The organism is Hamadaea flava (assembly GCF_024172085.1).
Classification (GTDB): Bacteria; Actinomycetota; Actinomycetes; order Mycobacteriales; family Micromonosporaceae; genus Hamadaea; species Hamadaea flava.
On sequence record NZ_JAMZDZ010000001.1, the window covers coordinates 7,653,310 to 7,768,652 of the forward strand.

Below are 115,343 nucleotides of genomic sequence, written 5' to 3' on the forward strand. Positions count from 1 at the left end.
GCGCGACGCCGACCGGGTCGACGGCGTACGCGTTCTCGGCGGGCGGGCCGGTCGTCTGGCCCGAGGTCGAAGCCCTGCTGCTGGTGCCGATCAGCGCGCACGCGCTGTTCAGCCGCCCGTTGGTGACCGCACCCACGTCCACGTTCGTGATCACGGTGGAGCCGTACACGACCGGCGCGCTGCTGTGCTGCGACGGCCGCCGGACGGTCGACCTGCCGCCGGGCGCCCGGGTCACCGTCCGTCGAGGAGAGCTGCCCGTACGCGTGGTCCGGCTGCGGCCGCGCCCGTTCACCGACCGGCTCGTGGCCAAGTTCGAGCTGCCCGTCGTCGGTTGGCGCGGTCAGGCTTGAACTCGTTCACCTGCTGTTATCACTGCGCGCGACGCCCGGCGGGTGACACCGTCGTACGCCTGAACTAATCTCTGTGTCGTGCTGGAGGAGTTGCGCATCACCGGCCTCGGGGTCATCGAGGACACGACTCTGCCACTGACCCGTGGCATGAACGTGATCACCGGTGAGACCGGTGCCGGCAAGACTATGGTCGTGACCGGCCTGGGGCTGCTCTTCGGCGGCCGAGCCGATGCCGGGCGGGTGCGAGCCGAGCCGGGCCGGGCCATCGTGGAAGGCCGGCTGCGGCTGCCCACGCAGACCGCCGCCGCGGTCGCCGCCCGGGTCGCCGACGCGGGCGCGGAGATGGACGACGACGGCAGCTGGCTGCTCAACCGCACCGTCACCGTCGAAGGCCGCTCGCGGGCGCACGTCGGCGGGCGTTCGGTGCCGGTGAGCCTGCTCGGCGAAATCGGCGAGCAGGTGCTGGCCGTACACGGCCAGTCCGACCAGTTGCGCCTGCTGCGCCCGGCCGAGCAACGGGCGTCGCTCGACCGGTTCGCCGGTCCCGAGCACGAGAAGCTGCTCACCGAGTTCCGCGAGCTGCACACCGCGTGGCGCCGGGCCGAGGACGACCTGGCCGACCGCCGCCGCAACGCCCGCGAACGCAGCCAGGAGGCCGATCTGCTGCGGCTCGGGCTGGACGAGATCACCCGAGTCGACCCGCAGGCCGGCGAGGACGACGAGCTGCGCATCGAGGCCCAGCGGCTGGAGCACTCCGAGGGGCTGCGTACGGCGGCCAGCACGGCGCATCACGCGATTTCCACCGAGGACGAGGCGGAGGACGCCAACAGCCTGCTCAACGCCGCCCGGCGCAGCCTGGAGGCGCAGTCCACGGTCGACCCGGTGCTCGGCGAGCTGGCCGCCCGGCTGGAGGAGGCCGCGACGTTGCTGGCCGACGTCTCGGTCGAGCTGTCCACCTACCTCGCCAGCCTCGACGCCGACCCGGACCGGCTGCAGGCGATCTACGAGCGCCGGGCCGCATTGCGCGCGCTGACCCGCAAGTACGCCGACGACGTGGACGGGGTCATCGCCTGGGCCGACCGGGCCCGGACGCGCCTGGCCGACCTCGACGTCTCCGACGAGGCGCTCGAGGAGCTGGACCGGGAGCGGCTGCGGCTGGCCGGTGAGGTGGCCGTCGCCGCCGCGAAGGTGCGCGCCGCCCGGATCGCCGCCGCCGGCACCTTCGCCGAGCAGGTCACCGTGGAACTCGCCGGGCTCGCCATGCCGCACGCCCGGGTCGAGTTCGTCGTCTCGGCGCGTACGCCGGGGCGGGGTGAGCCGGCGCTGGTCGTCGACGGCGAGGAGGCCGGAGTCACCGCGGACGGGGCTGATGAGGTCGAGCTGCGCCTGATCGCGCACCCGGGCGCGCCCGCGTTGCCGTTGCAGCGGGGCGCCTCCGGCGGTGAGCTGTCCCGGGTGATGCTGGCCATCGAAGTGGTCTTCGCCGGGGTCGGCGGCCCGCCGACGCTGGTCTTCGACGAGGTCGACTCGGGTGTCGGCGGCACCGCCGCGGTCGAGATCGGCAAGCGCCTGGCCCGCCTCGCGCGCAGCCACCAGGTGTTGGTCGTCACGCACCTGCCCCAAGTCGCCGCGTTCGCCGATCGGCATCTGGTGGTGGCCAAGGACACTGGTGGGGCGATCACCACGAGCGGCGTACGCGTCGTGGAGGAGACCGAGCGGGCGCGGGAGCTGGCCCGGATGCTGGCCGGTCTGCCGGACAGCGACCTCGGCATCGCCCACGCCGAGGAGCTGCTCGCCGTGGCGGCTCGCGAACGCGGGTAATCGCCCACCGGTAACTGCGGCTTCGGTGCGCTCGCGGCTTCGTAAGAGCGCACCGAAGAGGCGAGGCTCGCGGCGTGCATTCGTGCGCTGCCCGGTGCGGCCCCGCCCGGCTCCTACGCGGATTCGCGGCTTACGAGACGATGTGCCCGATATGGCGCATCGGCCATGGCCGCTTTGTCATGATCATGGGAAGTTTTGAGATGCAATAGCAGCGCGGAATTGACCCTGATCGTGAAAACCGCGTCCGGAGAGCGTGCAAATGCAATATTGCGCGCAGAGTGCCGAGCATGGGGACCAAGCCCGACCGTGCGAAGTGGGCCGGTCCACCTCCGGGGGAGAGACCCAGGCCAGTACCGTGATCAGCATGTCGAGTAGGCGATCACGGAGCTGGCATGCCAGGATGGCCCCGATGCGTCTACCCACCTTGCGCCGGACCCGGGGCGCCGAACCGGGCACGATCATCGGCACCGCACGGCTCGACCGACGGACCAAACGGCTCGTCGGCCGGCTACGCGCGGGCGATCTAGCGGTCATCGACCACGTCGACATCGACCGCGTCGCGGCCGATGCTCTGGTCGCGGTGGGCGTCGGCGCGGTGCTGAACGCCAAGCCGTCGATCTCCGGCCGCTATCCGAACCTCGGCCCGCAGGTGCTGATCGAGGCGGGCGTACTGCTTCTCGACGATCTGGGCGAGGGCGTCTTCCAGAATGTCCGCGAGGGCGACGAACTTCGCATCGAGGGCAACACTGTCTTCCTCGGTGACGAGCCGGTCGCGCACGGCATCCGGCAGGACGCCGAATCGGTGGCCAAGTCCATGGTGGACGCCCGGGAGGGCCTGTCCGTGCAGTTGGAGGCGTTCGCCGCCAACACCATGGAGTATCTGAAGCAGGAGCGGGATCTGCTCCTGGACGGCGTCGGCGTGCCGGAGGTCGCGACGCAGGTCGCCGGCCGGCACTGCCTGATCGTGGTCCGCGGCTACGACTACAAGGCCGACCTCGACGTGCTGCGGCCCTATATCCGTGAGTTCAAGCCGGTGCTGATCGGGGTGGACGGCGGGGCGGACGCGCTGGTCGAGGCGGGGTACACACCCGACATGATCATCGGCGACATGGACTCGGTCTCCGACGACGTACTGCGCTGCGGCGCCGAGGTGATCGTGCACGCGTACCCGGACGGGCGGGCGCCGGGCCTGGCCCGGATGCACCAGCTCGGTGTGCCGGCGATCACCTTCCCGGCCGCGGCGACCAGCGAGGACATCGCGATGCTGCTGGCCGATGAGAAGGGCGCTTCGCTGATCGTGGCGGTCGGCACCCACGCGACGCTCGTCGAGTTCCTCGACAAGGGCCGGGGCGGCATGGCGTCGACGTTCCTGACGCGGCTGCGCATCGGCGGCAAGCTCGTCGACGCCAAGGGGGTCAGCCGGCTCTACCGGCAGAGCATCTCCGGTTCGTCTCTGCTCCTTCTGGTGCTGTCGGCGATCGCCGCGATGGCGGCGGCAGTGGCGGTCTCCACCGTAGGTAAGGCTTATCTCGCTGTGGTCGCGGAGTGGTGGGACAATCTCATGTTCCAAGTGCAGCGGCTGTTCTAGGGATACGGATCGTGATCAACTTCAGGTACCACGTCGTGTCGCTCACGGCGGTCTTTCTCGCGCTGGCCATCGGCCTGGTCGTCGGGACGGCGGCGCTCAACGGGCCGGCGGCCGACGCCCTGAACGAGACGGTGAACTCGCTGCGCAAGTCCAACAGCCAGCTCCGGGATCAGCTGGACGGGCTGGCGGTGGAGCAGAACCGCAAGGACGACTACGTCGCCGAGTCCGCTCCGTATCTGCTGACCGGCAAGCTGACCTCGCGCCGGATCCTCATCGTCGTGATGCCGTCCGGGCGGGAGTTCGTCGACGGCGTCACCAAGCAGCTGGGTGTCGCGGGCGCGAAGGTCACCGGCACGGTGGCGCTGAACGACAAGTTCACCGACCCGTCGAACGACAGCGAGCTGATGGAGCTGGCGGAGAACGCGTTGCCGCCGAGCGTCCCGGCCACGGCGCTGCCGTCCAGCAGCGACGCGCAGGAGCTGGCGAGCACACTGCTCTCGGCGGTGCTGATGGACCGCACGCCCGCCGTCGCGACGGCCGACATGAACTCGGTGCTGACCGCGTTCAACAAGGCCGGTTATCTCAGTGTGGACGGCAAGGTCAGCGGGCCCGCCGAGGCGGCGGTGATCATCTCGGGCATGCCGTACACCGACACCTCGGCGTCGGACAAGAACAGCAACGTGCAGACCACCGTGGTGCAGTTCGACAAGGCCGGTCCGGTGGTGGTGGCCGGGGTCCTCGGCGGCGATGGCAACGTCATCTCGGCTGTGCGCGCGGATCCGGCGTTGGTGAAGTCTGTGTCGACTGTGGATGACGTCAACACCGCGCAGGGTCAGGTGGTGTCCGCGCTGGCGACCTGGGAGCAACTGGTGGTCGGCAAGACGGGGCAGTACGGCGTCGGGTCCGGCGCGACCACGCTCATGCCGAAGATGCCTGCCTGACATGGGAGTCGGGCGGATGCTGGGCCGGCTGGCGCTGGCCGGTGCGGGTGCGGTGGCGGCGCAGGGCATTCAGCGCGCGCTGCGGGCTTCGAGCCTGTCGAAGGATCTCGAGCGGAAGAACTTCCGGGGGAGCACGGTCAACCTCGCCGGCGGCCCCGCGCTGGCGGTCAGCGCCGCCGTGACGAGTGCGGCGGGCGCACCGACCGGGCGGGCCGCGACCGCGGCGCTGGTCGCCGGGCTCGGGTCGGGCGCGGTCGGCTTCTACGACGACGTCGTCGGCGTACGCCCGGAGCACAAGGCCAAGGGTTTCCGCGGTCATCTAGGCGCCCTGAAGCAGGGCCGGGTCACCAGCGGCCTGGTCAAGATCGCCGGGGTGGGCGCGGCCGGGCTGGCCGCTTCGGCGCTGCTGACGCGGTCGCGCGGCCGGGGCGCGGTGACCACCGTGATCGACACCGCCCTGGGGGCGGGAGTGATCGCGGGTGCCGCCAACCTGTTCAATTTGCTCGACCTTCGTCCCGGGCGGGCGCTCAAGGCCGGCGTGATCGTCGGTACGCCGCTGGCCTCCGGCAAGGCCGGGACCATGGTCGCCGGGCCGCTCGGGGCGGTGACGGGCAGCCTGCAGCCGGATCTGGCCGAGGAGACGATGCTCGGCGACTGTGGTGCCAACGCCCTCGGAGCGCTGCTCGGGACGGCGTACGCCGCGCGTACCGGGCCGGTGGGGCGGTTCGCCGCGCTGGCGGTGCTGGCCGGGCTGACCGCCGCGAGCGAGAAGGTCAGCTTCACCAAGGTCATCGAGGGCACGCCGGGTCTGCGAGAGCTGGACGCGTTCGGCCGGATGAAAGCCGATGATCCTGATAAAGCGGATGCACCTGATAAAGCCGACGCCTAGCGGACACGAGTAGCAGCCACGACCACATGAGCCGAATAGCCCGCGCCGCCACCCTCATCGCGGTGCTCACCGTCGTCAGCCGCGTCGTCGGGTTCGCCCGGACCTGGGTGCTGACCCTCTCGGTGGGCCAGACCGACCTCGGCAGCGTGTACGCCAGCGCCAACGCCATCCCCAACATCATCTTCGAGATCGTCGCCGGCGGTGCGATGGCGGCACTGGTCGTGCCGCTGCTGGCCGGCGCGGTCGCCAACGGCGACGTGCGGGCGGTGTCGCGTACGGCGTCGGCGCTGCTCACATGGGTGCTGGCCGGCCTCGTCCCGCTGGCCGTGGTGGTGGCCGTCGGCGCGGACTGGGTCATCCGGCTCGTCGCCGGGCGCGACTGGACGCCAGAGCAGTACGAAACCGGCGCGCTCATGCTGCGGATCTTCGCGATCCAGATCCCGCTCTACGGGGTCGGGGTGGTGCTCATCGGCGTACTGCAGGCGCACCGGAAGTTCGCCTGGCCGGTGATCGCCCCGCTGCTGTCGAGCCTGGTGGTCATCACGGCGTACGCCCTGTTCGCGGCGCATGACGGCGCGCGGGCGGATCTGGCGCAGGCGTCCCGGACCGGGGTGCTGATCCTGGCGATCGGCACGACGCTGGGCGTGGTGGTGCTCAGCGGCTGCCTGCTCATCCCGCTTCGATCACTGCGGCTGACGTTGCGCGCCTCCTGGCAGATCGACCACCCCGACGTGAAGGGGCTGGCCGCCAGCGGCCTGCTCACCGTGGCGTTCCAGCAGCTGGCCCTGATCGTGGCCCTGCGGCTGGCCAACAGCACGGAGGCGGACGGCACCGCGCTCGTGTTCACCGTCGCGCAGACCGTGTTCCTGCTGCCCTGGGCGGTGCTCGCCGTCCCGGCGGCCACCGCGGCGTACCCGGCGCTGGCGGAATCGGCGGCGACCGGCCGGCTCTCGGCGTACAACCAGACCTTGGCGAACACCGCGCGGGCCGTGACCTTGCTGAGCTGCCTGGGTGTCGCGTTGCTGGCGGGGGTGGCCGGACCGGCGGCCGCGTTCCTGTCGGCGGGCGCCGATCCGACCGCGCTGGCCTGGGGCATCGCCGCGTTCGCGCCGGGACTGCTGGGCTACGGCCTGGCGGCGTTGCTCAGCCGCGCGCTGTACGCCCGCAGCGGCCAGCGAGCCGCCGCGATCGCCTTCGGCCTGGGCTGGGGCAGCGCCGCCGTCGCCATGCCGATCCTGGCCGCGGTCCTGCCCGAGTCCGCCCGGGTCGCCGCGCTGGGGCTGGGCACCTCGGTGGGGCTGACCGTGCTGGGCCTGGTCCTGGTGATCGTGCTGCGGCGCACCGGTGCGACAATGCCCAGGTTGACCCGGGCCGCCGCCGCCGGACTTCTCGCAGCGGCAGTGGGCGCGGCGGCGGGCAACGGCGTGTGTCGGCTCGCCGGCGGACTTCCGTCGGGGGTGGGTGCGATCATCGGCCTCGGAGTGGCGGCCGGGGCGGTCGTGGTGGTGGTCTTCGTGGCCGTGCTGCTGCCGTTGGCCGGCGGTGACGTGCGGGCGCTGGCCCGCCGGTTCGCCCGGCGCTGATCGCACGGGCGACGACGGGGCACAGGGGAAGGGTGGACGGTGGCACAGCAGCACTTCCACGGCGCGGTCGCGCTGGTGCTGGCGACCAGCACCGGCGGCATCGGGCAGCACGTCGCGGCGCTGGCCGGCGGGCTGGCTCAGGCCGGCTGTGCGGTGACCGTGATCGGACCGGCCATGACCGAGGCGCGGTTCGGCTTCACCGAGCGCGGCGCGCAGTTCATCCCGGTGGAGATCCCCGCCAACCCGACCCCCGGCGACCTGCGGGCGGTGCGCTCGCTGCGCCGCGTCCTGGCCGCCGTGCGCCCGGCGGTCGTGCACGCCCACGGGCTGCGCGCGGGCTTCGCGGTGGCGCTCGCCCGGCCGCCCCAGCCCACCGTCGTGACCTGGCACAACGCCCCGCTGCGCGGCGGGGTCCGCGGTGGCGTGCACGCCATGCTCGAACGCATCGTCGCCCGCGCGGCGACGGTCAACCTCGGCGCCTCCACCGACCTGGTCGACCGGGCCAAGGCCGCGGGCGCGGCCGACGCGCGCCTCTGGGAGGTCGCCGCACCGGTGCGGGCCGCGGCTCATCGCTCCCGGGCGGGGGTACGCGCGGAGCTGGGTGTGGCCGCCGACGCGCCGGTGATTCTCTCGGTCGGCCGCCTGCATCCGCAGAAACGCTATGACCTGCTCGTGAAGGCGGCCGCTCAGCTGCGGACGGAGGTGCCGGGCGCGACCGTGGTGATCGCCGGGACCGGGCCGTCCTATCTAGATCTTGCTGCGCAGATCTCGGCCGAGCACGCCCCGGTACGCCTGCTCGGCCACCGCGACGACGTCCCCGAGCTGATCGCGGCGTCCGACGTCGCCGTGGTCAGCAGCGACTGGGAAGCCCGGCAGCTGTTCGCCCAGGAGGCGCTCGCGGGCGGGCTGCCGCTGATCACGACCGGCGTCGGGGGATTGCCGGAGCTGGTCGGCGACGCCGCCGTGCTGATCGAGCCCGGCAGCGCCGAGGCGATCCGGGCCGCCATCGTCGATCTCCTCGGGGATCCCGACCGGCGGGCGCAGCTCACCGAGCTGGGCCGGGAACGCGCCGCGACCTGGCCCGACGCTGTGGACATGCTGCGCCGCCTGCTCGACCTGTACGCCGACCTCGCCGACCGGACACCGGTAGCCGAGGAGCTGGACTGATGCGGACGGCCCGGACGAGGAGCGTGCTGGTGGCGCTCCTCGCGCTGATCGCCGCCCTATTCGCCCCGATAAGCCCGGCCCAGTCGGCCGCGGTCGCATCGGCGGCCGGACCGCTCGCCGCCGCCGACGGCGACGCCGATCCCGACACCCGGGCGGACTACGTCATCGTGGCGGGCGTACCCGGGTTGCGCTGGGAAGATCTGGACGCCACGAGCACGCCGACGCTGTGGAAGCTGGCCGAGCACGGCTCGATCGGCTCGATGTCGGTCCGCTCGGCGGTCACCCCGACCTGCCCGGCCGACGGCTGGACCACGTTGAGCGCCGGGAACTACGCGTACCGGAGTCTGGCCGCCAACCCGCCCAAGGTGTCCGGCGAGTGCCCGCAGCTGGAGCAGGAGGTCATCCGGGGGCGCGACAAACAGAGCGCGTCGCTGCCGCCGGACGAGCAACGGCTGGTGATCTTCAACAACGGCAAGAACCCGTGGGGCGCGGTGCCGAGCGCCCTGCCGAACTCCGTGCGCTGCACGGTGGCGGTCGGCGTCGGCGGCGCGATCGCCGCAGTACGCCCCTACGACCGGGTGGACCGCTACGAACCCGGGCTGCCCGACGATCCGGCGAAGCTGACCGACCTGCTGGCCTCGTGCGTATTGACCGTCGCCGACCTGGGCACGGTCGACGCGAAGGAGACGGCCGACCGCAAGACCCAGGCCGCCGCCGCCGACGCGCAGCTGGCGAAACTGCTGGCCGCCCGGCCCGCCCGCAGCACGGTCATGGTCGCCGGGATCTCCGACACCAGCACCGACCAGCGCCTGCACGTCGCCGTCTTCGACGGCCCCGGCTGGGACTCCGGGTGGCTCACCTCGGCCGGCACCGGGCGCAACGGCTACATCCAGCTCATCGACCTGGCCCCGACGATCCTGCACGTGCTCGGGCGGCCGGCGCCGGCGAAGCTGTTCCGGGGCTCGGTCGCCGTCCCGGCGGACGGCCGCCCGGCCGATCTGGCCAGCGCGATCGGCGTACCGGCGCAGGCGGACGCGCAGGCCAAGGCGCAACGGGGCATCACGGGCTGGTTCTTCGGCCTGCTCGCCGTCGTCCAACTCGCCCTGTACACGATGCTGGCCTGGGCGATGCGCCGGTCCTACACCCGGGCCGGGCGGGCGCAGAAGGCGTTGCCGCTGCCGGAATGGATGCGCCGCAAGGCGCCCAGCCGACCCGAGCCGTTCTGGACGAAGTGGGCCGAGATCGCCCTCATCGCCTCGGCCTCGGCCATCCCGGCCGCCTTCGCCGCCGGCATGGCGCCCTGGTGGCGCTCCTCGCACGCCGGGCTGGTCTTCTGGGCCCTGACGGTCGCCGGGATGGTCGTCGTCAGCCTCGTCGCGGTGCTGCTGCCCGCGTACCGGCGCACGCTCGGCCCGGTCGGCGTCGTCGCCGGTCTCGCCGCCGCCGTCGTCGCGCTCGACCTGGCCACCGGCGCACGGCTCCAGCTCAACGGGGTCGCGGGTTACTCGGCCCTGGAAGGCGGCCGGTACGCCGGGCTCGGGGTCGTGGGGCTGGGCGTGTTCATCTCCGGCGTCCTGCTCGCCACCGGCTGCCTGGCCCAGATCTCGCCCCGGCACCGCCGGCCCTGGCTCATCGCCATCGTGGGCGGGGTGGCGGTCGTGGTCGTCGGCGACCCGTTCCTCGGCGCGGACGCGGGCGGGGCGCTCGCGCTGACCGCCGGGGTCTGCCTCGCCGTCGCCGTGTGCACCGGCGGCTGGCTGACGCTGAACCGGGTCGTCTGGGCGACCGCCGCCGGACTCGCCGTGACGGTGGTGTTCGCGTTGATCGACCTGCGCCGCCCGGTCGCCGACCGGGGCAGCCTCGGCCGGATGCTCAGCCAGATCGCCGACGGCACCGGCGGGCCCACCCTCCATCGGCTCAGCGAGTCCAACATCACCGCGTTCGCCAACACGCCGCTCACCCTGCTCGCCCTGGGCTCGGCGGGCTTCGTCTGGTTCGCGCTGCTCCAGCCCTGGGGCGGGCTCAAACGGCTGTTCGGCGTCTATCCGGCCGTCCGGGCAGCCTTGACCGGGGTCGCCCTCGCCACGGTGCTGGCGGGCCTGTTCGGCGGGGCGGCGCTCAACGTCGCGGGCGCGGCCGCGGCCACTGTCGTGCCGCTGGTGGCCCTGGGCGCCCTGCGCGTACGCGAACACGCCGACGATCGGACGATCGCCCAGGAGCAAGAGGCCTTCTCCGGGGTCGTACCGTGACACGGATGCGACACCCCAGGGTGTGATCTGCGTCCTCCTAAGCGGTGAGCGGGCTCCGAGGTGTTAGGGTGAAATCCCGTGGATCATGCGGTCTTTTCATGCTGCGTTCATCTCCAGCAGTGATCACCAACCGCACGTTCGGACTTAACTTCAACACCGACCACGGGAGCGGGTAGTGAGCCCTTCTGCACGGACGAACCTGTCGACAAACCAGCCGACGCGGCACATCTTCGTCACCGGGGGTGTCGCCTCCTCCCTGGGCAAGGGCCTCACCGCCTCCAGCCTCGGCAATCTGCTGACCGCACGTGGCCTGCACGTGGTCATGCAGAAGCTGGACCCCTACCTCAACGTGGACCCGGGCACGATGAACCCGTTCCAGCACGGTGAGGTCTTCGTGACCGACGACGGCGCGGAGACCGACCTCGACGTCGGCCATTACGAGCGCTTCCTGGACCGGAGCCTGTCCGGCAAGGCCAACGTCACGACGGGCCAGATCTACTCGGCGGTCATCGCCAAGGAGCGCCGCGGCGAGTACCTCGGCGACACCGTCCAGGTCATCCCGCACATCACGAACGAGATCAAGTCCCGCATCCGGGCGATGGCCGACCCCGACGAGGACGGGCGTACGCCGGACGTCGTGATCACCGAGGTCGGCGGCACCGTCGGAGACATCGAGAGCCTGCCGTTCCTGGAGGCCATCCGGCAGATCCGGCACGACGTCGGCCGGGAGAACGTGTTCTACCTGCACGTCTCGCTGGTGCCGTACCTCGCGCCGTCGGGCGAGCTGAAGACCAAGCCGACCCAGCACTCGGTCGCCGCCCTGCGCAACATCGGCATCCAGCCCGACGCGCTGGTCTGCCGGTCCGACCGGGAGATCCCCGACGGCATGAAGCGCAAGCTCGCCCTGTACTGCGACGTCGACGCCGAGGCGGTCATCTCGGCGGCCGACGCGCCCAGCATCTACGACATCCCGAAGGTGCTGCACCGCGAAGGTCTGGACGTCTACGTCGTGCGCCGGCTCGGCCTGCCGTTCCGCGACGTCGACTGGACCCGCTGGGACGACCTGCTGGACCGGGTGCACAACCCCGAGGCGGAGCTGACCATCGCGCTGGTCGGCAAGTACATCGACCTGCCCGACGCGTACCTGTCGGTGTCGGAGGCGATCCGGGCGGGCGGGTTCGCCCACCGGGCCAAGGTCAAACTGCGCTGGGTCACCAGCGACGAGTGCGAGACGTTCGAAGGCGCGGCCAAGGCGCTGTCGGGCGTGGACGGCGTCGTCATCCCCGGCGGCTTCGGCGTACGCGGCATCGAAGGCAAGATCGGCGCGATCCGGCACGCCCGGGAGAACCGGATCCCGACCCTGGGGCTGTGCCTCGGCCTGCAGTGCATGACCATCGAGGTCGCCCGGAACCTGGCCGGACTGGCCCACGCCAACTCGCTGGAGTTCGACGAGACCGCCCCTGAGCCGATCATCTCCACGATGGCCGACCAGGAGGACATCGTCGCCGGCCTCGGGGACATGGGCGGCACGATGCGGCTGGGTGCGTACCCGGCCGAGCTGCGGCCCGGCTCGATCGTCGCCGAGGTCTACGGCGGCACCGCGGTCTCCGAGCGCCACCGGCACCGCTACGAGGTGAACAACGCGTACCGGGGCAAGCTGGAGGAGTCCGGGCTGCGGATCAGCGGCACCTCCCCCGACGGCAAGCTCGTCGAGTTCGTCGAGCTGGACCGCGAGATCCACCCGTACTTCGTGGCCACCCAGGCGCACCCGGAGCTGAAGAGCCGCCCGACCCGGCCGCACCCGCTGTTCGCCGGATTCGTCCGGGCGGCCATGGCGTACGCCGACGCCGACCGGCTGCCGGTGGGCGTACCGGCGAAGGCGAGGACGTCGGACGGCACGGAGCTGGACGCGGACGCGTAGCCTGACTTCGTGACGCATGAATACCGGGTCGTCGAGACGACCGAGCGCTTTCACGGCAAGATCTTCGACGTCGTGACCGACCTGGTGGAGATGCCCGGCGGCGGAGTCGCCCCGCGCGACTACCTCAAGCACGTCGGTGCGGTCGGCGTCGTGGCCCTCGACGACGAGCTGCGCGTCGTGCTGGTCCGGCAGTACCGGCACCCGGTCCGGCGGTTCCTCTGGGAGCTGCCGGCCGGGCTGGTCGACGTGGCGGGGGAGGAGGCGGCGGCGACCGCCCAGCGCGAGCTGGCCGAGGAGGCCGACCTGACCGCCGGGCGGATCGAGCACCTCGTCGACCTGCACACCACGCCGGGCGCGTCGTCGGAGCTGATCCGGCTGTTCCTCGCGACCGAGCTGCGCGAGGTCGCCGAGCTGCACCAGCGTGCCGACGAGGAAGCCGAGATCGAGGTACGCCGCGTCGCGCTGGCCGACGCACTGAAGATGATCTTCGAGGGGGAGATCACGAACGGGCCGGCCGTCGCCGGTCTGCTCGCCGCGGACGCCGTCCTGCGCTCCCGCGCCTAACCCCCGCGCTTGGTTCCCTGCAGATCACGGTTACGCATGCCTCCGAAGCGTCGGGAGGCATGCGTAACCGTGATCTGCACCCGCCGAGGAACCGGTCACACAGAGTGAGATTGGCGAGCGCGATTCACGGGTACGTGTGAACCGTGAAGCTACAGCCTGTAAGCCCGGCCGCTGTGAGCATTACAGCGCGTCGGGTCTCTGTGCAGGTGAGCGGCCATACACTGACGGCGAGAGCTGCTGCCAGCCAGTGTTGCGCACAGTGTCGTGCGCCCCGCAGAGAGGTATCACGGTGAAGGTCGGAATCCCCCGCGAAGTCAAGAACCACGAGTACCGGGTGGCGATCACCCCGGCCGGCGTCGTCGAGTTCGTCCGCAACGGCCACGAGGTCGTCGTCGAGACGCAGGCGGGCGTCGGTTCGTCGATCACCGACGAGGAGTACCGCGCGGCCGGAGCGCAGATCCTGGCCACCGCCGACGAGGTGTGGGCCGCCGCGGACATGATCCTCAAGGTCAAGGAGCCGATCGAGCCGGAGTACCACCGCATGCGGGCGGGCCAGGTGCTCTTCACCTACTTGCACCTGGCGGCGTCGAAGGAGTGCACCGACGCGCTCGTCACGCAGAAGGTCACCGGGATCGCGTACGAGACGGTCGAGCTGCCCGGCGGACAGCTGCCGCTGCTCGCGCCCATGAGCGAGGTCGCCGGCCGGCTGGCCCCGCAGGTCGGCTCGCACTACCTGCTGCGGGCGCAGGGCGGGCGCGGTGTGCTGCCCGGCGGCGTCCCCGGCGTACGCCCCGCGAAGGCGGTCGTCATCGGCGCCGGAGTGTCCGGCATGAACGCCGCCACCATCGCCGACGGGCTCGGCTTCGAGGTGACCCTGCTCGACAAGAACATCAACCGGCTGCGTACGGCCGATCAGCAGTTCCACGGCCGGGTGCGGACGGTCATGTCCAACGCGTACGAGCTGGAGCTGGCCGTGCTCGCCGCCGACCTGGTCGTCGGCGCGGTGCTGGTGCCCGGCGCGAAGGCCCCGACGCTGGTCTCCAACGAGCTGGTCAGCCGGATGAAGCCGGGCAGCGTGCTCGTCGACATCTCGATCGACCAGGGCGGCTGCTTCGAGGACTCGCACGCGACCACGCACGCCGACCCGGTGTACCGGGTGCACGACTCGATTTTCTACTGTGTCGCGAACATGCCGGGCGCGGTGCCCCACACCAGCACCCACGCGCTGACCAACGTGACCCTCCCGTACGCCATCGAGCTGGCCAACCACGGCTGGCAGGAGGCGCTGCGCCGGGACAAGGCGCTGGCCCTGGGCCTGAACACCTACGACGGCCAGGTCGTCTACGGCCCCGTCGCCGAGGCGCACGGGCTGACCGTGCTGCCGCTCGAGGACGTTCTGAAGTAGGCGCCACCCGCCTGGAGGCCGCACGGTCCGCATCGTTCGTTCGGTTCGGGTGGCCTCCACTTGCGTGTCGTTTCAACACGCCGTGGATGTGACCCGCTGCGGCGGGCCGCGGTGGCGTACAGTCAAGCGACGGCGCGTGACTTCTGACGGCGGCAGGCGTCGTAAGGGGAAGGGCGGGATATGGCTGGCGGCGAGCGTTCGGAGGCTTGGTCCTCGACGTTGCAGAGCAAGCAGTCCGCTTTGGACCTCAGCGCGGATCTGGGTCCAGCGGACCCTTCGGCATACACGGCTCGTAAGGACATCCCTGAGCCGATGCCGACGGACAAGCACGGCCCGGCGCGCATCATCTCGATGGCGAACCAGAAGGGCGGCGTCGGCAAGACGACGACGACCATCAACCTGGGCGCGGCGCTGGCCGAATACGGGCGCAAGGTGCTGCTGGTCGACTTCGACCCGCAGGGCGCGCTGTCGGTCGGCCTCGGGGTCAATCCGCACAACCTCGATCTGTCCATCTACAACCTGCTCATGCAGGACGATGTGGCGACCGAGGACGTGCTCATCAAGACCGACGTGGCCAACCTGCACCTGCTCCCGGCCAACATCGACCTGTCGGCGGCGGAGATCCAGCTCGTCAGCGAGGTCGCGCGGGAGATGGCGCTGGCCCGGGTGCTGCGCAACGTCCGCAAGGAATACGACTTCATCCTGATCGACTGCCAGCCGTCGCTCGGTCTGCTCGCGATCAACGCGCTGACCGTCAGCCATGGCGTCCTGGTGCCGCTGGAGTGCGAGTTCTTCAGCCTGCGGGGCGTGGCGTTGCTGCTGGACACCATCGACAAGGTCCGCGAGCGGCTGAACTTCGACCTCGAACTCGAAGGCATCCTCGCCACCATGTACGACTCCCGGACGACCCACTGCCGCCAGGTGCTCCAGCGGGTGGTCGAGGCGTTCGGCGACAAGGTGTACCAGACGGTGATCACGAAGACGGTGAAGTTCCCCGAGTCGACCGTGGCCGGGGCGCCGATCACCACGCTCGACCCGGCTTCGTCCGGGGCGCGCAACTACCGGCAGCTCGCCCGCGAAGTGATCGCGGCACAGGCCGCGCGCTGACCTGACTGCCCGCTGCTATTTTTCCGGTATGAACGCGCCCGAGTCTGCCACCGATGCCGCCCTGTCCGCGGCCGAGGGCGCCATGCCGGCGGACGAGGGTGCTGTCGCGTCGGTGGTCGAGGACGCTGCCGGGCCGACGGCCGGAGGCGCGGTCGAGGATGCGCCACTCGCCGAGGCCGGTGCATCGCCGCTCGAGGTCGACACTCCGGTCGTGGACAGCAACAGCGGCCGGTTCAGCGTCAAGCTCGTCAACTTCGAAGGCCCGTTCGACCTGCTGCTCCAGCTGATCGGCAAGCACAAGCTGGACGTCACCGAGGTGGCGCTGCACCAGGTCACCGACGACTTCATCGCGCACATCCGGGCGGCCGGCGACGACTGGGACCTCGACGAGGCCAGCGAGTTCCTCGTCATCGCGGCAACACTGCTCGACCTCAAGGCGGCCCGGCTGCTGCCGGCGGCGGCGGTCGAGGACGAGGAAGACCTCGCCCTGCTGGAAGCGCGGGACCTGCTGTTCGCGCGGCTGTTGCAGTACCGGGCGTTCAAGCAGGCCGCGGCCCACCTCTCCGAGCTGGCCGAACTGGGCCAGCGCCGGTGGCCCCGCGCGGTCGCGCTGGAGGAGCGCTACGCCGAGGCGCTGCCCGATCTCGTGCTCGGCGTCGGCCTCGACCGCTTCGCCAAGCTCGCGGCCAAGGCGTTCAGCCCCAAACCCGCGCCGCCCACGGTCTCCATCGCCCACATCCACGACGTCAAGGTCAGCGTGCGCGAGCACGCCGAGACGCTCCGGGATCGGCTCGAGGCCCTGGGCATCGCCACGTTCCGCGTACTGGTCAGCGATTGCCAGAGCACACTAGAGGTCGTCGCGCGGTTCCTCGCGCTCCTCGAGCTGTACCGCGAGAACCTGGTCGGCTTTGAACAGATCCAACCGCTCGGGGAACTCACGGTCCGCTGGATCGCCGCCGACGGCGCGCGGGTTGAGCTTGACTTCGACGAGTACGCCGGAAGCCCTGCCCCGCCCGAGTCAGCGGCGGACGCCCCTTCCGGCGACTCCGGCGAGCCCGGAGACTCGGCCGAGACAGCCGCCGCGGATGTGGCCGAGGACGTAGACGCGTCTGCGGACGCTTCTGATGGCGCGGATACTGCTGACGCCGCCGACGCCGAAGACGGCCAGCCCAGCGCTTGAGCGATCAAGCGCTCGAAGAGCCCACGATAACGACTGATAGGCTACAAAAGTGACACAAGATGGTTCTTTTTCCCGGGATTCGCTCGCCGATCAGGCCGCGAGCTGGGTGCCGCCGTGGCAGCGGCCGGGTGACCGTCTTGACGCGCCCGAAGACGCTCCAGCGGACTCGGCCGACCGCGCCGACCCGGCTGATGCCGCCGTGGCCGATGCCGCCGTGGCCGATGCCGACGTGGCCGATGCCGACTTGGCCGATGCCGACGTGGCCGATGCCGACCCGGCTGACGCCGACGTGGCCGATGCCGACGTGGCCCGGGCCGTCGTGCCCGTCGCCGACGTAGGTGACGCTGATGTGGCCGACGGCGACGTGGCTGACCTCGCCGAGGTGCCTGGCGACGACACGACTGACCTCGCCGACGTGCCCGAGGCCGTCGCGCTGGAGGAAGCCGTCGCGCCCGTCGCCGACCAGGCCGAGGAACCCGCCGAGGCCGACGAGGACGCCGACACCGGCACTGAGTCCGACGAAGACGCCGACACCGACGAGGACGCCGGGGGCGACGACGCGGCTGGGGCCGACATCGAGGCGCCGATCGAGCACACCAAACCGGTCGAGCTGCCGGACATCGCAGTCGAGCCCGAGGCTCCGGACGAGGAGCCCGGCGACTACACCGAACCGGCTGCCCAGTTGGCCGAGCCGACGGACGCGCCGGCCGAGCCCGCAGCCGATCTGACGGACGCGCTTGAGGATGCGGCCGCGGAGGATGCGGCGGACGCGTTCGCTGCTGCTGCCGGTCGGCTTGCCGCGCTCGTCGAGATGCCGAAGTACGACGCTGAGCCTATCGCCGAACCGCGGCACATCCTGCCGTCGCCGCAGCTCAGCGCGCCCGTGGTGCCCACCCAGCCGAACCGTGCGTACGAGGCGGCGGTCGCCGAGCCAGCGGTGGCCGAGCCGGCGGTGGCGGCGGCTGAGGAAACTCAGCTGGCCGCGTTGGACCCGGGCGAGCTGCGTTCGGCGTTGGAGGCCATTCTGATGGTCGTCGACGAGCCGGTGGGCGAGATCATGCTGGCCCAGGTGCTCGAACAGCCGACCGAGGTGGTCGCCGACGCCCTGCTGACGCTGGCGGCGGCGTACACGGCGGAGAATCGGGGCTTCGAACTGCGGCGCGCTGCCGGGGGCTGGCGTTTCTACACCCGCGACGCGTACGCCTCTTATGTGGAGCGTTTCGTGCTGGACGGGCAGTCGGTGCGGCTGACCCAGGCCGCTCTGGAGACGCTGGCCGTGGTCGCCTACAAGCAGCCCGTGACGCGGTCGCGCATTTCGGCTATCCGGGGTGTCAACTGCGACGGCGTGGTGCGTACGCTCGTCAGCCGGGGACTGATCGAGGAGTGCGGTGCCGAGCCCGACTCGGGCGCGCACCTCTACCGCACCACCTCTTTGTTCCTGGAGAAGCTGGGCCTCGACGGGCTGGACCAGCTGCCTCCGCTCGCCCCTTTCCTGCCCGACAACGTCGAGGAGATCGCCGATGCCGAGCGCTGAGGGACAGGAACGCCTGCAGAAGGTGCTGGCTGCTGCGGGAGTCGGGTCGCGGCGCGCGTCCGAGGTGCTCATCGACCGTGGACGGGTCCTCGTCAACGGGAAGGTGGCCCGGCTGGGGGACAAGGTCGACCCGGCGACCGCCGAGATCTACGTGGACGGCCAGCGGGTCGTCGTCGACAACCGCCTGGTGTACCTGGCGATGAACAAGCCGCGCGGGGTCGTCTCGACGATGTCGGACGAGGAGGGCCGGGAGGCCATCGCGGACTACATCGGCGACCTGGGCGTACGTGTCTATCACGTCGGGCGGCTGGACCAGGAGTCCGAGGGTCTGCTGCTGCTGACCAACGACGGGGCGCTCGCGCACAAGCTGATGCACCCGTCGTACGAGGTTCCGAAGACGTATCTGGCCGAGGTCGCCGGGCCGCTTCCGCGCAGTGTGGGCCGGTCGTTGCGGGCCGGTGTCGAGCTGGAGGACGGTCTGGCTCGGGTCGACTCGTTCCGCCTGGTCGACGCGATCGGCAACACGGCGCTCTGTGAGATCGTCCTGCACGAAGGACGCAACCGGATCGTGCGGCGGATGTTCGACGCGCTCGGCTTCCCGGTGTCGCGGCTGGTGCGTACGGCGATCGGGCCCATCCGGCTGGGCGATCTGCGGGCGGGGCGGCACCGGCGGCTCAACGCGGCTGAGGTCGCGGCACTGTTCAAGCTGGTCGACGGCAAGTGAGTCTGTATGAGAGCGCGCTGGCGGCGCTCACTGAGATGCAGCCCGCCGACGACGGCCAGGCCGATTGGCGTACCACTCTGGACTTGGTGAAGAGCGGGCCGGAGGCGTTGCGGCGAGAGCGGGACGGCGGGCATGTCACCGCGAGCGCGCTGGTCTACTCGCGCGAGCGAGACGCGTTCCTGCTGAGCCTGCACCGCAAGTTCGGCATCTGGGTGCAGCTCGGCGGGCATGTCGACGCGACGGACGAGACGCTGGCCGCGGCGGCCTTGCGCGAGGCCACCGAGGAGGGCGGCATCGCGGACCTGGTCGTGGACCCGGTGCCGGTCGACGTGGACGTGCACGAGGTGCCGAACTGTGCCGGGCGGCGGCTGCTGCACCACGACGTGATGTTCCTGATGTACGCCCCGGCGGGCGCGGCCGAGCGGATCAGCGACGAGTCATTGGCGCTGGGCTGGTTCTCCGTGGACGACCTGCCGTCGCCGCGGGGCACCGATGTCGACCGCGTCCTCCGGAACGCGCTGGCCCGGATCTCCGCCGGAGATCAGGCCGCGTAGAGCTGCTTGCCGTAGTTCTCCGGCTTGTAGTACTCCTCCAGCTCGGCCAGGGTCTCCTGGGTCGGCTGGACCTCCTTGACCAGGCAGGCGTGTGAGGGCAGCACGTCGGGGTGCCAGGTCTCGGCCTGCCACAGCTGCGAGCGCAGGAACGCCTTCGCGCAGTGGAAGAAGATCGTGTCGATGTCGACCACGACGGCGAGCTGCGGCCGGTGTCCCTTGACGATCATCTCGTCGAAGAAGGGCGCGTCGCGGACGAGCCGCGCGCGGCCGTTGATCCGCAGCGTCTCGGTGCGGCCCGGGATCAGGAAGATCAGCCCGACGTGCGGGTTGGCCAGGATGTTGTGGAAGCCGTCGGCCCGCCGGTTGCCCTTGCGCTCCGGGAGCGCGATCGTGTGGTCGTCGATGACGTACGTGAATCCCGCTGGGTCGCCTTTGGGGGAGACGTCGCAGTTGCCTTCGGCGTCGGAGGTGGCCACCAGGACGAACGGGGAGGCGGCCAGCCAATCCCGGTCACGCGGGTGCAGGGCCGCCCGCTCCTTGGCCACGGCTCGGGGCATCGGCGCCCCGAGCAGATCGCGCAGTTCCTCGGGGGACGTGATCTCGATCAGTTCCGCGCTCTGCGTCATGATCACACCCTACTCCGGGCGGCCTGCCCGAATTCCCCGGCCGATCGGGTCGGACTTTGGTACACAAAGGGGGTGAGTGATCTCCAACCACGCCCGTACGCCGACGACGACCTCCCGGTGTTGCAGGACATCGTCGCGGGCTGGATCGCCTTGGCGGGGCGTTGCGCGTACGACCACGTCGGCGAGCTGCCGCACCGGATCTACGAGAATCTGCGCGGCCGGCGCCCGATCGGCGAACTCGTGCAGGTGTGGGAGGAACGCGGCTCCGTCATGGGCATCACGGTCAACCTGCGGTTCGGCTGCGCCTTCGACGTGTTCACCGCGCCGGCGCTGCGCGGGACGGCGGCCGAGGTGGCGATGCTGCGGCATGCGGCGTACGTGACCGAGCACGCGGCCGCCGACGACGAGGAGTTCGTGCTCACCGACTGCTTCGACTGCGACACCGTGCGGGCCGGGCTGCTGACCGAGCTGGGCTTCGAGCGCTTCCGGACCTGGGACGTCGTCAACGAGCTGGCCCTGCCCTCGCCGCAGGACCTGCCGGAGGTGGGCGAGCCGCTGCTGGCGGAGGTACGGGAGGTCGAGGGGTTCGAGATCCGCCCGGCCGTCTTCGCGGACGCCAAGGCGCTGGCGGAAGCCCACAACGGGGCCTTCGGCGACAGCTGGACCGGCGAGCAGTACCGCGCCGAGGTGATGGTCAAGCCCGGCTACGACCCCACGCGCGAGATCGTGGCGGTCGCCCCGGACGGCCGCATCGCCGCGTTCTGTGTCTACTGGACCGATCCGCTGAACAAGCTCGGCCACTTCGAACCGGTCGGCACGCACCCGGACTTCCAGCGTCAGGGGCTGGGCAAGGCCGTCATGGCGTACGCGCTGCGGGAGATGGCGGCCGACGGGATGACCACGGTGACGGTCAACCACAACGAGGAGAACACGGCGGCTGCCGCGCTCTACGCGTCGCTCGGCTTCACGCCGGCCGGTAAGACCTCCGGCTACCGCCGTCCCCGCGCCGCCGCGGGAGCGAGCGACGTCGTACGGTGACGCGATGGATCTCGCAGACGCCATCGCCCAGGTCGAGGCCGGGGATTGGCTTCCCGCCGACCGCTGGTATCTGACCGCGCCGCAACCCGGCCCCCGCGCGGCGGCGGTCGTCGCCTTCCCCGGCGTGTCGATCATCGCGGCCGACGTGGACTCCGCCTGGGTCGCGGGCGAACTGCCCGAGGAGGACTTGTCCGCGCCGCTCAACCCCCCCTTTCTGCGCGCGCTGGAGGAGAAGCTCACGCGCCGCGTGAACAACATCGACATCGTGATGATGTCCGTGCGCCTGCCTGGCCCGCCGCCACTCACGCTGCGTGAGGTGTCCGACTCCGATCACCCACGCGTACGCCGGGCGCACCGCTACCGTGACGAGGTACGCGTCTGGGAGACGGAGTCCGGGCGGGGTGTCCTGATCGTCGGCCGGGGTCTGGCCGGACGCTGGGAGGTGGCGGTGGAGGTGGATCCGCAGGCCCGCGACCGGGGGCTGGGCCGGACGCTGGCGCTGGCCGCCCGGCACCTGGTACCGGAGGAGCGGCCGGTGTGGGCGCAGATCGCCCCGGGCAACGCCGCCTCGGTGCGGGCGTTCCTGGCCGCGGGGTACGAGCCGGTCGGAGCGGAGGCCCTCCTTGTTTCCTGACGTCACCTTCAGCGCGCTGGTGGAGAACCACTTCGCCTTCATGGGAGCCCAGCGGGGCGACCTGCACCGCAAGGGCGCGGCGATCGAGCTGGTCGGCCGGGCCGACTTCCTGTCCTGGTGGGCGCCCCTGATCGCCGATGTCGAGGTGCCGCCGGAGGCCACCACGGTGCGCCTCTTTCCGTGGAGTGACGAGTCCTGGCCTCCGCGCCTCGCCGACCTCGGCTTCCGCATGTCGAGCGAATTGTCCTACCTGGACTGCCCCGTCCGGCCCGGCACGGCGGCGACGCTGCCCGACGGGGTCACCATCGAGGTCGTCGCCTCCGACGCCGACGTGGACGCGTTCGCGACCGTCCAGACGGCAGGCTTCGCCGAGCCGGCCGACACCGACGAGGACCTCGCCTGGTGGCGGGAGTTCCTCATCGAGGAGGCCCGGCGTAACTCCACCGACCCGGCGCAGACCTTCTACGTCCTGCGGGCCGACGGCGTACCGGCGGCGGTCTCGCTCACCGTCGTGACCGACGGCGTCTGCGGGGTGTACGGGGTCGCCACGTCGCCGGAGTTCCGCCGTCGCGGCTACGCCAACCAGCTGCTCGACCGGATCCGGGTGGACGCGTACGCCCGGGGTGACGAGCGGCTGGCGTTGCAGGTCGAGCCGGATTCGGCCGCCGAACGGATCTACCTCGCCGCCGGGTTCGAACCCCGATTCCGGTCCACGCTGTACTCGCGATGACGCCGCCCGGCGAGGCGGCCGTCGTCGGCGGGGGCATCGGCGGGCTGGCCGCGGCGCTCGCCCTGCATCGTGCGGGCTGGGGCGTACGCGTCTTGGAGCGTGCTCCGCAGATCACCGAGATCGGCGCGGGCCTGTCGCTGTGGCCGAACGCGATCCGCGCGCTTGCCGCCCTCGGCCTCGCCGATCAGGTGCTCGAGCTCGGTGCCGTCGAGGCCCGGGGCGGCATCCGCGATCGTCGGGGACGCTGGCTGTCCCGGTCGTCGGCGGCCGAGATCAGCCGGGCGTACGGGTATCCGATGCTCGTCGTGCATCGGGCGGACCTGGTACGCGTACTGCGCGACGCGCTGCCGGACGGCGTGCTCCAACTGGGGATTGAGGTCCAGGACGTGCCGGCCGCGCCTTTGGTGGTCGCAGCCGACGGAGCCACCAGTACGCTGCGCCGGCGTCTGCTGCCCGGCTACGAGCCCCGGTACGCCGGCTACACCGCCTGGCGGATGATCAACGCGTACGACGCGCCCGCCGACGGCGCGGTCACCTGGGGCCGGGGCGAACGGTTCGGCTTCGCGCCGATGACCGGCGGCCGGTTCTACTGCTTCGCCACGGCCACCGTCCCGGCCGGTGGACGCTCCCCGGACGGCGAGTACGCCGAGCTGCTGCGGCGCTTCGGCGACTGGCCCGAGCCCATTCCGGCGCTGCTGGCGGCGACCGCCCCGGAGGCGGTGCTGCGCCATGACATCACCGACCTGCCGGATTTGCCCAGCTTCGCCGGCGGCCGGGTCGCGTACCTGGGCGACGCCGCGCACGCCATGACGCCCAACCTGGGACAGGGCGCGTGCCAGGCGCTGGAGGACGCGGTCACGCTCGCCCGCTGTGTGACCGCCGCGCCGGACGTGCCTACCGGGCTGGCCCGCTACGACGCGCTGCGGCGACGGCGTACGCAGATGATCGTGCGGCGTTCCCGGCGGCTGGGCCAGGTCGGGCAACTGGCTTCGCCGGTGGGCGTACTGGGCCGGGATCTGGTCGCCCGGCTGGTCCCGCCCGCGCTGACCTTGCGAGGGCTGGCCCCCGTGCTGCGCTGGGATGTGTGACCATCTGGCGCATGCCGGACTGGACCTATCATCCTCTGCGCCCGCTCGCGTCCGCTGTGCTGGGCGTACGCCGATCGCAGCGCGCCGCGTTGCACGGCTTGGCCACGCTCGTCTCGCTGCCGGGCGGGGCCAAGGCCGTCTCGGCGGTCTTCGACCACCCGGCGGTCCCGGCTGACCTGGCCGGCCGGTTCGGGGCCAGCGTGCCGGTGAGCGTGGCCCGCGACGCGATTCGGGCGCTTGCGGTGCAGGGGGCCTCGATGATCGAGATCGGTCCCGTCGAGGCCGCGGATCTTCCAGCCGTACGCGCGGCGCTGGCCGGCCGCCGGTGCCAGGTCATCGGCCGGGCCGCCACGGCAGAGGTGGCCGAGCAGCTCGCGCCGCTGGTCGACCGCGTGATCGTCGGCGACCCGCCCGACCTCGTACGCCTGGCCGAGCCGTCGATCGCCGGGGCGCTGACCGCCCTGGCCGACGAGTCGGCGACCGTGCTGGCGACCCCGGCCGTCCTGGTCGAAGCCGGGCCGGGCTGGTTCCAGCGGGTGATCGAGGCCCGGCAGCCGACCGAACCCGCACCCCGCGTACGCGACGCCGGGCTCGACCCGCGCCGGTGGCACGCCTGGGTGTGGGGGCTGATCGTCGGCCTGGCCATGACCGGTGGCGGCCTCGTCGCGGCGGGAATCACGCTCGGCCCGGTGCTGCTCTGGTACGACCAGGACTTCCTCGGCATGAACCTGTCTGATGTGGACGCTGTGAACGCCCGGCTCGCCCACTTCCTGCAACACGACCGGATCACGATGGCGGGCGGCATGGTGGCGATCGGCATCCTCTACACCGGGCTCGCCTGGGGCGGCATCCGGCGCGGCTGGCCGTGGGCGCGGGCGGCGTACCTGGTCTCCGGGCTCATCGGCTTCCCGACGCTGCTCTACTTCCTCGGCACCGGATTCGTCGAGCCGCTCCACACCGCGCTGGCGATCGTGCTCTTCCCGATGTTCCTGCTCGCCACCTGGCGACGGCCGGCGGTCGCCCGCTGGACGGTCGCGCCGGAGGGCCCGGAACCGGAACGCCGCCGGGCGCTGGTCGGGCAGCTGCTGCTGATCGTCACGGGCGTCGGCCTGTTCGCGGGCGGCGCGACCGTGTCGATCGTCGGGCTGACCGGCGTCTTCGTCGACACCGACCTGGTCTTCCTGGGGACCGATCCGGCGTTCCTGGACGCGGCGAACCCGCACCTGGCTCCGTTCATCGCCCACGACCGGGCCGGGTTCGGCGGGCTGCTGATGGCCACCGCGGCGGCGATCGTGCTGCTCAGCCTGTGGGGCTGGCGGCGGGGCGAGGCGTGGGTGTGGTGGACGCTCGCCGGGGCGGCCACCGCCGGCTTCGCCCCGGCCCTCATCATCCACAAGGGAATCGGATACACCTCCTTCGAACACCTCTTCCCGGTCTACCTGGGCGTCGCCTTCAGCGTCACCGCGCTGGCCTTGTCGAACGCGTACCTGCGGGCGGCCCGGTAGCCCCGCGGTCTGGTAAGTTCCCATTGGGAACTCACTCCGGTTTCCGGGGGGACCAGGCCTGGGGAGGCTGCCGTGCGCGACGTCGTCCACACCATCCGCCGTCTGCCCGGCTGGCTGCGCGTACTGATGATCGGCCAGTTCGTCAGCGCCGCCGGGTCGCTGGCCTGGCTCTACATGACGCTCTACCTCGTCGTCGACCGCGGCGTCAGCGCGCCGACCGCCGGGCTCATCACCGCGGCGTACGGGGTCGGGGTGATCGCCGGAAACCTCGGCGGCGGCTGGATCGGCGACCGGTTCGGGCTGCGGCGCACGATGCTGATCGCGGTCGGCGGCTGGATCGTCTGCTGCGCGCTCGTGCCGATCACGCCGATCGCGGCGCTGCCGGTGCTGATCGCGGTGGCCGGGGCCATCGGCGGGATCAACCGGCCGGTCGGCAGCGCCCTGGTCGCCACCACCATCCCGGCCGACCTGCGCCGGGTCGGCATCGCCCTGTCCCGCTCGGTGTCCAACGCGGGCACCATCGTCGGCCCGCCGCTCGGGGCGCTGTTCGCGGCGTACGACTTCGGGCTGTTGTTCGTCTTCGACGCCGTGACCAGCGCGATCCTCTGGGTCGTCATCTTCGCGCGGGTGCCACGCCCGGCCGGCTCGACCGCGCATACCCGGGGCGGCGGCAGCATGATCGCGGCACTGCGCGCCCGGCCCGCGATCCTCGCGCTGCTGGCCGCGATCGTCGCCATCGACACCGTCTACCGGCTCCAGTACACGGTCCTGCCGCTCTGGCTGCGCGACCACGGCCAGCCGACCGCCGCGTACGGCCTGCTCATCTCGCTCAACTGCGTGCTCATCGTGCTCGCTGAGGCAGCCTTGGCGGCACGTCTGCGCGGGCACTCGGCGGTGGCCGTCATCGGGGCCGGCTTCCTCCTCGTCGGGGCCGGATATCTGCTGCTCGGTACGGGGTTTGGCCTGATCGCGGCGGTCGCCATGATGATCGTGGTGACGGCGGGGGAGATGCTCTACAAGCCGACCGCGACCGCGTACGCCGCCGACGCCGCCCCGGACGGAATGGCCGGTCGGTACCAGAGCCTCTACGGCGCGGCGTCGATCGCCGGAATGACGTTGAGCCCGGCGCTCGGCACCGCCCTGTACGCCCACTCGCCGGCCCTGGTCTGGCCGCTCGGCGGTCTCCTGGCCCTCGCCGTCGGCGCCGGTACGCTCGCCGCCGCCCGTCCGCGGCCGACCCCGGGACCCCGCCCGCGTCCGAGTCCCGACCCCGACCTCGCCCAGCACCCGTCCTGACCGACGGCGGCAAGATCGTCGGCGGCCGACGATCAGCTCGCTAAAACGCCCACGATCGTCGGCCACCGACGATCTTGGAGGCGTCGACGGCCAAGAATGTCGGCTGCCGACGATCATGGGGTGGGGCGGAGGAGCGGTGGGACTCGCGGCGGAGGAGCGGTGGGACTCGGGGCGGAGGAGCGGTGGGACTCGGGGCGGGGGAGACGGCTGAGGGCGGGGGCGGTGGGACGCGGCTGACCGGCTCGGGGCACTGCTTTCGGCGTATCAAAAATGGGACATGAGGAGATGTCCGGCACGTTCCGGCGGCCTGACGCGGACCTCGCGGCCGGGACCGGGCAGAATGGGACGGTGAAGCGGCGCCGGGCCGCGAGCGGGAGCGGGAGGCAGGCGTGACGCAGACGGTGGTCGTGGCCGTGGACGGACCGTCCGGGTCGGGCAAGTCGACGGTTTCGAAGCGGCTCGCGGCGAAGCTGGACGCCCGCTACCTGGACACGGGGGCGATGTACCGGGCCGCTACCTGGGCAGTGCTGCAGGCGGACGCGCAGCTGACCGACCCGGACGGCATCTACAAGATCGTGAGCGCGGCCAGCCTGGAGATCGTCACCGATCCGCAGGCTCCGTCGATCAGCGTCGACGGCGTCAACGTCGACGGCCCGATCCGGGGGCAGGAGGTCACCAAGGCGGTCTCCGCCGTCGCGGCCGTCCCCGCCGTTCGCCAGCTGCTCGTGGACTTGCAGCGGAAGATCATCGCCGAGGCGGGCCGGATCGTCGTCGAGGGCCGGGACATCGGCACCGTCGTCGCGCCCGACGCCGACCTGAAGGTCTACCTGACCGCGTCCGAGCACGCGCGCGCCGCCCGGCGCAGCGCCGAGCACGCCGCCGACCACGCCGCGACCGCCGCCGACCTGCGTCGCCGTGACCACCTCGACTCCACCCGCAAGACCGACCCGCTCAAGCAGGCGGCCGACGCGGTCGTCCTCGACAGCACCGAGCTGGGCATCGACGAGGTCGTCGCCGAGCTGCTGCGCCTGCTCGACAAGTGAGCGACCCCCGGAATCCAGGGGCAGACCTCCTCGACAAGTGAAAGAAAATAACCGTGTCTGAAGATATCGAGTGGGTCGAGGACGTCGTCGGCTCCGAGGACGGTCCCGCGCCGATCAACCCGGTCGTGGCCGTCGTCGGGCGGCCCAACGTCGGCAAGTCGACGCTGGTCAACCGGTTCATCGGCCGCCGGCAGGCGGTCGTGGAGGACAAGCCCGGCGTCACCCGGGACCGGGTGGCCTACGACGCGTACTGGAACGGCCGCCAGTTCACCGTGGTGGACACCGGCGGCTGGATCCCGGACGCGAAGGACCGGGCGGCCGCGATCGCCCGGCAGGCGGAGATCGCCGTCGACACGGCCGACGTCGTCGTGTTCGTGGTCGACGCGACCGTCGGGGCGACCGATGTCGACGAGGCCGCCGTCCGCATGCTCCGGGCCAGCCGCAAGCCGGTGATCCTGGTCGCGAACAAGGCCGACAACAACGCCATCGAGATCGAGGCGACCAGCCTGTGGTCGCTCGGCCTGGGCGAGCCGCAGGCGGTGTCGGCCCTGCACGGCCGGGGTTCGGGCGACCTGCTCGACGCGATCCTGGCCGCGATCCCGGAGGCGCCGGTGATCGTCGAGGACCGTCCGCGCGGCCCGCGCCGAGTGGCGCTCGTCGGCCGGCCCAACGTCGGCAAGTCGAGCCTGCTCAACAAGCTGTCCGGGGAAGAACGCTCGGTCGTGGACTCGGTCGCCGGGACCACTGTGGACCCTGTCGACTCGCTGGTCACCGTGGGCGGCGAAGTATGGCAGTTCGTCGACACCGCCGGGCTGCGCAAGCGAGCCGGGCAGGCGAGCGGCACCGAGTACTTCGCGTCGCTGCGTACCCAGGCCGCCATCGAGGCCGCCGAGGTCGCCATCGTGCTGCTCGACTCCAGCGAGGTCATCAGCGAGCAGGACCAGCGTCTGCTCACCATGGTGGTGGAGGCCGGGCGCGCCCTGGTCATCGCGTTCAACAAGTGGGACCTCGTCGACGCCGACCGCCGCTGGTACCTCGACAAGGAGATCGAGCGGGAACTCAAGCGCATCCCGTGGGCGGCCCGGATCAACGTCTCCGCGCGTACCGGGCGAGCGGTCGACAAGCTCGCGCCCGCGCTGCGTACGGCGCTGGCCAGTTGGGAGCAGCGCATCCCGACCGGGCAGCTCAACCAGTGGCTGACGGCGCTGGTGCAGGCCACGCCGCACCCGGTCCGGGGTGGCAAGGCGCCGCGGGTGCTCTTCGCGACGCAGGCCGGGGTGGCTCCGCCGCGGTTCGTCATCTTCTCCACCGGTCCGCTGGACGCCGGATACGTTCGGTTCGTCGAGCGGAAGCTGCGGGAGGAGTTCGGCTTCGAGGGCAGCCCGATCGACATCTCCGTGCGTACGCGCCGGGAGGAGCGCGCCAAGAAGCGCTGACGCGCGGCGTGCTAAAAATCTGAAGTGACTGCCACCCTCGATTCTCCGAAGCCGCGCCAAGATCTGGTGGAGCGCTCGCTGCCCTTCCTGCCGAAGGGCAGCGAGATCCGCCAGGCGTTCATCGCCCAGGCCGCGCCGAACTTCGGCTACTTCCTCGTCACCTATCTGACCGGGCTGACGATGTCGCGGATCAAGTACCGCTGCGTGGCGGTCACGAAGGACGCCATCTACGTCCTGGAGAGCAGCAAATTCTCGGGCGGCGCCAAGCCACAGTCGCTGGTGGCCACAATGCCACGCCACACCCGGCTCGGTCCGGTCTCCGGCGGATGGGCCCAACTAGAGCTGGCGGGCGAGCGCCACTGGGTCCACAAGCGATTCCACGAGCAGATCGCCGCCGCCGATCACGAGGCCGGCTTCACGCGATAGCGCCGGAGCGGCGTTCGTCGCCCGGCCTCGTCTGTGGTTGCCTGCGCGCCAGCTTGCGAGCCCGGAGCCGGTTTCGGGCCTGAGCGTCCACATGCGACGCAGTGTCGCTCGCGTCGGTCCTGCGCGGGCCCCACCCGAATGTCGATCTCATCTACCCTGTCCGGGTGGCTCAGCGCTGGAAGGTAATCGGACTCGGATCCCTCGCGATCGTCGTGCTCGCCGCGGCCGGGATCACCGGCCGCGTGCTGCTCCTCGACGACGGTCCCTACCTCGGCGTCGACGACGTCTGCGCCGCGCTCGGCAGCCCCGACGCCAAGGCGCTGATCGGCACGGCGGAGTCCGGCGACGATCCGGCCGCGGACCCGAGCGAGCACGCCTGCCGGTGGCGCAAGTCGCCGACCGCCGATTGGCAGCTGCACGCCAGCGTCTGGCTCGTCACCGCCACCTTCTGGTCGGGCGACGGGCGCGATCGGGCCGAAGACGAGTACGCCAGCAGCCGCGCGGCCGTCGAGCGCTACGACCCGTGGGCCACCGACGGTCACACCGTGGCGGCGATCCCCGGTCTCGCCGACGAGGCGTACCTGCTGGTCTCCAAGCGGCACGTGGCGAAGTTCGTCCAGTGGCGCATGCTGCTCCAGGCCCGCAAGGCCAACGCCGAGCTGTGGGTCGTCCTGGAGACCGACCTCTACCCGGACGACGTAGCCAAGTCCGACCAGGAACGCCTCCTCGCCGACTTCCGGGCCAAGGCGCCGGCCGCTATCTCGGACCTCGTGGCGGCACTGCACTGATGCACCGGGCTGTTCGGTACCGGGGCCTCTAGGCTGGGTCCATGACGGACGCCGCCCTTCCCCGCTTCGACGTACGCGACCAGGTCGCCCTCGTCACCGGCGCGGCCCGAGGTCTGGGCCGCGCGATCTCGCTGGCACTCGCCGAGGCCGGCGCGCACGTGGTGCTGGGATTGCGAGACGTGAACGCCGACGGCGGTGTGGCCGAGGAGATCGCGGCGCGGGGGCGACGTGCGGTGAAGGTGCAGATGGACGTGGCGCGGATGGACCAGATCGAGCCGGCCGTCGCCGCGGCTGTCGCGGAGTTCGGCCGATTGGACATCCTCGTCAACAATGCCGGGATCGCGCCGGAGAACCTCGCGGAGAACGTCGTCGAGGCCGACTTCGACCAGACGCTGGCGGTGAATCTCAAGGGCACCTTCTTCGCCAGTCAGGCCGCCGGCCGGGTCATGATCCGGCAGGGCTACGGGCGGATCGTCAACCTCGGCTCGCAGGCGGGCGTCGTGGCGCTGCCGGGCGAAGCGATCTATTGCATGACGAAGGCGGCCATCGCGCACCTGACGAAATGCCTCGCCGTCGAATGGGGACGGCACGGGATCACCGTCAACGCGGTCGCGCCGACCTTCGTGCGTACGCCGGGCACGGCTGACGTGCTGGCCGACGAGAAGTTCCGCACGGACGTGCTGGAACGGGTGGCGGCGCTGCATCGCATCGGTGAGCCGATCGAGGTCGCCGGGGTCGTGGTCTTCCTCGCCTCGCCGGCCGCCTCCCTCATCACCGGGGAGACCGTCGTCATCGACGGCGGCTGGACCAGCCGATAAGCCGCTTCTTCGCGTACCTACTCAGATCGGTCAACGGCGTACCTGATAGCGCAGGTGAAGCACCCGGTTGCCCTGAACAACCACGTCTGGGCCGTCCAGCAGGTGCTGCGCGTCGACGGAGCCGAAGTAGCGCTTGCCGGACCCGAACACGACGGGCGCGACATCCATGCGCACCTCGTCGACCAGACCTGCGGCGAGGAACTGGCCGCCGACGTCGCCGGCAGCGACCTCGACAGTGCGGTCACCCGCAAGATCCCGCGCCGTGGCCAAGGCCGCCTCGATGCCGTTGACGAAGTGGAACGGCGCCTGGAGGTCCCAGCCCTCGGGCGCACCACGGTGACTCACCACGACCACATGGTCGATCCCACTCGGCGGCGTCCCATCCCAGCCGTCCGTGATGTCAAAGGCGTGACGGCCCGCAATGGTCACCGCGATCTCGTCCCAGTACGGCCGGACGTGGTCGTAAGACGCCTGCGACACCTGCAGAACGCCACCGTCGTCCAACGGCACCTCACCACTGACCAGCCACTCGAAGATCGGACCGGGATCGTCGTTCTCAGCCGCGATGAAACCATCCACCGAGACCGACGCGTTCATGACCACTTTGCCCATGGATTCCTCCTCTGTCGTGGAGTTCCCAGTCTCGTGCGAAGTGAACTGTCGCTCTTGTAGGAAATCAATCGGCTGGGAGTGGCCAGCCGTCTAGGGCGTGGCCGGGATGATCGCGCAGGAATCGCCGCCGGACTTCGACGTACCGGGTCGGCGTGAGCCCGGTGAACTCCCGGAACTCGCGCACGAAGTGGGCTTGGTCGAAATATCCAGCGTCGGCGGCGACCTCGCCCCAGTCGATCGGTGCGGCGACGTCGATCGCCAACACGGTGGAGCTGAAGCGGTAGCTGCGAGCCAGCCGTTTCGGCGTGACACCGACGATGGCCTTGAACCGCTTCGCCAGATACGTGCTGCTGGCGCGGGCCGCCACACCGATGTCTCTGATCGGCACTGTCCCGCCTGTCGCCGCGATGGTGCTGCTCAGGTGGCGGACCAGGTCAAGACCGTCGATCACCCGCAGCCGTCGCACCAGCTCCTCCTCGAGCACCATGAGCATCTCGTGCGGTGCGTCGGCCAAGGTCAGTCGGTGTCGCAACGCAGCGATAGCGGGCCGGCCCCAGATCTGCTCCACCGTCGCCGGCCGGTCGCACAACTCGGCCGCGGGCATCGGAAGGAACGGGGCCAGCCCCCACGGCCTGAAGTGGACGCCCACGGACCGGGTCGGGGTCGGGTAGGCGAACTCCCACGCACGAGTGGGCGTGGTGACCGCGCAGCCGTCGGCGTACTCCACGTCTTCTTCGTCGGTGCCCGCGCGGAGGAGAAACGGTGCTCCGAGGTTGACGATGAGCAATGGCGCGGGCGCCGCCGGCAGCATCAACCGGGAGTACGGCGGGACGCCCGCCAGGTAGTAGAGGTCGCCGATCAGCCCGTCCAGCGGCGGACCGGGCACCCTCGACACATACTCCACGGCGACATCATCGCCGACAGCCCGTCCGGCATCACGCACCGCCGCAAACATCGAGCGGTCCGGCCGATGAGCGGCCCGACCAGCCGACAGCCGGTCAGAACTCGATCGCCAGACCTGGGGTGGCGACCCCGATCGGGCCGGAGAAGTTCTGCCGGGCCGCCGCGCGGGCGGCGTACGGGTCGGTGCCCGGTTCGAGGTGCGTCAGCAGCATGCCGCGTACGCCCGCCTCGGTCGCCTGAGCGGCCGCCTCGGCGGCGCTGGTGAGCATGCCCTTGGCGTCGTCCGGCACGGTTTCGGCGTACGTCGCCTCCGCGATCAGCAGCTGGGCCTCCCGGGCCAGCTCGATCACGGCCTGCCCGGGACCACCGTCGCCGGTGTAGACGAGCGAGCGACCGTCGGCGGTCAGCCGGATGCCGGCGTTGGGAACCCAGTGCGGCAGCAGCGCGGTGACGGCCTGGAACGGGCCGATGTCGAAGGCGTCGCCGGCCGTGAACTCCCGGATGTCGGCGAACTCGTCCAGCCAGCCGGGCCGGTCGAGGGCCATGACCGCGTCGATCGCGCCGGGCAGCGTGTAGATCGGCAGCGGTGCCGCCGCCCCGCCGCCGATCGCCCGCGCCCGCAGCAGCGGATTCAGGTCGGAGCAGTGGTCGGGGTGCCCGTGCGTGATGTAGACCGCGTCGACCTGGTCGGCCGGGATGTGGGTGAGCAGTTGCGGCAGCGTGGCGTAGCCGAGGTCGAGCAACAGCCGGAAGCCGTCGTGCTCCACGAGGAATCCGCTGCAGGCCGAGGCCGGTTCGGGCCAGGCGCCGCAGCCTCCGAGAACGGTCAGCCGCATGCCCTGACCATAGCTTCCCGGCGCGCGGCGGGCCGAGTCGGAGGGCTGATATTGACAAAGACACAGCCATGAGGTCACTCTGAACACATGTTCAGAACGGACGTTCAGAACACCGACGTGGCCATTGTGGGCGGTGGGCTGGCCGGGATGGCGACGGCACTGCGGCTCCAGGCGAGCGGGCTGTCCACGGTGGTCTTCGAGGCACACGGCCACCTCGGCGGCTGCGCCGGCTACTGGCGGCACAAGGGCTTCTCGTTCGACGTCGGCGCGACCACCCTGGTCGACTTCGAACCCGGCGGGGTCGGCGCGGAACTGCTCGACAGCGTCGGCGCCCCGGCGATCGAGGGCGAGCACCTGCCCGGCTACGAGGCGTGGCTGCCCGACCGGACCGTCACGCTGCATCGCGACCAGGAGAAATGGCACGCCGAACGGCTCGCGAAGTTCGGCGACGACGCGAACCATCGCGCCTTCTGGGCCGAGCTGGACCGGATCGCCGACGTCTTCTGGCAGGCCAGCCGGAACGGGATCAAGCTGCCCATGCGCCGCCCGGCCGACGTGCTGCACAACCTGACCGCCGTCGGGCTCGCCAACGCACCACACGCTCTGAAGCTGCGCCAGACATTGCAGCATTCGATGCGAAAGCACGGAGTCGACGGGGACCGGGCGCTGAAGACCCTGCTGGGCATGCTCGTCGAGGACACCGTGCACAGCTCGGTCGAGCGCGCACCCCTGATCAACGCGGCGCTCGGCATCACCATCCGCGGGGCCGGCCTGACCAGGCATCACGGTGGCATGCACGGCTTCTGGCGTACCCTCGTGGCCCTCTATCGCAGGCTCGGCGGCCGGGACCGGACCGGGACGCGGGTCCACCGCGTGCGGGCCGGGTTCCAGATCGAGACCAGCCGTGGGGTGATCCGCGCGGACCAGGTGGTCCTCGCGATTCCGGCACCCGCCGCGCAGACGCTGTGCGGCGACCTGCCGGTGGCCCGGCGGCTGACCCGCTACCTGGAGCGGGACCGGGGGGAGCTGGGTGGGGCGGTGATCGTCTTCCTCGGGGTGCCCGAACGGGAGGTCGGCGACCGTCGCCTCACCCACCACCAGTTCTGCCACGACTACGCGCAGCCGTTCGGCGACGGCAACAACATGTTCGTCTCGGTGTCCGCGCCCGGCGACACGCTCAGCGCGCCACCCGGGCACCGCGCCGTCATGATCTCCACGCACACCTCGCTGCCCGCGTGGTCCACCCTCGACACAGAGGGGTACGCCCAGCGCAAGAAGGAGATCGGCGAGCGATTGATCAGCCTGGCGCGGCGGGCGTACCCGGCGCTGGGGGAGCGGGCGGTGGTGGCCGAGATCGGCACGCCGCGCGCCTTCGAGCGGTACGCCTTCCGCCCGGACGGCGCGGTCGGCGGCCCGCATCAGACTTTGCGCAACAGCAACCAGTACGCCGTCCCACATGACCTCGGCGGACGCGGTCTATGGCTGGTCGGCGACTCGACCTGGCCCGGACTCGGCACTGTCGCCTGTGTCCTCGGCAGCCGGATCGTCGCCGACGGAATCCTCCGGGAAAGGCGGCGGTCACTCCGGGACAGGCGGCTGTCGCTCCGGGAAAGGCAGCTGCCATGAAGTTGCCCACGATGCGCGAGTTGGGCGAGGATCTGCTGGTGACGACGCCCGCCCGCCGCAGGATCGCGCTGGCCCGGCCCTATCTGGGGGTCGCCGCCTTCGCGGTGGCGATGTGGCTCGGGCTCTGGTGGCTGACGCCGCTGATGGTCTTCGGGATCTTCGTCGCCGTCGTCACGGTCACCCACGACGTCGTGCACCGCACGCTCGGCCTGACCGAGCCCGAGACCGACCGCTGGCTGTTCGCGCTCGGCCTGGTGTTGCTGGAGAGCGGGCACGCGTATCGGATCACGCACCGGCAGCATCATCGGCTGTTCCCGAGTCCCGACGACCCGGAGGGCTACCCGGCCAACCTGTCGTTCGCCGGTGCGGTCTGCTATGGGCCGGTGTTCCTGGTCCGGCTGTGGATCTGGGCGTTCGCCCGGTCGGGCCGGCGAGACCGGCTCTGGCTGCTGCTGGAGGCGGCGATCCCGGTCGCCGCCGTCGTGGGCGGAGTGCTCCTGTGGCCGGTCACGCCGGGCGTACTGGTCTACGCGGTGCTGGCGATCGTCGGCAGCTGGGTGTATCCGCTGCTCACGGTCTACCTGCCGCATCACGACTACGGCGACGAGCCGCTGCGGCAGACCCGCACGCTGCGCGGACGGATCATCCCCGCGATCTTCCTCGAACTGACCTACCACCTCGAACACCATCTCTATCCGCAGGTCCCGAGCCATCACCTGCCGGAACTCGCGCGGCGTCTCGACCCGTTCCTCGCCCGCGCGGGCGTACAGCCGGTGGCGGTGCCATGACCTCAGGTCCCCGGGTCGCGGCCCGCGAGCGCATCCTGCGGGCCGCGATCCTCGCGCTGTGCACCCACGGGTACGCCGGAACGACCGCCCGGTCGATCGCGGCCCTCGGGGGGTTCGCCCCAGGCGTCATCTACTACCACTTCGCCGATCTCGACGAGGTGTTCACGGCGACCGCGGCGTACACGAGCGAACTGCGCGAGGAGCGCTACCGCACGGCGCTCGCCGACGTGACCAAGGCGGTGCCGCTCGTCGCGACCCTGCGCACCCTGTACGCCGAAGACACCGAGTCCGGCCACATCGAGGCGGTGCAGGAACTCGTCGCAGCCGCCCGGCCGGGGTCGCCGCTGGCGGCCGCGATGGCGGCCCAGACGAGGCAGTGGGAACAGTTCGCCGAACAGATCCTGGGCCGGCTGCTGCGCGGCAAACCGTTGGGCCGCCTGGTGAACGTGCCGACCGCCGCCCGCGCCGCCGTCGCGTACTACCTGGGCATGCAGACGCTGACCCACCTCGACGGCGACCGCAGCCGGCCGGAAGCCGCGTTCGGGCAGGCCGCCCGACTGGCCGCCGCCTTCGACAAACTCCCCACCCTCCGCCGCCCCCGCTAACCCCCTTTCCTGCCGATCATGAACTAACGGTCGTGATCGACCGGCGTGTCGTGTCCGCAACATCATGATCGTTCCCCTACAGGGCTGCTCGTGGCGGGGGTGTGGGGGTGCCGAGGTGCGGTCAGACCTGGTGGTATTCCATGGCGCGTTCGATCGCGCGGTAGATCTTGGCGTACCGGGTGTAGTCCTCAAGACGTAGGAGCAGCAGTTCCGTGCCGGTGGCCGAGGCCCAGATCTCGTAGACCGCGTCGCCCTTGTCGTAGCTGTCGTCGACGCGGTGCAGCATCCACTCCCAGATCGCCCAGCCGAAGCCGCCCAGCATGAGGACGACCGCCAGCAGCAGGAGCGTGTTGCGCGGCACGTGTACGCCGCCGACGTTGGCCTCCGTGTACGCCGCGGAGACGAACGCGATGAGGATGACGAGCCCGATGACTCCGGCGAAGGTCATGATCGTGTTGAGGACGCCGCGGCCGGCGGTGCGGCTGCGTACGCGCCAGGTCGCCGCGCTCTCGGAATGCCAGACGTAGTCGAGGTCGGACAGGCGCCAGCGCCGGTTCTCGATCTGCAGGTACGCGGAGGTCACCACGACCGTCGCATCCCGATAGAACGTGATCATGGTGGCCTCCGGAGGGCTCGTCTTCTACGGTACGAGCCGGTCGCAAGCCGAACTGCCACACTGGTCGGGTGCGGATCTCGGCGGCTCTCCTGTCCTTCTTGCTGACGGCCTTGGTGCCCGGGGCGGTGGCGCTTGTCCCGGGGGCGGCGTACGCCGAGCCGGGGGAGATGTCGGTCGCGTGCATCGTGAACGACGACCGGGTCAGCGAGCTGTCCGGGCTGGTGGTCACCGCGTCGGGCTACCTCGCGATCAACGACTCGAACTGGGATCCCTCGGCGATCCGCATCTTCTACCTGGACAAGAAGTGCAAGCTCACCAAGTCGGTGGGCTATCCGACGGCGGCGCGTGATCCCGAGGATGTCCTCCTGGCGAAGGACGGCACGGTGTGGGTCGCCGACGTCGGCGACAACTACAACGCGTCGGTACGCCGCAAGACCATCGCGGTGTGGAAGCTGGCGCCGGGGGCGAAGAGTCCGGTGATCTACCGGCTGGCGTACCCGGACGGGCCGCATGACGCGGAGACGTTGCTGCTGGCGGCGGACGGTACGCCGATCATCGTGACGAAGGAGCTGGGCGGGCGGTCGGAGATCTTCGTGCCGACCGGTCCGCTGGTGGCGAAGTCGGCCGACGGGGTGCCGTTGAAGCGCGTCGGGTATGTGCGCCTGCCGGATTCGCAGACGCCGAACTTCCTGGACAGCATCGGGCGCCGGTTGGTGACCGGGGGAGCGGTCTCGCCGGACGGCCGTCATGTCGTGTTGCGCACGTACGCCGACGCGTTCGAGTGGGACGTGGTGGACGGGGACATCGTCAGGACGTTGACCGACGAGCAGCCGCGGGCGACTCCGTTGCCGGATGAGCAGCAGGGTGAGGCGATCGCGTACACGCCGGACGGGTCGGCGTTCGTGACCGCGTGTGACGAGCCGGCGGGTCCGACGACGTTGCGCCGGTATGTTCCCGCGGCGCGGCCGACCCCGTCTCCGCCCGCGTCGGCGTCGGGTGATCAGGAGCAGACGCTGGCGGTGGACGACGGCGGCCAGCCCAGCAATCGGCTGATGTTCGCCGTCGGCATCACCGGGTTGGTGCTGGTCGTCGTGGGGCTCATCGGGGTGGTGCTGCGGCGGCTGGCGCGCTGATCCAGCCGGCGGCTGGTTGGACGATGCGCGGGTCGCCGAGGATGCGCCGGTGGCCGAGCCCTTCGGTGAGGATCAGCTGGGACTGCGCGTACGCCTGGTGCAGCCGATGGGCTTGGTCGACGCGGACGAACTCGTCGTCGCTGCCGTGGAGGATCAGCATCGGCTGGGTGAACAGTTCGGGTTGGTGGTCGCTGCTGAGCCGGGTCCAGAGGTCGTCGCTTCCGCCGAGCATCTTCTCCATTCGCCGCCGGAGGTCGTCGGTGAGCCGCTGGCGGAGTCCGAGTTGGCGGGCGAACTCGGCGATCAGGTAGCTGAACTCGCTGATGCCGCTGACGGTGACGATCGTGTCGGCGCGTACGCCGGTGCGCAGGGCGTGGAAGGCGGTCAGGACGCCGAAGGAGTGCCCGACGATGCCGCGGAAGTCGCCGTGGCGTTGCTGGACGGCGTGGACGAGGCGGGCGTACTGCAGGATCGTCGTGGTGTCGCCGCCGGAGTCGCCGTGTCCGGGTGCGTCGACGGTGATCGCGGTGTAGCCGCGCTGGGCGAGTTCGGTGGCCAGGGCGGCGTATCGGCTGCCGCGGGAGGCCCAGCCGTGCAGGAGCAGGACGGGCCGGTCGCCGTCGCCCCAGCGGTAGCCGGCGACGCGTACGCCGTCCACCGTGTAGTCCTCCCGGATGGCGGCGGCATGGGCGGCCTGCTCGCTGGGGTGTACGCGTGCCCGGCGGGTGGGGCGGCGGAACAGCTCCCAGGCCAGCCGGCGGGCGAGGGGCGGGGCGGCCACGGAGGTGGCGTTGAGGAGCCCGCCGGTGAGCTTGTACGCGGTCGTCATGGGCGGAGCCTAGCAATAAATAAGACCGACCGGTCGGTTAGGTATCTCACATGGCAGGTTATTGAGGGAGTTGACTCTTTCGTAATCTCGATGCGGCCCTTAGATTGGTCCGGGAGCGCTCCCACGCCCATGGGAGTGTCCGTCCATGAAGGAGAAACCCGTGCATTCGTCCCCCCGCACGAGGCTCGCGGCGGTCCTCGCCGCCGCGACGGCCGCCCTCGCGGCCACAGCCGTCGGCCTGCTGGCCGGCGGTGAACCGTCCTACGCCGGCACGCTTTCCGGCACCTTCTACAAGGATCCGAACAGCCGCGTCCTGCAGTGGCTGGCGGCCAACCCCAACGATTCGCGGGCGGCCCTGATCCGCGACCGCATCGGCGTCCAGCCGCAGGGCAGATGGTTCGCCAGCTGGAACCCGAGCACGATCCAGTCCGAGGTCTCGGCGTACGTGTCCGGGGCCAACGCCGCCAACCAGATCCCACTGGCGATCGTCTACGAGATCCCCAACCGCGACTGCGGTGGCGCCAGCGCCGGTGGTGCGCCGGACTTCACCCAGTACCGCTCGTGGGTCGACTCGTTCGCCCGTGGGCTCGGCACGCGCACGGCAGTCGTGCTGCTCGAGCCGGACTCGCTCGCGCTGCAGACCTGCCTCAGCAGCACCGAACTGGCCAACCGCAACTCGGCGCTGGCGTACGCGATCAGCACGATCAAGACGAACAACCCGAGCGCGAAGGTCTACCTGGACGCCGGGCACTCGGCCTGGAACAGCGCGTCCGACCAGGCCCAGCGGCTCGTCAACGCCGGCGTACGCAGCGCCGACGGCTTCTACAGCAACGTGTCCAACTTCCGGTGGACCGCCGACGAGATCGCGTACGGCAAGAACGTCCTGAACGCGATCGGGTCGTCGAACCTGCACCAGGTGATCGACGTCAGCCGCAACGGCAAGGGCCCCAACGGCAGCGAGTGGTGCGACCCGGCGGGTCGTGGCGTCGGCGTGCCGCCCACCACCAACACGGGTCAGGCGACGGTCGACGCGTTCGTGTGGGCCAAGCCGCCGGGCGAGGCCGACGGGTGCGCCGCGGCCGCCGGGACGTTCGTGCCGGACCAGGCGTACCAGCTGGCTCTGAACGGGGTGGTCCCGACCGCGACCGCGACGAGCAGCCCGACCGCGAGCACCAGCCCGAGCGCGAGCACGAGCCCCAGTGCCAGCACGAGCCCGAGCGCGAGCACGAGCCCGAGTGCCAGCACGAGCCCGACCGGCAACACCTCGTGCTCGGTGGCGTACCGGGTGGACAACCAGTGGAACAACGGATTCACGGCCACGGTGACGATCACCAACCGGGGCCCGGCGATCAACGGCTGGACCCTGACCTTCTCGTTCACCGGCAGCCAGATCATCACCAACGCGTGGAACGCCGGGGTCACCCAGTCCGGCGTCACGGTCACCGCCAAGGACGCGGGCTGGAACGGCTCGCTGGCCACCGGCGGCACCGCGAGCTTCGGCTTCCAGGCGACCTACGGCGGCACCAACGGCACGCCGACCGGATTCAAGCTCAACGGCGTGGCCTGCTCCTGAACCTTCCGTCCTCTCCGGAAGAATGCGGCGTGACCTGCGAGATCCGCGGGTCACGCCGCAATCGTTCCACGGGGGAATCATGCGCATCCGCGCTATCACGCTGGCCGTCGCCAGCCTCATCGCCGTCACGCCGGCCCACGCGTACGCCGCTTCGCCGCCCGATCCGATCGCCTTCGTGCGCGACGGAAACGTCTGGGTGCGTACGGCGAGCAAGACGTTCCCGGTCAGCCGGCACGGGCACGCCGTGTGGCCGCGGCTGTCACCGGACAAGACCGAGGTCGCGTACGCCGAGAGCGGCAACATCACGGTCGCCTACATCGGGGGCGGGCCGGAGAACGTCTACACCACGGAGTTGACCCACGGTCAGGACGCGGGCGGCCCGGCCTGGTCGCCGGACGGCCGGTTCCTCGCCTACCGGGCCGGGGACGTCTACAGCGGACTGCTGACGATCCTGCGGCTCGGCTCGGCCGAGAGCGGCCACGTCGCCGGCCGCGCCGGCGGCCGAGTCGTCGCGGGGCGCCAGGAGCGGGCCGCCGCGCCGCGGGCCGGATTCGACCAGCTGCGGCACGCGAACACGCTGGACTGGTCGCCGGACGGCACGTCGATCGCCTTCCCGGGCGGGGACTGCTGGGGGATCTACGACGACTGCCTGACGGTGCTGAATCTCGCGTCGAACAAGGAGACCACCATCGCCGCCTGGGGCGGGGGCGGCGCGGAGCTGTCCGGCTTCGCCACCACGCCCCGGTTCAGCGGGGACTCACGCAAGCTGTTCTGGACCCAGCAGGAGGACGTGATCGAGCAGCCCGATCCGAGTCCGCTGCGGATCTACGGCTACAACCTGGCGACCGAGCAGCGTTGGCAGGTCGGCGCCGACGGGGACACCGTGCCGGTGCACCTGGGCGGTGGACGGTTCGTCGTCACCGCTCGGCATGCCGGGACGAGCTGGGTGGCGTATCTGAGCGGGACGTCGCACACCTGGCTGGTGCCGGGCGAGCAGGCCGACGCCCGCCGGGGCTGACTTCACAGCCGACTCCCAGCCCGAGCGGCTAAGGTGCGTTGGATGCAGCAGATGACCTGCCCGAAGTGCCAAGGCGCGATGCGCCAGTATGAGCGCAGCGGGGTAGTCGTGGATCAGTGCTCCGAGTGCCGGGGAATCTTCCTCGACCGCGGCGAGCTGGAGAAGCTCGTCGACGCGGAGAACTCGTTCCACGGCTCGGCTCCGCAGCCCGCGCAGACCCAGCCGCAGCCGCCGCAGTACCAGCAGCAGGCTCCTCAGCACCAACAGCAGTATCAGCAACAGCAGTATCAGCAGCAGCACTACCAGCAGCCGCGATACGAGGAGCGCCGGTACGGCAGCGACGGCTACGGCCACGACTACCACCACAAGAAGAAGAAAAAGGGCAGCTTCTTCGAGGAACTGTTCGACTGAGCCGGAATTCGGCCGGACGAGTTCCGTTCACCGAGCACGAACCTGAGCCCCGGGCCCCTACGCCCGGGGCTCAGGCGTTCCGGATGACCTCCGCCAGCGCCACCAGCGTGAGCGATCCGGGCACGAGGTAGCCGTCGTGACCGTCCACGTTGCCGGTCGGCAGCAGCCGGGCGCCGTATACGTCGCCGGTCGGGTCGGCGCCGTGGCCCAGCCCGGCCACGCGTACGCCCGGGATCCAGCCGATCCAGTCGCTGTCGGCGCGGGCGGCCCACAGCCGGGCGCTGGTGTGGAAACCGTCACCGAGGCCCGGGGAGGCCAGCACGGCGATGTCGGTGACCGTCGGGCCGAGGCGGTCGGCGGCGAGTCCGATCACCACGGTGCCGTAGCTGTGCCCGACGAGGATCACCTTCGCGGCCGGGTTGGTCACGGCCAGCCCGTCGACGAATCGCGTCAGCGCGGCCGCGCCCGCTTCCGCCCGGTCCTCGCGCATGGCGGCCTTGCCGAAGCCCTCCGGTGGGTCGTAGCCGAGCCACGCGATGACAGCGGTGCCCGGGTCGTCGACCGCGTCGGCGACGGTGCGGGCCTGCACGGCCGGTGCGCGCCGGGCGACCCCGCCCAGCCCTCGGTCGAAGTCGGCCAGGGTGGTGTCACTGCCCGGCACGATGACCACGATCCGGCGGGCGGTGGCCAGATCGCCGACGACCTCCACGGCCCGCCCGTCGCCGGCCGGGTCGTACGCGAGGAAGGCGCGCTGATCGGGCGAGCGCCGCAGCACCGACGTCGCGGTGAACCGCAGCGACACGGGCGCGCCGTCGAGCGCGGCGACCACCTCGGGATGACGCATGGCCAGCGCGGTGCGCTGAGCCGGGCTGAGCGCGGCGAAGAACTCCGCGACCTGACGGGGCGAGGCGGTCGCGGGATCCAGCCCCAGCGTCGCCGTGTCGGCGCGCCAGGCTCCGGTGTCGGGCATGGACAGTGTCGCGTCGTCGGCGGCGAGCAGGGGCGCGCCGAATGCTGACAGCATCGGCAGGCCGAGCGCGGTCACGGTGAGGGCGATGGTCTTGGCGACTGGCATGCCGCACACGATCGCCGTCGACCCGGGCCGGGCGCGTCACTCCGCGGAGCCAACTGCGCCCTCACCCCGCAGTGTCATGCGGACCCCGGCGTGATCAGACCAGACTCGTACGCCACGACGACGGCCTGCGCACGGTCCCGCAGCTCCAGTTTGGCCAGAATCCGCCCGACGTGCGTCTTGACCGTCTGCTCCGCCACGACCAGCCGGGTCGCGATCTCCTGATTGGACAGCCCCTGGGCGATCAGGGCCAGCACCTCGGTCTCCCGGGCGGTCAGGCCGTTGAGCGACGGGGGAGCGGCACGTTGCTGGTCCGGCCGCCGCGCGAACTCCTCGATCAGCTTGCGGGTCACCGACGGCGCCAGTAGCGCCTCCCCGGCCGCGACGACGCGTACGGCGTGCACCAGTTCGGCGGCTGGCGCGTCCTTGAGTAGGAAGCCGCTCGCTCCGGCGCGCAGCGCGGCGTACACGTATTCGTCGAGGTCGAACGTCGTCAGCATGAGCACCCGCGCGCCCTCCGCGACGACCAGCGGCGTCGCGGCCAGCCCGTCCATCCGGGGCATCCGGATGTCCATCAGCACCAGGTCGGGGTGCTCGGCGCGGACCAGCGCCACCGCCTCCACCCCGTCCGCCGCCTGCCCGACGACCTCGATGTCGGGTTGCGCGCCCAGCAGCGCCGCGAAACCCTCACGCACCATCTGCTGATCGTCGACCACCATCACGCGTACGCTCACTGCGTTTCCTCCACCGGCAGCGTCGCCACCACTTCGAAGCCCCCGTCGGCGGTCGGCTCCGCCCGCAACGTGCCGCCCAGCACCACGGCTCGTTCGCGCATGCCCAGCAGGCCGTGCCCGCTGCCGGCGACCGTCGCGGGCTCCGGCCCCGGCTCATTGCGTATCACCAGCTCTAAATGACCACCGCGGACCTGGACGGTCACGTGGACCCGCGCCCCCGCGGCATGGCGGGCCGCGTTGGACAGCGCCTCCTGGACGATGCGATAGGCCGCCAGGCCGGTCGCGGGCGTGACCTCGCCGTCGAGCGTGAGCTGCGCGTCGATGCGCAGACCCGCGTTGCGCGCGGTGCCGATCAGCTCAGGCAGGTCGGTCAGCGCGGGCTGCGGGGCGCGTTCCGGCTCTCCCGGACTGGTACGCAGCGCGCCCAGCATCCGCCGCAACTCGACCAGGGTCTGCCTGGCCGACGCTGCGACCTCGACGAACTCGGCGCGCGCGGACTCCGGCAGATCCGGCAGCCGATACGGCGCGGTCTCGGCGCGCACCGCCAGCAGCGACATCGAGTGTGCGACCACGTCGTGCAGCTCGCGGGCGATGCGGGCGCGTTCCTCCAGCAGCGCCCGGCGCGCTTCGGCCAGCTCGCTGCGCTCCTCCTGGACGTGCAGCTCGGCCTGCGCCCGGCGACGCACCTGGATCTGCTCGCCGAGGATGGCGACGGCCACCACGAGCAGGGTCGCGCTCGCGCCGTTGGCGGTGGGCACCGCCCACCACAGGATGAGGCAACTGATCACGGTGGACCACAGCGTGACGCCGAACGGTGCACGCATCGCGACGTAGAACAGCGCCACCAGCGCGACGAGGACGTTGGTCACCACCCATGGCCAGGCCTCGGCGTCGACGCGATGGTAGGTGCCCAGGACGAGGCCGACAGTGGTCAGCCGCCACGCCCACACCGGCTTGGCCCGCACGAACAGCAGCGGCGCCATGACCAGCACGGCCAGGCCCGCCGCGACCAGCGCGTTCAGATGGCGATTGTCCTGGTAGTACCGCTGCGTGACGGCGGTGAGCCCGATCCACGCCAACAGCCCGGCCGGGCGCAGCAGCGGGGTGAACCAGCGGCGCCGCACAGGCCGCCGGACCGGCGCCGCGGACGGGTCCGGACCCCACACCGTCCGCAGCAGGTCACGGGCCGTACGGGCGAGGAAGCTGCTCATCACCCGCAGGTTAACCGTCACCGGCGGCAGGGTGCGTCACACCCAGGAGCCACACAGCCCTACCCCTCTGGTATGACCGGTCAGTCGGCGGTGGGGCGGCGCGGGTCGACCATCCCGGCCCACGGGTTGTAGTCGACCTCGAGCGGCTCCTGCTCGGGGCGTTGCTTCTCGGGCACGTGCTGCAGGTTGACCCGGATGCGGTACCAGACCGAGCTGCGCCCGCGCATCCCGTCGACCAGCACGTCGGCCGGTTCGAGGAGCGCTGCGACCTCGGCGTGCCGGTCCTTCCAGCGGTCGAACCCGGCCAGCGCCTCGTCCTTGGTCTTGGCACGGGCGATCTCGACCAGCGGCATCGTGGACTGGCGGCGGCCGTCCTTCGACGCGCCCTTGGGCGGCTTCTCGGCCGGGCCGAGCTTCTTCGCCAGGTCGAGCAGCCCGTCGAGGCCGCCGGCGGTGTCCTCGATCCCCGCCCAGGGATCGCCCCGTTCGGCGAACCGCGGGCCGACGGTGGCGACGGTGAAGTCCGCGGGCCGGCAACCGGGGACCTCGTCCCAAGTCAGCGGCGTCGACACCCGGGCGTCCGGCGTCGGGCGCACGGAGTACGCCGAAGCCACGGTCCGGTCCTTGGCGTTCTGGTTGAAGTCGACGAAGACGCCTTCGCGGTCTTCCTTCCACCATTTGCTGGTGGCCAGGTCCGGCACCCGGTTCTCGACCTCGCGGGCCACCGTCTCGGCGGCCAGGCGGACCTTCGGGTACGGCCAGTCCGGGCGGATGCGGGCGTACACGTGGAAGCCTCGGGAGCCTGACGTCTTGGGCCATGCCGTCAGCCCGTAGTCGGCCAGCACCTCCTGGGCGGCCAGGGCCACGTCGACGATCTGACCCCACTCGACGCCCGGCACCGGGTCCAGGTCGATGCGCAGCTCGTCGGGGTGATCGAGATCCTCGGCCAGCACCGGGTGCGGGTTGAGGTCCACGCAGCCCAGGTTGATCACCCAGGCCAGGCCGGCCTCGTCGCGTACGACGACTTCTTCGGCGGAGGTGCCGGAGGCGTACTTGAGTTCGGCGACCTCGATCCAGTCCGGCCGGGTCGACGGCGCCCGCTTCTGGAAGAACGCCTCCTGATCCAGCCCTTTGACGAAGCGCTTGAGGATCATCGGCCGGCCGCGTACGCCGCGCAGGGCGCCGTCGGCGACCGTCAGGTAGTAGCGAACCAGGTCGAGCTTGGTGAGGCCGGGTTCGGGGAAGACCACCTTGTCGGGATGGGTGATCGTCACCTCGCGCCCGGCGACCTCCAGGGTCTGCGACGCCGCCATGTGCCCACCATACGCATCTGGATCGAGGTGTAGAGTCCGTCCGCATGGCGGAAAGCGTTTTCCCACCGGTCCCGGGGCAGCTCACCTCCCTGTCGAACGACATCGCGGCGGTCGCTGCCGACGACGCGCCGCTGCCGGTGCTCGGCTTCTCGGCGTACAACGACTTCTTCGTGACCGGGAACCGGATGCGCTTCGAGAAGCGCTACTTCCGGCGGCGTGCGCGGCTCAACGCGCTGGCCGCACAGGCGCTCCTCGACCCCGACGCCGACGTGAGCCGGCTCGCGGACGTGCTGTGGGCGGTCTGTGACGAGCACACCTGGGCGCTACCAGCGCATATTCACTCGCCGGGGAGGCTCTCGGCCGAGCCGCCAGGAGTGCAGTCAGGCGACCGAGAGGGCTGGGGCGCCGAACAGACCCTCGACCTGTTCGCCGCGGAGACCGCCCACGCGCTCGCCGAGATCGTCACCGGTCTCGGCCCGCGGCTCGATCCACTGGTCTCCCAACGGGTACGCGCAGAGGTCGACCGTCGAGTGCTGACCCCGTTGGCCGACCCGAGGCCGCTGGCGTGGGAAGGATTCGGCAACAACTGGGAATCCGTCTGCGCCGGAGCGGCCGGCATGGCGGCGATGCTGCTCCTGCCGCCGTCGGACCGGCTGTCGTCCATGCTGGCCCGATGCGGCAAGGCGATGGACCGGTTCCTCGCCGGCTACGGCGACGACGGCGGCTGCCCCGAAGGCGTCGACTACTGGGTCTACGGGTTCGGCTACTTCGTGTACTACGCCGTCATGCTGCACGAACAGACCGGCGTCGACCTGCTGGACGATCCGAAGGTCGCGCAGATCGCGGCGTTCCCGCACAAGGCGGCGCTCGGCGGCGGGGCGTACGCGCCCTTCTCGGACGCGTCGGAACGCCCGTGGCTGCCCGCCGGACTGCTCAGCCGGCTCGCCGAACGATTCGGCACCCCGCCCCCGGCGGTGATCCCGTCCTTCCACGACGACCACTGCTACCGGTGGGCGCATCTGGCCCGGACCCTCGCCTGGTACCGGCCCGCTTCGGCCGTCTCGACGGTGGCCGACTCCGACTTCCTGCCCGACCTGGCCTGGGTCGTCGACCGAGGGCCCGACGCCGTCTTCGCCGCCAAGGGCGGGCACAACGACGAACCCCACAACCACCTCGACCTCGGCGCGTTCCTGCTGCACGTACGCGGTCGCACCGTGCTGGCCGACCTCGGCGCGGGCGAGTACACCCGGTCGTACTTCAGCGACACCCGGTACGACCACCTGCACCCGTCGGCGCGGGCGCACTCGATCCCCGTGGTCGACGACGAACTTCAGCTGCCCGGGGCGGCCCGGCTCGCGACCGTGGTACGCCACGAGGTGCTGCCCGACGGGGTCGCCTTCGACCTCGACCTGACCGCGGCGTACGAGGTCGACGGGCTGCGCCGGCTGATCCGGCGGTTCCGCTGGTGGCGTACCGGACGGCTGGAGCTGACCGACGTGGTGACCGCCGACCGACCGCTGCCGATCACGGAAGTGTTCGTCAGCCGGTACGCCCCGGTCGTCGCCGACGCCGCAGTGCGCTGGGACGACACGGTGACGCTGGACGTGGACCGGCCCGTCGCGGTCGACGCCGTCGAGGCGACCGACCACCACGGGCGGCCGGACGTGGCGTACCGGGTGCTCGTGCCGGTGACCGCGCCGGCGGGGGAGTCGGCGCACACCTTCACGTTCTCCGTCCGGCTTCGCGCCGACCGTCCGCTGAGGCGGATCGCGTGATCTCCGGAAGGCCGCGTACCTAACCGGGCCGCGGATAGGTACGCCGGCTTCCGGAGATCACGGCGGCCCATGTCGGGTCGGCGCGCCGCGATGGGCGTCACGCGGCCGTCAGCGGTCGGCGTCCCCCAGCCGTCGGCGTCGCGCGGCCGAACGCCGTCGGCGTCCCCGAGCCGTCGGCGAGCGTCACCCCGCGAGGACGGGCGGCAGGTTGAACGCCGTGAAGACCTCCGGATGCTGGAAGACGTAGGTGTGCGCGATCCGGCCGTCCTGGACCGTGAACACCTGCAGGGTGTGCAGCCGCAGGACGCCTTCGTCGTCGGCGCAGTACGCGGCCACCGCCGGCTGGGTGTTCGCGCCGACCGACGCCGTACGCCACACCCGGCCCCGCAGGTCGTAGACGCGCGCCATGAACCGGCCGTAGTCGGCGGCTCCGCGGTACCACAGCGGCACGGGCGGCATCTCCAGGACGACGTCCGCGCTGAGCAGTTCGACCAGCCGGTCGACGTCGGCCGCCTCGAACGCCTCGACATAACGGTCGACCGTCTTGCGTACGTCGTCCGCCGGTTCGGCCATCTCGTCGGCGACCGGCCCGGCGGCCGACAGCCCGGCGCGGGCGCGCTGCAAGGCGCTGTTGACCGCGGCTGGTGAGGTGTCGAGCAGCCGGGCGGTCTCGTCGGCGCTGAAGTCGAGGACGTCCCGCAGGACCAGCACCGCCCGCTGGCGCGCCGGGAGCAGCTGCAACGCGGCGACCAGCGCCAGCCGAAGCGTTCCGCGGCGCACCACCTGACCGGCCGGATCGTCCAGCCGCGCGTCCGGGAACGGCTGCAGCCACGGCACGTCCAACGCGGGGACGAGCGGCGCCCGCGGATCGTCGGCCGGGGCGCCGATCCCGGCCGGCAGCGGACGCCGAGCTCGGCCCTCCAACGAGGTCAGACAGGTGTTCGTCGCGATCTTGTAGAGCCACGTACGCACGGACGCGGTGCGCTCGTCGTAGCGAGCCCAGGCCCTCCAGGCCCGCAGGAACGTCTCCTGCACCGCGTCCTCGGCCTCCGGCATCGAGCCGAGCATCCGGTAGCAGTGCACGAGCAGCTCCCGGCGATGCGGTTCGGCACGCGTCTCGAAGTCCGGCACGTGTTCACTCCCTACAGGTGGACCGGGGCGTTGGCGTACGCCGCGATCTTCCAGTCGTCGCCCTGCCGGACGAGCACCCAGGTGGCGTGGCGCTCCCGCTCGGCGGCCAGCGTCGTCTCACCCGGCATCAAGGTACCCGCGTGGCTGACGACCATTGCGGTGTCGCCGGTGATCCGGATCTTCTGCGGCTCGTCGACACCCTGCGTGCCGGCCAGCCGCCCGGCGAACGCGGCCGCCATGAACTCGCGGATCGCCTCGCGGCCGTCGTGGAACAGGCCGGGCATGACGACGGTGGCGTCCTCGGTGTACAGATCGGCGAACTTGTCGGCGTCGTACGCCGACCACGCCTCGTAGATCTGGCCGAGAACGGTGCGGACGGCGGCTTCGTCGGTGGTGACAGTCGTGGTCGTCATCGTGATGATCCTTCCGGTGCGTCAGGGTGGCCCGCGGCGGGCCGGTGAAGGTGACGCCCGGATATACCGGCGGGACGACCCGAACTCATCGCCCCGCCGGAAGAAATTTCTCAGGAGTCGACGCGGGTCGTCTCCGGGGAGACCTTCCCGGTCGTCGCGGCCGGTGCCGACGGCGGGCTCGCCTTGCCGCCGTTGCGGACGAACAGCACCGTCAGCGTCGCTACGGCCAGCACGATCAGCGGCAGCACCATGGTGCTTTTCATGGCCGCGGTGAAGCCCTCGTGGAACGTCTTGAGGGCCAGTTCGACGATGGCCTGCGGGGTGTTGGGCGGCAGCGCCGCGCCGCTCTGCCCGGCGCCCACCTCCAGGCTGCCCGAGCTGGCGCTCTTGAACGCGTCGATGAATCGGCCCTGCTGGTCCGGCGGCAGCGCGGTCGCGTTGGTCTGCGCGCTGTCGGTGAGCTGGGTGACGAGTTGGTTCTGCAGGAGCGCGCCGACGGCTGCCGAGCCGATGACGCCGCCGAGCTGCCGGGTGGTGTTGATCATGCCGGAGGCCGCGCCGGCGACCTGCGGCTGGACGTTGCGCATCGCGATCGTCTGCAGCGGGGCGAACGTGCAGCCCAGGCCGAGCCCGGCGACGAGCAGGCCGGGGATCAGGTCGCCCCGGTTGGAGTTCACCTGCGCCGAGAAGACCACGATGCTCAGGCCGACGACCCAGAGGCTCAGGCCGAAGAAGAGCACCCATTTGCCGCCGGTCTTGTCCGACAGCCGTCCGGCGAGCGGGGCCACGAACATCGAGACGAGCGACATCGGCGCCACGGCGAGACCGGCTTGGAGCGCGGTCAGGCCGAGTACCGACTGCAAGTAGATGATCAGCGGCAGGAACAGGCCGAGCATGCCGAACGCGATCGCGGCGACGACGCCGTTCATCAGGGAGAAGTTGCGGTCGGCGAAGATGCGGAACGGCACCAGCGGCTCGCGGTTGCGCTGGGCGTACTGCTGCCAGAGGAAGATCGCGAGCACGATCACCCCAGCGCCGATGATCATGGGGATGGTGATCGGGCCCCAGGCCTTGCCCCAGTCGTGCGACTGGCCCTCGATGAGGCCGTAGCAGATGAGGAAGAGCGAGATCGTGATCAGCAGGGTGCCCACGTAATCGAGCTGGTGCCTGCGGTTGAGCCGCAGGTCGGGCATGACGATGACGGCCATGATCAGGGCGATGATGCCGACCGGCACGTTGACGTAGAAGATCCAGCGCCAGTCCCAGTTGGTGACCAGCCAGCCGCCCAGCGTCGGACCGGCGACCGTGGCGACACCGGCGACGGCGCCCCAGATGCCGAACGCCGCGCCCCGTCGCTCCGGCGGGAAGATGACCGTCAGCACGGACAGGGTCTGCGGGGTCAGGAGTGCGCCGCCGACGCCTTGGATGACCCGGAACGCGATCAGCTGGCCGGGGTTCTGCGCGAGGCCGCAGGCCGCTGAGGCCAGCGTGAAGATGATCAGGCCCAGGATGAACAGCCGTTTCGCACCGTAGAGGTCGCCGAGGCGACCTGAGGTGATGAGCAGCACCGCGTAGACCAGGATGTACGCGTTGAGGATCCAGAGGATCTGATCGAGTGAGGCGCCGAGCCGGTCGATCATGTCCGGGATCGCGATGTTCACGATCGTCGTATCCAGCAGGATCATGAAGAACCCGAGGCAGAGTACGCCCAGAATGAGCCACGGGCTGTGTTTGGTCTCCGGCGGCCGGCCGGGTCCTGAGGTCATGGTCGCGATCTCCAGTCGAAGTGTGATCTCCACCCGTAGCCTCGTCCGGCTGAGCCCAAACGTCCAGGGAATCGCCGATGTTGCTCAGCCCTTACTCGCCGACGTATACTCGTCGGCGAGTAAGCGAGCAAAAGCGAGTCAAGCCCGAGGCGAGCAGAGGAAGAAGGGGAGGGCGATGGCGAAGCGGCGCAAAGTCGGCAACATGCTGGGGCTGGCGATCCTGGCCAACCTCCTCGCCAAGCCCATGCATCCCTACGAATTGGCGACCGAGCTGCGCGAGCGCGGCAAGGACCAGGACATGCCGATCAAGTGGGGCTCGCTCTACACCGTGGTCGGCAACCTGGAGAAGCACGGTTTCATCCGGGCCGTCCAGAGTGAACGGCACGGGCTGCGGCCGGAGCGGACGATCTACGAGATCACCGACGCCGGGCGCGCCGAGCTGACCGACTGGATGCGCGAGATCGTCGGCGTCGCCGAACGGGAGATCCCGCGGTTCGAAGCCGGGCTGTCGCTGATCGGCGTACTCGCGCCGGACGAGGTGATCGCGCTGCTGGAGCAGCGGCTGGCCAGTCTCGCCGTCCAGCTCGCGACCGCCAAGGCCAACCTCGACTCCGCTCCCGTTCCTCGGATCTTCCTGCTGGAGGCCGAATACGACCTCGCCGTACGCCGAGCCGAGGCCGACTGGATCAGGGGGCTGCTCGGCGAACTGCGCGACGGCACCATCCCGGGCGCGCAGCAGTGGCGGGAATGGCACGCCAGCGGGGCCGACCCGAGCCGGCTGCTGAGTTTCCTGGACGAACTGACGCCCGAGGGGAGACCGAAGGCCTGACGAAAGAACCCCGGCGCGGTGCTGCAACACCTCGCCGGGGCCAAACCAGAGCGAACCGAACCGCGAGGCGGCCCGATTGCCCGGTCGCACCAGCAAGGATAGCCGTCTCGCCGGTCCGGTCCGCGTACGCACCGGAGGAGAAGATGCGAGACATCCCAGGGCCGGCCGTCGTGGCCGAGGCCCTCGTCAAAACCTATCCCGGCGACGTCCGGGCGCTGGACGGGCTGTCGCTGACCGTCCAGCCGGGCGAGGTGTTCGGGCTGCTCGGCCCGAACGGCGCCGGCAAGTCCACCACCATCAAGATCCTGACGACGCTGGCCCGGCCCGACGCCGGGACGGCGACCGTCGCCGGGTTCGACGTGCTGCGCGAACCCGACCGCGTACGCCGGGTGATCGGCGTCGTGGCGCAGCGCTCGGGTGCCGATCCGGCCGCCACCGGGCGGGACAACCTGATGCTGCAAGGCCGCCTGTACGGGCTGTCCGGCGTACCGCTCAAGAGGCGGGTCGCCGAGCTGCTGGACCGGTTCGGTCTGACCGACGCGGCCGGGCGAGCCGTCAAGACGTACTCGGGCGGCATGCAGCGGCGGCTGGACGTGGCGCTGGGCCTCGTGCACCGGCCGCAGGTGCTGTTCCTGGACGAGCCCACGACCGGGCTCGACCCCGAGGCGCGGGCGGCGATGTGGACCGAGATCGCCCGGCTGGCCGCCGACGACGCGCTGGCCGTCGTGCTGACCACGCACTACCTGGATGAGGCGGATCGGCTGGCCGCCCGGCTGGCGATCGTCGACGCCGGTCGCGTCGTGGCTGACGGCGCACCGGAGACGCTCAAGGGCGAGCTGCGCGGCGACGCGGTCCATCTGCGGCTGCGGCAGGCCGCCGGAACCGAGGTGGCGACGGTGCTCGGCGGTCTGCCGGGCGTACGCGAGATCACTGTGGACGGTGTGACGGTGAGTGCTCGGGCTGACGACGGGGCGGCGGCCGTGCCCGGCATCCTCGCCGCGCTCGACCGCGCGGGCGTACCGGTGGCGTCGGTGACGGTCGCCCGGCCGTCGCTGGACGACGTGTACCTGCGCTACACCGGACGCCGGTTCAACGCCGACAAGACCGCCGACAAGACCGCCGAGAAGACGGCCGCGAACACGCTGGAGGTGGTGGCATGAACCTGCTGACGCAGACCTGGTGGATGACGCACCGTCGGCTCAAGGCGCTGTTCCGGCAGCCCGGCGTACTGGTCATCACGCTCGTGCAGCCGGCGGTGTGGCTGTTCCTGTTCGGTGCCCTGTTCAAGCGGATCGTCGAGCTACCCGGCTTCGGCGCGGGGTCCTACCTGGACTATCTGATCCCGGGCGTCGTGGTGATGAACGCCGTCTCGGCGAACATGTGGTCCGGCATGGGCGCCATCGACGAGATCGAACGCGGCACGCTCAACCGCTTCCTGGTCGCGCCGATCCGGCGCAGCGCCATCGTCAACGCCGGGGTCATCGAGGCGGCGGTCAGCACGATCGTCCAGTCGCTGATCATCGTGGTGCTCGGCCGGCTCGCCGGGGCACAGTTCCCGGGCGGGCTCGCCGGGGTCGCGGCGCTGCTGGCGGCGTGCGTACTGCTGGGGACGGTGTTCAACGGGCTGTCGACCGCGATGGGTCTGGCGGTGCGCCAGCGCGAGACGATCATCGGGCTCAGCATCTTCCTGCTGCTGCCGCTGACCTTCCTGTCGACGGCGTTCATGGCCGCGGCGCTGATGCCGGGATGGATTCGGCACGCGGCCGCCGCGAACCCGGTGAACTGGGCGGTCGAGATCGGTCGGACGGCGCTCAGCGCGAGTCCGGACTGGGCGGCCACGGCACGGTTCGGCGGCGGGCTGCTCCTGCTCGCCCTCGCGCTGGTAGCGCTGTCGATCCGCAGCTTCCGCGGCTACCAGAAGTCCATCTGACATCGAGGCGCTGGGGCCGCGGGTTTTGCGGCCCCAGCTTGACACAGTGAGGGTAGCCTAACCTATCCTTGCGGTCGTGTCGCCGTTCCGCATCTTCCCGGTCCGTGTCGCCCGGGTCACGCCGCTCAGTCCCTCCTTCGTCCGGGTCACGCTCAAGGGCGAGTCGCTGCGCGACTTCGCCGACAACGGCTACGACCAGCGCTTCAAGCTGCTCCTCCCGCTACCGGGCCGCGGGGTGAGCGATCTTCCGACGACAGGCGACTGGTACGCACAATGGCGTGCCCTGCCAACGGAACGTCAGAATCCGATCCGGACGTACACGGTTCGCGCAGTGCGGACCGTGCCGGCGGAGGTGGACTTCGACGTCGCGCTGCACGGCGTCACCGGCCCGGCGTCCAAGTGGGCCAGCGAGGTCCAGCCGGGCGACGAACTGGCCGTCTACGGGCCTGACGCGCGCTACGACGGCGTACACGGCGGGATCGACTTCCATCCGCCGGCCGTGCTCGGCAGCGTCCTGCTGGCCGGGGACGAGACCGCCGTACCGGCGATCGCCGGGATCCTCGAACGGCTGCCCGCCGACGCCCAGGGCGTAGCGCTGATGGAGGTGCCGGTCGCCGGCGACCACCTCCCGATCGCCGCACCGGCCGGGGTGACCGTGACCTGGCTGCCCCGCGACGGCCAGACGCACGGCGTACGCCTGATCGAGGCGGTCCGGGCAGCCGCCGAACGGATGCTCCCCGTGCCGGTCGGCGCGAACTCCTCCACATTGGAGGATGTGGACGTCGATCAGCAGCTGCTCTGGGAGGTCCCGGAGACCGTCCCGGACGGCCGGTACGCCTGGCTCGCCGGGGAGGCCGCCGTCATCAAGACCCTGCGCCGGGCGCTGGTCACCGAGTACGGCCTCGACCGGGGCTCGGTGGCGTTCATGGGCTACTGGCGTCAGGGCAAGGCCGAGGGCGCCTGAGGGCGCCTGAGGGCGCGTGAGTCAGATCAGGTCGGCCGGCGCCGACTCATACGCCCGGTGCAGCTCGCGCATCAGCTCGGCGTCCACCGCGTACTCGTGGTCGCCGATCCGCGTCACGGCCGCGATGCCGCGCGAGTTGGTGACGAACGCGCTGGGGAAATCGGTGAGCTGCGCCAGGCGTATCACCTGATGATGCTGGGGGAGCGCGAGCCGCGGCTGAACCACCTGGAGGGTGATCCCGCGGAGCATGGGGGCCTCGGGCCAGACGATGGCCGCGCCGTCCCAGAAGCCGACGTTGGCGATCCCGGCCTCGGCCACCGCGCCGCCCGGGGTGACGAGCAGGGCGTCGCCGAAGCCCGCGCGAGCCGCGCGCCGTCCCCAGTACGCCTGCCCGAAGTCGTTGGTGCGCTTGAGATGCGCCACGGTACGCGAGTAGTCGACGGGCAGCAGGCTGGTCGTCACGGGGGCGATGAACGGCGGGCGGACCGTGACCACCGTGGTGACCGGATCGCCCGGCTGGTCGCCGAAGTTCAGTACGCGCACCGACGCGTCGGCGAGATCGCCCAGCGCGTGCCGGATGAGCGCCCGGACGCGCTCGCCGTCGACCTTCGCGCCGAACAGCTCGTCGTCGGCCTGGGCGAGCCGGGCCAGGTGAAGGTCGAGGCCGCGGACCCGGCCGTCGCGGACCTGCATCGCGGTGAAGTGCCCGAACGGGGCGAACGCCAGCGTCTCCAACTGGGCGGGCGTCGCGGCGGCGCCGTCGACCTCGACGGTGATCAGATCCACCCGCGTCAGCCTAGTTCAGCGCGGTTGTGTTTCATGCGCGGCCTGTTCTGCTCGCGGGCTAGGTCAGTACGCGGGCTACGGCGTCCCGTGTGACGGCGCGCAACGCCTCGGTGTCGTCGAGGTCGCTGCCGACCGCGACGCCGTCGCGCAGCAGCATCAGTACGCCCGCCGCGCGATCCGGCTCCGGGTCGCCCGCGGCGGCCAGCAGCTCCCGGAAGGTCGCCCGCGTCCACACGCGCTGGGCCTCGACGATCTGGCGGACGGGATCCCGGGGATCGGGGTACTCGGCGGCGACGTTGATGAACGGGCAGCCGCGGTAGCCGGGTTCGGCACCGAACTTGATCATGAAATCGAAGATCGCGGTGATCGTCTCCTGCGGCGTCAGCGCGCGGGCGCGGACGGCGGTGAACGCCTCCCGCTGGCGGGCGTACTGCTCGTCCAGATAGGACCGGACGAGGTCGTCCTTGGCCGGGAAGTGGTGGTAGAAGGTCGCCTTCGCCACGCCGGCCTCGGCGATGATCCGGTCGACGCCGACACCGTGCACGCCCTCGCCGTAGAAGAGCGCGGTCGCGGTGTCGAGGATGCGCCGCCGGGCGGGGCTCTCCTTGACCGCTGTGCTCTCCGTGACTGTTGCCATGGCTTGACTTTACCAGACAGGTCTGTCTAGTCTCGGCTCATCGCTGGACAGACAGGTCTGTCTAGTTCCTCCTTCGAAAGGTGCGTTTCATGAGCCTGTACACCGCGGTCGCCACCTCGGCCGGTCGGGACACCCGTGCGGTGACCAGCGACGGCCGCCTCGACGTCAAGCTGGCCCTGCAGAAGGAGTTCGGCGGCGACGGCGACGGCACCAACCCCGAGCAGCTGTTCGCGGCGGGCTACGCGGCCTGCTTCATCTCCGCGCTCCAGGCCGTGGCCCGGCGGCGCCGGATCGACGCGAGCGGCAGCGCCGCCACCGCGGAAGTCGGCCTGCACGGCGAGGAGGACGGCAGCTTCCGGCTGTCCGTCGTGCTGCGGATCGAGCTGCCCGACCACCTCGCCGGCGACCCCGGCCGGGAACTGGTCGAAGCGGCCCACCAGGTGTGCCCGTATTCGAACGCGACCCGGGGCAACATCCCGGTGGAGCTGGTCATCGAGTAGCTGTCAGCGCCCGGATCTCGGCTAGGGCGTCGCCGATGCAGTCGGCCAGCTTCATGCGCTGGGTCGGCGGCTCGGCGACCCAGCGCTCGAAGCCGACCTTGAACGCGGTCACGCCCATCTCGGCCGCGAGGCTCGCCCGTGGTTCGCGTACGCCCCGGCCGCGCAGCGCCTCCCCGGCCGCGGTGGCCAAGGCGGCCAGCTTCAGCAGCTCGCGCTCCAGCAGGCTGGGGTTCGCCGCGATGACCGTCGCCCGTCGCCGGGACCAGTCGTGGCGCTCCTCCAGCATCGCTCCCGCCGTCTGTAGCGCCCCGACGACGATCTCGACGGGCGGCGTACTCGCCGGGGCGGCCGCGATCGCGGCGACCATGGCGTCCTGCAACGTGTTGGATCGGTCGAACAGCACTTCCCGCTTGTCGGTGAAGTGCCGGAAGAAGGTGCGTTCGGTCACGCCGGCGTGCTGGGCGATGTCGGCCACCGTCGTCTGCTCGTAGCCGCGTTCGGCGTACAGCTCCAACGCGGCCCGGGCGAGGCGTCCCCGCGCGTCCGGCTCCCAGCGTCCCATGCGAGCAAGTGTAGGTGATGGCAGCTTCTGACATCGCGTGCTAGCGTCGATGTCATAAGCTGACATCACCTTGGGAGTGTGTGCAACATGCGGGTATTCGTCACCGGAGCGTCCGGCTGGATCGGCTCAGCCGTCGTTCCCGAACTGCTGGCCGCCGGCCACGAGGTCGTCGGGCTCGCCCGGTCCGACGAGTCGGCCCGAACCCTGGCCGAGGCCGGCGCACAGGTGCGCCGGGGGAGCCTCGACGACCTGGACAGCCTGCGTACCGGGGCCGAGGAGGCTGACGGCGTCATCCACCTCGCGTTCAAGCACGACTTCAGCGACTACGCCGGAGCCGGGCGGACCGAACGCGCCGCCGTCGAGACCATCGGCAAGGAATTGGAAGGCACCGACCGGCCGTTCCTGTTCGCCTCCGGCGTGGCCCGCCTGGCCGCCGGCCGGGTCGCCACCGAACTCGACCCCAGCCCGTTCAGCGGTCCCGACACACCGCGCGGCGGCGGCGAGACCCTCGCCCTGGCGTACGCCGACCGGGGTGTTCGCACGGTCGCGCTGCGGTTCCCGCCGACGGTCCACGGCGACGGCGACCACGGCTTCACCACGACGTTGGTGAACATCGCCCGGCAGCGCGGAGCGGCCGGCCACGTCGGCGACGGCGCGAACCGGTGGCCCGCAGTGCATCGGCTCGACGCGGCCACAGCGGTCCGCCTCGCCCTGGACAACGCGCCCGCCGGAAGTGTCGTGCACGCCGTGGCGGAAGAAGGGATCGCGACCCGCGACATCGCCGAGGTCATCGGACGCGGACTCGGCCTGCCGGTCGTCTCGGTCGCACCGGAGGACGCGGCGGAGCACTTCGGCTGGATCGCCCAGTTCTTCGCCCTCGACGCGCCCACATCCAGCGCGCTGACCCGAGAGCGGCTCGGCTGGACGCCGACCGGGCCGGGGCTGCTGGCCGACCTCCCGCACTACCTCCGCTAGAGCCGGGTTGCGCCGATGAGGACCAGGACGATCGCGACCACGCCCAGCACCGTACGCACGGTGTGGCGCGCGATCCACGGCTGTTCGAACCAGCCGCGGGCGGTGGCCAGGTCCGCATCGGACGCCGTGCGTACGTCGACCGCGTCGAGGCGCTTGTTCAGCGGGATGTTCTGGCTGACCGTGACGCCGAACGGCCCCACGATGTACGCGACGGACGCGGCGAGCAGCCAGCCGAACGCGTCCGTCCCGGCGGCCAGGATCGTGGCCAGCGGAAGCAGCACGACCGGTCCGAGGAAGGCGGGCATGAAGACCGGGTTCACGATTCGCAGGTTCGTCTTCTGCACGACCGTCACATAGGTCCGGTCGTCGACGAGCTTCAACGCGAGGTTGTTCGCGACGGCGAAGCAGAACATGAGGCCACCGGTGAGCGCGGTGAGCGTCCCGGCGAGGATGACTACGAACGTCGTGAAGTCCACGTCCCCACGATAGTGAACGGTGACCTGGTATAGGCCGCGGCTTCAGTCGTAGCATCATCCAATGCGGGTGGAACTCCGCCACCTCCGGGCGGTGTGCGAAATCGCCGACGCGGGCAGTGTCACCAAGGCCGCGGCCCGGTTGGGCCTGGCCACGCCCGCGTTGACCACGCAGCTGCAACGGATCGAGCGCATCTTCGGCGGCCGGTTGTTCGACCGGGACCACACCGGCGTACGCCCGACGGAGCTGGGCGAGCTGGTGTTGGCGCGGGCCCGGGTGCTGCTTCCGGCGGCGCAAGGGCTGGAGGAGGAGGCGACCCGCCTCGCCGAAAGCCTGTCGCAGCCGGCCGAACCGGCGGCGTACCGGCTCGGCGCGGTGAACGGACCGCTCATCGGCGGGCTCGTCGCCCGGCTCAGCGCCGACCAGCCGGCCGCACGGATCACCTCGCACCCGTCCTGGTCCACAGTAGAGCTGCAAGAGATGCTGCTCGGCGACAAACTGGACTTCGCTCTGGTCGGGATGTGCGGCGGCGCGCTCGGCGAGTCGCGGGCGGAGTTGAGCGTACGGCTGTCGTGGGAGTTGATCGCCGACGCGCCGGTGTTCATCCTGCTGGGTGCGGACCATCCGCTCGCCGCGTGCGACGAGGTCGACCTCGCCCAGCTCGCGGACGCCTTCTGGGCGGCCACGCCAGGCGACGGCTGCTTCGCCGACTGTTTCGCCGCGGCCTGCGCCCGCGCCGGGTTCACTCCCCGGCCGATCTTCGAGACCGACGTCGGCGGCTGCATCGACCTGGTGCGTACCGGGGACGCGGTCGCGTTGTGCCAGCCGACGTTCCGGGGGTCGCCCGGGGTCGCGGTGGTGCCGCTGCGCTCCGAAGGGCTGCGGTGGCGTCATCTGATCGGGTGGCGGCCGGGGTCGGCCGCCTCGGCCGCGGCCGATCAGGTCGTCGGCCACGCGCGGGCGTCGTACGCCGACGCGGTGGCCCGGAGCAGTGCGTACACCCGATGGCTGCGAGGGAACCCGGAGCCGCACGCCGCGCGATGAGACGCGATGACACCGGTGTTACTCCGAGCGTTAAGACCTCGGTGACAACTCTCGGCGAGGCGATCATCCCGTTAACGTTCGCGGCATGAAACGCGATTTCTACACCCTTTGATCCCTTCGGATAAGACTCCGGTTCGACTCCCCTCGGCGGCCGTGCCCCGCCAGGGCAGACCTGCGGTGCGGTGCGTGCCGTCGCGTCTGCCACCACCTACTGGGGAGACTTGCCGGGCGTAGGTTGGGGGCATGGATCTTCTGCCGTTCATGCCCCGACCTACGGTGACGCACCCGGGCATCGTTGTCGCCGACCCGCTCGGGTTCCGCCCGCTTCAGCTGGATCTGCACATTCCGGCGGGTGAGGGGCCCTTCCCGGTGGTGTTCTGGGTGCACGGGGGCGGGTGGATGTCCGGCAGCCGGGTCTGGCTGCCGGACTCGATCACTCCGTTCGGCTTCCATCAGCGCCTGATCGACCGGGGCTACGCCGTCGCCGACGTCGACTACCGGCTCGGCCGCGAGGCGCCGTTCCCAGCGCAGCTGGAGGACGTTCAGGCGGCCATCCGCTGGGTCCGGGGCAACGCCGGCCGCTTCGGGCTGGATCCGGGCCGGTTCGCCACGCTGGGCGAGTCCGCCGGAGGTCAGCTCGCCGCGCTGGCGGGCCTGCTGGGCAGCGGCGACACCGCCGTCCACGCGGTCGTCGACTGGTACGGCGTCTCCGATTTCCTCGCCTTGCAGGGACGTGACGATCCCAATGACAACGTGGCCATGTACCTCGGCGGAGCGCTGAGGACGGTGGCGGAGGCCGCCCGGGAGGCCAGCCCGACGCATCGGGTGCACGCGGGCGCGCCGCCGTTCCTGGCCGTGCACGGCACCGACGACCGGATCGTGCCGTTCGCGCAGTCCGTCGGGCTCGCCGACGCGCTTCGGGCGGTCGGCGTACGCTGCGACGTCGTCCCGGCCGAGGGCGGCGACCACTGCTTCGTCGGGTACGCCGACATCGGCGGCCTGATCGACACGAGCATCGATTTCCTCGACGACGTCCTGAAATGATCCGGTTGAAGAGCCCGTCCGAGATCGCCACGATGCGGGAGGCCGGGCGTGTCGTCGCGCGTACGCTGGCCGCCGTCGCCGAGGCGGCCCGGGCGGGCGTCAGCCTGAGCGAACTCGACGAGCTGGCCGCTGACCTCATCAGCGCGGCGGGGGCCGACCCGTCGTTCCTCGGCTACCGGCCCACCTGGGCGTCGACGAGGTATCCCGGCGTGCTGTGCCTGTCGGTCAACGACGCCATCGTGCACGGCATCCCCGACGGCCGGGTGCTGCGCGACGGCGATCTGCTGTCGATCGACTGCGGGGCGTACGTCGAGGGATTTCACGCCGACGCCGCGATCACGGTGGGCGTCGGCGACCTCGACGACCGGGCCCGGCACCTCAGCGAGACCACCCGGCTGGCGCTGGAGGAGGGCATCGCGGCGGTCGCCGTCGGCGGGCGGCTCAGCGACATCTCGCATGCGGTCGAGACGGTGGCCCGCGGCGCGGGGTACGGCGTGCCGCCGAACATGGGTGGGCACGGCATCGGCACGAAGATGCACGAGGACCCGCACCTGGCCAACACCGGCCGGCCCGGACGCGGCGTACGCCTGCGGGAGGGCATGGTGCTGGCGATCGAGCCGATGCTGATCGAGAGCGGCCGCGACCGGGCTCGGACCGCCCGGGACGGCTGGACGGTCCTCACCGGCGACGGCAGCCGCGCGGCGCACTGGGAGCACTCGGTCGCGGTCACGGGCGACGGCCCGGTCATCCTCACCCTGCCGTGACCGACCCGGAGACACGGTGGCGTGATGGCGCCCGGGGACACGACACCTCGCCGTGACCGCGACCGGAGACACGCTGCCGTGGCGAGGCCCGGAAAATGCCGATGACGAGCCGAAATGCGCGCGGCCTACCCTGAAGTCAGATGGATAAACCCGGCGAAACGCTTGAATAGGCGGCCGGATACGGGCACGTTGGAGCTTTGCCCAGAGTCGTCACAAGAAGGGCTCTCCACATGCTTGCCGTAACCGAGCGCGCCGCGGACGCCATCCGCGCGCTGACCGACGCACCCCAGATCCCGGACGGGTCCGGGTTGCGTATCTCGTCCGGCGAAGGTGCGGGCACGCTGCAGCTCAGCCTCGTCGCCTCGCCCGCCGACGGAGATCAGATCCTGTCCAGCGGGGACGCCCTGCTGTTCCTGGACTCCGACGCCACCTTGCTGCTGGACGAGAAGATGATCGACGCCACGATGACCGACGGCGGCGAGATCCAGTTCGTCCTCGCCGACCAGTAAGCCGATCGATAAGCACCTCGCATAGCTCTGCCTGCGGCGCCCCAGCCGGTCTGAAGACCGTGCTGGGGCGCCGCAGTGTCGGACGCCCCGGCTAGCATTTCGCCATGGCGATCAACACGCTCCAGGAACTGCACAGCCGGGCCATGCGTGCGTGCGGGGGCGCCGTCGCGCAGGCGACGCCGGCCGAGCTGGGCCGCCCGACGCCCTGTGCGGGCTGGACGCTGGCCGATCTGCTCGCACACATGACCGTGCAGGACAGCGGCTTCGCCGGGGCGGCGCGGGGCGCGGTGACCACCGTGGCCGACTGGCGCCCGGTGTACCACGGTGACGAGGCGATCGCCCGCTACGCCGAGGCCGCTGCCGACGTCGAGCAGGCATTAGCCGAAGTCGGCGTGCTCGAGCGCGCCTTCGTGATCCCCGAGTTCACCACGGGCCAGCCCATCAAGGGACCCAGCGCCGTCCGGGCCCACCTGATCGACGCCGTCGTGCACGGCTGGGACGTCGCGCGTACCTTGGGCGTGGGGTATGAGCTGGACGACGAGGTGCTCGCCGAGTCGCTGGCGATCGCAGAGTCCATTCCGGACGGAGACAACCGCGGCACCTTCTTCAGCCGCGCGGTGGCCGTCGATCCGCAGGCCGCGCCGCTCGACCGGATCGTGGCGCACCTCGGCCGGTCACCGGTCTGGCCCGACTGACTCGATCCGCCCTCGCAGCCCGGCGAAGTCCACGTCGGTCGACGTGTCGACGCGCAGCACCGGCCCGAGCGCCAATGGTTCGGCCCGCTTCGCCCACTCCGGCCACGAGTCGGCCAGCCGCTGGTCGTCCTGGTAGTGCGGCGGCCGGTCGCGGTTCGCGTACCGCTGCCTGGCGATCTCGACCGGAACCTCACACCAGAGCTCGACCACCGGGGTGCCGCGCAGCCCGGCCCGCGCGAACTCGAGGTCGCGCGGCCGGAACCACCACGATTCGAGGATGATCGTCCCGGGCAGGCCCGCGGCCAGCTGGTAGGCGGCCTCCATCGCGGCCGCGCCCAAGGCCCGCGCCGGCACGGCCGGGAAGAGCGCCCGCAGGCCGTCCTTCACGACGTCCTTCGAGATCACGGGTACGCCCAGCGCAGCGCCCAGTCCGGTCGCCAGCGTCGTCTTGCCCGAGCCCGGCAAGCCGTTCACCATCAGCAGGAGGTCAGCCACCGAGCGAGGATCTCACAAACCCCGGACACGCCGTCTGACCTGCGAATACGCTCGGACGAATGAGTACCGGAACGGTCACCACCCAAGACGGCACGAAGATCTTCTACAAGGATTGGGGAAGCGGACAGCCGGTAGTTTTCAGCCACGGCTGGCCCCTGACGGCGGACGCGTGGGACGACCAGATGTGGTACGTCGTCTCCAACGGATTCCGGGCAGTCGCCCACGATCGGCGCGGCCACGGCCGGTCGAGCCAGCCCTGGGAGGGCAACGACCTCAACACGTACGCCGACGACCTGGCCGCCGTGATCGAAGCCCTCGACCTGCGCGACATCGTGCTCGTCGGGCACTCGACCGGCGGCGGTGAGATCACCCGATACATGGCCCGGCACGGCACCGACCGTGTCGCCAAGGCGGTCCTGGTCGGCGCGATCCCGCCGCTGATGCTGCAGACCGACGCCAACCCGGAAGGTCTGCCGCGCAGCGTCTTCGACGACATCCGCGCCGGTGTGGAACGCGACCGGTCGCAGTACTGGCACGATTTGAGCATGCCGTTCTACGGCGCCAACCGGGACGGTTCGAAGGTGAGCCAGGGACTTCGGGATCACTTCTGGCTCCAGGGCATGACCGTCGGCTTCAAGGGCGCCTACGACTGCATCAAGGCGTTCTCCGAGACCGACCTGACCGAGGACTGCAAGAAGATCGACGTGCCGACGCTGATCATCCACGGCGACGACGACCAGATCGTGCCGATCGTCGCGTCGGCGAACAAGTCGTCGAAGCTCATCAAGAACAGCGAGATGAAGGTGTATCCGGGCGCGCCGCACGGGTTGACCGCGACGCACCAGGACGAGTTCAACGGCGACCTGCTGGCCTTCCTCAAGGCCTGACGGTCGTTTTGAGCTGACGCCTCATCGAGTCGATCTAGGCGGGAGATGTTGCCCAGGCAGCCGTCTCCCGCCTAGATCATCTGTCGGGCCGGGACAAACCGGGTGCCACGTTATGGCAGCTCCGCGTACGCCACGGGGCAGCCTGTCGTTAACCTTCGCGACGTGATCGGAACCTAGCGTCAGCCGAATGCAGGTCAGTCCACGGGTGAGCGCGGTCATTCCCACCTTCGGCCGGCCCGAGCTGGTGGTACGCGCGGTGCGCAGCGTACTGGCGCAGACCATGGCCGACCTGGAGGTCATCGTGGTCGTCGACGGCCCGGACGAGGCGACCGGCCAGGCGCTGACCCGGCTCGGCGATCGCCGGTTGCGGGTGATCGAACTGCCGGAGAAGGGCGGCGCGCAGAACGCCCGCAACACCGGCGTACGCGCGGCGACGGCGCCCTGGACGGCCATGCTGGACGACGACGACGAGTGGCTGCCGCAGAAGCTGGCGAAGCAGCTCGCCGCGGCGCAGGCCACCGACGCTCCGCGCCCGATCGTGGCGAGCCGCCTGCTGAACCGCACCCCGCGCGCCGAGTACGCCATGCCGCGCCGGCTGCGCCAGCCAGGCGAGCCGTGGAGCGAGTACTTCACTGTCCGCCGGGGCCTGTTCCACGGTGAGGGGTTCATCCAGACCTCGACGATCATGGCCCCGACCGAGGTGCTGCGGCAGGTGCCGTTCGCCCCGAAGGTGCCCCGGATGCAGGAGATGGACTGGGTGCTGCGGGCGCTGGGCACTGAGGGCACCGAGCTGCTCTACGTCGAGGAGCCGCTGGTGATCTGGTACCAGGACGAGAACCGGCCGCGGATCACCTTCGAGGAGAAATGGCAGCAGTCGCTGGACTGGCTGCGGCGCAACGAGTCGCTGGTGACCAAGAAGGCGTACGCGGCGATCGTGATGAGCGTCGTCAGCTCGATGGCGGCGCCGACGCACAGCCTCAAGGTGTTCTGGCTGCTGCTGCGGGAAGCCCAGCGCAAGGGCCGGCCCGGGTTCATCGACTACGTGACCTTCCTGCAGATCTGGCTGATCCCGCCCGCCCTGCGGCGTACGCTGCGCGACAAGGCATTGTCCAGAACCTCCAGTCCCCAGGCAGAGTTGGTGTGAGCGGTTCGGTCCTCATCTGGCGCAGCAGCATGCTGCCCGCCTCGGAAACGTTCGTCCGCGCGCAGGGCCTTGCCCTGACCGCATGGCAACCGACCTTCGGCGGCGCGGTGAAGGTCGAGTCACCGGTCGCGGCCGACTCCGACCTGATCGTGTTCCCGGAGACGTCGGTCGGCCGCCGGGCCTTGCTGGCGCTCAAACTCACCGGACGCTCGGCCCTGCTGCGGGCCACGCTGCGGCGGCTGAGCCCCGATCTCGTGCACGCGCACTTCGCCGGGGACGGTTGGATGATCAGCGCCGACGCGGCCGAGTCGAGGATCCCGCTGATCGTCACGGTGCACGGCTACGACGTGACCCGGTTGCCCCGCGAGTCCGGCCCGCGCGGCGTTCGCTACCGCCACCATCTGCGTACGGTGTTCGCCCGCGCGTCGCTGATCCTCGCCGTCTCCAGCTACATCCGCGACAAGACCATCGAGCTGGGGGCCGATCCGGCGAAGGTACGCGTACACCACACCGGAGTCGCACTCGACCCGGCACCGCCCGCCGCTCTCGCCGAGAAACGATGGGACCTGTTGTTCGTCGGCCGGTTCGTCGAGAAGAAGGGCGTCGACGACCTGCTCACCGCCGCCGCGCAGGTGCCGGGGAAGCCGCGGATGCTGCTGATCGGCGGCGGCCCCCTCGAAGAGCCGATGCGGCAGCGCGCCGCCGAACTAGGGCTCGACGCGACCTTCCTCGGCCCGCAGGACCCTTCCGTCGTCCGCCGCAGCATGGCCGAGTCGCGGATCTTCGTGTCGCCGTCGAAGACCGCCGCCGACGGCGACAGCGAGGGCCTGCCCACGACGATCCTGGAAGCCGCCTCGCACGGGCTGCCCACCGTGTCCACCATGCACAGTGGCATTCCCGAGGCCGTGCGGCACGACGAGACCGGCCTGCTCGGCCCGGAAGGCGACCCGGGCGCGCTGGCGGCCGACCTGCGGCGGCTGCTCGCCGACCCCGCGCTGTGCGACGCGATGGGCGAGCGGGCGCGGGCGTACGTCGCCGAGCACTTCGACCTCGCCCGGCAGACCGCCGAACTGGAGAAGATCTACGACTCGGTCGCCCGGCCCCGCTGACCGGATCCCGGCTGACGACGGACTTCCGCGCCCCTAAAGCAGGGCTCCCCCGGTGGCGTCGAGGCGCTGGCCGGTGACCCACCGTGCGTCGTCGGAGGCGAGGAACGCGACGACTCCGGCAATGCTGGGGCTCTACACGGTTCGGTGCTCCAGGGTATTCCGCAGTCCGCCCGCGACGGTGCGGATCGGCACGAGCTGGAAAGGGTCGCCGCAGTGGCGATGCTCGGATGGCCCTGAGGGCTCTTGCTGGTCTCGTACACGGGCACGACTGGTCCCAGGTCGGTCACCTCGACGACGGCCTGCTGTCACCGCTGGCGGGCAAGACCGTCGTCCTTGTGTCACCTCAGGCCGTCATGTCATGGTCGGCATCGTGACCACCAATGAGGACACCTACGGCGGTCCCGCGGCCGCGCTCTACGACGAGTTCTTTCCCATCGACAGCCGGGCGTTGAACACCGCCGCCTTCCTATCCGGCCAGGCCAGGGCTACCGGTGCGGCCGAGCCGATCGCGCTGGACCTGGGCATCGGAACCGGGCGGGTGGCCCTTCCGCTGTCCGAACGCGGCGTCAAGGTCTTCGGGGTAGACCTGGAGCCGGCGATGCTGGACGTTCTGCGTACCAAGCCAGGTGCGGACCGACTCCACGCGACACTCGGCGACATGACTGACGCCGATCTGCTCGCGTCGGCATCCGAGGGGGTGCCATACGACCTGGTGTACTGCGTGTTCGGCACGCTGACCGCGCTGCCCGACGCCAACGCGCAGCGACGCTGCCTGGCCGCGGCAGCCTCGGTGCTTGCACCGGCGGGACGCCTTGTCCTCGAAATGCCGGTGCCGGATTTGAGCTCGTTCGACAAGCAGGGGCGTCGCGTACGCCATTTAGGCCGGCGGGGCGACGGCACTGTCCTCGAGACCGGAAGGTTGAACCTGGTTACCCAGACGATCGAGTTCGAGGTGTCGACTCTCTCGCCGACGACTGGTGTGACCATGCATTCGGTTCACAGCCGCTACGTGTGGCCCCATGAACTCGAACTCATGGCCGAGCTGGCCGGGTTACAGAGTCTTGAGCAGTACGGCGGCTACGGCGGCGAGAGCTTCACCCGAGACAGCCAGGTTGTTGTGACGGTCCACATCCGGCAGCACTGACCTCCGGCCGCGTAGCGCACCCTAGACTTTAGTCGGATACCGCGCCTTCTTTCTTCCGTTGCTCGCCCTGCACGTTCCTGCTGATCATGGCAGGGCAAGGCGAACACCGAGGGAAGGAACTATCCAGATGAGACGGATCATGCACGTGACGGCGGCAGCCGCATCGGTGCTGGCGATGACGGCGGGTCTGGCGTCACCGGTGGCCGCCGCGACATCGGCGCAGATCACCGTCCGGGCCGACCAGCCGATCGCGGCGCTCGACCAGCACGCGATCGGCGTCAACACCTACCTGTCGAACCCGAATCTGACCAACGCCGCGGTCCCGGGTCTCCTGCGCCAGGCGGGTCTGCGCAGGCTGGTCTTCAACGGCGGCCCGATCAGCGACCTCTACCACTGGGCCGACGGTTCGCTGAGCCCGGATCCCGACATCGCGGAGCATCCGTCGGACTACGCGGCGCTGCCGCCGCAGTTCACTTTCGACCAGTACGCCACCGTGGCCCGCTCCTCCGGCGCGGACATGATGGTCCATGTCAACTACGGCACCGGTACGGCCGCCGAAGCAGCCGCCTGGGTGCACTACGCCAACCAGGTCCGGGGGTATGGCGTCCGCGACTGGGAGATCGGCGAGGAGGTCTACCTCAACGGGTACTTCGAAGACATGAACTTCGAGCCGGACGCCCACACCGACCGCAGCCCGCAGGCGTACGCGGCCAACGTCGTCGCGTACTCGCGGGCCATGAAGGCTGTCGACCCCAGCATCAGGATCGGCGTCGGGCTGTTCGTCGCCGGACCGGATCCCAGCCCCTTCCGCGACTGGAACGAGACGGTGCTGAGCATCGCCGGACAGGCCATCGATTACGTGGACCTGCACTGGTATCCGTCGAGCTTCATCGGCAGCGCACCGGCCGACCTGCTCGCCGCGGCGGAGTACGCGATCCCGGCGATCCTGCCGGACACCCGGGCGATGGTCGACGAGTACGCCGGGCCGGAAACGGCCATCATGATCGGCGAGATGAACTCGGCCACAGCGGCGGGGCCGGACCAGATCGCACCGTTCAACGCGCTGTTCCTCGCCGCGCACTCGTTGTCCCTGCTGGCCAACGGCGCGGAGAGCGTCGATGTGTGGGCGCTGCACAACTGGTCGTTCCCCACCGGTGACCTCGGCCTGCTCGCCAGCGGGTGCGCGTCGACCGGCTGCGACGTGGCCGACGACACGCCCTATCCGTCGTACTTCGGGATTCAGCTCGCGACCGAGGTCGCCGGGCGCGGCGGGGTGCTGCTGCGGACCGCTTCGACGGACGAGTCGGTGCTCGCGTACGCCAGCCGGCGGCCCGACGGCAGCATCGCCGTCCTGCTCGTCAACACCGACCCGACGCGGGCGCATCGCGTACAGCTGGACGTTGCCGGTCAGAAGATCCGCCGGGGCACCACCGTGCACTCTTTCCAGCCTGGTGACAGCGGCCTGCGCAGCCGTCATGACAACGCGCTGATCGGCAGCTCGCGGATGCTGGCTCCATACTCGGTGACGGTTCTCAGCACCGGTCCGGGCGCGCCCGTGTCGTAAGAATGGGGCAACGATGAGCGCAGGGCTGCTGCTGTAAGGGTCGCGGACGGAACGGTCCAGATTCTGCTCGGGCACCTGGGCGGGCTGTTGATGCGGTGCGATGCGGCTGCTGGATTGATCCACTGGCCGGTCAGCAACTGCACCTCCAGCCCGCCCGGGCCGATGGAATTCTGCGGCTGGCGCCGCGGGCTGAGTTGCCGGACACTATCGCGGTGCGGCCACCAAACGTCCTCGTTCCGGCATCTTGACTTCATAACTGAGCTGGCTAGGAGCTGCGATGCACACGTCTATCCCCGTCGCATGGGTTACGCATGGTTCGCAGCCGGCAGTCTGCGCGCGCCACGGAGCGAAGGCTGAACTGACCGCTTCGGTCGCAATCGAATCGGCGCCGGCGCCGTGGACTTGGGCGCTGATCCCGCTCGGCGGCATCGTGTTCCTTGCGGTCCGTGCCGCAACGCGCCGGGTCGTCACCGCGCCGAGGTGGGCCTTCTGCGCTCGCTGCAGATCACTGCGCTACCTGCGGATGGCGGCCGGCTTCGTGCTCATGGGCCTCATGCTGGCCTTTCTCGTGGTCGGCCTGGACGCGGCGGACACAACCTATGCGGGGCCGGCGGAACACCGCAGCAGCTCGTGGGCGTTTGCCGGCGCGCTGTTGGCGGGCGTCGCCGGCTGGGCAGTTCTGGTGCTGTCGCGGTGGCAGTCGATCGCGCGTGCTCGGCTGAGCCGGGACGGTCTATCGGTCGATGTCATGAAACCGTCCGCCGAGTTCGAGGCCGCTGTGGAAGCTGTGTGGGTGCCGCCGAACACGAGCGCATCGCCCGTGGTGGCGCGCCCGGCGTAGCCGACCCGCGATCCAGATGATCGCAAGGAGTCGAGGCTCATGATCACCGCTGCTTCGTGCCAGATGCTTCCTTAGGCGAGCAGATCATGGGACGCTCGGCCTCATGAAGATCTTCGTCTCGCTGGATCTGGAGGGCGTCGCGGGCATCGTCGACTGGCAGCAGTGCGTCGCCGACGGCGACGACTACGCGGTCGGCCGCGACCTTGCGCTCGGCGAGGTCAACGCCGCGATCGAGGGCATCATCGCGGCCGGCGGGACTGAGATACTGATCAACGACGCTCATTCAGTGATGCGCAACCTGCCGCCGTCGCTGCTGGCCGGTCGGGCGGCGTACCTCTCCGGCCGAGTCAAGCCGCTCTACATGATGCAGGGCCTCGACCACTCGTTCGACGCGATCGTCTTCCTCGGCTACCACTCGGCCGCCGGAACACCGGGGATCCTCTCGCACACCTACAACCCCAAGGCCATCGCCGACGTACGCCTCAACGGCGTTCCGACCGGGGAAGCAGGCTTGAACGCTCTCGTCGCCCAGCATTTCGGAGTTCCGGTCGCGGTCATCACCGGCGATCAGTACGTCGGCCCGGAAGCCGAACCGTTCTGCCCTGGCGTGGCCACGATCGTCGTCAAGGAATCGATCAGCCGGTACGCGGCACGCAATCTCCACCCCGACGCGGCCCGTGAGTTGGTGCGCGACGGCGTACGCGAGGCGCTGGCCCGGCGGGGCGAACTGGTGCCGCCCCAGATCACCCTGCCCGCCACGATCGAGGTGCGGTTCACCTCGCCGGACATGGCCGAGCAGGCAACCTGGATCCAAGGCGTACGACGCCTGGACTTCGTCACGGTGGCGTTCACAGGAGACGAACCGCTGGCTCTCTTCCAGGCGTTCATCGCGCTCGTTTACCTCACTCGTTCACTGGTCGAGAGCTGACTTCAGCGGTTCCACGAAGGTTGCGGCTTGTCGCTGTCGTGGTGCGCAGTCGGCGATTGGCGCGCGGGTACCAATGTCGAGTGGTCGCGGAGATCGGGGCGAAGCTGATCAGGCATTTCTGGTGCGGTCGCTGGCCCGGAACTCATCCACGAACGTAAAGAACAGATTCAGCGGGCTCACGCCTCTGGCCTCGGCCTCGCGGCCGATTTCCGTAGCCCAGCCAAGGGAACTGTGCCGTCCCAGCTTCGTCCAGAGCCACTCGGCGAAAGCGCCAGTCGGCCAAAACTCGAAATCCTCTCCGATGCCATGGACTTCCAGCGCGACCCGGTACCCGATCAGCATCGATTGCAGCTCATCGAGCGACCGCACCCACATGCCCGGACGAAGACGTACTTGTTCGAGGAAGCCGAAGACGTCGGTCAGCTCGTGTAGTTGCCGGAGTCGAGGGCTGCCGGAGACCGTTTCTGGCATGGGCTGAGCCTATCGACAATCGACCTGGCCCTCGTGCTCCCGGCCCACGTCATCTGCAGCGGCGCCCTCGCCAGGCTCCTGAACGGTGCTGGCCCGAACCCCCGCTGGCGGAAGGGCCCCCGCCGGTGAAGGCGGAGGCCCTTCGCTTGTCGTCGGGTGCGGCTGACCATGCGGTTCAGATCAGCTTCAGGCTCGTCGAGACCTGGAGTTCCGTCTCGAACAGGCGCGGCCACGGCAGGTGCACCGTCACCGAATCGAGGCTGGCGACGCGGGCGGTGACCGGGTGGCCGAGCAGGTAGCCCACCAGAACCCGGCGGCCGCCGAAGTATCGGTCGAAGTAGTCCTGGGTGACCGGCGTCAAATGGTCGACCACCCATTGGTTCATCGGCGCGTACTGGTCGTCGGTCAGGTTGTTGGTGTTCCAGCCCTGTGACTGCCCGTACGCGATGGCCGCCGGCTGGACGTCGTTCTTCCAGCGGTCGTCGATGATGAAGCGCTTGAGCAGGTACTCCACATGCGCGTTGGCGGCGGTGAGCGCGGTTGCCGGGGTGATGCCGTGGCGCAGCGGCTGCCGGGTCGACTCCAGGAAGGCATACCGGGACAGACCTTCGGCCAGGGCGAGGCCGAGCGAGTTGCCGCCGGTGTTCCAGCCGGAGTAGCCGAGCAGGTCCAGCAACGGCAGGCGGTCCTGCATCCGCGTCACGAGGTCGTGGTCGGCCTTGTTGACGATGACCGGGTCGTCCACGATCACGCCCTTGCCTTGGGCCAGCAGTTCGGCGGCCTGGGCGACGAACTTGTCGAGATCGCCGCCGCGGTCGGCGCCGGCCGCCGAGGGCGTGTTCACCAGCAGGTGGACGGGAGACGCTGGATCAACCTTCAAGCCGAGCGCCGCCAGATGCCGCGTGATGTTGTCCGCGAACGGGATGTCTTCCAGCGCCGCGGTCCACGCGCTGCCGTTGACGCCGGCGTACTGGACGGCCACCGACGGGTGCACGTTCAGCTTGGTCAGCACATAGCGCGCGACCAGGAGGGCGTCGATCTCGTCGGCGCCTGGGAAGATCTGCACCCGGTCGCCGACGCCGAGCTGGGCCACGAGCTGTTCGAGCTGAACGCGCTCGGCCCGTTCCAGCCCGTAGGGCGCGGTGTCGTCCTCGCCGAGAACGAGGTCGTCGATCGTGCCGTCGGCCACCCACCAGACCATCTGCTCGTTGATGTCGTGGTTGCGTTGCCGCGCCGCGAGGTAGTCGGCGAGGACCTCGTCCGGGATCTGGGCGCGCTTGGCGTCGAGCTGCGCCTGGTACTGGGTCATTCCCAGGTTGACGACCTGGTCGTAGAGGATCGCCCATTCGCGTACGAGGGTGGCGTAGTCGGTGCCGCCGACGGTCAGGCCGGTCAGGGCGAGACGCTGGATGGTGTCGAAGACATAGAGCGGCTTGTCCGGATGGGCCTGGCGGACCGCCTTGATCGGCTGGATGTGAGACCGGGCGTCGGCCTCGGACATCGCCGCCGTACGCGAAGCGACCAGCCCGCCGTACGCGAGCATGCTCGTCGACACCACGTACGCGTCGGCGTCCTTCTGGCTGGTGAGCCACTGGCCGACGGCAACGGGGTCGCCGGGTGTCGTGAAGCGGCCGAGTAGCTCGCGAGGCGGCGTCGTGACCGCCAGCCCGGCGAGGGACGCCGTGGCGGCCGGTGCGAGCAGGTTGACTGGTCGGTCGTCCAGCGGTACGAGCGCGACGCGGGCCAGCGGGCGGGCTTCGCCGGGGCGCGCGGCCGACGGTCCGCTCGCGGAGGCGGGAGGCGCGGCGGCCAGTACGGCGACGGCGAGCGTCGCGGCACCGGTCATCGCGCCGAGGGATCGGGTGATGCGCACGGATCCTCCGTTCATGGGGGTGCATACCGGAGTTTCTGTGGTCTAGTCCTAGAAGAAACAGGTCTAGACCTAAGGCGACCGACGCTAGACCCGGATTTCCGGCGAAGTCAAGCTGTGCTCCGAGTCACAGGCACCGAAGATGGCCTTGACAAGGGCAGTTTCGCTGACGACTGTGGTCTAGACCTGAGCAGATGAGGTCTAGAACTCTGGGGGCCAATCGTGGTGGAAATGTCGAGCGAAGTCCTCGTCGTCGGCGGCGGACTGGGCGGGGTCGCGGCCGCCCTCGCGGCCCTGCGCCGCGGGCGGCGCGTGCTGCTGACGGAGGAGTACCCGTGGCTCGGCGGCCAGCTCACGAGCCAGGCGGTCCCGCCGGACGAGCACCCCTGGGTGGAGCGCTTCGGCGTGACGGCGAGCTACCGGGCCCTGCGCGAGGGCATCCGTGAGCACTACCGGCGCTGGTACCCGCTGACCGCGGCGGCTCGCGCGCGGCCAGACCTCAACCCGGGCGCCGGCTGGGTCAGCAAGCTGTGCCATGAGCCCCGAGCCGCGGCGGCCGTCATCGACGCGATGCTCGCCCCGTACGAGAGCGGCGGCGCGTTGCGGATCCTGCGCGGCTACCGCCCGGTGGCCGCCGACGTCGACGGCGACCGCATCAGCGCGGTCACCTTGCGGCACGTTCACACCGGCGCCCAGCTGACCGCGACCGCGCCATACATTCTGGACGCCACCGAGGCCGGCGATCTGCTGCCGTTGGCCGGGGTCGAGTACGTCACCGGATCCGAGGCGCGCTCCGAGACCGGCGAACCGAGTGCGCCGATCGAGGCCCAGCCCGCCAACTGGCAAGGTCTGTCCTGGTGCTTCGCGCTCGACCACGTCGACGGCGACCACACGATCGACCGCCCGGCGGCGTACGCCCGCTGGCGCGACTATCAGCCCGACTCCTGGCCCGACCGGATGCTGTCGCTGAGCTGGCCCGACCCCCGCACACTGGAACCGGTGACGGGCGCGTTCGTCCCGAACCCCGGCGACGATCCGCTCAACGTGGTGGCGGACCAGAGCCAGGTGGCCAGCGGGCCCAACCTGTGGACCTACCGGCGGATCGTGGCCCGCGGGCTGTTCACCGAGGGGGCCTACGCCAGCGACATCACGCTCGTCAACTGGCCGCAGATGGACTACTTCGTGCGGCCGGTCATCGACGTGCCCGAAGACGAGGCCCGGCTCGCGTACGCCGAGTCCCGTGAGCTGTCGCTGTCCCTGCTCTACTGGCTGCAAACGGAGGCACCCCGCCCGGACGGGGGCACCGGCTTCCCCGGCCTGCGCCTGCGCGGCGATGTCGTGGGCACGGCCGACGGCTTCGCCCAGGCCCCCTATCTGCGCGAATCCCGGCGGATCCGGGCCCTGACCACGGTCGTCGAGCAGGACCTCTCCCTGGCCGTACGCGCAGACCGGGGCGCTGTGTCCTATCCGGACTCGATCGGCATCGGCATGTACCGCATCGATCTGCACCCGACCACCAACGGCGACACCTACCTCGACGTCGGCTGCTGCCCCTTCGAAATTCCGTTGGGCGCACTGATTCCGCAGCGGACCACCAACCTGCTGGCCGCCGCGAAGAACATCGGCACCACCCACATCACCAACGGCTGCTATCGGCTGCACCCGGTCGAGTGGAACGTCGGGGAGGCGGCCGGCGCGCTTGCCGCCTACTGCCTCGACAACGCCACCACCCCTACAGCGGTGCACACCGATGCCGGTCTCCTCGACGACTTCCGGGCCGGCCTGGCCCGCGAGGGCGTCGAACTCGCCTGGCCCCGGATCACGGGCTACTAGGAACCCCCACCATTTCCCCTGGAGGACAAGGATATGAAGCGCCTGCGCTGGATGTCCGGCGTACTCGCGGCTGGTCTGGCCCTCGCGGCCGCCGGCTGCGGCGGCGGTGACAAGGCCGAAGACGACAACGGCCCGGTCTCGCTGCGGATGACGGTCTGGACGGCGAACAAGGACCAGCTGGCCCTGTTCGACCAGATTGCCGCCGACTACAAGAGCACCCACCCGAACGTCACCGTGAAGTTCGACGCGCTGCCGTTCGACAGCTACACCACGGCGCTGACCACCCAGGTGGCCGGCGGCAACCCGCCGGACCTGGCGTGGATCTTCGAGAAGGACGCCCCCGACTTCGTCTCCTCCGGCGCGCTGACCGACCTGACCCCGACCCTCAAGGGCACGGCCGGCTACGACTACGACGACCTCGCCCCGGCCACCACGAAGCTGTGGACCGCCGGCGACAAGCTCTACGGCTACCCGTTCTCGACGTCGCCGTTCGTCGTGTTCTACAACGCCGACATGCTCACCAAGGCCGGCGCGCAGACCCCCGACCAGCTGGTCGCGGCCAACCAGTGGACCTGGACCGCCGCCGAGCAGGCGGCCGCGAAGGTGCCGGCCGCCGAGCCCGGGAAGTTCGGCCTGGTGATCCGCGACTTCGACTACAAGGTCTGGGACAACCTGGCCTCCCTGTGGGCGGGCTACGGCGCGGCTCCGTGGTCGGCCGACGGCAAGACCTGCCAGTTCACCAGCCAGCCGATGATCGACGCGATGACGTTCCTGCACAACGCGGTCTACACCGACAAGGCGATGCCGCCGCCCGGCACCGCGGCGGACTTCTTCGCCGGCGACTCGGCGATGACTGTCACGCAGATCTCGCGCGCCGCCACCCTCAAGGACGCCAAGTTCAAGTGGGGCGTCGCTCCGCTGCCGGCCGGCCCCGCCGGCGCGCAGCAGCTGTTCGGGCAGGCCGGCATCGGCGCCTTCGGCAAGGGCAAGCACCCGCAGGCGGCCGCGGACTTCCTCGCCTTCTTCAGCAACCCGGCCAACTCGGCGAAACTGGCCCAGTACTTCCCGCCGCCGCGTACGTCGCTGCTGAACGCGGCCAGTCTGAAGGCAGCCAACCCGCTGCTGACCGCGGAGCAGCTGGACAGCGTCGTCGTCAACGGCATCAAGAACGGCGCCGTGAAAGCCAGCCACCTCGGGTACGCCAAGATCGACGAGGCCGTCCGCGCCGCGATGGACACCTACTACCAGCCGGGAGCCGACGTTCCCGCCGCGCTCGCCGGCGTCTGCAAGGCCGTCGAGCCGCTGTTGAGCACGGGTAGCTGAGAGCCATGAGCGTCTCGACCGCATCCGCGGCCGACACCCAGGGCGGCGGCCGGGGACACCGGCCGCCGCCCGGGCGGGGCCGCCGGGACCACCGGATGACCGCCCGACGGCGCGACGCGGTCGCCGGTTACCTTTTCGTCGCACCGCAACTACTGGGCTGGGCCGCGTTCGTCGGCTGGCCGGTCGTCGCGGTGGTCTGGTACAGCCTGCACAGCTGGAACCTGCTCGCCGGCACCTTCGACTGGGCCGGGCTGGCCAACTACCGGCAGCTGGCACACGATCCGGCGCTGGGGGCGGTGCTGCGCGCGACGCTGTTCTTCTCCGTCGGACTGGTCGTCCTCAACCTCGCCCTGGCGCTGCTGCTGGCCGTGCTGCTCAACCAGCGGCTACGGGGCACGGCCGTGTTCCGCACCATCTTCTTCTCCCCAGTCGTGGTCTCCCTCGTCGCGTGGGCGATCGTCTCCGGCACCCTGCTGCAGGGCACCGGCGGCATCAACGCACTGCTGTCCAAGGTCGGCATCACGGGACCGAACTGGCTGCACGAGCCGGGCGCGGCCCTGATCGCCGTCATCGTCACCCAGACGATCAAGAACGTCGGCCTCAACATGGTGCTGTTCCTGGCCGCGCTGCAAGGCGTACCGGAGGAGTTGTACGAGGCGGCCGCGCTCGACGGGGCGTCGCGGTGGCGGACCTTCTGGCGGATCACGTTCCCCCTGATCACCCCGACCGTACTCCTCACATCGATCATCACGGTGGTGGGTTCGCTGCAGGTCTTCGCACCGATCCAGGTGCTCACGGCCGGCGGCCCGGGCAACTCCACCAACGTCCTCGTCTACGACCTCTACAAGCAGGGTTTCGTGGCCCACGACCTGAGCTACGCCAGCACCCTGGGGGTCCTGCTGTTCGTCATCGTGCTGGCACTGACCGCGATCCAGTGGCAGATGCGCAAGAAGTGGGTCGTCAATGAGTAGCAAGAGCGAGAGCGGCAAGAGCAACCAAGACCGCGCCAATCACCGCAGCCGCGCGCTGTCCCTGCCACGCTGGGCGAAGATCGCCCTGTACGCGCTCATGACCGTGCTGGCGATCCCGTTCCTGTTCCCCACGTGGTGGATGGTGACCGCCTCGCTGTCACCGGCCAACGACATCTACAGCCAATCGCCGAAGCTGTTCCCGACACATCCGCTGTGGTCGGACTACAAGCAGGTTTTCGAGCTGCAGCCGTTCGCGCACCAGTACGTGAACAGCCTCTACATCGCCGTCCTGGTCACCGCCGGCACCATGGCGGTCTCGGCCCTGTCCGGGTACGCCTTCGCCCGCATCCGGTTCCCGGGGGCCGACGCGCTGTTCTTCGTGGTGCTGACCGGCATGCTCGTGCCGGCCGAGGTGACGATCGTGCCGCTGTTCCGGATGGTGCAGTCGCTTGGCCTCATCAACACCCACTGGCCGCTGATCATCATCCCGATCTTCGGCGCGCCCAGCGTGCTCGGCACCTTCGTCATGCGCCAGTTCTTCCTGGCTCTGCCGGCCGAACTGGAAGAGGCCGGCCGCTTGGACGGACTGGGCCGGTTCGGGTTGTTCCGCAGCATCGCGCTGCCGCTCGCCCGGCCGGCGCTGGCGGCGGTGGCGATCTTCACGTTCCTGCGTACGTGGGACAGCTATCTGGAACCGCTCGTCTACCTGTCCGCCAAGGACAAGTTCACCCTGCCGCTCGCCCTGACCCAGTACACCGACGCGTACGGCGGGAACATCTGGAATATTCAGCTCGCCGCGACGACGCTGACGGTCCTGCCCGTACTAGCGGTGTTTATCATCGCGCAACGCCAGTTCGTGGCCGGCCTCGCCCAGACAGGGTTGAAGGGATGAGCGCGCCGACGGCCGCCAACGGCCAGGTGGGAGCAGTGTCGATGGAACAGACCGATGGACCGGCGGTCGCCAAGCACGCCTGGTTGCGCCAGGTGCTGCGCCAGGAGGTCGCCGAGCGGATGGCCCCGCACGAAATGCTGCCGCCGGAACGGGAACTCGCCGCCCGCTTCGAGGTCAGCCGGATGACCATCCGCCAGGCGTTGCGCGCGCTCACCGACGACGGCCTGATCTACGCCGTACGCGGGGTGGGCACCTTCGTCACCGAGCCCAAGGTGTCGAAGGACCTGGCACTGTCCTCCTTCTCCGAGGACATGCGCGCACGCGGCCTGCGACCCGGCTCCCGGGTCATCGCCGCCGAAGCCGTCGACGCCGACGCGGCCATCGCCAAGGACCTCGGCATCGAGCCCGGTGCGGCCGCGTACCGGATCGAGCGACTGCGCTCCGCCGACGACATCCCGGTCGCGCACGAGCAGTCCTACCTGCCGGCCCGGCTGTTCCCCAAACTGCTCGACCAAGACCTGGACGGCTCCCTGTACGAGCTCATGGAACGCCGGTACCGCATCCGCGTCGAGCGCGCCCAGCAGACCACCAGCGCGGTCAATCTGGGCAAGCACCTCGCGGACCTGCTCGGCGTGCCGGCCCGCACGGCCGCGCTGCACGTGCGGCGCATCGGCATCGACAACCAGGGCCGCATCGTCGAGCGCGCCGACACCCTCTACCGCGGTGACCGCTACGACTTCTCCGCGACCATCCGACGAGTACGCCGATGACGGGCGGACCCGGTCACGATCTGGTTCTCGGCATCGACATCGGCGGCACCAAGACGGCGGTGGCGGCGGTGGACCGCGACGGGCGGACGTATGCGACCCGCGTCGCACCGACGCCCGCGGCTGAGGGGGCCGCGGCGATCCTGGAGGTCGCGGCGCGTCTGGCCGACGAGGTTCGCCACGACGTCGGCGGATCCGTCTCGGCCGCCGGTGTCGGGGCGCCCGGTGTCGTGGACGCCCGGCGCGGAGTCGTCGTCTCGGCCACCGACCTGCTCCGCGGATGGGCCGGCACCCCGATCGTGGATCTGCTCTCCCAACGGCTCTGTCTGCCGGTCGCCGTCGACAACGATGTACGCGCGGCCGGCCTCGGCGAGGCCCGCTACGGCGCCGGCCGTACAGCCGGTTTCGCCGTCGTCGTGGCCGTCGGGACCGGCATCGGCGCGGCGGTGATCCGTGAAGGCGTACTCCTGCCGGGGTCCTGCGGGGTGGCCGGGCACCTAGGCCACATTCCCGTCCCCGGCACCGGGGACGACCTGTGCTCGTGCGGCCGCAGCGACCACCTGGAGGCAGCCGCGGCCGGACCGGCGATCCTGCGCGCCGCCCACCGCGCAGGTCTGGCGGCGACCACGACCATCGAAGTGATGGCGCTCGCCGAGACCGATCCCCAGGCCGCGGCCGTCGTGACGAACGCCGCCACCGTCTTGGGCCGGGCACTTGGCGGTGTGGTGAACCTGCTCGACCCGGACGCGATCGTGGTGGGCGGGGGCGTCGCCGAGGCCGGCGGAGTGTGGTGGCGGCCGCTGCGCGCCGCTTTCGACGCCGAACTGCTGCCGCCGGCCGCGCCGGCGCTCGTCCCCGCGACCCTCGGAACACAGGCGGGCGTCATCGGCGCCGCCACCATGGCCCGCGATCTCGTCAACGGAAGGAACCCGCGATGACCGACGCCGCAGCACCAGTGCTGACCGCGATCCGAGGCGGCCTGGTCGTCTCCTGCCAGGCCCCGCCCGGCGACCCCCTGCGCGATCCGGAGGTGCTGGCCCGCATGGCCGCCTCGGTGGTACGCGCGGGCGCGATCGGCGTACGCGTCAACGGCGTCGAGGTCGTCCGCCGGACCCGTGCCCTCGTCAAGACCCCCGTGATCGGGCTCTGGAAGGACGGCGACGAAGGCGTCTACATCACCCCGACGGCTCGGCACGCACTGGACGTCGCAGCGGCGGGCGCCGACATCGTGGCCGTCGACGCCACGGCCCGACCCCGTCCGGACGGGCGTACGCTCGCCGACACCGTAGCGGCCATCCATCGGCAGACCGAGGCGCTCGTCCTCGCCGACGTATCGACCGTGGATGAAGGCTTGGCCGCCGTCGACGCGGGCGCTGACGCGGTCGCCACCACGCTGTCCGGCTACACGGGTCCGGGGACACCGCCGGCCGGCCCGGATCTGGAACTCGTCGCGGCACTGGCGGGCAAACTCGGCGTACCCGTGATCGCGGAGGGTCGGATCCACACGCCGGAGCAAGCCCGCGCTGCTCTGGACGCGGGGGCCTGGGCCGTGGTGGTCGGAACGGCGATCACCTCTCCCGCGTGGCTGACGGGTCGATACCGGGCCGCGCTGGCGGCTTGAACGCAGCCATGACGTCACCGAGCGGCGTGGGCTGTCGGGTAGGCCTCCCGCGTGGCAGACTCGAAGTGTGGCCGCACAGGACGAATCCTGGCGCGTAGAAGCCGACGGCGAGTGGCTGGTACGCCATCAGTCTCGGACGATGGCCAACGTCCAGCGCCGCTTCAGCCGCATCCTGGTTGCGGGCGACGCCATCAGCAACGCGGAGCTCGGCCCGTTCGGCGGTGCGCCACGGAATCCAAGTCTCCGCCCGGCGCCTTCGCGCTACGCGGTGATTCGGCATGTCGTCGCAGTGTACGCGTACACGTCGATTCGTCTCATGATCGAGTACTGCCAGCGCTGTGGACGGCCCATGCAAGAGGCGCACCATGTGGCGACGGTCCGGGCTGACGGCAGGCGACTGTCGCTCGGTGCGGTCCGCAGTTGCCGCAGCTGCAACAGCGATTCGTGGCTGTTCCGCTCGCACATGCCAGCCGGCGACAAGGCGCGGCGGCAGGCGGTCAAGACCGTCCTCTGAGCGGCTCACGCAGTCTCGTCAGGACTAGACATCTCGTCGTCAGGTCTAGACCACAGTGTGCCTTGGCGCGGAATCTTTCGTCACATGTAGACGCTAATATCCCGCTAAAGCGGGCAGCATTCGACGCCTCGCCTTGACCTCTCGTCGGTCCACGTTCGATGATCCGACGCGACGTCAGCAAGATTCGGCCTGGCCAGGACTAGACCACATTTCACTAGGTACCGGTTGCGTCCGTCCCGTTCGCTGTCAGGAGTGCATCGCGGCTTCACCGCAGCCTCAACGCCCTCGACTCCGTGCACGTCCTGCCGTGGTCGGCCCGTACCCAGGCCACACGGTTCTGCTAGGAGAGGCTTCCATGACGACCGACAGTCCATTGTCCCGCCGCGCCTTCCTCGGCTCGGCTACCGCCGCGTTCGCCGCCGCCCCGTTCCTGCTCGGCGCGCCCCAGGCGGCAGCCGGTTCCCTCACGGTCAACGACCGTTCACTGCCCGCCAGCCTGTCCGTGATTCCCCGCCCGGCCCTGCTGACGCCGACCGGCGGGCCCCCTTTTCAGCTCACGCCGCACACCGCGATCGTGGTACGCCATCCCGATCCGGCCGCCCGGCAAGCGGCGGAGCAGTTCGCGGAGCTGCTGCGCCGTTCCACCGGATTCCCGCTGCCTGTGCAGGATGAAAGCGGTAGCCCGCAGGCCATTCTGTTCGCGGTCAGCGACGAGCCGACCGGAGCGGAGGGATACCGGCTTGACGTGACCCCCGGCCTGGTGGCGATTCGGGCCACCGCGGTGGCGGGGCTGCACTACGGCGCGCAGTCCCTACGCCAGCTGCTGCCGCCCGAGACCGAGTCGACCACCGTCCAGGCCCGGCCCTGGCCGATCCCGGCCGTGCACATCGCCGACGAACCGCGCTTCGTGTGGCGCGGGGCGATGCTCGACGTGGCTCGGCATTTCTTCGGCGTGACCGAGGTCAAGCGCTTCATCGACGTGATCGCCGCCTACAAGATCAACCGCTTGCACCTGCACCTGAGTGACAGCCAGGGCTGGCGACTGGAGATCCCCAGCTGGCCGCGGCTGGCCACGTACGGCGGCAGCACCGAGGTCGACGGCACCCCGGGCGGCTACTTCACCCAGGCGGACTACCAGGAGATCGTCGCGTACGCGGCTCAGCGCTTCATCACGGTGGTGCCGGAGCTGGACATGCCCGCCCACGTGAACGCCGCTCTGGCCAGCTATCCCGAGCTGAACGAGGACGGTGTCGCGCCGCCGCTGTACACCGGATACAAGGGCATCCAGGTCTCGCTGGCCATCGACAAGGACATCACCTACCGGTTCGCCGAGGACGTCCTCACCACGGTCGCCGGTCTCACGCCAGGCCCATACCTGCACATCGGCGGGGACGAGGCCCTCGCCACCACCGCCGCCGACTACCGGCTGTTCATCAACCGGATCCAGCAGATCGTCCAGACGCTGGGCAAGCAGGTGGTCGGCTGGGAGGAGATCAACACCGCCGACCTCGCCCCGGGGACGCACGTGCAGTACTGGGCCGACGTCAAGAAGGCACGCGCCGCCGTCGCCAAGGGCGGCAAGCTCATCATGTCGCCGTGCAAGCAGGCATACTATGACCAGCAGTACAACGCGGACACCCCGATCGGGCTGAACTGGGCTGGTTACACCGACGTCCAGGACGCCTACAGCTGGGACCCGGGCAGCTGTATCGCGGACGTGAGCGAGACGGATGTACTCGGTCCTGAAGCACCACTGTGGACCGAGAACATCCGCACCGACGCCGACGTCGAGTTCATGACGTTGCCCCGGATGCCCGGACTCGCCGAGCTCGGCTGGTCACCGGTCGCCGGGCGCTCCTGGGACGAGTACCGCTACCGCCTCGCCGCGCAGGAACCGCGCTGGACCGCCATGGGCGTCGGCTACTACCGCTCGACCGAGGTGCCGTGGCAATGAACATCCCACGACTGACTGCCCTCCGGCCGCTGCTGTGCGCGAGTGTGCTGATCCTTTCGACGGCCGGCTGGTACGCCGACGCCAACGCCGATACCGGCGCCGCCTCTCCTGCGACGGTGGCTCCGGGTGACCCCCCGGGTCTGCATGCGGTGACGACGTGGGCGGCCGGCGTACAGAGCACGACGGGTCCGACAACCGGCCAGACGGTGCGCAACATCATCCATACCAGCGTCGGTGGTGTCGGTCTCCGGCTGACACTGTCCAACGTCGAAGGTGACGCACCCGTCGTCTTCGACGCCGCTTTCGTCGGGATACCGGCTCAGGGCGCCGCCCTGGTCGCCGGTTCCAACCGACGGCTCACCTTCGGCGGACGATCCGAGGTCACCATCCCACCCGGCGCCGCGGTGCTCAGCGATCCGCTGCCCGGTCGTGTCCCAGCCGGGCACGACCTCGCGGTCAGCGTGCACATCGCCGCGATGGGGCAGGTCGCGACCGGCCACAACATGTACCGCACCCAGACCTCGTACCTGTCCACCCCCGGCGACCACGCCACCGACGAGTCGCCGCAGGCGTTCACCACACCGATCACCCGCTGGTTCTGGCTCGCGGCTGCCCAGGTGGACCCTGTTCCGCAGGTCGGCACCCTGGTCGCCTTCGGCGACTCGATCACCGACGGTTACGGCTCCAGCGTCGACGCCAACCACCGCTGGCCCGACTTCCTGGCCCAGCGCATCCTCGCCGAGCCGCCGCCGCTCCAACTTGGCGTCGCCAACGTGGGCATCTCCGGCAACGAGCTGCTCAGAGATGGCAAGGGGGCTAGCGCGCTCGCCCGCTTCGACCGCGACGTTCTCGACCAGCCTGGCGTACGGACGGTCATCCTGATGGAAGGCGGCAACGACATCGGTGCGAACAACGCCACCGCCGAGCAGCTCATCGCCGGTGAACGCGAGCTGATCGCCCGCGCCCACGCGTACGGCGTGTGCATCCTCGGCGCCACGCAGACGCCGATGGAAGGGTCCGGCTACTACTCTGCGCAACATGAGGCGGTACGCGTGGAGTTCAACGCCTGGATCCGCGGCAGCGGCGAGTTCGACGCGGTCATCGACTTCGACGCGGTGACCCGCGACCCGCAGCGTCCGACCCGGTTTCTGCCGGCCTTCGACGGTGCCGGGCACCTGCACCCGAACGACGCCGGTTACCAGGCCATGGCCGACGCGATCCCGCTGAGCGACCTGAGCTGCAGCCGTTGACCAGACCCGCCCAAGAGAAGCCGTAAGGCCGGGCTGGGCTCGGCGCCTGCACCGAGCCCAGCCCGAACCGTTGCGGGGCCATGGTTTCCCGCCGCGCCGTCTTTGGTCTGTGTTGATCCGAGGCGGCGGCGATCACGATGCCACCCGTGCTCGGCACAGCCGTCAGGCGGTACGCAGCGCGTCGGTCGGGGTGAGCCGGGCCGCGCGAACGGCAGGGTAGAGACCGGCGACCGCGCCCACGACGCACGCCGCGGCGAGGGCGAGGCCCACCGCGGCCGGCGGGACCAGCGGTTGCCAGCCCCGCTGCATCGAGAGCGAATAGGTCGCGGCCGCGCCGAGCAGTACACCGGCGGCGCCTCCGCAAGCCGCGAGGAGCAGCGATTCGACGAGGAACTGCCCGGCCACGTGACGCCGGCCTGCACCGAGTGCGCGCCGCAGGCCGATCTCGGCCCGTCGTTCGAGGACCGAGATGACCATGACGTTGGCGATGCCGACTCCGCCGACGAGCAGGGCGACCGCGCCTAGGCCGAGGAAGAGGAAGGTGCCGGAGTCCGCGACGTCGAGCCGGGTGGTGAGCGCGTCCGAGGGCCGGCTGACCGTGACGTCACGCGGCTGCTCCGGGTTGGCCGCTCGGGCCAGCATGGTGGCGACCTCGGCCGTACGCTCCTGCTGTGCGCGGACGTAGATCCGGCTGGCGGTGCCGTCATGGCCGAAGTCGGCGACCGCGGCCGCGAAACCGATGAGCGCGGAGCGGTCCACCTCCGGTGCGAAGTCGAGCGGGGCGAGGATGCCGATGACGGTGTACCAGTAGCCGCCGATGAAGACGCGCGGGTCCCCGGACAGGTCCTCGACGCCGAGCCGCTCGGCCGCTGCGTGTCCCAGGACTGTGATCGCGTACCGGCTGGTCACGTCGGTGAAGAAGGTGCCGTGCGTCAGGTGCCCGTCGAGGACCGGCAGCAGCGACGCGTCCGCGGCGCGTACCGCTAGGCCGTTGGACAGCACGGACGGTATCCGGTCGGTGCGCCGCACCGTCACCCCGGCCAGTTCGGCGGTCGGCGCGCTGGCCAGTATGCCGGCGGTGAGGCTGACACCGCCCGCCGCGGTCGACGGCAGCGGCCGCTCCTGGCCGCTCGGACTCTGTCCACTTGTGACCGTCAGCAGATTGGTGCCGAGCCGGTCGATCCGCGCCAGCAGGTCGGACTGGCTCGATCGGGTGATGCCGAGCACGGCCACGAGCGCGGCGATGCCGATCGCCACGCCGAGCACCGACAGGGCGGTGCGAGCCGGCCGCGTACGCAGCCCGATCGTGGCGACGGGCAGCAGGTCAGCCGCACGCATGCGGGGCAGCAGGGTCATGCGGTACTCCCGGAGTCGTGTTCGACGAGCCCGTCGCGCAAGCTGATCCGCCGGCGGGCGGCCTGGGCGACCTCGTCGCTGTGCGTGATGACGACGATCGTGGTGCCGTCTGCGTTCAACTGGCGCAGCAGCAGGAGGATCTCGGCGCCGTTCGCCGAGTCGAGGTTGCCGGTGGGTTCGTCGGCGAAGACGATCGGCGGCCGGCCGATCAAGGCCCGGGCGATCGCCACACGTTGTTGTTCGCCGCCCGACAGCGTGCGCGCGCGATGGTGCGTCCGGTGGGCCAGCCCGACTCGATCCAGTGCTTCGGCCGCTGCGGCGCGGCGCAGCTTGGCGGGCACGCCTCGATACAGCAGTCCGGTCGCGACATTGTCCAGTGCGCTGAGCTGAGCCAGCAGGTGGAACTGCTGAAAGACGACGCCCATCCGGTACGCCCGCAGCCCGGCCAGCCGTCGGTCGGACAGCCGCTCGATGGGCTCGCCGGTGATGCGGATCGAGCCGCTGGTCGGCCGGTCCAGCCCGGTGGCGAGGTTGAGCAGCGTGGACTTGCCGGAGCCGGACGGGCCGACCACCGCTGTCAGTTCTCCGCTGTGGATGGCGAGGTCGATGCCGCGGATCGATTCGACGGGCGGGCTTCCCGGATAGACCTTGCGCGCGTCGCGCAGTTCCAGCACGGCGCTCATGAGGCGGGCACCTTCACTCGCTGGCCGGGCATCAGGGCACCGGTCACCTCCACCCGCCCGGCGGTGCCGTCGAACAAGCCCGGCTCGACCGGCACGTACTGGTCGGACTCCAGGCGTACCTGATAGCCACCGCCAGGCCGGGCGAGCAGCGCGACGATCGGGACGGTCAGCACGTTCTCGTGGGTCTGGCGGGTGAAGGCCGCCAACACCGGCGCCTGCTCAAGAGTGCCCGTTCCGGGCGGCGGCGTTGCGCTGATCGTCGCCTGGAACGGGGACTCCGCGCCGCCGTCCGACGAGCCGGACTGCCCCGACGCGGCGGGTGGACGCGTGATCGCCAGGACAGTTCCGGGGAACGGCGCCGTCCCGGTCAGGGTGAGGGTGACCCGATCACCGACCTTCACCAGGCGTCGCCGGTCGGCGGTGATCGCGGCGGTGACCACCGGCGTGGTTGCCGTCACCGTCACCACCGGCTGATCCGGCCGGGCCATGGCGCCGATCGTGGCCAGCGCCTCCTTGATGCGTACCGCCCCGGGCTGGAACACCACCTGACCCAGCGGCAGGCTGCCGCTGCGCTGCGCGGACGGCAAGCCCCAGGCCGTTTGCCAGCGCCGGATCGCCGTAGCGGTGGCCGCCGAGAAATGCCCGTCCACGGTGAGCCTGTGGTAGGGGTCGAGGCCCAGCGCGACCAGGTTCGTCTCCAGCTGCCGCACGTCCGGGCCGTCGGTCATGCCCGCCTCGAAGTCCCGGTACGCCGGCAGACGGCCGTAGAGCAGACGCACGGCCTGGTCGGCCACCGCGTACAGCCGTGCTCCGCGAGCCACGACGATCTCCGCGGCGGTGATCCCGGTCAGCACCCCGGGCTGACCCAGGTGGACGATCGGATACGTGGTGCCGTAACCGAAGGTGCCGTTGATCTGAAACCGCTCCGAGATCGTCCCGCGGGTCACCTCGGCGGTCGCGGTCGGAACTTGCGCAGCCGCCGAGCCTTGGCCGTCGGGCTGCCGGGCTTCGGTGAGCCATGCCGCACCGGCCGCCCCGCCGGCGACGACGGTCACGAGCGCGCCGCCGAGCACCTTGCGCCGGCTGGTCACGGCTGTGTCATCCCGGCACGTACGCCGTCCAGGTACTGCTGGCACGGAGCGGGCAGTTCGTTGCCTTTTTGCATCTCCTGCTCCATCGGCGTACCGGTGATCGCGTACCGGCCGCGCGAGTCGGGGTCGGGCCAGTCCGGAAAGCCGTTCTGCCGCATGCACGCGGCGAACTTGCGCAACTTGTCGATGTCCGACGCGTTCGGCATGGGCCGTCCGGCCCAGAGGCTCGCCGGAAGTTGTTGCATGACCGACTGGCACGCGTCGAGTGCCGACGCGAATGTCTCGGTGTCGACGCCGGCCGGTTTGTCGCCCTTCCCCTGAACCTTGCCGTCGGTGAAGGCGGGCGCCTGGAAGCCGGCGACGCCGTGTTCGCGTACGCATTGCGCGTGCTGCTCAAGGATCGCCACGATCTGTGCCTCGCTGAGCGCGCCGGCGCTGGGTGACGGCGCGGCGGCCGGGGACGTGCCGCTGCAGCCGGCGAGCCTGGCCAGTGTCACCACGACGGCGGCTACGAGGCTGAGCCTCAGGTGTCTCGTCATGCCGTCGAGCCTCGCGTCGCACCGCTCCGCCGTCGTCTGAGCGCGCTCGGATCTTGGCCGCCGTCCGTACGAGTGTGCGCATACGCGGCGTACGACCACGATCTGATGTACGCGACCGCAGCGCTACCTATCCTGGACGCGTGCCCTCGGTGATCGACCTGTACCGCCGGATCGAGCCGTGGCGCGGCTACCTGTTCGACGCCGCGCTGGCGGCGGCGATGCTGGCACTGTCCAATGTGGCCGCAGGTAAGCCGGGGCAGGCGGCGCCGGCGCGGCCGTGGATCGTCGCCGCCTGGTGGACACTCGGTGCGGTGATCGTCCTGGGCCTGCTGCTGCAGCGCCGGTGGCCGGTACCCGCGCTCGTCGTGGTCACCTTCGGCGCGGTCGCGCATCAGCTCATCTCCGAGGCGGACAACCGCCGTATCCCGTTCCCCACGCTGATCGATCTGGCCGTGCCGGTCGTTCTCTACACCGTGGCCTGCCGGAGCAGGTCACGCTGGACGTCGCTGGCCGCACTGGCCGCCGTGGCCGGTGTCGAGGTGGCGGCAAGCCTGAGCGGTGGGCTGATTCCCGACGCCGAAGCCGGCCAGGACGGCGCCCGGCAGGCCGGCGTGTGGATCTATGGGACCAGAGCGGACGGCAAGTCGGCCGTCGCCGACGCGCAGCTGCAAGCGTTCGTCCACCAGCAGACCCTCGAACTGGCGCTCGTCGTCCTGCTGGCGCTCGCTCTCGGCTACGCGCTGGGCGAGGCGGCCCGCAGCCGCCAGGCTCATGTGCGCACCCTGGAACAGCGCGCGTCGGACCTCGAGCGGGAGCATCGTCAGCGCGTCGAGCTCGCAGCCGCGGACGAGCGCGCCAGGATCGGCCGGGAGCTGCACGACGTCATCGCGCACAGCCTGTCGGTCATCGTGGTCCAGGCACAGGCCGCGCTCGCCGCGCAGCATCGCCGTCCCGAACGCACCGCCCAGGCGGTCCGCGAGGTCATCACGGTCGGCCGGGATTCGCTGGCCGAGATGCGCCGGCTCATCGGCGCGTTCGGCCCCGAGCCGGACACGCGGGACCGGCTCGCGTCGCCCGTCGGCGTCGCCGCGCTGCCCGCCCTCATCGAACGGATACGCGCGGCAGGCGTACCAGTGCAGTATTCCTTGGACGGTGCGCTGGCGGAGCTGCCCGCTGGCGTCGACGCGTCGGTGTACCGGATCGTGCAGGAGGCGCTCACCAACACGCTCAAGCACGCGGGCGCCGGCGCCACGGCGCGGGTGCGCCTGGCCACCGGCCCGGAGTATGTCGAGGTGGAGGTCACCGACGACGGAACCGGACCACCGGCCGGCCCGGACACTGACGACGGGAACGGACTGCGGGGCATCGCGGAGCGTGTCCATCTGCTCGGGGGCACGCTGACCGTCGGTCCCAACCCGTGTGGTGGCTTTCTGGTCCGCACCAGGTTGCCCGTCCCCGCCGTAGTGTCATGAACGACGTGGTCGCCGGCCAGCGGCACATCCGGGTCGTGCTGGTCGACGACCAGGTGCTGATGCGGACCGGATTCCGGTTCATCCTCGACGAGACCGACGACATCGTCGTGGTCGGTGAAGCCGGAGACGGCGCGACAGCGGTCCGCGTCGTCGAGCGCACCCGGCCCGACGTGGTCCTGATGGACATCCGCATGCCGGGCATGGACGGCATCGAAGCCACCCGGCGGATCATCGCCTCGACGCCGGCGGTCGCAGTCCTCGTGCTCACCACCTTCGACCTCGACGAATACGTGTACGCCGCGCTGCGCAACGGAGCGAGCGGATTCCTGCTGAAGGACGCGATCGCCGACGACCTGCTCGCCGCGGTCCGGGCGGTCGCCGCCGGAGAATCGGTCACCGCGCCCAGCGTCACCCGCAGACTCATCGCCCATTTCGTCAACACGACGCCGGCCGGCGCCCAGCCCGACGACCGCCTCGGCCCGCTCACCGCCCGGGAGCGCGAGGTGCTCACGCTGATCGGACGCGGCCGGTCCAACCCCGAGATCGCCGAGGACCTCCAGCTCGCCCCCGGCACCGTGCGTACGCACATCGGCCGGATCTTCGCCAAACTCGACCTGCGCGACCGGGTCCAGGCGGTGATCCTCGCGTACGAGCAGGGTCTGGTTCAACTCGGCGAGAACAGCTGACGAGCGTGTGTTCCGATGGCCGCGCCGAGACGGACGGTCAGGGCGTGGCCCTTGGGCGGACGGTCCTCAGGGGACGGTGGGGACGGCGGTGATGCTGACTGTCTGCGTGCCGACGGCGTTGGTGACGTTGGCGTAGACGGTGATGGACCCGATCCACGCGAGGTTGGTCATGTCGAGCTGCGTGGTGCCCTTGCACGGCTGCGGTGTCGTCCAGATTCCGACGAAGCTCATCTTGCAAACGGTGGGGGAGCCCTCGCTGCCGACCTGGACGTTGAGGAGCAGGCCGCCGTTTGGACTGTGCAGGCTGAGGATCTTGATGGTGGGCGGTTTGAGGCTGATGGTCGCCGAACCCACGTTGCCCAGGAGTGTGCGAGAGCCGGGCGGGCCGAACCGCGTTACCGCGCGGACGGTGACGGGGCCGGGCTGGCCGGGAAACTGCACGGTCTGTCCGGTGACGGTGCGGTCGGGCTGGCCGGGTGCGGAGACGAGGTAATGGACGAGCGAGCCGCGGCGCAGGTCGGGCCGGTTCCACTTGACGATGACGGCGTCCGCGGTGGTGCGGACGGTGACGGCCGGGGCGGCAGCGGGTACCGCGACGAGAGACGGGCCGCCGGTGCCGGCCGTGGCCGGCGCGCTGGTCGGTGACGCCACTGTCGAGGCCGAGGCCGCCGCGGTGGAGGCGCCGATCCGTACGCTCTTGATCAAGCCGTTCGCGGCGTCGACGACGAGCACGTGCGAGCCGTCAGGGCTGTCGACGTAGATCCGTCCGTCGTCGCCGCGGAGGAGCCGGGGCGCTCCGTCGTCGCCGCTGGTCGGCGTAGCTGTCGTGGTGAGGCGGGTGCCGGCTGGGACCTTCGCGCGGCCGGTCGGGGCGCCGGTGCGATCGAAGGTCAGCACCTCGTCGGTGTTCTGGTCGATCAGCGCGATGACGTTCGCGGTGGCCATCGGCTCGCCGAAGCGGCCGTCTCGGGGCAGGTCGGCGACGATCGGCTTGGCGGCCGGGCGGTTGTGCAGCCCGGCGGTGTCGAGCAGGATCAGGCGGGCGTGGTCGGGGTCGACGACGGCCAGCCGGTCGGTCGCGGCGCTGCTGGCGATGTACGCCGAACTCGGCAGGTCGCTGCCGATGGCGACGGGCTCACCGAGGCCACGCTCGCCGATGGTGCGCAGGGTGTCCGAGGTGGTGTCGACCAGTACGGCCTGGTCGTCGACGACGGTCAGCCCACCGGCGTGGCCCTGCTCGATCTGCGCATGGCAGACCAGGCGGTCGGCAGACCTCATCAGCGAGCACAGCGATCCGCTGTCGATGCGATGCAACCAGACGGTGCCGTCGCCGGTCGCCGCGGGCCGCGACAGCGGTCCACCGGCGGCGACGGTGGCGGCCGGGTCGCCCAGCCGCACGACCTGGCCGGCGTTGCGGTAGACCAGGTACGGCCCGCCGGCGACCTCCAAGATGACGGGCTGCTCGGTGGCGGGTGGCGTGCTGCTGCCCTCGACGCCCAGCGTCGCCTTGCTGAACATGGTGATCCGCGAGCGCTGCACGACGTAGCCGGACTGTTCGCCTTGCGTGACCTGGCTGCCGGGCTCGTCGCTCGGCACCGAGACCTGCGCGTCGACCCGGGCGGTCGCCCCGTCGACGTGGTAGGCGGCCTGGCTCTCGTCGCTGTAGACCCAGTGTCCGTCCTGGACGAACTGCGGTCCGGGCGAGGCCGGGGCGTGACCGGTGACGGCGAAGCCGACGATCGCTGCGCAGAGCGTCGCCACGGCCGCGATCGCGACGCGGGTGCGCATCGCAGCGCGGCGTCCGCTTCCCTCGGAATGAATCCCGTCAGTCGACTCCACACTGGGACCATAACCCGCCGGTGAGTCGCGCGGAACAGCGAAGTGACCAGCACTTCATGGTTATCTACATAGGAATGCTGGTGCCGCGATGGCCGCGCTCCGCTGTCATCGAATCCTCATGTTGAAGCGTGCATAATACGGCCGTGACCAGTCTTGCCCGAACACGGCGGGCCCGCGCGTAGCTACGGTGATGCCGCACGGTTCGCGTCACCGCTGGCCGGGCCGGGGCGAGGCGATTCACCACGCGTTGCGGCTCAACGCGGAGCCGGCCACATGCGGGCGGCGTCACCCCGTCGCGGCGGCGATCGTCAGGAGTTCGGCGGCCAGCGGGGTCGGCGTACGCCCCAGCCAGAGGGCGTTCAGCGGACGGACGAGGGGCATGGCCTCCACCGTCAGCTCGACGAGCTCGCCGGAGGCGACCGCGGCTGCGGCCGCCCGGGAGCTGATCACGCCGACGCCGCCGCCCGCGCGCACGGTGGCGAGGATCGTCGTCGTCGAACCCAGGCTGATCACATGCGGCAGTTTCGGGGCGAAGCCGAGAGCCTGTTCCAGCGCCCGCAGGAAGGTGTCCCGGGTGCCGGAACCCGGTTCGCGCAACAGCAACGGCTGGTCTGCCAGATCAGTCGGGCGCAGGGGCCGCCACGCGTGTGCGGCCAGCGGATACGTGGCCGCGACGACGAGGGCCAGCCGGTCGTCGCCGACGACCCGGGAGCTCAGATCCGCAGGAACGTCCGGCGACTCCACGAACCCGAGGTCCACCGTGCCGGAACGGACCGCCTCGATCACGCCGTTGCTGTTGGCCACGGCGGCCGAGATGTCGAGCCCAGGATGGGCACGCCGCAGACTGAGCAGCCAGGCGGGCACCAGATGCTCGGCCACGGTGAGACTGGCCGAGACGCGCAGCCGGGCCTGCTGATCCGCACGGAGCGTCAGGACGCCGTCGGCCAGCGCCTGAGCGGCGTCCACGACCCCGTGCGACCAGGCGACGACCGCTTCGCCGGCCGGGGTGAGCAGGCTGCCGCGCCGGGAGCGCACCAGCAGCGGTACGCCGAGGCGGCGCTCCAGTTTCGCCAGCCGGGCGCTGGCGCTGGGCTGCGTGATCCCGTGAACCTGTGCGGCGCGGCCCACGCTGCCGGTTTCCGCGACCGAGATGAGCAGGTCGAGCGCGGGCAGGTCACTGATCCAGGGCGGCAAAGGCATCGTCCGCAGTGTGGCACAGGCGTTCGTCCTGGCGGGCCGGTTAGGCCATGAGTTGCAGGGCGAGGCTGGTCACGCTGAGGAGGCCGGTTAGGCCATGAGTTGCAGGGCGAGGCTGGTCACGCTGACCGAGGCCCACAGGATTAGGCCGAGCAGCAGCGGCCGGACGCCTGCGCGGCGTATCGCGGCCAGGTCGGTGGACAGCCCGACGGCGGCCAGGGCGACCGCGACCAGGAACAGCGCCGCCTGATGGGCGACGGGCTGAACCGCGGCAGGGATCAGCCCCGCGCTGTGCAGTGCGGCGGTGATCACGAACGCCACCAGGAACCACGGCACGAGGGTGGTGATTCGCCGGACTCCGGACGTCGGCGGCTGGCCGTCGCGGCGACGGGTGAGGGCGGTGAGAACCAGCACGATCGGGATGATCATCAACGTGCGGGCGAGCTTGACGACGACGGCGTACCGGGCGGCGTCGGGGCCGAACGCGCCCGCGGCGGCCACCACGGAACTCGTGTCGTTGACGGCGGTCCCGGCGAACAGCCCGAACGCGTGCTCGCTCAAGCCGAGCATCCGGCCGAGCGGGGGGAAGACCACCACCGCGGCCACATTGAACAGGAAGATGGTCGAGATCGCGTACGCCACGTCGTCGGCCCGGGCGCGGATCGCCGGTGTGGTCGCCGCGATGGCGGACGCGCCGCAGACGCCGGTCCCGACGCCGATCAGCGTACGCAGATCGCGCGGGACGCCGAGCCACCGGCCGACGATCCAGGCCAGCAGCAGGCACACACCGAGGGTGCCGAGCATGACCGGAAGTGATCCCGCGCCGACGCGTACCACCTCGCCGAGGGACAGCTGAGCGCCGAGCAGCACCACCGACAGCTGCAGCAGCATCCCCTTGGCCACGTTCAGCCCGGGCCCGAGTGCCTCGGTCCGGCGACGGGCCAGCGGGCTCAGCAGCACTCCGCCGACGACGGCGATCACCGGCGCGCCGACGACGGGGACCAGCGTGCCGGCCGCGGTCGCGGCGAGCCCGAGCAGCGCGGCGACTCCGATACCGGCGGCCCATCCCGGGGACCGGGGGCCAGACTCCTCAGCGAGAACGATCACTCGTCCAGGCTTCGCCGACGGGCGGCGGGCCGGTAGCGGTCAGCTGCCGACCAGGGTCATAGACATCGCCTATGACTGCAGCGGCTTACGCCGTCGGCGAGGCCGAGCGCCCGCACCGATGCTCGCCGCTCATCATCGATCGATTGACATGAGTCGCGAAGGCTGGCAGCATCGCCAGAATGCTGGGAGCGCTCCCAGCAGTACCTTCCGGGAAGGACCGCCCCATGTCCCATGCCTTCCGGCGGATCGGCGGTGCGCTCGGCGCCGCCTTGCTCGCCATCGTCTCCGCCACGACCTCTTCGGTGCCCGCGCACGCGGCGCCCGTCGAGCACATCACGAACGGCTCGTTCGACACCGGCACAGACCCCTGGTGGGCCACCGCCAACACCACCCTGACCATTGACTCAGGACGGCTGTGCGCGGACATCCCGGCGGGCAGCACCAACCCCTGGGACGTCAGCGTGGGCCACAACGGCATACCGCTGATCGACGGAGCCGACTACACGCTGCGCTTCTCCGCCTCGGCCGGCGTCGCCACCAGCGTCAAGGCCAACGTCCAGCTCAACGAGGCGCCCTACACCGCGGCACTGTCCCGCGACGTCGCGCTCACGCCCACGGCGCAGACCTTCACCTACACCTTCACCGCCGGGCTCGACTCGGCCAACGGCACGCTGACCTTCCAGCTCGGTGCGGCCACGGCGTACACCTTCTGCCTCGACGACGTCTCGCTGTCCAGCGAGGACTCGGGCTCGGGCGGCGACGGTCCTGAGCAGATCGACAACGGCGACTTCGGCGACGGAACTTCGGGCTGGTACACCTACGGCACCACGGGAACCGGCGTGGTCGACGGACGCCTGTGCACGAACGTGCCGGGCGGACTGGCCAATCCCTGGGACGCCGGCATCGGCCAGAACGACGTGGCGTTGCTGGCCGGACACGAATACGCGTTCTCCTTCGACGCCGCCGCGGACCCCGGCGCCACCGTGCGTGTCGCCGTCCAGCTCGGTGCCTCGCCGTACACCTCCTACCTCGTCCGCGACATCCCGATGACGGCGGCGGGCGGGCATTTCGCGTACACCTTCACCGCGACCGAGGACACCGACGCCGCGCAGGTCGCCTTCCAAGTAGGCGGCAACAGCGCCGCCTACACCCTGTGCGTCGACAACGTCTCGCTGCTCGGCGGCGAGGAGGAGCCGCCCTACGTGCCGGACACCGGCCCCCGGGTTCGCGTCAACCAGGTGGGCTACCTGCCGACCGGCCCCAAGCACGCCACCCTGGTCACCGAGGCGACCACCGCGCTGCCGTGGGAACTGCGCAGCAGCGCCGGCACCGTCGTCGCCTCCGGCCAGACGACGCCCCGCGGCATCGACGCCGCCTCCGGCCAGAACGTCCACACCATCGACTTCAACGGGTACGCCACGGCAGGAACCGGGTACACGCTGACGGCCGACGGGCAGACCAGTCATCCGTTCGACATCGGCGCGGTGTATCAGCAGCTGCGCTCCGATTCCCTCCAGTTCTTCTACATCCAGCGCAGCGGCATCGCCGTCGACGGATCGCTCGTCGGCGACCAGTACGCCCGCCCGGCCGGACATCTGGGCGTCACCCCCAACCAGGGCGACACGGACGTGCCCTGCCAGGCTGGGGTCTGCGACTACCGGCTCGACGTACGCGGCGGCTGGTACGACGCCGGCGACCACGGCAAATACGTCGTCAACGGCGGCATCGCCACGGCCCAGCTGCTCAGCGCGTACGAGCGGACGAAGACCGCGGCGACCGGCCGGTTCGGGGCCGGGCTCGGCGACTCGACGCTGCGCGTGCCCGAACGGGGCAACAGCGTGCCCGACGTGCTCGACGAGGCGCGCTGGGAGCTGGAGTTCCTGCTGCGGATGCAGGTCCCGGACGGTCAGGCGCTGGCCGGCATGGCGCACCACAAGGTGCACGACCGGAACTGGACGGGCCTGCCTCTGCAGCCGCAGGACGACCCGCAGCCCCGCGAACTGCACCCGCCGTCCACCGCCGCCACGCTCAACCTCGCCGCCGCCGCCGCGCAGGGCGCCCGGCTGTTCGCCCCCTACGACAAGGCGTTCGCCGATCGTGCGCTGGCCGCGGCGAAGAAGGCGTACGCGGCGGCGAAAGCCCACCCGGCGATCTACGCCGACCCGAACGACGGCAACGGCGGCGGTTCCTACAGCGACAGCGACGTCAGCGACGAGTTCTACTGGGCGGCGGCCGAGCTGTACCTGACCACGGGTGCGGCCGGGTACCTGGCCGACCTCACCGCCTCGCGCCACCACACCGGCGACGTGTTCAGCGCGACCGGGTTCGGCTGGGGCAGCACCGCCGCCCTGGGCCGCCTCGACCTCGCGACCGTCCCGAGCGGCCTACCGGCGGCGGACAAGACCCGCGTACGCCAGTCGGTGCTGACCGCCGCCGACGCGTACCTCGCCACCCAGGCCGGTCAGGCGTACGGGCTGCCGATGCCAGGCACCGCCGGCGCTTACTTCTGGGGCGGCAACAGCAACGTCATCAACAACGCGATCGTCCTGGCGACGGCATACGACCTGTCCGGAGGCACCGCGTACCGGGACGGCGCGGTCCAGGCGATGGACTACATCCTCGGCCGCAACGCGCTGAACCAGTCCTACGTCACCGGCTGGGGCGAGCACGCGTCCGAGAACCAGCACACCCGGATCTACAGCCATCAGCTGAACGCGTCGCTGCCGCATCCACCTGCGGGATCGCTCGCCGGCGGTGCGAACGCGGGTCTGGACGACCCGTTCGCCCAGCAGCTGCTGGCCGGCTGCAAGCCGATGTTCTGCTACGTCGACGACATCAACTCCTACGCGACCAACGAGGTGGCGATCAACTGGAACTCGTCCCTGGCGTGGCTGTCGTCGTTCCTCGCCGATCAGGGCGCCGTCCCGCCGACCGGGACGCCGGCCTGCCGGGTCACGTACGACAACTACGGTCCGTGGGCTGACGGTTCGGGCTTCACCGCCCAGCTGGCCGTGACCAACACCGGCACGACGACGGTCGACGGCTGGACGATCCGGTTCGCGTTCACCGGCGACCAGAAGATCCGCGAGGCTTGGATGGGCCGCGTGACCCAGTCGGGTGCCGTCGTCTCGGCCGCCAACGAGTCCTACAACGCCCGGCTGCAGCCGGGCGCGACGGCCTATGTCGGCTTCAACGCCACCACCAGCGGTGCGTACGCCAATCCGAAGCCGTCGCTGGTGACGCTTAACGGAACTCCCTGCGCCGGACCGTGACCGGCTGCCCGGTCGCCGTCGGCAGGTCGGCGGCGACCGGGCTCGGGGCCAGCTGACCGCGCCAATCAAGATGATCTATTGACTGAGGTAAGATCTTCCGTTAGTTTTCCGGTAAAGCAACCGTCTCGAGACCGCGTGGTGAAGCCGGGCCGTTGAGCCCGCGGTCGTTTCCCAACCATCAGTGGTGGAGGAAGACATGATTCCCTTGGCCCGGCGACATCTTCCTGTCTGGCGGACGACGACCGCCACGGTCGAAGCGATCCTGTTCTCGCGTCTGAGTACGCACCTCGACGCGAATTCCTCCTGCTGATCCATTTCCGCTGAGCCCGAGTTCCGGGCGCTCGGCTCAGACCCGCTCGCATCGGCAGAAGGGTCGATTCCGCATGTCCTCGAAACCTAGGCGGCTGCTCGCGCTGGGGTTAGCCGCCTTACTGATCCCGCTGACCGCCGGTCCGTCACCGGCACAGGCAGCGCCGGTCACCTTCAGCAGCACGCTCGTCAACCAGAACAGCCGTACCTGCGCCGACCTGCCCAACGGGTCGTCGGCCAACGGCACCCAGCTGATCCTCTGGTCGTGCTGGGGCGGCAGCAACCAGACCTTCACGTTCACACCGGCCACCGGCACGACCGACCAATACAACATCCACACCGTCACCAACGGCAGCTGTGTCGACGTCAACGGGGCCTCCACCGCGGACAACGCCGCCGTCATCCAGTGGACCTGTCACACCGCGAACAACCAGCGATTCCGGCTTCAATCCACCAGCGGAGGATTCAACGTCGTGGCTGTGCACTCCGGCAAATGCATCGTGCCCAGCGCAGACGCGACAGCCGACAACACCGGCCTGGTCCAGCTGCCGTGCAGCACCGCCGCCAGCCGGACCTGGCAGATCCCCGGGTACGACCCGGGAAGCAGCGGTTCGGCCTACACCAACCCGGTCGTCTGGCAGGACTTCGCCGACGGCGACATCATCCGCGTCGGCGACGTCTACTACTACACGGCGTCCACGATGCACTACTCGCCGGGAGCGCCCATCCTGCGCTCCTACGACCTCGTCCACTGGGAGTACGCCGGCCACGCCGTCCCCTCGCTGGACTTCGGCTCCAACGCCTACAACCTGGTCGGCGGACGTGCGTACGTCAAAGGAATCTGGGCCTCCGCGTTCAACTACCGCCGAAGCAACAGCACCTATTACTGGCTCGGGTGCGTCGAGTTCAACCGCACCTACGTCTACACCGCCTCGGCCGTGGACGGCACCTGGACCAAGCGTTCTCAGATCAACAACTGCTATTACGACGCGGGCTTGCTCGTCGACGACGACGACACCATGTACGTCGCGTATGGAAGCAGCAACATCAGCGTGGCGCAGCTGTCCGCCGACGGACTGAGCCAGGTGCGGACCCAACAGGTCTACAGCTCGCCGTCGAACATCGGCTACATCGAGGGATCTCGGTTCTACAAGCGCAACGGCTCGTACTACATCTTCGTGACCAAGCCGGCGAACGGCCAGTACATCCTCAAGTCCAGCAGTCCCTGGGGACCCTACGAGATCCGCCAGGTGCTGCTGAACATGCCGGGACCGGTCTCCGGTGGGGGTGTGCCCCATCAGGGCGGACTGGTTCAGACGCAGAACGGCGACTGGTACTACATGGCGTTCGTCGACGCCTATCCGGGCGGCCGGATACCGGTGATGGCTCCGATCACGTGGACCTCCGACGGCTGGCCGGTCATCACGACCGTCAACGGCGGGTGGGGCAGCTCCTATCCGGCGCCGAACCTGCCGGCGCCACCGCGGGCGGTCACGCCGATGATCGGCAGCGACTCGTTCACGACGGCCGCACTGGGGCCGCAGTACGAGTGGAATCACAACCCGGACAACACGAAGTGGTCCAGCGGCAGTGGCCTTCACCTGTCCACCGCGACCGTCGCCAACGACCTCTACGCCGCCCGCAACACCCTCACCCATCGCATTCAGGGTCCGACGTCGACCGCCACGATCGTCCTCAATTACTCCGGTATGCGAGACGGTGACCGGGCTGGGTTGGCGATGCTCCGGGACTCGTCGGCATGGATCGGCGTCAAGCGGGACAACGGCGCCACCCGGGTCGTCATGACCAGCGGCCTGAGCATGGACGGTAACTGGAACACCACAAGCACCGGGACGGAGGCAGCGGGAGCAGCCGTCTCCGGTGGCCGTGTCTGGCTCCGCGTCAATGCCGACGTCAATCCCGGTTCGGGCCGGCAAGCACGGTTCTCATACAGCACCGACGGCGCCACCTTCCAGCCGCTCGGGACCGGCTTCACGTTGAACAACGCCTGGCAGTTCTTCATGGGCTACCGCTACGGCGTCTTCAACTACGCCACCCAAGCCCTTGGCGGCGCTGTCACCGTCGAGCGCCTCGACATCACCACCCCTTAAGGAGGAGACCCTCATGACACGCCTCCTGGGCGGGCTTCGGCCTGCTCGCACACCGATTCGGCTGCTGGTGGCGGCCGGGGCGATTCTGGCGACGATTGTGGCGGGGATGGCCGCCGGCTCGGTCCTCGGCACCGCGTCTGCTGCAGACACCCCGGCTCTCGCTGCGGCGACCGCCGGCTGCGGGCGAAACCCCACCCTCGTCAACGGAACCAACACGATCTTCGTCGGCGGCGTCAACCGCAGCTTCATCCTGCGCATCCCGGCGAACTACGACAACGCCGCTCCATATCGGCTGATCTTCGGCTACCACTGGCGCGGCGGCACGATGAACGACGTCGCGTCGGGTGGATCCAGCGGATCCTCCTGGGCGTACTACGGAATGCAGGAGCAGTCGAACAACACGGCGATCCTCGTGGCGCCGCAAGGCTTCGGCAACGGCTGGGCCAACAACAACGGCGAGGACTTGGCCTTCACCGACGCCATGGTCAGCCGCATCGAGGCTGACCTCTGTGTGGACACGACGCAGCTGTACGCCATGGGCTTCAGCTACGGCGGCGGAATGAGCTATGCGGTCGCCTGTGCCCGGGCGAACGTGTTCCGGGCAGTCGTCGTCTACTCGGGCGCGCAACTGAGCGGCTGTAGCGGCGGCACGCAGCCGATCGCGTACTTCGGCATCCACGGCATCTCCGACAACGTGCTCAACATCTCGCTCGGGCGGTCGCTTCGTGACACGTTCCTGCGTAACAACGGCTGCGCCGCGCAGAACGCGCCTGAGCCCGGGCCAGGCAGCGGGGCGCACATCACCACGACCTACTCGTGCCGGGCCGGATACCCGGTGCAGTGGGCCGCCTTCGACGGTGGTCACGGTCCAGGCCCGGTGGACGGCTGCTCCGGCTGCGAGGACGGCACCCGGACGTGGACCAAGGGCGAAGCCTGGCGGTTCATCTCGCAGTTCGGCAGTGGCACGGGCAGTCCGTCGCCGTCGCCCTCGGTGACGCCGTCGGGCGGCCGACAGAACGTGATGATCGCCAGTGGCGCTTCGGGCCGGTGCGTGGACGTGCCTGGCTCCAGCACGGCCAACGGTACCCAGATGCAGTTGTGGGATTGCCACGGCGGCTCGAATCAGCGGTGGTCGTACACGTCGAGTAGGCAGTTGATGGTGTATGGCACCAAGTGCCTGGACGCCAATGGTCAGGGCACGAGCAACGGGACCGCGGCGATCATCTGGGATTGCAACGGCCAGGCGAATCAGCAGTGGAACCTCAACGCCAACGGCACGATCACCGGGGTCCAGTCCGGGTTGTGCCTGGACGCGGCTGGGGCCGCGATCGCCAACGGCACCAAGATCCAGCTCTGGGCCTGCACCGGCGGCGCCAACCAGCAATGGGCGCTGCGCAGCTGACATTTCTCCGGGGTCAGGCGGCCTGGGCGGGCCGCCTGACCCCTCCCTCGCGAAAGGCATCAATGGTGAGACGAAGCATTCGGCGGCGGTTGGCCGCCAGCGTGGTGGCGGCCCTGACAGCGGCCGCCGGGATGGTGGTCTTCCTGTCCGGGCAAAGCGCGCAGGCGCTCGAGAACGGCGTCGGCCGCACCCCGCCGATGGGCTGGAACAGTTGGAACACCTTCGGCTGCAACATCAACGAGGCGCTGATCCATCAGGTCGTCGACGCCATGGCGGGCAACGGAATGCGCGACGCCGGATACCAGTACGTGGTCATCGACGACTGCTGGTTCAACCCGAACCGCGACGCCAACGGCAACCTGCAGGGCGACCCGAACCGATTCCCGAGCGGCATGAAGGCGCTGGGTGACTACATCCACAGCAAGGGCTTGAAGTTCGGCATCTACCAAGGACCGCTGGCCAAGACCTGTGCGCAGTACTTCAACTCCTGGCCCGGGTCGACCGGCAGCCTCGGACACGAAGCGCAGGACGCCCGGCAGTTCGCCGCCTGGGGCGTCGACTACCTCAAATACGACTGGTGCTCGCCGACCGGAACCATCGACGACCAGGTACGCACCTTCGCGATCATGCGGGACGCGCTGGCCGCCGCCGGTCGCCCGATCCTGTACAGCATCAATTCCAACAGCGTTCACGCCAAGACCGGTCCGCAGCGCAACTGGGGCGACGTCGCGAACATCTGGCGTACGACCGAGGACATCACCAACGCCTGGGACACCGGTCAAGCCAACGGCTACCCCATGGGCATCCAGAACATCATCAACGTCACCGTGCCGCTCGCCGGGTACGCCGGACCCGGGCACTTCAACGACCCCGACATGATGGAGGTCGGCCGGGGCGGCATGACCGACACGGAGATGCGTACGCATTTCGCGATGTGGGCGATGATGGCCTCGCCGCTGATCGCCGGCAACGACGTGCGCTCGATGGACGCCGCGACCCGCACCATCCTGCTGAACCAGAACCTCATCGCGATCGACCAGGACACCGCCGGGCAACAGGCCACACAGGTCTCCTTCGACGGCACCCGGCGAGTGCTCGCCAAGCGGCTGTCCAACGGTGACGTCGCCGTGGCGTTGTTCAATCAAGGCAGCGCCACGACGACCATCAGCACCACTGCGACCGCGATCGGAAAGTCGGGCAGCTCGTTCACGTTGCGCGACGCCTGGTCGAACGCGACCAGCACCACCGCCGGTGGAATCTCCGCCAGCGTGCCGGGCCACGGCGCAGTCGTCTACCGAGTCAGCGGCGGCAGCACTTCGTCGCCGTCACCGGGCGGCACCGTCACCGTGGTGAGCGCCGCGTCCGGACGATGCCTGGACATTCCCAACAGCAACACGGCCAACGGCACCCAGCCGGTCATCTGGGACTGCAACGGGCAGGCGAACCAGCAGTGGACGTTCGACGGCCTGACGATCCGCGGGCTGGGCAAGTGCCTCGACGCCCCACTCAACGCGACGGCCGGAGCCAAGGCGCAGATCTGGGATTGCAACGGTGGCGCCAACCAGCAGTGGAACGTCAATGCCAACGGCTCGATCAGCGGTGTGCAGTCCGGGCTGTGCCTCGACGTCAACGGCGGCGGCACCAGCAACGGCACCGCCGTGCTTCTTTGGACCTGCCACGGTGGGTCGAACCAGATGTGGACTCGCCGATAGCCCGGACAGGAGTACGTGCATGAGAAAGCCGAACTGGCGGTCCGCGACCGCCGCTCTGTCGCTCGCGGTCGCGTTCCTCGCGACGCCGTCCGGCGTGGCACACGCCGAGTCCAACGGCGGTGTCAGGGTCATGCCGCTCGGCGACTCGATCACCGAAGGAACCCAAGTGCCAGGCGGCTACCGGATCGGTCTGTGGCAACGGCTCGCCGCCGGCCGGTACACGGTGGACCTGGTCGGCTCGCAATACAACGGCCCGTCAGGGCTCGGCGACCATGACCACGAAGGGCATCCGGGCTGGCGGATCGACCAGATAGACGCGAGCATCACCGGCTGGCTGACCACCTATCAACCGCACACCGTGCTACTGCACATCGGCACAAACGACGTGCTGCAGAACTACAACGTCAGTACCGCGCCGAATCGGCTGTCGACACTGATCGACCACATCACGAACACCGCGCCCAGCGCCGAGGTGTTCGTCGCGCAGATCATCCCGCTCACCAACAGCGGTCAGGAAGCCGCGGTACGCACCTTCAACGCGGCGATCCCCGGTATCGTCCAGAGCAAGGCGAAAGCCGGCAAGCACGTGCACCTGGTGGACATGCACAGCGCAGTGACCACGGCGGACCTCATCGACGGCGTGCACCCCACGGCTACCGGATACGACAAGATGGCCGCGGTCTGGTACCAGGCGTTGCTTTCGGTCTCCGGCAGCGTGGGTTCCCCGGGCACCGGCGGCGGATCGTCGAACGTGGAAATCGTCGGCACGCAGTCGGGCCGGTGCGTCGACGTGCCCGGCTATAGCACCACGAACGGAGTCCAGGTACAGCTCTGGGACTGCCACGGCGGCACCAACCAGCGCTGGACGTACACGTCGAGTAAACAGCTGACGGTCTACGGCGACAAGTGCCTCGACGCGTACGGGCAAGGCACCAGCAACGGCACCGTCGTCGCGATCTGGGACTGTAACGGGCAGCCGAACCAGCAATGGAACGTCAACGCCAACGGCACGATCACCGGCGTACAGTCTGGACTTTGTCTCGATGTGAGTGGCGCGGCCACCGCCGATGGGACGAAGCTTCAGCTGTGGGGTTGCTGGAGTGGCGCGAACCAGCAGTGGAGCCTGCGGGGCTGATCGAGCTTGCCGTAAGAGGAAGGGGGCGTGCCAGGCACGCCCCCTTTTGTTCAATGGCTCACCGAGGCGTGAAGTCCTGGTTGGTGGCCGGTGCGTTCTTGCACTGCCATTGATCGAGCTGTTGGCCGAGCGTGCTGTTGGCCCCGAAGACATCCAGGCAGAGCCCGCTGTTCTGGTTCTTGAACGAGTAGGAACCGTCTGACTGTTGCACTGGCAGCCACAGGCTGTTCGGCGCGCTCGTGGGCGTCTGTTGGATGATGTTCGGCACGCCCGCTGCCGTCGAGCTGTTGGCGACGGCCACGTCGAGGCCCGAATGCTGCGCTTGCAGGCGTCCGTAGCCGCCGGTCACGGGCACGAATTGGAACTGCTGATTGGCCTGTCCGCCGCAGGTCCATTGAGTGACGGCGGCCCCGGCCGCGGTCGACGCCCCGCTGACATCGAGGCACAGGCCGTTGTTGCCGATCACGAGCGGGTGATAGCCGGTCGGATACGCCCCTCCGGACGGACCGGTGGCGAACTGCCACCAGTTCAGGTTGAACAGGTACCCGCTGCCGCCGGTGAAACGTAGATACAGGTCGTGCGTGCCAGTCGCCCCGGTTGTGGCACAGGTGGTTGTGGCCCAGGTCTGCCAGCCACCGGTGCCCGACACCGAGCAGGTCCCGGCGAGAGTCCCGGTCGTGCTGTCGAGGCGTAGCTCGATGGTGCCGCCGCTGGCTCCGGACGCGACGCGGGCGGTGAAGGAGGACGCGCCCGTGCCGAATCCGACGCCCTTGACCTTGATCCAATCGCCGTTCTGGATCCAGCCGACGTTCATGCCGCCCTCGGCTGCGGGTTCGGTCTCGACACCCGACTCCCACGCGATCGTCTCGGCCTCCTGCCGGACGTACGGGTTGACCACGCCGACTTGCGGGGCTCCGGCGGTCGTCATCGTGATCGTGGGGATGGTGCCGTCGGCGTTGTAGCTGAACTTCTCCACGGCCACCGACCGGGTATAGCCTCCGCCGCCCGGCAGCGCACCGTTGTGATAGAAGAAGTACGAGCCGCCGTTGAAGTCGACCAACCCTGGGTGGTTGGTGAAGCTGCCGCCCTGCGTCGGCATGATCGTTCCGCGGTAGGTCCACGGCCCAGTCGGACCGGGTGCGGTCGAGTACGCGATGAACTCCGAGCAGCACTTGGCCGCGAACACCAGGTAGTACTGGCCGTTGCGCTTGTAGAACCACGGCCCTTCCTCGTAGAGCGTGGGCCGATTGGCGTCGCCGGTCCGCGTGCCGAATCCCGCCGTGGTGAGCGGGATCTGCGTGGGGCTGCCCGAGTAGGAGATCATGTCGGCGTTGAGCCGCACGTACCACAGATGCGGATTGCCGTAGTAGAGGTACGCCTGTCCGTCGTCGTCGATGTAGACGGTCGGGTCGATCTCGGCGTTCTGGATCAGCGGGTGGCCGAGCGCGTCCCGGAACGGCCCGGTGGGGGAGTCAGCCACGCCTACGCCGATGGCCGTGGAGCCGTTGGACAGCCGCACCGGGACGTACCAGTAGAACTTGCCATTGCGGTAGACGGCCTGGCCCGCCCAGGCGTCGGAGCTCGCCCAGCTGAAGGTGGCCAGGCTCATCGCTGAACCGTGATCGGTCCAGTTCACCATGTCTGCCGACGACCAGACCCGCCAGTCGCGCATGGTGAAGTAGGTGGACCCGTCCTCGTCGTGGCCGGTGTAGAGGTACACCCGGCCGTTGTAGACGAGCGGCGCCGGGTCGGCCGTGTAGATGGTTTGAACGATGGGGTTGTCGGCCCGGGCCGGGCCGGGGACGAGCACGACGCCGACAAGCAACGTCGCGATCACGAATCTGAAGAATCTCCTCATCGAAGCCGCCTTGAAGGGGAGGCCGCGGGTGTAGGGACGAGGGCACGGCGCGTCCCTACACCCGCGGGTCTTGGGATGGGTCAGCTGCGTAGGGTCCATTGCTGGTTGGCGCCGCCGGTGCAGGCCCAGAGCTGGATCTTGGTGCCGTTGGCGATCGCGGCCCCAGCCGCGTCCAGGCACAACCCGGACTGGACCCCGGTGATCGTGCCGTTGGCGTTGAGGTTCCACTGCTGATTCGCCTGGCCGTTGCAATCCCAGATGATCGCCGCGGTCCCGTTGCTCGTGCCCTGACCATTGGCGTCCAGGCACTTGTTGCCGTACACCGTCAACTGCCGACTCGACGTGTACGACCACCGCTGATTCGTACCGCCGTTGCAGTCCCAGAGCTGAGCCTGCGTGCCGTTGGCCGTACTGGCGCTCGGCACGTCCACACAGCGGCCGGACTGGGCGCCGACGATGGTTCCCTGCCGGCTTCCGTCGCTGCCCGGAGGCGGTGGCGTCACCAGGGCCGGCGCGCTTGACACGACCATGGCACGGTCCAGCGCGACGGCTCCGTCACCGACGACCCGCACGCGGAGGGTGTGCGTACCCGGCGTGAGAGTGCCGCTGCTGTAGAGCGCCACGTTGGCCCGGCGTACAGAAGCGCGGAAGCCGACCGTCTGCTCCGGTCCGCCGTCGATGGAGACGGCGGCCGAGCCGTGCGTTGCGTCCTGCACGCCGTACAGGACGACTCGGTTGCCGGTGAAGCTCAAGGTCGCCGTATCGCCTGCGGTGCTGCTCCAGGTGTTGTCCTTGCTGAACGCCTGGTTGTCCGTGCCCGTCTGCCAGCTCCCGGCGTACGAGAAGCGCTGCCGGTCGTTGACGTCGGTGGGGAAGCCGAACGCGTACGGGTTGCCCGCGGGCACCACCGGGTCGGTGAACGCGGTCACGTTCACGTTCGCGTTCGCGGAGGTCAGGCCGGGCGACGAGGCGGTCAGCGCGAGCGAGCCGGTCTGCCCCAGCGTGCTCTTGAGGTAAACCGCTCCGGTGCCTGCCTCCAACGTCAACGGACTCTCGCCGACGACCGCACCCGGACCGGTGAGCGCGAACGTGACTGGTGCGCTGTTGGTCGGAACGACCTGGTTGTTGCTGTCCAGCGCCCGGACGATCACCCGGGTCATGTCGGAGCCGTCGGCCTTGATCGCCGAGTCGTCGGCCACCAGCGCCAGGTGGGTCGCCGTTCCCGGGGTGTATCGGGTGTCGGTCGCCGCGATCTGCCCGCCGATCCAGCAGTCCGCGCGCAGCTGCCCGGCGGTCACGGTCAGACCGGTGAACTGGAACAACGGGTGGGGGAGGCTGGTGTACGCGTTCGGGTTGATCCGTCCGCGGGACACGCCGTTGGCGAACAGTTCGACCTGCTGGCAATTGCCCGCCACCAGAACGGTGCTGCTCGACGCGCCCGGCGTCCACTGACTGGCGATCGAGACGTACGCCCCATACAACGCGGGGTCGCGTTGCGAGGCGAACGCCGCGGCGTCGAGCTTCGGGATCCGGTAGATGTCGGAGACTCCGTGGTAACACGTGTAGTCGACGCAGGACGGGGGCGTGACGAAGGTGGTGTTGTAGTCGAACGCGGCCCAGCCCATCGCGCCGGAGATGTTGGCCTTGCCAGCCGCGGTGTTCTGCACGTTGAGGTGGACGCGCATGGTCCCCAGCAGTGCCGACTCCGAATCCCAGGACCGGACGGGGGCGGTGTGCCCGACCGACTCCGTGATCAGCCAGGGCAGGACGGTCGGATCCGTCGCGGTGCCCGAGAAGTCGTTATAGGTGTAAACGTCCTCGAGGAACTCGCTGCCCTTGAAATTGCGTACGCCACCGGTCGGCCGCGACGGGTCGAGCTGGCGGGCCAGATCGTTCGTACGCGTATAGAAGCCGTGGTTGTCCCCGGATTCGTTGATCCGCACGCCCCACAGCACGATGGACGGGTGATGCCGATCGCGCGTCACCATCTCCCGGACGTTCTCCACCGCGAGGTCCTGCCACGCGGTGTTGCCGATGTACTGCCAGCCCGGTATTTCCTCCATCACGAGCAGGCCGATCTCGTCGGCCCGATCGAGGAACTCCGGATCCTGCGGATAGTGGGACGTGCGGACGATGTTCACGCCGAGCTCGTTCTTCAGGATGTCGGCATCCTTGACCTGTAGCCGGTTCGGGGCGGCGCGGCCGATGTAGGGATAGGACTCGTGCCGGTCGAGTCCGCGCAATTTCAGCGGCTGCCCGTTGAGGTAGAACTTGCCGTCGCTGCGGCTGAACTGAATCGTGCGGATGCCCAGGCGGGTCTTGTGCTCGTCGACGTACGCCGACCCGTCGCGTACCTGGGTGTAGACGGTGTACAGGTACGGATGATCAGGGTGCCAGGTGTTCGGGTTGCTGATGGTGCTCGTGTCGTAGGTGAACTCCGCGGCCGACTGCCCGGCGATGGTCTGCGTGCCCGTGCCGGAAGCGACGACATTGTTCGCGGCGTCGACCACCTGCGTGACCACGGTGATCGACTTCGCGGCCGAGCTGTCATTGCGTACGCGAGTGCGGGCGTTGACGGCGGTGAGCGTCGGAGTGGTGGCGAAGACCCAGTCGACGTGGACCGGATCGGTGATGATCATGTTGACGTCGCGGACGATCCCGCCCCATACGTAGTAGTCGATCGCCCCGCCTTCGGGCGGGATGTCGTTGCGCGTCGACGAGTCCACCTTCACGGCGATCACGTTGTCGCCGCCGCCGATGGTCACGTACTGCGTGATGTCGTAGGTGAACGAGGTGTAGGCGCCTTTGTGCTGACCGACGAGGGTTCCGTTGACGTACACGTCGGCGACCTTGGCGACGCCCTGGAACTCGACCGCGATTCGGCGGCCCGCGTACTGGCTGGGCAGCGTGAAGTGGCGGCGGTACCACGAGGCCGGCACCTCGAAGTCGCCCTTGGGGAACCCTTTGTGCGGGTGGACCCGGAAGTACGGCAGGCTGACCGGGACGAAGACGCTTTCGTCCAGAGTGACGGCCTGGCCGCTGCCGTTGGGGACGTCCCCGGCGAACAGCCATTGGGTGTTGAAGTTCAGCACGGAACGATTGGAGTTCTGCGGCACGTACGCGGCGGCGGCAGGTCGCGGCATTGCGGCCAGTCCCACCACGACGACGCACAACGCTGTCAGGGCAGCGGCGAGCCTTCGCATGGTGTTCTCCCGATGGAGTCGATCGCGACGGACGGGACTGTTCAGCTCCGGAGAGCCCACTTCTGGTTATTTCCGCCGGTGCAGGACCACAGCTGGATCTTGGTGCCGTTGGCCGTGGCGGCGCCGCCGGCGTCGAGGCACTTGCCCGACTGCACGCCGGTGATCGTGCCGTCGGCGTTGACGTTCCACTGCTGATTGGCCTGGCCGTTGCAGTCCCAGATGATGGCCGAGGTGCCGTCGGCGGTTCCTTGACCGTTGGCGTCCAGGCACTTGTTGCCGTAGACCATCAGCTGCTTGCTGGAGGTGTAGGTCCAGCGTTGGTTGCTCCCGCCGTGGCAGTCCCACAGCTGCACCTGGGTGCCGTTGGCCGTGGTGGCGCTGGGGACGTCGACGCAGCGCGACGACGCGTTGCCGACGATCATCACGTTCTGCTGGCCGCCGCCGTCGGGCTGGACTCCTGCCGAGGTCATGACCGATCGAGCCGCGGTCGGCCAGGAGCCGTTGGTGACCTGGACGTTTCCGGAGACGGTGTTGCTGTGTCCGGGGTCGGTGAGGTTGGTGCTGCCGCCGTCGTACCAGTTGTTGGTCAGGGTGATGGTGCCGGTGTTGTTGTTGCAGCAGTAGTTCGCGGTGGCCCAGTTCCAGCCCACGTTGGTGGAGAAGACGTTGGAGGTGGCGGTGAAGTACCGCGAGCCTTCGTCGAAGTACAGCCCGAAGTAGCCGTGCAGCCGGAGGCAGTAGTTGTCGCGGATGACGCTGTTCGGAATCGCCGACAGCGCGTAGATGCAACCGCCGTCGTTCATCGACTGCATGATGTCGTGGATGTAGTTGCCGGTGATCTGGTAGTTCGACGCCGTGGTCGCGGTGCTGTAGCGGGGCTGATAGTTGTACAGGCCGCGGTTGGCGTAGTCGTTGCTGCCACCGGCGTCGTTGGCGCCCCAGCCGTAGCCGACGGTCAGGCCGGAGTACGGCATGTTGTAGATCTCGTTATGCGTGATGGTCGCGTTGGTGACGTAGGTGGGCAGGAACGAGGAGATGCCGCGATAGTCCAGGCCCATGTCGTGAACGACGTTGTTGCTGAACGTGAAGTCGCGGTTGACCATGCGCGAGTCACTGGGATGGTGCGCGTCGGCCTGGACACCGCCCGCGACGATGCCTCCGGCCGCGCCACCGGCGAAGGCCGACCGGGTGACGGTGATCGAGGCTGCTCCCAGGCCGACGCCGCTGGCGTGGGCGTTGGCGTCGTTGCCGATGCCGAGCGCGGTCTGTCCCAGGTTGACGAACTGGTCCTGGGTGAAGGCGATGTTGTTGGCTGCGGAGACCTGGACTGCGGCCGGCATCTGACGCCAGGCCGGGCGGGTCGCCTCGAACTGGGTGCAGCCTGAGGTGCAGGATCCGAAGCCCGGCCAGCTCCAGTTCCCGGCGATGTAGGAGCCGGTCTGCTGGTCGGCGTACCCCTGGTTGCTGCTTGTCCCGAGCCAGCTCGTGCCGGTGAAGGTGAGGCCGGCGAAGGCGAGGTGATGCGCCGGCGCGTCGTAGGCGCCGCCCACCTGGACCAGCGAAGCGAGCGTGGGCAGCTCGACGCTCGCGCTGCTCATGGTCTCGCCGGTCCGCGGGATGTAGTAGAGGGTGCCGGAGCCGGTGTCCAGATACCACTCACCCGCCGCGTCGAGGAACTCGTACGCGTTCTCGATGTACAGCGGGCCCGCCCGGAATGGGCTCCAGAAGGTGTCGTAGCCGAAGTTGTTGTTGTTCCATGCCGGTTGCTGCATTGTAATGAAGTTCCCGGCGATGTTCTGGACCGGCACGTACCGGTCGGTGAACGATCCGATGCTCTCCAGTTCGACCCGGGCCTTGGTGGCCAGGTTGTTCAAATAGGTCAGCGAGCTGTTGCTGAAGGCCAGGCCGCTGCCGTTGGCGGTGAAATCCGACCGGTTGAGCGTCGTACGGGCCCGCACCGCTGCGGACCCGTTCACGTACAGGTGGCGACTGTCGATCCCGGCGCCGACACTGGCGCGCCAGATGTTGCGGCCGGAGTCGGCGAGCGTCCACCCGGTAACGGCACGAGCGCCGGTGATCACCGGCCGAGCAGACGCCGCCGCCTGCCATTTCACGGTGTGGCCGTTGGTTCCCGAGTCAGCTGCGGTGAATCGCAGAGGTGCTGACAGCCGGTAGGTTCCGTCGGCCAACTGGACCACGATGTCGTCGGTCATGGAACCGTTCATCGAGCGGACCGCGGTCTGAGCGGCGGTGAGCGAGCACGGCTGGGTCGCCGAGCAAGCGGTTCCCGTGCCGGTCGGTGCGGCGTAGAGGGTGGTGACGGCGGCCGATGCCGGGCTTGCCCCGGCGACTGCGGCTATCACTCCGGCCGCGGCGGCTACCGAGAGGGTGAGGATTCTGCCGATGGAGCGTACGGGATGGGACATGGGAAGCTCCTCGATCGCATGGGCGTGCGTCTAGCGACGCGCCCGAGGAGCCGGGCAGAACCCCGGGCACGTCGATGCCCGAAAACATAAGTCGTATGACGTATGCTGTCAATCGGAGAACTTAAAAAGGTAAGTTTATAGATGAGCTATGAGTGGCGCTGTGGCTAGCGCTGGAGGCGCACCGGATCGCCCGAGGCGGCTCGGCGGACGAGCCACGCCTCGGTGATGTGGGTGAAGACCGCCTCGGCGGCTCCCGCTGGATCACCTGCGGCGATGCGTTCGTAGATGCGCCGATGCCCCTGATTCGACGCCACGCACAGTTCACGCGCCGTCCGGCCGGTGTATCGGGCAGTGTTGATCACCTGGCTCTCCAGGGATCGCACCACCGCGCGGGCGATGCGGTTGCCGGAGGTCTGCATGACCACGTCGTGGAACGCGCGGTCGTAGTCGGCGTACTTCACGGGATCTCCGACGAGTTCGTCCATCTGGTCCACGAGCACACGCAGCCGTTCGACCACGTCGGCGTCGGCCAGCTTGGCCGCCATGTGGGCCATGTCCGACTCCAGCAATCGGCGGGTTACGACGACGTCGTCCAAGATCGCCAGTGTGTCGTCCACCGCGATGGTGGCCGCCAGCACCAGTTCGTCGAGCATGTTCCAGCTGGTCTGCGGGGTGATGACGGTGCCGGCGCCCTGCCGGACCTGAACCAGCCCCTTCTCTTGGAGCATCTTCACCGCTTCGCGCACGACGGTGCGGCTGACTCCGAACGCTTCGCACAACGCGGGCTCGGGCGGCAGCGGTGAACCCGACGGGTGCCGACCTTGGACGATGCGCTCCACGAGTTCGGCCGCCAGCGCATGAGCGAGATTGGCGGGTCGTTGCACCCAGGCGGGCGGCGGCGGTGTACTGGCGGTCGGTCGCGCTGCCCTCATGGTGTCCCTCCGGTCCGGCGCTTCGAGCCGTGCCCAAAGTCGTCGGTAGTCTACCCGCCCTCGGTGTTGACATCATACATCATACGACTTACGTTTGGACATCCGTCTATCGGGCCGGACGCACGGCCTTTTCCGAGAGTGAGAAGCCATGAGTCAGCGAGCAGTGTGGCCCGCGCTGCTGACAGCCCTGCTGGTCGTAGCAGGCTGTGGCAGCGCGTCGGGAACCGGTTCTTCCGCTGGGCAGACGAGCGGCAAGCTCGTGGTCTGGGACTGGAAGTCCGGCGACAAAGCCGCCAGCGGTTATGTGCAACAGGCGAAGGCCGACTTCGCCAAGAAGCATCCTGGTGTGACCGTGGAGTTCGTCGCGCAGCCGTTCGACCAGTACTACACCCTGCTCGGTGCGGCCATCCAGGCCGGCAAGGGCCCTGACGTCGTCTTGTTCAACGGCGGCGGTCAGATCCGCGACCGAGCAAGCTCCCTGCTACCGCTCGACGATCACCTCGCGCCGGACAAGCAGCGGCTGGCAGGTTGGGACGCGTTCAGCAAGGACGGCAAGACCTACGCGGCGCCGGTGACCTTGCAGGGACATCCGATCTATTACAACAAGGCGTTGTACGCCAAGGCCGGGCTCGACGCGGAGCATCCGGCTGCCACCTGGGCGGACTTCACGGCCGGCTGCGCGGCCATCAAGAAGGCGACCGGGGCGAGCTGCCTCAGCCTCGGCAACAAGGAGGGCTACGGAATCCAGTTCTTCATGTCGGGGCTGGGCTCGGGCATCTTGACGCCTGGGGAGTACGACGACTGGATCGCCGGCAAACGGGACTGGCAGTCCCCGCACGTGAAGCGGATCTTCCAGCTATGGAAGGAAGCCAACGACGCAGGCCTGAACAACAACGGCCCGAATTCCACGGCCATGTTCAACGACTCCTTCTCCCTGTTCGAGTCGGGCAAGGCCGCGACGGTCATCGGCCTGATGTCCGACATCGGGCATTGGAAGGACTTCGGCGAGTTCTTGAAGCCGGAGAACGTTGGCGCCACGTTGGCGCCCGTCGTGACCCCGGGCGCCGTGCCCAGCCTCGCCTACGACGGCGGCATCGGCTATGGGATCACGAAGTGGACGAAGGACCCGGCGATCGCCGCCGACCTGGTGCGCTCGCTGACCTCGACCGACGCGTTGCGGTCCTTCTACACCGGAGCCGGGGCCATCGTGTCGGACACGACCATCGACGCCTCGGGCAGCGGACCCGCCGCAGCCAAGATCGTCGCCGCCATCAAGTCCGGCAAACCCGCGCTGCACGTGGCGCTTTCGGCCAAGACGCTGGATCTCATGGGCCGGCTGTCGCAGCAGATCCTCGCGGGCTCGGTGACGGTCGACGCGGCAGTGACCCAGCTCGCGGCATCCGACAAGGCGAGCTGAGGCGCATCGATGGCAACCGCACGGCTGTTGGTCCGCCCGGAGACCCGGCGGACCAACAGCCCGACCTCGGCCAACCGCCGCCGGCGCCGCGTACGCCCGGAGCGGCTGGCCCCCTACGTTCTGGTCGCGCCGGCCGTCCTGGTCATCCTGGGATTTCGGCTGTGGCCGCTGCTGCTCGGGGTGAACTTCTCGTTCACCGGCGATGGCGATCGCGACGGTACGCCGGTGGGCCTGGACAACTACGCCGAGCTGATGCGTGATCCGGTCTTCCGGATCGCGCTGCGCAATGTCGGGTTGCTGGTATTGCTGCTACCGGTCGCGGTGGCGATCCCCGGGCTGCTCGCCACCTTCCTCTACCTGCGCGTACCCGGGGCACGGGTGTTCCGGACCGTCTACTTCTTTCCGGCAGTGCTGTCGCCGGTGATCGTGGGTTCCATCTTCAATCTGCTCCTGGCCTACGACGGGCCGCTCAACGCCGGGCTGGGTGCCGTCGGGCTCGGTCCGGCGGATTGGCTCGGTGACCCGCATGTCGCGATGTTCACCGTCGCAGCAGTGCACATCTGGGCCACGTTCGGCATGGCACTGGTGGTGTTCCTGGCAGGTTTCGCCACTCTCGACGCCACGCTGATCGATGCCGCCAGAACCGATGGCGCGGCCCTGCGCCAGGTGATCTGGCACGTGATCGTTCCGGGTCTGTCGCGCACGATCCAGTTCGTCTTCGTCACGACCATGATCGGCATGCTGACATCCATGTTCGGGCTGCTCTACGTCATGACCGGCGGCGGCCCCGGAGGCGCGACCTATCTACCCGAGTACTACATCTGGATTCAGCAGGGACAGATGAACCGTCCCGCGCTGGCCTCGGCCGCGTCCACCGTGCTGTTCCTGGTGATGCTCGTGGTCGGTCTCGCGCAGATCGGCCTTCTCCGCAAAGC

103 protein-coding genes (2 of these 103 only partly in view) are annotated in these 115,343 nt (G+C 70.0%); 72 read left to right on the plus strand and 31 right to left on the minus strand.

The annotated features are described in order from the left end of the window. From HDA40_RS35780 to HDA40_RS35855, 16 genes are all read left to right on the plus strand, one after another. Nucleotides 1-350, plus strand: the final stretch of a protein-coding gene (locus HDA40_RS35780) for an NAD kinase (protein ID WP_253762293.1). The gene continues 538 nt to the left of window position 1, outside the view; the window shows 350 of its 888 coding nt (coding positions 539-888); its start codon lies off the left edge, out of view; its stop codon occupies nt 348-350. 78 nt (nt 351-428) lie between these two features. Further along, nucleotides 429-2,171: a DNA repair protein RecN gene (gene recN / locus HDA40_RS35785; RefSeq protein WP_253762294.1), complete on the plus strand. Its 1,743-nt coding sequence runs from the start codon at nt 429-431 to the stop codon at nt 2,169-2,171. 409 nt (nt 2,172-2,580) lie between these two features. Next, nucleotides 2,581-3,759: a putative cytokinetic ring protein SteA gene (steA, locus tag HDA40_RS35790; protein ID WP_253762295.1), complete on the plus strand. Its 1,179-nt coding sequence runs from the start codon at nt 2,581-2,583 to the stop codon at nt 3,757-3,759. 11 nt (nt 3,760-3,770) lie between these two features. Continuing rightward, nucleotides 3,771-4,700, plus strand: coding sequence for a copper transporter (locus HDA40_RS35795; protein ID WP_253762296.1), 930 nt, complete (start codon nt 3,771-3,773; stop codon nt 4,698-4,700). Nucleotide 4,701: 1 nt separating this feature from the next. Continuing rightward, the gene (locus HDA40_RS35800) at nt 4,702-5,589 is read left to right on the plus strand and encodes a hypothetical protein (protein WP_253762297.1); all 888 of its coding nucleotides are present in this window, start codon (nt 4,702-4,704) and stop codon (nt 5,587-5,589) included. A gap of 26 nt (nt 5,590-5,615) precedes the next feature. Next, the gene (gene murJ / locus HDA40_RS35805) at nt 5,616-7,172 is read left to right on the plus strand and encodes a murein biosynthesis integral membrane protein MurJ (protein WP_253762298.1); all 1,557 of its coding nucleotides are present in this window, start codon (nt 5,616-5,618) and stop codon (nt 7,170-7,172) included. A gap of 39 nt (nt 7,173-7,211) precedes the next feature. Beyond that, nucleotides 7,212-8,339, plus strand: a complete 1,128-nt coding sequence (locus HDA40_RS35810; protein ID WP_253762299.1) for a glycosyltransferase family 4 protein — start codon at nt 7,212-7,214, stop codon at nt 8,337-8,339. Beyond that, a complete protein-coding gene (locus tag HDA40_RS35815) occupies nt 8,339-10,588 on the plus strand; it encodes a hypothetical protein (RefSeq protein ID WP_253762300.1) in 2,250 nt (749 codons plus the stop codon). Before HDA40_RS35810 ends, HDA40_RS35815 begins: the two co-directional genes overlap by 1 nt. A 175-nt stretch (nt 10,589-10,763) precedes the next feature. Then, nucleotides 10,764-12,509: a CTP synthase gene (pyrG, locus tag HDA40_RS35820; protein WP_253762301.1), complete on the plus strand. Its 1,746-nt coding sequence runs from the start codon at nt 10,764-10,766 to the stop codon at nt 12,507-12,509. Between the two features lie 9 nt (nt 12,510-12,518). Beyond that, nucleotides 12,519-13,073 (plus strand): NUDIX domain-containing protein, encoded by a 555-nt coding sequence (locus HDA40_RS35825; RefSeq protein ID WP_253762302.1) that lies wholly within the window; start codon nt 12,519-12,521, stop codon nt 13,071-13,073. A gap of 289 nt (nt 13,074-13,362) precedes the next feature. Then, nucleotides 13,363-14,478 carry an alanine dehydrogenase gene (gene ald / locus HDA40_RS35830; protein WP_253762303.1) on the plus strand — a complete coding sequence of 372 codons (1,116 nt, stop codon included), beginning with the start codon at nt 13,363-13,365 and terminating at the stop codon, nt 14,476-14,478. Between the two features lie 180 nt (nt 14,479-14,658). After that, nucleotides 14,659-15,585, plus strand: coding sequence for a ParA family protein (locus tag HDA40_RS35835; RefSeq protein WP_253762304.1), 927 nt, complete (start codon nt 14,659-14,661; stop codon nt 15,583-15,585). 28 nt (nt 15,586-15,613) lie between these two features. Continuing rightward, on the plus strand, nt 15,614-16,765 hold the full coding sequence (locus tag HDA40_RS35840; protein WP_253762305.1) for a segregation and condensation protein A: 1,152 nt from the start codon (nt 15,614-15,616) through the stop codon (nt 16,763-16,765). 682 nt (nt 16,766-17,447) lie between these two features. Beyond that, nucleotides 17,448-18,299 (plus strand): SMC-Scp complex subunit ScpB, encoded by an 852-nt coding sequence (scpB, locus tag HDA40_RS42650; RefSeq protein WP_372503208.1) that lies wholly within the window; start codon nt 17,448-17,450, stop codon nt 18,297-18,299. Further along, a complete protein-coding gene (locus HDA40_RS35850) occupies nt 18,286-19,023 on the plus strand; it encodes a pseudouridine synthase (RefSeq protein WP_253762306.1) in 738 nt (245 codons plus the stop codon). The genes scpB and HDA40_RS35850 overlap by 14 nt, the downstream gene beginning before the upstream one ends. Before the next feature lie 35 nt (nt 19,024-19,058). Then, complete coding sequence (locus HDA40_RS35855) at nt 19,059-19,577, plus strand: NUDIX hydrolase (protein WP_275979757.1); 519 nt, start codon at nt 19,059-19,061, stop codon at nt 19,575-19,577. On the opposite strand, the gene HDA40_RS35860 is transcribed toward HDA40_RS35855, so the two are convergent. Beyond that, nucleotides 19,565-20,203: a pyridoxamine 5'-phosphate oxidase family protein gene (locus tag HDA40_RS35860; RefSeq protein ID WP_253762308.1), complete on the minus strand. Its 639-nt coding sequence runs from the start codon at nt 20,201-20,203 to the stop codon at nt 19,565-19,567. The genes HDA40_RS35855 and HDA40_RS35860 overlap by 13 nt on opposite strands. Nucleotides 20,204-20,275: 72 nt before the next feature. On the opposite strand from HDA40_RS35860, the gene HDA40_RS42345 reads away from it, so the two are divergent. The 11 genes from HDA40_RS42345 (at nt 20,276) to HDA40_RS35915 (ending at nt 31,005) form a co-directional block, all read left to right on the plus strand. After that, the gene (locus HDA40_RS42345) at nt 20,276-21,241 is read left to right on the plus strand and encodes a GNAT family N-acetyltransferase (RefSeq protein ID WP_253762309.1); all 966 of its coding nucleotides are present in this window, start codon (nt 20,276-20,278) and stop codon (nt 21,239-21,241) included. 4 nt (nt 21,242-21,245) lie between these two features. Further along, the gene (locus HDA40_RS35870; protein ID WP_253762310.1) at nt 21,246-21,875 is read left to right on the plus strand and encodes a GNAT family N-acetyltransferase; all 630 of its coding nucleotides are present in this window, start codon (nt 21,246-21,248) and stop codon (nt 21,873-21,875) included. Next, nucleotides 21,865-22,605, plus strand: coding sequence for a GNAT family N-acetyltransferase (locus HDA40_RS35875; RefSeq protein ID WP_253762311.1), 741 nt, complete (start codon nt 21,865-21,867; stop codon nt 22,603-22,605). Before HDA40_RS35870 ends, HDA40_RS35875 begins: the two co-directional genes overlap by 11 nt. Further along, nucleotides 22,602-23,693: an FAD-dependent monooxygenase gene (locus HDA40_RS35880; protein ID WP_253762312.1), complete on the plus strand. Its 1,092-nt coding sequence runs from the start codon at nt 22,602-22,604 to the stop codon at nt 23,691-23,693. The genes HDA40_RS35875 and HDA40_RS35880 overlap by 4 nt, the downstream gene beginning before the upstream one ends. Next, nucleotides 23,690-25,198, plus strand: a complete 1,509-nt coding sequence (locus HDA40_RS35885; RefSeq protein ID WP_253762313.1) for a hypothetical protein — start codon at nt 23,690-23,692, stop codon at nt 25,196-25,198. Before HDA40_RS35880 ends, HDA40_RS35885 begins: the two co-directional genes overlap by 4 nt. 72 nt (nt 25,199-25,270) lie before the next feature. After that, entirely contained in the window at nt 25,271-26,494 is a 1,224-nt protein-coding gene (locus HDA40_RS35890) for an MFS transporter (RefSeq protein WP_253762314.1), read from the plus strand. 389 nt (nt 26,495-26,883) lie between these two features. Continuing rightward, nucleotides 26,884-27,537 carry a (d)CMP kinase gene (cmk, locus tag HDA40_RS35895; RefSeq protein ID WP_253762315.1) on the plus strand — a complete coding sequence of 218 codons (654 nt, stop codon included), beginning with the start codon at nt 26,884-26,886 and terminating at the stop codon, nt 27,535-27,537. Between the two features lie 65 nt (nt 27,538-27,602). Continuing rightward, nucleotides 27,603-28,973 carry a ribosome biogenesis GTPase Der gene (der, locus tag HDA40_RS35900; RefSeq protein ID WP_253763932.1) on the plus strand — a complete coding sequence of 457 codons (1,371 nt, stop codon included), beginning with the start codon at nt 27,603-27,605 and terminating at the stop codon, nt 28,971-28,973. A gap of 24 nt (nt 28,974-28,997) precedes the next feature. Beyond that, a complete protein-coding gene (locus HDA40_RS35905; protein ID WP_253762316.1) occupies nt 28,998-29,399 on the plus strand; it encodes a hypothetical protein in 402 nt (133 codons plus the stop codon). A gap of 164 nt (nt 29,400-29,563) precedes the next feature. Beyond that, on the plus strand, nt 29,564-30,187 hold the full coding sequence (locus HDA40_RS35910; RefSeq protein WP_253762317.1) for a hypothetical protein: 624 nt from the start codon (nt 29,564-29,566) through the stop codon (nt 30,185-30,187). A 41-nt stretch (nt 30,188-30,228) separates the two neighbouring features. Continuing rightward, nucleotides 30,229-31,005 carry an SDR family NAD(P)-dependent oxidoreductase gene (locus HDA40_RS35915; protein ID WP_253762318.1) on the plus strand — a complete coding sequence of 259 codons (777 nt, stop codon included), beginning with the start codon at nt 30,229-30,231 and terminating at the stop codon, nt 31,003-31,005. A gap of 30 nt (nt 31,006-31,035) precedes the next feature. Here the strand turns inward: HDA40_RS35915 and HDA40_RS35920 are convergent, their stop codons facing one another. The 3 genes from HDA40_RS35920 to HDA40_RS35930 form a co-directional block, all read right to left on the minus strand. Further along, the gene (locus tag HDA40_RS35920; protein WP_253762319.1) at nt 31,036-31,617 is read right to left on the minus strand and encodes a dihydrofolate reductase family protein; all 582 of its coding nucleotides are present in this window, start codon (nt 31,615-31,617) and stop codon (nt 31,036-31,038) included. 64 nt (nt 31,618-31,681) lie between these two features. Further along, on the minus strand, nt 31,682-32,521 hold the full coding sequence (locus HDA40_RS35925) for a helix-turn-helix domain-containing protein (protein ID WP_253762320.1): 840 nt from the start codon (nt 32,519-32,521) through the stop codon (nt 31,682-31,684). 94 nt (nt 32,522-32,615) lie between these two features. Next, the gene (locus HDA40_RS35930; protein ID WP_253762321.1) at nt 32,616-33,356 is read right to left on the minus strand and encodes an MBL fold metallo-hydrolase; all 741 of its coding nucleotides are present in this window, start codon (nt 33,354-33,356) and stop codon (nt 32,616-32,618) included. Nucleotides 33,357-33,443: 87 nt separating this feature from the next. Between HDA40_RS35930 and HDA40_RS35935 the strand changes: the two genes are divergently transcribed. Genes HDA40_RS35935 through HDA40_RS35945 form a run of 3 tightly spaced genes read left to right on the plus strand, consistent with a single transcriptional unit; the run spans nt 33,444 to nt 36,375 of the window. Next, nucleotides 33,444-34,982: a phytoene desaturase family protein gene (locus HDA40_RS35935; protein ID WP_253762322.1), complete on the plus strand. Its 1,539-nt coding sequence runs from the start codon at nt 33,444-33,446 to the stop codon at nt 34,980-34,982. Continuing rightward, nucleotides 34,979-35,770, plus strand: coding sequence for a fatty acid desaturase (locus tag HDA40_RS35940; RefSeq protein ID WP_253762323.1), 792 nt, complete (start codon nt 34,979-34,981; stop codon nt 35,768-35,770). Before HDA40_RS35935 ends, HDA40_RS35940 begins: the two co-directional genes overlap by 4 nt. Then, a complete protein-coding gene (locus HDA40_RS35945) occupies nt 35,767-36,375 on the plus strand; it encodes a TetR/AcrR family transcriptional regulator (protein ID WP_253762324.1) in 609 nt (202 codons plus the stop codon). The genes HDA40_RS35940 and HDA40_RS35945 overlap by 4 nt, the downstream gene beginning before the upstream one ends. A gap of 121 nt (nt 36,376-36,496) precedes the next feature. Here the strand turns inward: HDA40_RS35945 and HDA40_RS35950 are convergent, their stop codons facing one another. Then, nucleotides 36,497-36,991 carry a DUF6232 family protein gene (locus HDA40_RS35950; RefSeq protein WP_253762325.1) on the minus strand — a complete coding sequence of 165 codons (495 nt, stop codon included), beginning with the start codon at nt 36,989-36,991 and terminating at the stop codon, nt 36,497-36,499. Between the two features lie 68 nt (nt 36,992-37,059). On the opposite strand from HDA40_RS35950, the gene HDA40_RS35955 reads away from it, so the two are divergent. After that, the gene (locus tag HDA40_RS35955) at nt 37,060-38,124 is read left to right on the plus strand and encodes a WD40 repeat domain-containing protein (protein WP_253762326.1); all 1,065 of its coding nucleotides are present in this window, start codon (nt 37,060-37,062) and stop codon (nt 38,122-38,124) included. On the opposite strand, the gene HDA40_RS35960 is transcribed toward HDA40_RS35955, so the two are convergent. Next, a complete protein-coding gene (locus HDA40_RS35960; RefSeq protein WP_253762327.1) occupies nt 38,090-38,953 on the minus strand; it encodes an alpha/beta fold hydrolase in 864 nt (287 codons plus the stop codon). The two genes, HDA40_RS35955 and HDA40_RS35960, sit on opposite strands and share 35 nt — an antisense overlap. A gap of 160 nt (nt 38,954-39,113) precedes the next feature. Here HDA40_RS35960 and HDA40_RS35965 point away from each other — a divergent pair, with 160 nt between their 5' ends. The 3 genes from HDA40_RS35965 to HDA40_RS35975 all read left to right on the plus strand — a co-directional run bounded on the left by HDA40_RS35965 (nt 39,114) and on the right by HDA40_RS35975 (nt 41,955). Further along, nucleotides 39,114-40,526, plus strand: coding sequence for a glycoside hydrolase family 6 protein (locus tag HDA40_RS35965; protein ID WP_308197802.1), 1,413 nt, complete (start codon nt 39,114-39,116; stop codon nt 40,524-40,526). 79 nt (nt 40,527-40,605) lie between these two features. Next, the gene (locus HDA40_RS35970; RefSeq protein WP_253762329.1) at nt 40,606-41,544 is read left to right on the plus strand and encodes a hypothetical protein; all 939 of its coding nucleotides are present in this window, start codon (nt 40,606-40,608) and stop codon (nt 41,542-41,544) included. Nucleotides 41,545-41,586: 42 nt separating this feature from the next. Beyond that, nucleotides 41,587-41,955 (plus strand): TFIIB-type zinc ribbon-containing protein, encoded by a 369-nt coding sequence (locus HDA40_RS35975; RefSeq protein WP_253762330.1) that lies wholly within the window; start codon nt 41,587-41,589, stop codon nt 41,953-41,955. 70 nt (nt 41,956-42,025) lie between these two features. Here the strand turns inward: HDA40_RS35975 and HDA40_RS35980 are convergent, their stop codons facing one another. The 4 genes from HDA40_RS35980 to ligD form a co-directional block, all read right to left on the minus strand. Next, nucleotides 42,026-43,030: an alpha/beta hydrolase gene (locus HDA40_RS35980; protein WP_253762331.1), complete on the minus strand. Its 1,005-nt coding sequence runs from the start codon at nt 43,028-43,030 to the stop codon at nt 42,026-42,028. A 74-nt stretch (nt 43,031-43,104) separates the two neighbouring features. Further along, a complete protein-coding gene (locus HDA40_RS35985; protein WP_253763933.1) occupies nt 43,105-43,746 on the minus strand; it encodes a response regulator in 642 nt (213 codons plus the stop codon). An 11-nt stretch (nt 43,747-43,757) separates the two neighbouring features. Continuing rightward, the gene (locus tag HDA40_RS35990) at nt 43,758-44,993 is read right to left on the minus strand and encodes a sensor histidine kinase (protein ID WP_253762332.1); all 1,236 of its coding nucleotides are present in this window, start codon (nt 44,991-44,993) and stop codon (nt 43,758-43,760) included. Between the two features lie 59 nt (nt 44,994-45,052). Beyond that, complete coding sequence (gene ligD / locus HDA40_RS35995; RefSeq protein ID WP_253762333.1) at nt 45,053-46,285, minus strand: non-homologous end-joining DNA ligase; 1,233 nt, start codon at nt 46,283-46,285, stop codon at nt 45,053-45,055. Between the two features lie 44 nt (nt 46,286-46,329). Between ligD and HDA40_RS36000 the strand changes: the two genes are divergently transcribed. Next, a complete protein-coding gene (locus tag HDA40_RS36000) occupies nt 46,330-48,060 on the plus strand; it encodes a heparinase II/III family protein (protein WP_253762334.1) in 1,731 nt (576 codons plus the stop codon). 183 nt (nt 48,061-48,243) lie between these two features. On the opposite strand, the gene HDA40_RS36005 is transcribed toward HDA40_RS36000, so the two are convergent. From HDA40_RS36005 to HDA40_RS36015, 3 genes are all read right to left on the minus strand, one after another. Next, nucleotides 48,244-49,191 carry an RNA polymerase subunit sigma-70 gene (locus HDA40_RS36005; protein WP_253762335.1) on the minus strand — a complete coding sequence of 316 codons (948 nt, stop codon included), beginning with the start codon at nt 49,189-49,191 and terminating at the stop codon, nt 48,244-48,246. 11 nt (nt 49,192-49,202) lie between these two features. Beyond that, nucleotides 49,203-49,604, minus strand: coding sequence for an SgcJ/EcaC family oxidoreductase (locus HDA40_RS36010; protein ID WP_253762336.1), 402 nt, complete (start codon nt 49,602-49,604; stop codon nt 49,203-49,205). Between the two features lie 110 nt (nt 49,605-49,714). After that, nucleotides 49,715-51,403 (minus strand): DHA2 family efflux MFS transporter permease subunit, encoded by a 1,689-nt coding sequence (locus HDA40_RS36015; protein ID WP_253762337.1) that lies wholly within the window; start codon nt 51,401-51,403, stop codon nt 49,715-49,717. Nucleotides 51,404-51,545: 142 nt separating this feature from the next. Between HDA40_RS36015 and HDA40_RS36020 the strand changes: the two genes are divergently transcribed. From HDA40_RS36020 to HDA40_RS36035, 4 genes are all read left to right on the plus strand, one after another. Further along, entirely contained in the window at nt 51,546-52,199 is a 654-nt protein-coding gene (locus HDA40_RS36020; protein ID WP_253762338.1) for a PadR family transcriptional regulator, read from the plus strand. Nucleotides 52,200-52,342: 143 nt separating this feature from the next. Next, nucleotides 52,343-53,359 carry an ATP-binding cassette domain-containing protein gene (locus tag HDA40_RS36025; protein WP_253762339.1) on the plus strand — a complete coding sequence of 339 codons (1,017 nt, stop codon included), beginning with the start codon at nt 52,343-52,345 and terminating at the stop codon, nt 53,357-53,359. After that, on the plus strand, nt 53,356-54,129 hold the full coding sequence (locus HDA40_RS36030; protein ID WP_253762340.1) for an ABC transporter permease: 774 nt from the start codon (nt 53,356-53,358) through the stop codon (nt 54,127-54,129). The genes HDA40_RS36025 and HDA40_RS36030 overlap by 4 nt, the downstream gene beginning before the upstream one ends. 76 nt (nt 54,130-54,205) lie before the next feature. Further along, entirely contained in the window at nt 54,206-55,093 is an 888-nt protein-coding gene (locus tag HDA40_RS36035; RefSeq protein ID WP_253762341.1) for a siderophore-interacting protein, read from the plus strand. Between the two features lie 21 nt (nt 55,094-55,114). Here the strand turns inward: HDA40_RS36035 and HDA40_RS36040 are convergent, their stop codons facing one another. Further along, entirely contained in the window at nt 55,115-55,879 is a 765-nt protein-coding gene (locus HDA40_RS36040; RefSeq protein ID WP_253762342.1) for an aminotransferase class IV, read from the minus strand. Nucleotides 55,880-55,937: 58 nt separating this feature from the next. Next, nucleotides 55,938-56,516 carry a TetR/AcrR family transcriptional regulator gene (locus HDA40_RS36045; RefSeq protein ID WP_253762343.1) on the minus strand — a complete coding sequence of 193 codons (579 nt, stop codon included), beginning with the start codon at nt 56,514-56,516 and terminating at the stop codon, nt 55,938-55,940. 89 nt (nt 56,517-56,605) lie between these two features. Between HDA40_RS36045 and HDA40_RS36050 the strand changes: the two genes are divergently transcribed. Next, nucleotides 56,606-57,016, plus strand: a complete 411-nt coding sequence (locus HDA40_RS36050) for an organic hydroperoxide resistance protein (protein WP_253762344.1) — start codon at nt 56,606-56,608, stop codon at nt 57,014-57,016. On the opposite strand, the gene HDA40_RS36055 is transcribed toward HDA40_RS36050, so the two are convergent. After that, nucleotides 57,006-57,578: a TetR/AcrR family transcriptional regulator gene (locus HDA40_RS36055; RefSeq protein WP_253762345.1), complete on the minus strand. Its 573-nt coding sequence runs from the start codon at nt 57,576-57,578 to the stop codon at nt 57,006-57,008. The genes HDA40_RS36050 and HDA40_RS36055 overlap by 11 nt on opposite strands. An 87-nt stretch (nt 57,579-57,665) precedes the next feature. Here HDA40_RS36055 and HDA40_RS36060 point away from each other — a divergent pair, with 87 nt between their 5' ends. After that, entirely contained in the window at nt 57,666-58,553 is an 888-nt protein-coding gene (locus HDA40_RS36060; RefSeq protein WP_253762346.1) for an SDR family oxidoreductase, read from the plus strand. Here the strand turns inward: HDA40_RS36060 and HDA40_RS36065 are convergent. Continuing rightward, nucleotides 58,550-59,029 carry an anthrone oxygenase family protein gene (locus tag HDA40_RS36065; RefSeq protein WP_253762347.1) on the minus strand — a complete coding sequence of 160 codons (480 nt, stop codon included), beginning with the start codon at nt 59,027-59,029 and terminating at the stop codon, nt 58,550-58,552. The genes HDA40_RS36060 and HDA40_RS36065 overlap by 4 nt on opposite strands. A 61-nt stretch (nt 59,030-59,090) precedes the next feature. On the opposite strand from HDA40_RS36065, the gene HDA40_RS36070 reads away from it, so the two are divergent. The 5 genes from HDA40_RS36070 (at nt 59,091) to HDA40_RS36090 (ending at nt 63,083) form a co-directional block, all read left to right on the plus strand. Next, complete coding sequence (locus HDA40_RS36070) at nt 59,091-60,071, plus strand: LysR family transcriptional regulator (RefSeq protein WP_253762348.1); 981 nt, start codon at nt 59,091-59,093, stop codon at nt 60,069-60,071. Nucleotides 60,072-60,314: 243 nt separating this feature from the next. Continuing rightward, nucleotides 60,315-61,115 (plus strand): alpha/beta hydrolase, encoded by an 801-nt coding sequence (locus HDA40_RS36075; RefSeq protein ID WP_253762349.1) that lies wholly within the window; start codon nt 60,315-60,317, stop codon nt 61,113-61,115. Beyond that, nucleotides 61,112-61,879, plus strand: a complete 768-nt coding sequence (gene map / locus HDA40_RS36080) for a type I methionyl aminopeptidase (protein WP_253762350.1) — start codon at nt 61,112-61,114, stop codon at nt 61,877-61,879. The genes HDA40_RS36075 and map overlap by 4 nt, the downstream gene beginning before the upstream one ends. 230 nt (nt 61,880-62,109) lie before the next feature. After that, nucleotides 62,110-62,388, plus strand: coding sequence for an adhesin (locus HDA40_RS36085; RefSeq protein ID WP_253762351.1), 279 nt, complete (start codon nt 62,110-62,112; stop codon nt 62,386-62,388). 104 nt (nt 62,389-62,492) lie between these two features. Beyond that, the gene (locus HDA40_RS36090; RefSeq protein WP_253762352.1) at nt 62,493-63,083 is read left to right on the plus strand and encodes a TIGR03086 family metal-binding protein; all 591 of its coding nucleotides are present in this window, start codon (nt 62,493-62,495) and stop codon (nt 63,081-63,083) included. On the opposite strand, the gene HDA40_RS36095 is transcribed toward HDA40_RS36090, so the two are convergent. Next, nucleotides 63,063-63,578: a P-loop nucleotide/nucleoside kinase family protein gene (locus tag HDA40_RS36095; protein ID WP_253762353.1), complete on the minus strand. Its 516-nt coding sequence runs from the start codon at nt 63,576-63,578 to the stop codon at nt 63,063-63,065. The two genes, HDA40_RS36090 and HDA40_RS36095, sit on opposite strands and share 21 nt — an antisense overlap. Before the next feature lie 59 nt (nt 63,579-63,637). Between HDA40_RS36095 and HDA40_RS36100 the strand changes: the two genes are divergently transcribed. The 7 genes from HDA40_RS36100 to HDA40_RS36135 all read left to right on the plus strand — a co-directional run bounded on the left by HDA40_RS36100 (nt 63,638) and on the right by HDA40_RS36135 (nt 71,195). Further along, nucleotides 63,638-64,465 (plus strand): alpha/beta fold hydrolase, encoded by an 828-nt coding sequence (locus HDA40_RS36100; RefSeq protein WP_253762354.1) that lies wholly within the window; start codon nt 63,638-63,640, stop codon nt 64,463-64,465. A 187-nt stretch (nt 64,466-64,652) separates the two neighbouring features. Then, the gene (locus HDA40_RS36105; protein WP_253762355.1) at nt 64,653-65,609 is read left to right on the plus strand and encodes a glycosyltransferase family 2 protein; all 957 of its coding nucleotides are present in this window, start codon (nt 64,653-64,655) and stop codon (nt 65,607-65,609) included. Beyond that, nucleotides 65,606-66,718 (plus strand): glycosyltransferase, encoded by a 1,113-nt coding sequence (locus HDA40_RS36110; RefSeq protein ID WP_372503082.1) that lies wholly within the window; start codon nt 65,606-65,608, stop codon nt 66,716-66,718. Before HDA40_RS36105 ends, HDA40_RS36110 begins: the two co-directional genes overlap by 4 nt. A 358-nt stretch (nt 66,719-67,076) precedes the next feature. Next, nucleotides 67,077-67,862: a methyltransferase domain-containing protein gene (locus HDA40_RS36120; RefSeq protein ID WP_253762356.1), complete on the plus strand. Its 786-nt coding sequence runs from the start codon at nt 67,077-67,079 to the stop codon at nt 67,860-67,862. Between the two features lie 127 nt (nt 67,863-67,989). After that, nucleotides 67,990-69,426 (plus strand): hypothetical protein, encoded by a 1,437-nt coding sequence (locus tag HDA40_RS36125; RefSeq protein ID WP_253762357.1) that lies wholly within the window; start codon nt 67,990-67,992, stop codon nt 69,424-69,426. A gap of 277 nt (nt 69,427-69,703) precedes the next feature. After that, nucleotides 69,704-70,267, plus strand: a complete 564-nt coding sequence (locus HDA40_RS36130) for a hypothetical protein (protein ID WP_253762358.1) — start codon at nt 69,704-69,706, stop codon at nt 70,265-70,267. 103 nt (nt 70,268-70,370) lie between these two features. Next, nucleotides 70,371-71,195: a M55 family metallopeptidase gene (locus HDA40_RS36135; RefSeq protein ID WP_253762359.1), complete on the plus strand. Its 825-nt coding sequence runs from the start codon at nt 70,371-70,373 to the stop codon at nt 71,193-71,195. 108 nt (nt 71,196-71,303) lie between these two features. Here HDA40_RS36135 and HDA40_RS36140 read toward each other — a convergent pair whose 3' ends face one another. Next, the gene (locus tag HDA40_RS36140) at nt 71,304-71,666 is read right to left on the minus strand and encodes a hypothetical protein (RefSeq protein ID WP_253762360.1); all 363 of its coding nucleotides are present in this window, start codon (nt 71,664-71,666) and stop codon (nt 71,304-71,306) included. 175 nt (nt 71,667-71,841) lie between these two features. Next, the gene (locus tag HDA40_RS36145) at nt 71,842-73,539 is read right to left on the minus strand and encodes a DUF4127 family protein (protein ID WP_253762361.1); all 1,698 of its coding nucleotides are present in this window, start codon (nt 73,537-73,539) and stop codon (nt 71,842-71,844) included. 228 nt (nt 73,540-73,767) lie between these two features. Between HDA40_RS36145 and HDA40_RS36150 the strand changes: the two genes are divergently transcribed. From HDA40_RS36150 to HDA40_RS36195, 10 genes are all read left to right on the plus strand, one after another. Further along, nucleotides 73,768-75,369, plus strand: coding sequence for an FAD-dependent oxidoreductase (locus HDA40_RS36150; RefSeq protein WP_253762362.1), 1,602 nt, complete (start codon nt 73,768-73,770; stop codon nt 75,367-75,369). A gap of 33 nt (nt 75,370-75,402) precedes the next feature. Further along, complete coding sequence (locus HDA40_RS36155) at nt 75,403-76,692, plus strand: ABC transporter substrate-binding protein (RefSeq protein ID WP_253762363.1); 1,290 nt, start codon at nt 75,403-75,405, stop codon at nt 76,690-76,692. Between the two features lie 5 nt (nt 76,693-76,697). Then, a complete protein-coding gene (locus HDA40_RS36160) occupies nt 76,698-77,663 on the plus strand; it encodes a carbohydrate ABC transporter permease (RefSeq protein WP_253762364.1) in 966 nt (321 codons plus the stop codon). Then, nucleotides 77,656-78,555 (plus strand): carbohydrate ABC transporter permease, encoded by a 900-nt coding sequence (locus tag HDA40_RS36165; RefSeq protein WP_253762365.1) that lies wholly within the window; start codon nt 77,656-77,658, stop codon nt 78,553-78,555. Before HDA40_RS36160 ends, HDA40_RS36165 begins: the two co-directional genes overlap by 8 nt. After that, entirely contained in the window at nt 78,552-79,325 is a 774-nt protein-coding gene (locus tag HDA40_RS36170) for a GntR family transcriptional regulator (RefSeq protein ID WP_253762366.1), read from the plus strand. Before HDA40_RS36165 ends, HDA40_RS36170 begins: the two co-directional genes overlap by 4 nt. Beyond that, nucleotides 79,322-80,260, plus strand: coding sequence for an ROK family protein (locus tag HDA40_RS36175; protein WP_253762367.1), 939 nt, complete (start codon nt 79,322-79,324; stop codon nt 80,258-80,260). Before HDA40_RS36170 ends, HDA40_RS36175 begins: the two co-directional genes overlap by 4 nt. Further along, entirely contained in the window at nt 80,257-80,943 is a 687-nt protein-coding gene (locus HDA40_RS36180; protein ID WP_253762368.1) for an N-acetylmannosamine-6-phosphate 2-epimerase, read from the plus strand. The genes HDA40_RS36175 and HDA40_RS36180 overlap by 4 nt, the downstream gene beginning before the upstream one ends. A gap of 67 nt (nt 80,944-81,010) precedes the next feature. Further along, the gene (locus tag HDA40_RS36185) at nt 81,011-81,457 is read left to right on the plus strand and encodes a hypothetical protein (RefSeq protein WP_253762369.1); all 447 of its coding nucleotides are present in this window, start codon (nt 81,011-81,013) and stop codon (nt 81,455-81,457) included. Nucleotides 81,458-81,812: 355 nt separating this feature from the next. Then, a complete protein-coding gene (locus HDA40_RS36190; protein ID WP_253762370.1) occupies nt 81,813-83,411 on the plus strand; it encodes a beta-N-acetylhexosaminidase in 1,599 nt (532 codons plus the stop codon). After that, nucleotides 83,408-84,661, plus strand: coding sequence for an SGNH/GDSL hydrolase family protein (locus HDA40_RS36195; protein WP_253762371.1), 1,254 nt, complete (start codon nt 83,408-83,410; stop codon nt 84,659-84,661). The genes HDA40_RS36190 and HDA40_RS36195 overlap by 4 nt, the downstream gene beginning before the upstream one ends. Before the next feature lie 162 nt (nt 84,662-84,823). Here HDA40_RS36195 and HDA40_RS36200 read toward each other — a convergent pair whose 3' ends face one another. The 4 genes from HDA40_RS36200 to HDA40_RS36215 are packed head-to-tail and all read right to left on the minus strand — an operon-like array spanning nt 84,824 to nt 88,330. Further along, a complete protein-coding gene (locus HDA40_RS36200; RefSeq protein ID WP_253762372.1) occupies nt 84,824-86,017 on the minus strand; it encodes an ABC transporter permease in 1,194 nt (397 codons plus the stop codon). Next, on the minus strand, nt 86,014-86,700 hold the full coding sequence (locus HDA40_RS36205; RefSeq protein ID WP_253762373.1) for an ABC transporter ATP-binding protein: 687 nt from the start codon (nt 86,698-86,700) through the stop codon (nt 86,014-86,016). Before HDA40_RS36205 ends, HDA40_RS36200 begins: the two co-directional genes overlap by 4 nt. Next, the gene (locus tag HDA40_RS36210; RefSeq protein WP_253762374.1) at nt 86,697-87,791 is read right to left on the minus strand and encodes a peptidoglycan-binding domain-containing protein; all 1,095 of its coding nucleotides are present in this window, start codon (nt 87,789-87,791) and stop codon (nt 86,697-86,699) included. The genes HDA40_RS36205 and HDA40_RS36210 overlap by 4 nt, the downstream gene beginning before the upstream one ends. Next, nucleotides 87,788-88,330, minus strand: a complete 543-nt coding sequence (locus tag HDA40_RS36215) for a hypothetical protein (RefSeq protein ID WP_253762375.1) — start codon at nt 88,328-88,330, stop codon at nt 87,788-87,790. The genes HDA40_RS36210 and HDA40_RS36215 overlap by 4 nt, the downstream gene beginning before the upstream one ends. Before the next feature lie 140 nt (nt 88,331-88,470). Between HDA40_RS36215 and HDA40_RS36220 the strand changes: the two genes are divergently transcribed. Both HDA40_RS36220 and HDA40_RS36225 read left to right on the plus strand, forming a co-directional pair. Next, a complete protein-coding gene (locus HDA40_RS36220) occupies nt 88,471-89,802 on the plus strand; it encodes a sensor histidine kinase (protein ID WP_253762376.1) in 1,332 nt (443 codons plus the stop codon). Continuing rightward, nucleotides 89,799-90,488: a response regulator transcription factor gene (locus HDA40_RS36225; RefSeq protein ID WP_253762377.1), complete on the plus strand. Its 690-nt coding sequence runs from the start codon at nt 89,799-89,801 to the stop codon at nt 90,486-90,488. The genes HDA40_RS36220 and HDA40_RS36225 overlap by 4 nt, the downstream gene beginning before the upstream one ends. Nucleotides 90,489-90,554: 66 nt before the next feature. Here HDA40_RS36225 and HDA40_RS36230 read toward each other — a convergent pair whose 3' ends face one another. From HDA40_RS36230 to HDA40_RS36240, 3 genes are all read right to left on the minus strand, one after another. Then, nucleotides 90,555-92,276 carry a hypothetical protein gene (locus HDA40_RS36230; protein WP_253762378.1) on the minus strand — a complete coding sequence of 574 codons (1,722 nt, stop codon included), beginning with the start codon at nt 92,274-92,276 and terminating at the stop codon, nt 90,555-90,557. Nucleotides 92,277-92,612: 336 nt separating this feature from the next. Then, nucleotides 92,613-93,527 (minus strand): LysR substrate-binding domain-containing protein, encoded by a 915-nt coding sequence (locus HDA40_RS36235; protein WP_253762379.1) that lies wholly within the window; start codon nt 93,525-93,527, stop codon nt 92,613-92,615. A gap of 87 nt (nt 93,528-93,614) precedes the next feature. Beyond that, on the minus strand, nt 93,615-94,631 hold the full coding sequence (locus tag HDA40_RS36240) for a YeiH family protein (protein WP_253762380.1): 1,017 nt from the start codon (nt 94,629-94,631) through the stop codon (nt 93,615-93,617). A 224-nt stretch (nt 94,632-94,855) separates the two neighbouring features. On the opposite strand from HDA40_RS36240, the gene HDA40_RS36245 reads away from it, so the two are divergent. The 5 genes from HDA40_RS36245 to HDA40_RS36265 all read left to right on the plus strand — a co-directional run bounded on the left by HDA40_RS36245 (nt 94,856) and on the right by HDA40_RS36265 (nt 104,572). Next, complete coding sequence (locus tag HDA40_RS36245) at nt 94,856-97,903, plus strand: glycoside hydrolase family 9 protein (RefSeq protein WP_253762381.1); 3,048 nt, start codon at nt 94,856-94,858, stop codon at nt 97,901-97,903. 383 nt (nt 97,904-98,286) lie between these two features. Then, on the plus strand, nt 98,287-100,323 hold the full coding sequence (locus HDA40_RS36250; RefSeq protein WP_253762382.1) for a family 43 glycosylhydrolase: 2,037 nt from the start codon (nt 98,287-98,289) through the stop codon (nt 100,321-100,323). Nucleotides 100,324-100,336: 13 nt separating this feature from the next. Continuing rightward, nucleotides 100,337-101,725, plus strand: a complete 1,389-nt coding sequence (locus HDA40_RS36255; RefSeq protein ID WP_372503084.1) for an RICIN domain-containing protein — start codon at nt 100,337-100,339, stop codon at nt 101,723-101,725. 131 nt (nt 101,726-101,856) lie between these two features. After that, entirely contained in the window at nt 101,857-103,437 is a 1,581-nt protein-coding gene (locus HDA40_RS36260; protein WP_372503209.1) for a glycoside hydrolase family 27 protein, read from the plus strand. Between the two features lie 19 nt (nt 103,438-103,456). Continuing rightward, nucleotides 103,457-104,572 carry an RICIN domain-containing protein gene (locus HDA40_RS36265; protein ID WP_253762384.1) on the plus strand — a complete coding sequence of 372 codons (1,116 nt, stop codon included), beginning with the start codon at nt 103,457-103,459 and terminating at the stop codon, nt 104,570-104,572. Between the two features lie 58 nt (nt 104,573-104,630). Here HDA40_RS36265 and HDA40_RS36270 read toward each other — a convergent pair whose 3' ends face one another. The 4 genes from HDA40_RS36270 to HDA40_RS36285 all read right to left on the minus strand — a co-directional run bounded on the left by HDA40_RS36270 (nt 104,631) and on the right by HDA40_RS36285 (nt 112,991). Continuing rightward, nucleotides 104,631-106,430, minus strand: coding sequence for a family 43 glycosylhydrolase (locus tag HDA40_RS36270; RefSeq protein WP_253762385.1), 1,800 nt, complete (start codon nt 106,428-106,430; stop codon nt 104,631-104,633). An 80-nt stretch (nt 106,431-106,510) separates the two neighbouring features. Continuing rightward, nucleotides 106,511-109,633, minus strand: coding sequence for an RICIN domain-containing protein (locus HDA40_RS36275; protein ID WP_253762386.1), 3,123 nt, complete (start codon nt 109,631-109,633; stop codon nt 106,511-106,513). Nucleotides 109,634-109,674: 41 nt separating this feature from the next. Continuing rightward, nucleotides 109,675-112,059, minus strand: coding sequence for an RICIN domain-containing protein (locus tag HDA40_RS36280; protein WP_253762387.1), 2,385 nt, complete (start codon nt 112,057-112,059; stop codon nt 109,675-109,677). 164 nt (nt 112,060-112,223) lie between these two features. Then, nucleotides 112,224-112,991: a FadR/GntR family transcriptional regulator gene (locus tag HDA40_RS36285; RefSeq protein ID WP_253762388.1), complete on the minus strand. Its 768-nt coding sequence runs from the start codon at nt 112,989-112,991 to the stop codon at nt 112,224-112,226. A 148-nt stretch (nt 112,992-113,139) separates the two neighbouring features. Between HDA40_RS36285 and HDA40_RS36290 the strand changes: the two genes are divergently transcribed. Continuing rightward, nucleotides 113,140-114,408, plus strand: coding sequence for an ABC transporter substrate-binding protein (locus HDA40_RS36290; RefSeq protein WP_253762389.1), 1,269 nt, complete (start codon nt 113,140-113,142; stop codon nt 114,406-114,408). A 9-nt stretch (nt 114,409-114,417) separates the two neighbouring features. Next, on the plus strand, nt 114,418-115,343 hold the 5' portion of the coding sequence (locus HDA40_RS36295; RefSeq protein WP_253762390.1) for a carbohydrate ABC transporter permease. Its footprint extends 16 nt past the window's final position; the window shows 926 of its 942 coding nt (coding positions 1-926); it begins with the start codon at nt 114,418-114,420; its stop codon lies off the right edge, out of view.

Coding starts and splice junctions, on each gene's coding strand:
- steA (WP_253762295.1), top strand. CDS start 2,581: ATGCGTCTACCCACCTTGCGCCGGACCCGGGGCGCCGAACCGGGCACG.
- HDA40_RS35800 (WP_253762297.1), top strand. CDS start 4,702: ATGGGAGTCGGGCGGATGCTGGGCCGGCTGGCGCTGGCCGGTGCGGGT.
- murJ (WP_253762298.1), top strand. CDS start 5,616: ATGAGCCGAATAGCCCGCGCCGCCACCCTCATCGCGGTGCTCACCGTC.
- HDA40_RS35815 (WP_253762300.1), top strand. CDS start 8,339: ATGCGGACGGCCCGGACGAGGAGCGTGCTGGTGGCGCTCCTCGCGCTG.
- HDA40_RS35835 (WP_253762304.1), top strand. CDS start 14,659: ATGGCTGGCGGCGAGCGTTCGGAGGCTTGGTCCTCGACGTTGCAGAGC.
- HDA40_RS35840 (WP_253762305.1), top strand. CDS start 15,614: ATGAACGCGCCCGAGTCTGCCACCGATGCCGCCCTGTCCGCGGCCGAG.
- HDA40_RS35850 (WP_253762306.1), top strand. CDS start 18,286: ATGCCGAGCGCTGAGGGACAGGAACGCCTGCAGAAGGTGCTGGCTGCT.
- HDA40_RS35855 (WP_275979757.1), top strand. CDS start 19,059: ATGCAGCCCGCCGACGACGGCCAGGCCGATTGGCGTACCACTCTGGAC.
- HDA40_RS35860 (WP_253762308.1), bottom strand. CDS start 20,203: ATGACGCAGAGCGCGGAACTGATCGAGATCACGTCCCCCGAGGAACTG.
- HDA40_RS35870 (WP_253762310.1), top strand. CDS start 21,246: ATGGATCTCGCAGACGCCATCGCCCAGGTCGAGGCCGGGGATTGGCTT.
- HDA40_RS35880 (WP_253762312.1), top strand. CDS start 22,602: ATGACGCCGCCCGGCGAGGCGGCCGTCGTCGGCGGGGGCATCGGCGGG.
- HDA40_RS35915 (WP_253762318.1), top strand. CDS start 30,229: ATGACGGACGCCGCCCTTCCCCGCTTCGACGTACGCGACCAGGTCGCC.
- HDA40_RS35920 (WP_253762319.1), bottom strand. CDS start 31,617: ATGGGCAAAGTGGTCATGAACGCGTCGGTCTCGGTGGATGGTTTCATC.
- HDA40_RS35930 (WP_253762321.1), bottom strand. CDS start 33,356: ATGCGGCTGACCGTTCTCGGAGGCTGCGGCGCCTGGCCCGAACCGGCC.
- HDA40_RS35935 (WP_253762322.1), top strand. CDS start 33,444: ATGTTCAGAACGGACGTTCAGAACACCGACGTGGCCATTGTGGGCGGT.
- HDA40_RS35940 (WP_253762323.1), top strand. CDS start 34,979: ATGAAGTTGCCCACGATGCGCGAGTTGGGCGAGGATCTGCTGGTGACG.
- HDA40_RS35945 (WP_253762324.1), top strand. CDS start 35,767: ATGACCTCAGGTCCCCGGGTCGCGGCCCGCGAGCGCATCCTGCGGGCC.
- HDA40_RS35950 (WP_253762325.1), bottom strand. CDS start 36,991: ATGATCACGTTCTATCGGGATGCGACGGTCGTGGTGACCTCCGCGTAC.
- HDA40_RS35960 (WP_253762327.1), bottom strand. CDS start 38,953: ATGACGACCGCGTACAAGCTCACCGGCGGGCTCCTCAACGCCACCTCC.
- HDA40_RS35970 (WP_253762329.1), top strand. CDS start 40,606: ATGCGCATCCGCGCTATCACGCTGGCCGTCGCCAGCCTCATCGCCGTC.
- HDA40_RS35975 (WP_253762330.1), top strand. CDS start 41,587: ATGCAGCAGATGACCTGCCCGAAGTGCCAAGGCGCGATGCGCCAGTAT.
- HDA40_RS35980 (WP_253762331.1), bottom strand. CDS start 43,030: ATGCCAGTCGCCAAGACCATCGCCCTCACCGTGACCGCGCTCGGCCTG.
- HDA40_RS35985 (WP_253763933.1), bottom strand. CDS start 43,746: ATGGTGGTCGACGATCAGCAGATGGTGCGTGAGGGTTTCGCGGCGCTG.
- ligD (WP_253762333.1), bottom strand. CDS start 46,285: ATGGCGGCGTCGCAGACCCTGGAGGTCGCCGGGCGCGAGGTGACGATC.
- HDA40_RS36000 (WP_253762334.1), top strand. CDS start 46,330: ATGGCGGAAAGCGTTTTCCCACCGGTCCCGGGGCAGCTCACCTCCCTG.
- HDA40_RS36010 (WP_253762336.1), bottom strand. CDS start 49,604: ATGACGACCACGACTGTCACCACCGACGAAGCCGCCGTCCGCACCGTT.
- HDA40_RS36020 (WP_253762338.1), top strand. CDS start 51,546: ATGGCGAAGCGGCGCAAAGTCGGCAACATGCTGGGGCTGGCGATCCTG.
- HDA40_RS36025 (WP_253762339.1), top strand. CDS start 52,343: ATGCGAGACATCCCAGGGCCGGCCGTCGTGGCCGAGGCCCTCGTCAAA.
- HDA40_RS36030 (WP_253762340.1), top strand. CDS start 53,356: ATGAACCTGCTGACGCAGACCTGGTGGATGACGCACCGTCGGCTCAAG.
- HDA40_RS36045 (WP_253762343.1), bottom strand. CDS start 56,516: ATGGCAACAGTCACGGAGAGCACAGCGGTCAAGGAGAGCCCCGCCCGG.
- HDA40_RS36050 (WP_253762344.1), top strand. CDS start 56,606: ATGAGCCTGTACACCGCGGTCGCCACCTCGGCCGGTCGGGACACCCGT.
- HDA40_RS36055 (WP_253762345.1), bottom strand. CDS start 57,578: ATGGGACGCTGGGAGCCGGACGCGCGGGGACGCCTCGCCCGGGCCGCG.
- HDA40_RS36060 (WP_253762346.1), top strand. CDS start 57,666: ATGCGGGTATTCGTCACCGGAGCGTCCGGCTGGATCGGCTCAGCCGTC.
- HDA40_RS36070 (WP_253762348.1), top strand. CDS start 59,091: ATGCGGGTGGAACTCCGCCACCTCCGGGCGGTGTGCGAAATCGCCGAC.
- HDA40_RS36075 (WP_253762349.1), top strand. CDS start 60,315: ATGGATCTTCTGCCGTTCATGCCCCGACCTACGGTGACGCACCCGGGC.
- map (WP_253762350.1), top strand. CDS start 61,112: ATGATCCGGTTGAAGAGCCCGTCCGAGATCGCCACGATGCGGGAGGCC.
- HDA40_RS36085 (WP_253762351.1), top strand. CDS start 62,110: ATGCTTGCCGTAACCGAGCGCGCCGCGGACGCCATCCGCGCGCTGACC.
- HDA40_RS36090 (WP_253762352.1), top strand. CDS start 62,493: ATGGCGATCAACACGCTCCAGGAACTGCACAGCCGGGCCATGCGTGCG.
- HDA40_RS36100 (WP_253762354.1), top strand. CDS start 63,638: ATGAGTACCGGAACGGTCACCACCCAAGACGGCACGAAGATCTTCTAC.
- HDA40_RS36105 (WP_253762355.1), top strand. CDS start 64,653: ATGCAGGTCAGTCCACGGGTGAGCGCGGTCATTCCCACCTTCGGCCGG.
- HDA40_RS36120 (WP_253762356.1), top strand. CDS start 67,077: ATGGTCGGCATCGTGACCACCAATGAGGACACCTACGGCGGTCCCGCG.
- HDA40_RS36125 (WP_253762357.1), top strand. CDS start 67,990: ATGAGACGGATCATGCACGTGACGGCGGCAGCCGCATCGGTGCTGGCG.
- HDA40_RS36130 (WP_253762358.1), top strand. CDS start 69,704: ATGCACACGTCTATCCCCGTCGCATGGGTTACGCATGGTTCGCAGCCG.
- HDA40_RS36135 (WP_253762359.1), top strand. CDS start 70,371: ATGAAGATCTTCGTCTCGCTGGATCTGGAGGGCGTCGCGGGCATCGTC.
- HDA40_RS36140 (WP_253762360.1), bottom strand. CDS start 71,666: ATGCCAGAAACGGTCTCCGGCAGCCCTCGACTCCGGCAACTACACGAG.
- HDA40_RS36150 (WP_253762362.1), top strand. CDS start 73,768: ATGTCGAGCGAAGTCCTCGTCGTCGGCGGCGGACTGGGCGGGGTCGCG.
- HDA40_RS36155 (WP_253762363.1), top strand. CDS start 75,403: ATGAAGCGCCTGCGCTGGATGTCCGGCGTACTCGCGGCTGGTCTGGCC.
- HDA40_RS36160 (WP_253762364.1), top strand. CDS start 76,698: ATGAGCGTCTCGACCGCATCCGCGGCCGACACCCAGGGCGGCGGCCGG.
- HDA40_RS36165 (WP_253762365.1), top strand. CDS start 77,656: ATGAGTAGCAAGAGCGAGAGCGGCAAGAGCAACCAAGACCGCGCCAAT.
- HDA40_RS36170 (WP_253762366.1), top strand. CDS start 78,552: ATGAGCGCGCCGACGGCCGCCAACGGCCAGGTGGGAGCAGTGTCGATG.
- HDA40_RS36175 (WP_253762367.1), top strand. CDS start 79,322: ATGACGGGCGGACCCGGTCACGATCTGGTTCTCGGCATCGACATCGGC.
- HDA40_RS36180 (WP_253762368.1), top strand. CDS start 80,257: ATGACCGACGCCGCAGCACCAGTGCTGACCGCGATCCGAGGCGGCCTG.
- HDA40_RS36190 (WP_253762370.1), top strand. CDS start 81,813: ATGACGACCGACAGTCCATTGTCCCGCCGCGCCTTCCTCGGCTCGGCT.
- HDA40_RS36195 (WP_253762371.1), top strand. CDS start 83,408: ATGAACATCCCACGACTGACTGCCCTCCGGCCGCTGCTGTGCGCGAGT.
- HDA40_RS36200 (WP_253762372.1), bottom strand. CDS start 86,017: ATGACCCTGCTGCCCCGCATGCGTGCGGCTGACCTGCTGCCCGTCGCC.
- HDA40_RS36205 (WP_253762373.1), bottom strand. CDS start 86,700: ATGAGCGCCGTGCTGGAACTGCGCGACGCGCGCAAGGTCTATCCGGGA.
- HDA40_RS36215 (WP_253762375.1), bottom strand. CDS start 88,330: ATGACGAGACACCTGAGGCTCAGCCTCGTAGCCGCCGTCGTGGTGACA.
- HDA40_RS36225 (WP_253762377.1), top strand. CDS start 89,799: ATGAACGACGTGGTCGCCGGCCAGCGGCACATCCGGGTCGTGCTGGTC.
- HDA40_RS36230 (WP_253762378.1), bottom strand. CDS start 92,276: ATGCGCACCCGCGTCGCGATCGCGGCCGTGGCGACGCTCTGCGCAGCG.
- HDA40_RS36235 (WP_253762379.1), bottom strand. CDS start 93,527: ATGCCTTTGCCGCCCTGGATCAGTGACCTGCCCGCGCTCGACCTGCTC.
- HDA40_RS36245 (WP_253762381.1), top strand. CDS start 94,856: ATGTCCCATGCCTTCCGGCGGATCGGCGGTGCGCTCGGCGCCGCCTTG.
- HDA40_RS36250 (WP_253762382.1), top strand. CDS start 98,287: ATGTCCTCGAAACCTAGGCGGCTGCTCGCGCTGGGGTTAGCCGCCTTA.
- HDA40_RS36255 (WP_372503084.1), top strand. CDS start 100,337: ATGACACGCCTCCTGGGCGGGCTTCGGCCTGCTCGCACACCGATTCGG.
- HDA40_RS36260 (WP_372503209.1), top strand. CDS start 101,857: ATGGTGGTCTTCCTGTCCGGGCAAAGCGCGCAGGCGCTCGAGAACGGC.
- HDA40_RS36265 (WP_253762384.1), top strand. CDS start 103,457: ATGAGAAAGCCGAACTGGCGGTCCGCGACCGCCGCTCTGTCGCTCGCG.
- HDA40_RS36270 (WP_253762385.1), bottom strand. CDS start 106,430: ATGAGGAGATTCTTCAGATTCGTGATCGCGACGTTGCTTGTCGGCGTC.
- HDA40_RS36275 (WP_253762386.1), bottom strand. CDS start 109,633: ATGCGAAGGCTCGCCGCTGCCCTGACAGCGTTGTGCGTCGTCGTGGTG.
- HDA40_RS36280 (WP_253762387.1), bottom strand. CDS start 112,059: ATGTCCCATCCCGTACGCTCCATCGGCAGAATCCTCACCCTCTCGGTA.
- HDA40_RS36285 (WP_253762388.1), bottom strand. CDS start 112,991: ATGAGGGCAGCGCGACCGACCGCCAGTACACCGCCGCCGCCCGCCTGG.
- HDA40_RS36290 (WP_253762389.1), top strand. CDS start 113,140: ATGAGTCAGCGAGCAGTGTGGCCCGCGCTGCTGACAGCCCTGCTGGTC.